Annotated in this window: 95 protein-coding genes, 6 pseudogenes and 1 riboswitch (2 of these 102 cut by a window edge); of the genes and pseudogenes, 32 read left to right on the plus strand and 69 right to left on the minus strand. The window is 70.7% G+C overall.

Going from position 1 to position 115343, the window contains the following annotated elements:
- The 7 genes from FB563_RS04360 to FB563_RS04395 all read right to left on the minus strand — a co-directional run.
- Positions 1-642: the 5' portion of a sensor histidine kinase gene (locus FB563_RS04360; protein WP_055706341.1), read on the minus strand. The gene continues 1905 nt to the left of window position 1, outside the view; only the first 642 of its 2547 coding nucleotides appear in the window; it begins with the start codon at positions 640-642; its stop codon lies off the left edge, out of view.
- Between the two features lie 2 nt (positions 643-644).
- Positions 645-1328: a response regulator gene (locus FB563_RS04365; RefSeq protein WP_055706340.1), complete on the minus strand. Its 684-nt coding sequence runs from the start codon at positions 1326-1328 to the stop codon at positions 645-647.
- 79 nt (positions 1329-1407) lie between these two features.
- Entirely contained in the window at positions 1408-2040 is a 633-nt protein-coding gene (locus tag FB563_RS04370) for a potassium-transporting ATPase subunit C (protein WP_055706355.1), read from the minus strand.
- 5 nt (positions 2041-2045) lie between these two features.
- Positions 2046-4178, minus strand: coding sequence for a potassium-transporting ATPase subunit KdpB (kdpB, locus tag FB563_RS04375; RefSeq protein ID WP_199832822.1), 2133 nt, complete (start codon positions 4176-4178; stop codon positions 2046-2048).
- Entirely contained in the window at positions 4178-5839 is a 1662-nt protein-coding gene (gene kdpA / locus FB563_RS04380) for a potassium-transporting ATPase subunit KdpA (protein ID WP_055706339.1), read from the minus strand. Before kdpA ends, kdpB begins: the two co-directional genes overlap by 1 nt.
- An 8-nt stretch (positions 5840-5847) precedes the next feature.
- On the minus strand, positions 5848-5937 hold the full coding sequence (gene kdpF, locus FB563_RS04385) for a K(+)-transporting ATPase subunit F (protein ID WP_009326374.1): 90 nt from the start codon (positions 5935-5937) through the stop codon (positions 5848-5850).
- Between the two features lie 247 nt (positions 5938-6184).
- Complete coding sequence (locus FB563_RS04395; RefSeq protein ID WP_055706338.1) at positions 6185-8026, minus strand: APC family permease; 1842 nt, start codon at positions 8024-8026, stop codon at positions 6185-6187.
- A gap of 211 nt (positions 8027-8237) precedes the next feature.
- Between FB563_RS04395 and FB563_RS04400 the strand changes: the two genes are divergently transcribed.
- The gene (locus FB563_RS04400) at positions 8238-8795 is read left to right on the plus strand and encodes a hypothetical protein (RefSeq protein ID WP_055706337.1); all 558 of its coding nucleotides are present in this window, start codon (positions 8238-8240) and stop codon (positions 8793-8795) included.
- Between the two features lie 144 nt (positions 8796-8939).
- Here the strand turns inward: FB563_RS04400 and FB563_RS04405 are convergent, their stop codons facing one another.
- Positions 8940-9893 (minus strand): helix-turn-helix domain-containing protein, encoded by a 954-nt coding sequence (locus FB563_RS04405; RefSeq protein WP_055706336.1) that lies wholly within the window; start codon positions 9891-9893, stop codon positions 8940-8942.
- Positions 9894-10033: 140 nt separating this feature from the next.
- Here FB563_RS04405 and FB563_RS04410 point away from each other — a divergent pair, with 140 nt between their 5' ends.
- Positions 10034-10534, plus strand: a complete 501-nt coding sequence (locus FB563_RS04410) for a peptidoglycan-binding domain-containing protein (RefSeq protein ID WP_079048782.1) — start codon at positions 10034-10036, stop codon at positions 10532-10534.
- On the opposite strand, the gene FB563_RS04415 is transcribed toward FB563_RS04410, so the two are convergent.
- Positions 10512-11450 (minus strand): helix-turn-helix domain-containing protein, encoded by a 939-nt coding sequence (locus FB563_RS04415; RefSeq protein ID WP_055706334.1) that lies wholly within the window; start codon positions 11448-11450, stop codon positions 10512-10514. The two genes, FB563_RS04410 and FB563_RS04415, sit on opposite strands and share 23 nt — an antisense overlap.
- 506 nt (positions 11451-11956) lie before the next feature.
- Here FB563_RS04415 and FB563_RS04420 point away from each other — a divergent pair.
- A complete protein-coding gene (locus tag FB563_RS04420) occupies positions 11957-13048 on the plus strand; it encodes a helix-turn-helix transcriptional regulator (protein ID WP_055706333.1) in 1092 nt (363 codons plus the stop codon).
- A gap of 42 nt (positions 13049-13090) precedes the next feature.
- Here the strand turns inward: FB563_RS04420 and FB563_RS04425 are convergent, their stop codons facing one another.
- The 12 genes and pseudogenes from FB563_RS04425 to FB563_RS04480 all read right to left on the minus strand — a co-directional run bounded on the left by FB563_RS04425 (position 13091) and on the right by FB563_RS04480 (position 29852).
- Entirely contained in the window at positions 13091-14773 is a 1683-nt protein-coding gene (locus FB563_RS04425; protein ID WP_055706332.1) for a serine/threonine-protein kinase, read from the minus strand.
- Positions 14774-14801: 28 nt separating this feature from the next.
- Complete coding sequence (locus FB563_RS04430; RefSeq protein WP_055706331.1) at positions 14802-15080, minus strand: hypothetical protein; 279 nt, start codon at positions 15078-15080, stop codon at positions 14802-14804.
- 178 nt (positions 15081-15258) lie between these two features.
- Entirely contained in the window at positions 15259-16995 is a 1737-nt protein-coding gene (locus tag FB563_RS04435; protein ID WP_055706330.1) for a hypothetical protein, read from the minus strand.
- A gap of 12 nt (positions 16996-17007) precedes the next feature.
- Positions 17008-17307 (minus strand): hypothetical protein, encoded by a 300-nt coding sequence (locus FB563_RS04440; protein ID WP_055706329.1) that lies wholly within the window; start codon positions 17305-17307, stop codon positions 17008-17010.
- A 157-nt stretch (positions 17308-17464) separates the two neighbouring features.
- Complete coding sequence (locus FB563_RS04445) at positions 17465-21700, minus strand: FtsK/SpoIIIE domain-containing protein (protein WP_055706328.1); 4236 nt, start codon at positions 21698-21700, stop codon at positions 17465-17467.
- Between the two features lie 428 nt (positions 21701-22128).
- Positions 22129-23814: a ribonuclease J gene (locus FB563_RS04450; protein WP_055706327.1), complete on the minus strand. Its 1686-nt coding sequence runs from the start codon at positions 23812-23814 to the stop codon at positions 22129-22131.
- A 333-nt stretch (positions 23815-24147) separates the two neighbouring features.
- Entirely contained in the window at positions 24148-24423 is a 276-nt protein-coding gene (locus FB563_RS43885) for a hypothetical protein (protein ID WP_234357761.1), read from the minus strand.
- A gap of 473 nt (positions 24424-24896) precedes the next feature.
- Positions 24897-25223, minus strand: a complete 327-nt coding sequence (locus tag FB563_RS04460; RefSeq protein ID WP_055706326.1) for an SCO5918 family protein — start codon at positions 25221-25223, stop codon at positions 24897-24899.
- 50 nt (positions 25224-25273) lie between these two features.
- Positions 25274-25677 (minus strand): annotated as a pseudogene (locus FB563_RS04465) (CBS domain-containing protein).
- A gap of 45 nt (positions 25678-25722) precedes the next feature.
- Positions 25723-27218 (minus strand): annotated as a pseudogene (locus FB563_RS04470) (DEAD/DEAH box helicase).
- 348 nt (positions 27219-27566) lie between these two features.
- Complete coding sequence (locus FB563_RS04475) at positions 27567-27770, minus strand: cold-shock protein (protein WP_031045667.1); 204 nt, start codon at positions 27768-27770, stop codon at positions 27567-27569.
- 657 nt (positions 27771-28427) lie between these two features.
- The gene (locus FB563_RS04480; protein ID WP_142218483.1) at positions 28428-29852 is read right to left on the minus strand and encodes a non-reducing end alpha-L-arabinofuranosidase family hydrolase; all 1425 of its coding nucleotides are present in this window, start codon (positions 29850-29852) and stop codon (positions 28428-28430) included.
- 154 nt (positions 29853-30006) lie between these two features.
- Between FB563_RS04480 and FB563_RS04485 the strand changes: the two genes are divergently transcribed.
- Both FB563_RS04485 and FB563_RS04490 read left to right on the plus strand, forming a co-directional pair.
- Positions 30007-30441, plus strand: coding sequence for a hypothetical protein (locus FB563_RS04485; RefSeq protein WP_142218484.1), 435 nt, complete (start codon positions 30007-30009; stop codon positions 30439-30441).
- Between the two features lie 316 nt (positions 30442-30757).
- On the plus strand, positions 30758-32191 hold the full coding sequence (locus tag FB563_RS04490) for an endo-1,4-beta-xylanase (RefSeq protein ID WP_055705290.1): 1434 nt from the start codon (positions 30758-30760) through the stop codon (positions 32189-32191).
- Between the two features lie 377 nt (positions 32192-32568).
- Here the strand turns inward: FB563_RS04490 and FB563_RS04495 are convergent, their stop codons facing one another.
- From FB563_RS04495 to FB563_RS04510, 4 genes are all read right to left on the minus strand, one after another.
- On the minus strand, positions 32569-33579 hold the full coding sequence (locus FB563_RS04495) for an aldose 1-epimerase (RefSeq protein ID WP_055705289.1): 1011 nt from the start codon (positions 33577-33579) through the stop codon (positions 32569-32571).
- A gap of 17 nt (positions 33580-33596) precedes the next feature.
- Positions 33597-34379, minus strand: coding sequence for an ATP-binding cassette domain-containing protein (locus FB563_RS04500; RefSeq protein ID WP_079048663.1), 783 nt, complete (start codon positions 34377-34379; stop codon positions 33597-33599).
- A complete protein-coding gene (locus tag FB563_RS04505) occupies positions 34376-35410 on the minus strand; it encodes an ABC transporter permease (protein ID WP_055705287.1) in 1035 nt (344 codons plus the stop codon). The genes FB563_RS04500 and FB563_RS04505 overlap by 4 nt, the downstream gene beginning before the upstream one ends.
- A gap of 174 nt (positions 35411-35584) precedes the next feature.
- Positions 35585-36712, minus strand: a complete 1128-nt coding sequence (locus tag FB563_RS04510; protein ID WP_079048662.1) for a substrate-binding domain-containing protein — start codon at positions 36710-36712, stop codon at positions 35585-35587.
- Between the two features lie 149 nt (positions 36713-36861).
- On the opposite strand from FB563_RS04510, the gene FB563_RS04515 reads away from it, so the two are divergent.
- Entirely contained in the window at positions 36862-37920 is a 1059-nt protein-coding gene (locus FB563_RS04515; protein WP_055705286.1) for a LacI family DNA-binding transcriptional regulator, read from the plus strand.
- Positions 37913-38986 carry a carbohydrate kinase family protein gene (locus FB563_RS04520; protein ID WP_244329002.1) on the plus strand — a complete coding sequence of 358 codons (1074 nt, stop codon included), beginning with the start codon at positions 37913-37915 and terminating at the stop codon, positions 38984-38986. Before FB563_RS04515 ends, FB563_RS04520 begins: the two co-directional genes overlap by 8 nt.
- 410 nt (positions 38987-39396) lie before the next feature.
- Here the strand turns inward: FB563_RS04520 and FB563_RS04525 are convergent, their stop codons facing one another.
- Together FB563_RS04525 and FB563_RS04530 are read right to left on the minus strand one after the other, a co-directional pair.
- Positions 39397-40332, minus strand: coding sequence for a carbon-nitrogen hydrolase family protein (locus tag FB563_RS04525; protein WP_055704245.1), 936 nt, complete (start codon positions 40330-40332; stop codon positions 39397-39399).
- A gap of 8 nt (positions 40333-40340) precedes the next feature.
- Entirely contained in the window at positions 40341-41825 is a 1485-nt protein-coding gene (locus FB563_RS04530; protein ID WP_055704246.1) for an APC family permease, read from the minus strand.
- 141 nt (positions 41826-41966) lie between these two features.
- Between FB563_RS04530 and FB563_RS04535 the strand changes: the two genes are divergently transcribed.
- Both FB563_RS04535 and FB563_RS45410 read left to right on the plus strand, forming a co-directional pair.
- Positions 41967-42581: a TetR/AcrR family transcriptional regulator gene (locus FB563_RS04535; RefSeq protein ID WP_055704247.1), complete on the plus strand. Its 615-nt coding sequence runs from the start codon at positions 41967-41969 to the stop codon at positions 42579-42581.
- A 1208-nt stretch (positions 42582-43789) separates the two neighbouring features.
- Positions 43790-43963 (plus strand): annotated as a pseudogene (locus FB563_RS45410) (PadR family transcriptional regulator); the annotation flags it as partial.
- Here the strand turns inward: FB563_RS45410 and FB563_RS42760 are convergent.
- Entirely contained in the window at positions 43906-44142 is a 237-nt protein-coding gene (locus FB563_RS42760; RefSeq protein WP_055704248.1) for a hypothetical protein, read from the minus strand. The pseudogene FB563_RS45410 and the gene FB563_RS42760 overlap by 58 nt on opposite strands.
- 59 nt (positions 44143-44201) lie before the next feature.
- Between FB563_RS42760 and FB563_RS04545 the strand changes: the two genes are divergently transcribed.
- Positions 44202-45128: a sulfatase-like hydrolase/transferase gene (locus FB563_RS04545; RefSeq protein WP_234357584.1), complete on the plus strand. Its 927-nt coding sequence runs from the start codon at positions 44202-44204 to the stop codon at positions 45126-45128.
- Between the two features lie 197 nt (positions 45129-45325).
- On the opposite strand, the gene FB563_RS04550 is transcribed toward FB563_RS04545, so the two are convergent.
- Positions 45326-45886, minus strand: a complete 561-nt coding sequence (locus FB563_RS04550; protein ID WP_055704249.1) for a TetR/AcrR family transcriptional regulator — start codon at positions 45884-45886, stop codon at positions 45326-45328.
- A gap of 115 nt (positions 45887-46001) precedes the next feature.
- Here FB563_RS04550 and FB563_RS04555 point away from each other — a divergent pair, with 115 nt between their 5' ends.
- The 5 genes and pseudogenes from FB563_RS04555 to FB563_RS04575 all read left to right on the plus strand — a co-directional run.
- Positions 46002-46694 carry an SDR family oxidoreductase gene (locus FB563_RS04555; RefSeq protein WP_055704250.1) on the plus strand — a complete coding sequence of 231 codons (693 nt, stop codon included), beginning with the start codon at positions 46002-46004 and terminating at the stop codon, positions 46692-46694.
- A gap of 57 nt (positions 46695-46751) precedes the next feature.
- Positions 46752-47807 (plus strand): aldo/keto reductase, encoded by a 1056-nt coding sequence (locus FB563_RS04560; protein WP_055704251.1) that lies wholly within the window; start codon positions 46752-46754, stop codon positions 47805-47807.
- A gap of 135 nt (positions 47808-47942) precedes the next feature.
- A complete protein-coding gene (locus FB563_RS04565; protein ID WP_055704252.1) occupies positions 47943-48947 on the plus strand; it encodes an NADP-dependent oxidoreductase in 1005 nt (334 codons plus the stop codon).
- A 92-nt stretch (positions 48948-49039) separates the two neighbouring features.
- Positions 49040-49903: an alpha/beta fold hydrolase gene (locus tag FB563_RS04570; RefSeq protein WP_055704253.1), complete on the plus strand. Its 864-nt coding sequence runs from the start codon at positions 49040-49042 to the stop codon at positions 49901-49903.
- A gap of 83 nt (positions 49904-49986) precedes the next feature.
- Positions 49987-50148: pseudogene (locus FB563_RS04575) on the plus strand (IS1380 family transposase); the annotation flags it as partial.
- A 325-nt stretch (positions 50149-50473) separates the two neighbouring features.
- Here the strand turns inward: FB563_RS04575 and FB563_RS04580 are convergent.
- Positions 50474-51802 (minus strand): class I SAM-dependent RNA methyltransferase, encoded by a 1329-nt coding sequence (locus tag FB563_RS04580; RefSeq protein WP_055704254.1) that lies wholly within the window; start codon positions 51800-51802, stop codon positions 50474-50476.
- Positions 51803-51945: 143 nt separating this feature from the next.
- Positions 51946-53997, minus strand: a complete 2052-nt coding sequence (locus tag FB563_RS04585) for an APC family permease (RefSeq protein WP_055704255.1) — start codon at positions 53995-53997, stop codon at positions 51946-51948.
- Between the two features lie 161 nt (positions 53998-54158).
- On the opposite strand from FB563_RS04585, the gene FB563_RS44880 reads away from it, so the two are divergent.
- The 3 genes from FB563_RS44880 (at position 54159) to FB563_RS04595 (ending at position 55796) form a co-directional block, all read left to right on the plus strand.
- Positions 54159-54287, plus strand: coding sequence for a hypothetical protein (locus FB563_RS44880; protein WP_267888627.1), 129 nt, complete (start codon positions 54159-54161; stop codon positions 54285-54287).
- Positions 54288-54447: 160 nt separating this feature from the next.
- Positions 54448-55119: a potassium channel family protein gene (locus FB563_RS04590; protein WP_055704256.1), complete on the plus strand. Its 672-nt coding sequence runs from the start codon at positions 54448-54450 to the stop codon at positions 55117-55119.
- A complete protein-coding gene (locus FB563_RS04595) occupies positions 55119-55796 on the plus strand; it encodes a potassium channel family protein (RefSeq protein WP_055704257.1) in 678 nt (225 codons plus the stop codon). The genes FB563_RS04590 and FB563_RS04595 overlap by 1 nt, the downstream gene beginning before the upstream one ends.
- Positions 55797-56545: 749 nt before the next feature.
- Here FB563_RS04595 and FB563_RS04600 read toward each other — a convergent pair.
- The 7 genes from FB563_RS04600 to FB563_RS04630 form a co-directional block, all read right to left on the minus strand.
- Positions 56546-57313 carry a DUF3159 domain-containing protein gene (locus FB563_RS04600; protein WP_055704258.1) on the minus strand — a complete coding sequence of 256 codons (768 nt, stop codon included), beginning with the start codon at positions 57311-57313 and terminating at the stop codon, positions 56546-56548.
- A 3-nt stretch (positions 57314-57316) separates the two neighbouring features.
- A complete protein-coding gene (locus FB563_RS04605; protein WP_079048543.1) occupies positions 57317-57715 on the minus strand; it encodes an OB-fold nucleic acid binding domain-containing protein in 399 nt (132 codons plus the stop codon).
- An 81-nt stretch (positions 57716-57796) separates the two neighbouring features.
- On the minus strand, positions 57797-58483 hold the full coding sequence (locus FB563_RS04610; protein WP_055704259.1) for a response regulator: 687 nt from the start codon (positions 58481-58483) through the stop codon (positions 57797-57799).
- A complete protein-coding gene (locus FB563_RS04615; protein ID WP_055704260.1) occupies positions 58480-61038 on the minus strand; it encodes a sensor histidine kinase in 2559 nt (852 codons plus the stop codon). The genes FB563_RS04610 and FB563_RS04615 overlap by 4 nt, the downstream gene beginning before the upstream one ends.
- Before the next feature lie 256 nt (positions 61039-61294).
- On the minus strand, positions 61295-62059 hold the full coding sequence (locus FB563_RS04620) for a DUF3710 domain-containing protein (protein WP_055704261.1): 765 nt from the start codon (positions 62057-62059) through the stop codon (positions 61295-61297).
- Between the two features lies 1 nt (position 62060).
- Positions 62061-62612: a dUTP diphosphatase gene (dut, locus tag FB563_RS04625; RefSeq protein ID WP_055704262.1), complete on the minus strand. Its 552-nt coding sequence runs from the start codon at positions 62610-62612 to the stop codon at positions 62061-62063.
- Positions 62609-63193: a PaaI family thioesterase gene (locus FB563_RS04630; protein WP_055704263.1), complete on the minus strand. Its 585-nt coding sequence runs from the start codon at positions 63191-63193 to the stop codon at positions 62609-62611. Before FB563_RS04630 ends, dut begins: the two co-directional genes overlap by 4 nt.
- Positions 63194-63251: 58 nt before the next feature.
- Between FB563_RS04630 and FB563_RS04635 the strand changes: the two genes are divergently transcribed.
- The gene (locus FB563_RS04635) at positions 63252-63716 is read left to right on the plus strand and encodes a DUF3093 domain-containing protein (protein ID WP_055704264.1); all 465 of its coding nucleotides are present in this window, start codon (positions 63252-63254) and stop codon (positions 63714-63716) included.
- Positions 63717-63750: 34 nt separating this feature from the next.
- Here the strand turns inward: FB563_RS04635 and FB563_RS04640 are convergent, their stop codons facing one another.
- From FB563_RS04640 to FB563_RS04655, 4 genes are all read right to left on the minus strand, one after another.
- On the minus strand, positions 63751-64662 hold the full coding sequence (locus FB563_RS04640; protein ID WP_199832717.1) for a hypothetical protein: 912 nt from the start codon (positions 64660-64662) through the stop codon (positions 63751-63753).
- Between the two features lie 13 nt (positions 64663-64675).
- The gene (locus FB563_RS04645) at positions 64676-64972 is read right to left on the minus strand and encodes a DUF4193 domain-containing protein (protein WP_003997302.1); all 297 of its coding nucleotides are present in this window, start codon (positions 64970-64972) and stop codon (positions 64676-64678) included.
- 427 nt (positions 64973-65399) lie between these two features.
- The gene (locus FB563_RS04650) at positions 65400-66647 is read right to left on the minus strand and encodes a sensor histidine kinase (protein WP_055704266.1); all 1248 of its coding nucleotides are present in this window, start codon (positions 66645-66647) and stop codon (positions 65400-65402) included.
- Between the two features lie 6 nt (positions 66648-66653).
- Positions 66654-67307, minus strand: coding sequence for a response regulator transcription factor (locus FB563_RS04655; protein ID WP_031165802.1), 654 nt, complete (start codon positions 67305-67307; stop codon positions 66654-66656).
- 418 nt (positions 67308-67725) lie between these two features.
- On the opposite strand from FB563_RS04655, the gene FB563_RS42765 reads away from it, so the two are divergent.
- Positions 67726-67899 carry a hypothetical protein gene (locus tag FB563_RS42765; protein ID WP_167528465.1) on the plus strand — a complete coding sequence of 58 codons (174 nt, stop codon included), beginning with the start codon at positions 67726-67728 and terminating at the stop codon, positions 67897-67899.
- Between the two features lie 77 nt (positions 67900-67976).
- Here the strand turns inward: FB563_RS42765 and FB563_RS04660 are convergent, their stop codons facing one another.
- Positions 67977-68792 carry an inositol monophosphatase family protein gene (locus FB563_RS04660; RefSeq protein WP_055704267.1) on the minus strand — a complete coding sequence of 272 codons (816 nt, stop codon included), beginning with the start codon at positions 68790-68792 and terminating at the stop codon, positions 67977-67979.
- A gap of 8 nt (positions 68793-68800) precedes the next feature.
- Positions 68801-69928, minus strand: a complete 1128-nt coding sequence (locus tag FB563_RS04665) for a ferrochelatase (protein ID WP_055704268.1) — start codon at positions 69926-69928, stop codon at positions 68801-68803.
- Positions 69929-70110: 182 nt separating this feature from the next.
- On the opposite strand from FB563_RS04665, the gene FB563_RS04670 reads away from it, so the two are divergent.
- Both FB563_RS04670 and FB563_RS04675 read left to right on the plus strand, forming a co-directional pair.
- On the plus strand, positions 70111-71349 hold the full coding sequence (locus tag FB563_RS04670) for an MFS transporter (RefSeq protein ID WP_055704269.1): 1239 nt from the start codon (positions 70111-70113) through the stop codon (positions 71347-71349).
- The gene (locus tag FB563_RS04675; RefSeq protein ID WP_055704270.1) at positions 71309-72628 is read left to right on the plus strand and encodes a D-arabinono-1,4-lactone oxidase; all 1320 of its coding nucleotides are present in this window, start codon (positions 71309-71311) and stop codon (positions 72626-72628) included. Before FB563_RS04670 ends, FB563_RS04675 begins: the two co-directional genes overlap by 41 nt.
- Here FB563_RS04675 and FB563_RS43890 read toward each other — a convergent pair.
- Complete coding sequence (locus FB563_RS43890) at positions 72552-73280, minus strand: hypothetical protein (protein WP_079048544.1); 729 nt, start codon at positions 73278-73280, stop codon at positions 72552-72554. The genes FB563_RS04675 and FB563_RS43890 overlap by 77 nt on opposite strands.
- Positions 73281-73760: 480 nt before the next feature.
- Here FB563_RS43890 and sepH point away from each other — a divergent pair, with 480 nt between their 5' ends.
- Positions 73761-74801 carry a septation protein SepH gene (gene sepH, locus FB563_RS04685; protein ID WP_055704272.1) on the plus strand — a complete coding sequence of 347 codons (1041 nt, stop codon included), beginning with the start codon at positions 73761-73763 and terminating at the stop codon, positions 74799-74801.
- Between the two features lie 80 nt (positions 74802-74881).
- Here sepH and FB563_RS04690 read toward each other — a convergent pair whose 3' ends face one another.
- Complete coding sequence (locus FB563_RS04690) at positions 74882-75733, minus strand: sulfurtransferase (protein ID WP_055704273.1); 852 nt, start codon at positions 75731-75733, stop codon at positions 74882-74884.
- 320 nt (positions 75734-76053) lie between these two features.
- Here FB563_RS04690 and FB563_RS04695 point away from each other — a divergent pair, with 320 nt between their 5' ends.
- Positions 76054-76845: a VOC family protein gene (locus FB563_RS04695; protein WP_055704274.1), complete on the plus strand. Its 792-nt coding sequence runs from the start codon at positions 76054-76056 to the stop codon at positions 76843-76845.
- 206 nt (positions 76846-77051) lie between these two features.
- Here FB563_RS04695 and FB563_RS45415 read toward each other — a convergent pair.
- The 7 genes and pseudogenes from FB563_RS45415 to FB563_RS04730 form a co-directional block, all read right to left on the minus strand.
- Positions 77052-80274 (minus strand): annotated as a pseudogene (locus FB563_RS45415) (RHS repeat domain-containing protein); the annotation flags it as partial.
- 273 nt (positions 80275-80547) lie between these two features.
- Positions 80548-81417 (minus strand): annotated as a pseudogene (locus FB563_RS04705) (LamG domain-containing protein); the annotation flags it as partial.
- 652 nt (positions 81418-82069) lie between these two features.
- Positions 82070-82720 (minus strand): thymidine kinase, encoded by a 651-nt coding sequence (locus FB563_RS04710; RefSeq protein WP_055709179.1) that lies wholly within the window; start codon positions 82718-82720, stop codon positions 82070-82072.
- Between the two features lie 43 nt (positions 82721-82763).
- The gene (locus FB563_RS04715; RefSeq protein WP_055709178.1) at positions 82764-83954 is read right to left on the minus strand and encodes an alkaline phosphatase family protein; all 1191 of its coding nucleotides are present in this window, start codon (positions 83952-83954) and stop codon (positions 82764-82766) included.
- Entirely contained in the window at positions 83954-84541 is a 588-nt protein-coding gene (locus tag FB563_RS04720; protein ID WP_055709181.1) for a DUF5998 family protein, read from the minus strand. Before FB563_RS04720 ends, FB563_RS04715 begins: the two co-directional genes overlap by 1 nt.
- Positions 84542-84551: 10 nt before the next feature.
- Positions 84552-84965, minus strand: coding sequence for a hypothetical protein (locus FB563_RS04725; RefSeq protein ID WP_055709177.1), 414 nt, complete (start codon positions 84963-84965; stop codon positions 84552-84554).
- 19 nt (positions 84966-84984) lie between these two features.
- Complete coding sequence (locus FB563_RS04730; protein WP_208766282.1) at positions 84985-87813, minus strand: bifunctional acetate--CoA ligase family protein/GNAT family N-acetyltransferase; 2829 nt, start codon at positions 87811-87813, stop codon at positions 84985-84987.
- 178 nt (positions 87814-87991) lie between these two features.
- Here FB563_RS04730 and FB563_RS04740 point away from each other — a divergent pair, with 178 nt between their 5' ends.
- Positions 87992-88273 (plus strand): HPr family phosphocarrier protein, encoded by a 282-nt coding sequence (locus FB563_RS04740; RefSeq protein WP_003993478.1) that lies wholly within the window; start codon positions 87992-87994, stop codon positions 88271-88273.
- Positions 88274-88421: 148 nt separating this feature from the next.
- Here FB563_RS04740 and FB563_RS04745 read toward each other — a convergent pair whose 3' ends face one another.
- From FB563_RS04745 to FB563_RS04760, 4 genes are all read right to left on the minus strand, one after another.
- Complete coding sequence (locus FB563_RS04745) at positions 88422-89108, minus strand: GntR family transcriptional regulator (protein ID WP_055706129.1); 687 nt, start codon at positions 89106-89108, stop codon at positions 88422-88424.
- Between the two features lie 197 nt (positions 89109-89305).
- Positions 89306-90058: a M23 family metallopeptidase gene (locus FB563_RS04750; protein WP_055706128.1), complete on the minus strand. Its 753-nt coding sequence runs from the start codon at positions 90056-90058 to the stop codon at positions 89306-89308.
- Positions 90059-90070: 12 nt separating this feature from the next.
- A riboswitch (cyclic di-AMP (ydaO/yuaA leader) is annotated at positions 90071-90234 on the minus strand.
- 246 nt (positions 90235-90480) lie between these two features.
- Entirely contained in the window at positions 90481-91869 is a 1389-nt protein-coding gene (locus tag FB563_RS04755; RefSeq protein ID WP_055706127.1) for a M16 family metallopeptidase, read from the minus strand.
- Positions 91866-93260 carry a M16 family metallopeptidase gene (locus tag FB563_RS04760; protein WP_055706126.1) on the minus strand — a complete coding sequence of 465 codons (1395 nt, stop codon included), beginning with the start codon at positions 93258-93260 and terminating at the stop codon, positions 91866-91868. The genes FB563_RS04755 and FB563_RS04760 overlap by 4 nt, the downstream gene beginning before the upstream one ends.
- 306 nt (positions 93261-93566) lie before the next feature.
- Here FB563_RS04760 and FB563_RS04765 point away from each other — a divergent pair, with 306 nt between their 5' ends.
- Positions 93567-96026, plus strand: a complete 2460-nt coding sequence (locus FB563_RS04765; protein ID WP_055706125.1) for a DNA gyrase/topoisomerase IV subunit A — start codon at positions 93567-93569, stop codon at positions 96024-96026.
- Here the strand turns inward: FB563_RS04765 and FB563_RS04770 are convergent.
- Positions 96023-97165, minus strand: coding sequence for a CobW family GTP-binding protein (locus tag FB563_RS04770; RefSeq protein WP_055706124.1), 1143 nt, complete (start codon positions 97163-97165; stop codon positions 96023-96025). The genes FB563_RS04765 and FB563_RS04770 overlap by 4 nt on opposite strands.
- A gap of 66 nt (positions 97166-97231) precedes the next feature.
- The gene (locus FB563_RS04775) at positions 97232-98398 is read right to left on the minus strand and encodes a citrate synthase/methylcitrate synthase (protein ID WP_055706123.1); all 1167 of its coding nucleotides are present in this window, start codon (positions 98396-98398) and stop codon (positions 97232-97234) included.
- A 113-nt stretch (positions 98399-98511) separates the two neighbouring features.
- Here FB563_RS04775 and FB563_RS04780 point away from each other — a divergent pair, with 113 nt between their 5' ends.
- The 4 genes from FB563_RS04780 to FB563_RS04795 all read left to right on the plus strand — a co-directional run bounded on the left by FB563_RS04780 (position 98512) and on the right by FB563_RS04795 (position 103262).
- Positions 98512-99768, plus strand: a complete 1257-nt coding sequence (locus FB563_RS04780; RefSeq protein ID WP_055706122.1) for a citrate synthase — start codon at positions 98512-98514, stop codon at positions 99766-99768.
- 95 nt (positions 99769-99863) lie between these two features.
- Positions 99864-100805 carry a sucrase ferredoxin gene (locus FB563_RS04785; RefSeq protein ID WP_055706121.1) on the plus strand — a complete coding sequence of 314 codons (942 nt, stop codon included), beginning with the start codon at positions 99864-99866 and terminating at the stop codon, positions 100803-100805.
- Positions 100806-100905: 100 nt separating this feature from the next.
- Positions 100906-102585 (plus strand): ATP-binding protein, encoded by a 1680-nt coding sequence (locus FB563_RS04790; protein ID WP_199832810.1) that lies wholly within the window; start codon positions 100906-100908, stop codon positions 102583-102585.
- Positions 102582-103262 (plus strand): response regulator, encoded by a 681-nt coding sequence (locus FB563_RS04795; RefSeq protein WP_055706120.1) that lies wholly within the window; start codon positions 102582-102584, stop codon positions 103260-103262. Before FB563_RS04790 ends, FB563_RS04795 begins: the two co-directional genes overlap by 4 nt.
- A gap of 10 nt (positions 103263-103272) precedes the next feature.
- Here the strand turns inward: FB563_RS04795 and FB563_RS04800 are convergent, their stop codons facing one another.
- From FB563_RS04800 to FB563_RS04810, 3 genes are all read right to left on the minus strand, one after another.
- Positions 103273-104331 (minus strand): ABC transporter substrate-binding protein, encoded by a 1059-nt coding sequence (locus FB563_RS04800; protein WP_055706119.1) that lies wholly within the window; start codon positions 104329-104331, stop codon positions 103273-103275.
- Between the two features lie 86 nt (positions 104332-104417).
- Positions 104418-105278, minus strand: coding sequence for an ABC transporter permease (locus tag FB563_RS04805; RefSeq protein ID WP_055706131.1), 861 nt, complete (start codon positions 105276-105278; stop codon positions 104418-104420).
- The gene (locus FB563_RS04810) at positions 105268-106083 is read right to left on the minus strand and encodes an ABC transporter ATP-binding protein (RefSeq protein WP_055706118.1); all 816 of its coding nucleotides are present in this window, start codon (positions 106081-106083) and stop codon (positions 105268-105270) included. The genes FB563_RS04805 and FB563_RS04810 overlap by 11 nt, the downstream gene beginning before the upstream one ends.
- A 158-nt stretch (positions 106084-106241) precedes the next feature.
- On the opposite strand from FB563_RS04810, the gene FB563_RS04815 reads away from it, so the two are divergent.
- Positions 106242-106934: a response regulator gene (locus tag FB563_RS04815; RefSeq protein WP_055706117.1), complete on the plus strand. Its 693-nt coding sequence runs from the start codon at positions 106242-106244 to the stop codon at positions 106932-106934.
- 51 nt (positions 106935-106985) lie between these two features.
- Here the strand turns inward: FB563_RS04815 and FB563_RS04820 are convergent, their stop codons facing one another.
- From FB563_RS04820 to FB563_RS04845, 6 genes are all read right to left on the minus strand, one after another.
- A complete protein-coding gene (locus FB563_RS04820; protein ID WP_055706116.1) occupies positions 106986-108578 on the minus strand; it encodes a solute symporter family protein in 1593 nt (530 codons plus the stop codon).
- Complete coding sequence (locus tag FB563_RS04825; protein ID WP_055706115.1) at positions 108575-109030, minus strand: DUF485 domain-containing protein; 456 nt, start codon at positions 109028-109030, stop codon at positions 108575-108577. Before FB563_RS04825 ends, FB563_RS04820 begins: the two co-directional genes overlap by 4 nt.
- Positions 109031-109192: 162 nt before the next feature.
- Positions 109193-109882: a response regulator transcription factor gene (locus FB563_RS04830; protein ID WP_055706114.1), complete on the minus strand. Its 690-nt coding sequence runs from the start codon at positions 109880-109882 to the stop codon at positions 109193-109195.
- Positions 109879-111030, minus strand: a complete 1152-nt coding sequence (locus tag FB563_RS04835) for a sensor histidine kinase (RefSeq protein ID WP_055706113.1) — start codon at positions 111028-111030, stop codon at positions 109879-109881. Before FB563_RS04835 ends, FB563_RS04830 begins: the two co-directional genes overlap by 4 nt.
- On the minus strand, positions 111027-111548 hold the full coding sequence (locus FB563_RS04840) for a CcdC protein domain-containing protein (RefSeq protein WP_055706112.1): 522 nt from the start codon (positions 111546-111548) through the stop codon (positions 111027-111029). The genes FB563_RS04835 and FB563_RS04840 overlap by 4 nt, the downstream gene beginning before the upstream one ends.
- Positions 111549-112230: 682 nt before the next feature.
- Positions 112231-114354 (minus strand): DNA gyrase/topoisomerase IV subunit B, encoded by a 2124-nt coding sequence (locus FB563_RS04845; protein ID WP_055706111.1) that lies wholly within the window; start codon positions 114352-114354, stop codon positions 112231-112233.
- A 440-nt stretch (positions 114355-114794) separates the two neighbouring features.
- Between FB563_RS04845 and FB563_RS04850 the strand changes: the two genes are divergently transcribed.
- Positions 114795-115025 carry a DUF7455 domain-containing protein gene (locus FB563_RS04850; RefSeq protein ID WP_030735014.1) on the plus strand — a complete coding sequence of 77 codons (231 nt, stop codon included), beginning with the start codon at positions 114795-114797 and terminating at the stop codon, positions 115023-115025.
- Positions 115026-115123: 98 nt separating this feature from the next.
- Here FB563_RS04850 and FB563_RS04855 read toward each other — a convergent pair whose 3' ends face one another.
- A protein-coding gene (locus tag FB563_RS04855; protein ID WP_055706110.1) for a serine protease crosses the window boundary here: on the minus strand, positions 115124-115343 show its end. The gene runs 638 nt beyond the window's last position; only the last 220 of its 858 coding nucleotides appear in the window; its start codon lies beyond the right edge, outside the window; the stop codon is at positions 115124-115126.

Below are 115343 nucleotides of genomic sequence, written 5' to 3' on the forward strand. Positions count from 1 at the left end.
GTATGCGTCGACCCGGTCGGCCACCCACAGCAGCGCCAGCTCGCGCAGGGCGGTCAGGTTGCCGGGGCGGAAGTAGTTGGAGAGCGCCGCGTCGACCTTGTCCGGCTTGTAGATGTTGCCGTGCGCCATCCGGCGGCGCAGCGCCTCCGGGGACATGTCGACCAGCTCGATCTGGTCGGCCCGCCGTACGACCTCGTCCGGCACGGTTTCGCGCTGCCGTACGCCCGTGATCGACTCCACGACGTCACCCAGCGATTCGAGGTGCTGGATGTTGACGGTGGAGAGCACGTCGATCCCGGCGGCGAGCAGCTCCTCCACGTCCTGCCAGCGCTTGGCGTTGCGCGAGCCGGGGACGTTGGTGTGGGCGAGTTCGTCGACCAGGGCGACCTGGGGGCGGCGGGAGAGGACGGCGTCGACGTCCATCTCGGTGAAGACGCCGGCCCGGTACTCGATCTCCTTGCGCGGCACCTGCTCCAGGCCGTGCAGCATCACCTCGGTGCGCGGCCGCCTGTGGTGCTCCACGAAGGCGACGACACAGTCGGTGCCCCGCTCCACCCGGCGGTGCGCCTCGGAGAGCATGGCGTAGGTCTTGCCGACGCCGGGTGCCGCGCCGAGGTAGATCCGGAGCTTGCCGCGTGCCATGTTCATCCTTCGAAGCGGTAGCCCATGCCGGGCTCGGTGATGAGATAGCGGGGGTGGGAGGGGTCCGATTCCAGTTTGCGTCGCAGCTGGGCCATGTAGACGCGCAGGTAGTTGGTCTTGTTGCTCTGGGAGACCCCCCACACCTCCTGGAGCAGCTGCTTCTGGGTGATCAGCCGGCCGGGGTTGGTCACCAGGATCTCCAGCAGGTGCCATTCGGTCGGGGTCAGGCGTACGTCGCGCCCGTCCCGTACGGCTTTCTTCGCGAGCAGGTCGAGGGTGAAGTGCTCCGTCTCGACCAGGGTCGTCTCGGGGACCAGCGGGGTCTCCTCGGTGCGTCGGACGGCCGCCCGCAGCCGGGCCAGCAGTTCGTCCATGCTGAACGGCTTGGTGACGTAGTCGTCGGCGCCCGCGTCGAGGGCCGCGACCTTCTCGTCGGACGCCTGACGGGCGGAGAGGACCAGGATCGGGACACGGGTCCAGCCGCGCAGGGCCGTGATGACATCGACCCCGTCCATGTCGGGCAGGCCGAGATCGAGCATCACCACGTCCGGTTGGCGGGCGGCGGCCAGGCGGAGCGCGGTGGCGCCGTCGGGGGCGGCGTCCACGCCGTAGTGACGTGCCTGCAGGTTGATCACGAGGGCCCGTACGAGCTGCGGGTCGTCCTCCACCACGAGCACCCTGGTCATGGGTGTGTGCCTTTCCTGTCATGCCTGCGGGAGTCGGCACCCTGGGGTGCCGACTCCCGTCGCGGATCGCGTAAGGCGGTCACTTCTTCGCCACAAGGTCCTTGAGCGCGATGTTCAGCTCCAGGACGTTCACCCGGGGCTCGCCCATGAAGCCCAGGGTCCGGCCCTCCGTGTGGTCCTTGACCAGCTTCTCCACCGCGGAGACGGGCAGGCCGTTCTTCGCGGCAACCCGGTGCACCTGGAGTTCGGCGTACTCCGGGGAGATCTCCGGGTCCAGGCCGGAGCCGGAGGAGGTGACGGCGTCGGCGGGGACGTCGGCCGGCTCGACGGCGTAGCCGGGGACGGAGTTGTCCTTGACCACCTCGGCCTTGGCGTCATCGACCCGCTTGAGGAGCACCTTGCTGTTCGCGGACAGGTTGGTGGCACCGGACAGGATCAGCTTGTACCGCGTGTTGACGCTGTTCGTGCCGAGGCCGCCTGCCGGCCGGCCCTGGAAGTACTTGAGGCTGTAACCCTGTTGTCCGATCAGTGAGGAGCCGACGACCTTGCCGTGCGCCTCGATCTCCGAGCCGTTCGCCTTGTCGTGGAACGCCGCCTGGGCGATGCCGGTGACGACCAGCGGGTAGACGACGCCGGTCACGAGGGTCAGCACCAGCAGCGCACGCAGACCCGCGCCCAGCAACCGTGCTGTGTTCACAAAGGAGTTGTTCATGTCCTTCACCCGATCCCGGGGATCAGAGAGATGAGCAGGTCGATGATCTTGATGCCGATGAACGGCGCGATCAGTCCGCCGAGGCCGTAGATCCCGAGGTTGCGGCGGAGCATCCTGTCGGCGCTCATCGGCCGGTAGCGCACGCCCTTCAGGGACAGCGGCACCAGCGCGATGATGATCAGCGCGTTGAAGACGACCGCGGACAGGATCGCGGAGTTGGGCGAGGACAGGTGCATGATGTTCAGCTTGTCCAGGCCCGGGTAGACCGCCGCGAACAGCGCCGGGATGATCGCGAAGTACTTCGCGACGTCGTTGGCGATGGAGAACGTCGTCAACGCGCCCCGGGTGATGAGGAGTTGCTTGCCGATCTCGACGATCTCGATCAGCTTGGTCGGGTTGGAGTCGAGGTCGACCATGTTGCCGGCCTCCTTGGCGGCCGACGTACCGGTGTTCATCGCCACGCCGACGTCCGCCTGCGCGAGGGCCGGGGCGTCGTTCGTGCCGTCACCGGTCATCGCGACCAGCTTGCCGCCGGCCTGCTCCCGCTTGATGAGGGCCATCTTGTCCTCGGGAGTGGCCTCGGCGAGGAAGTCGTCGACGCCCGCCTCCTCGGCGATCGCCTTCGCGGTCAGCGGGTTGTCACCCGTGATCATGACCGTCTTGATGCCCATGCGGCGCAGTTCCTCGAACCGCTCCCGCATGCCCGCCTTGACGACGTCCTTGAGGTGGACGACGCCCAGGACGCGGGCGCCCTTGTCGTCGTGCACGGCGACCAGCAGCGGGGTGCCACCGGCCTCGGAGATGCGGTTGGCTGTCGCGTCCGCGTCCTCGGCGACCGTGCCGCCCTGCTCCTCGGCCCAGGCGATCACCGAGGCGGTGGCACCCTTGCGGATCTTCCGGCCGTCGACGTCCACACCCGACATCCGGGTCTGGGCGGTGAACTCGATCCACTCGGCGCCGGCCAGCTCGCCCTGGTGGCGCTCGCGCAGCCCGTACTTCTCCTTGGCCAGGACGACGATCGAGCGGCCCTCGGGCGTCTCGTCGGCCAGCGAGGACAGCTGGGCCGCGTCGGCGAGCTCCGCCTCGGTGGTGCCCGTGACCGGCACGAACTCGGCGGCCTGGCGGTTGCCCAGGGTGATGGTGCCGGTCTTGTCCAGCAGCAGCGTCGACACGTCACCGGCGGCCTCGACCGCACGCCCCGACATGGCGAGCACGTTGCGCTGCACCAGCCGGTCCATGCCCGCGATGCCGATCGCGGAGAGCAGGGCGCCGATGGTGGTCGGGATCAGGCAGACCAGCAGGGCGACCAGCACGACCATGGTCAGGTGCGTGCCCGCATAGGTCGCGAACGGCGGCAGCGTGGCACAGGCCAGCAGGAACACGATGGTCAGCGAGGCGAGCAGGATGTTCAGCGCGATCTCGTTGGGCGTCTTCTGCCGGGCCGCGCCCTCGACCAGGTTGATCATCCGGTCGATGAAGGTCTCGCCGGGCTTCGTCGTGATCTGGATGACGATCCGGTCGGACAGCACCTTCGTACCGCCCGTGACAGCGCAACGGTCGCCGCCGGACTCCCGGATGACCGGGGCGGACTCACCCGTGATGGCCGACTCGTCGACGCTGGCAACTCCCTCTACGACGTCGCCGTCACCGGGGATGACGTCCCCGGCCTCGCAGACCACCAGGTCTCCGATCCGCAACTCGGTGCCGGGGACCCGCTCTTCGAGGTCCCCGGTGAGCCTGCGGGCGACCGTGTCGGTCTTGGCCTTGCGCAGGGTGTCGGCCTGGGCCTTGCCGCGGCCCTCGGCGACCGCCTCCGCGAGGTTGGCGAAGATCACCGTGAGCCACAGCCAGGCGCTGATGGTCCAGCCGAACCAGTCACTCGCGTGCTGGAAGGAGAAGACGGTGGTCAGGACCGAGCCGATCCACACCACGAACATCACGGGCGACTTGACCATCACCCGTGGGTCGAGCTTGCGGAAGGCGTCCGGCAGCGACTTGACCAGCGCCTTGGGGTCGAACAGACCGGCGCCGACCCGGCCCTCGGCCGGCTTGTGCCCGGTGGGGACGTCGCTGTGCGGCGCCCTGGTGGGAGTGGCTGTGGACATGGAGTCCTCTGAGTTCTCTGTACGGGTGGTCATCACGCCAGCCCTTCCGCGAGCGGGCCCAGTGCGAGGGCCGGGAAGTACGTGAGACTGGTGATGATCAGGATCGCGCCCACCAGCAGGCCGGTGAACAGCGGCTTCTCGGTGCGCAGGGTGCCCGCGGTGACCGGGACCGGCGTCTGCTCGGCGAGGGAGCCGGCCAGCGCAAGCACGAACACCATCGGCAGGAAGCGGCCCAGCAGCATCGCGAGCCCGGTCATGGTGTTGAACCAGTCCGTGTTCGCGTTCAGACCGGCGAAGGCCGAACCGTTGTTGTTCGACGCGGAGGTGAAGGCGTACAGGACTTCGGAGAACCCGTGCGCACCGGAGTTGAGCATCGAGTGCGGCGGGGTCGGCAGGGCCATGGAGGCCGCCGTGAAGACCAGCACCAGCGCCGGGGTGATCAGGATGTAGCAGGCGGCGAGCTTCATCTCTCGGCCGCCGATCTTCTTGCCCAGGTACTCCGGCGTACGGCCGACCATCAGACCGGCGATGAACACCGCGATCACGGCCATGATCAGCATGCCGTACAGGCCGGAGCCGGTGCCGCCGGGCGCGATCTCGCCCAGCATCATGCTCAGCATGGTGATGCCGCCGCCGAGTCCGGTGAAGGAGGAGTGGAAGGAGTTCACCGCGCCGGTCGAGGTGAGCGTGGTCGCCACCGCGAAGATCGACGAGCCGCCGACACCGAAGCGGACCTCCTTGCCCTCCATCGCCCCGCCGGCCGCCTGGAGGGCCGCGCCGTGGTGGGCGAACTCGGTCCACATCATCAGGACGGTGAAGCCCAGCCAGATGGTGACCATCGTGGCGAGGATCGCGTACCCCTGCTTCACGTTGCCGACCATCACGCCGAAGGTGCGGGTCAGGGAGAACGGGATGACCAGGATCAGGAAGATCTCGAAGAGGTTGGTGAACGGGGTCGGGTTCTCGAAGGGGTGGGCGGAGTTGGCGTTGAAGTAGCCGCCACCGTTCGTGCCCAGCTCCTTGATGGCCTCCTGCGAGGCGACCGCGCCGCCGTTCCACTGCTGCGAGCCGCCCATGAACTGGCCGACCTCGTGGATGCCGGAGAAGTTCTGAATGGCACCGCACGCCACCAGCACGATCGCCGCGATCGCGGCACCCGGCACCAGGATGCGCAGCGTGCCACGGACCAGGTCGCTCCAGAAGTTGCCCAGTTCACCGGTGCGCGAGCGGGCGAAGCCCCGCACCAGCGCCACCGCGACGGCGATACCGACCGCGGCGGAGACGAAGTTCTGCACCGCCAGACCGGCGGTCTGCACGACGTGCCCCATCGTCTGCTCGCCGTAGTACGACTGCCAGTTGGTGTTGGTCACGAAGGACACGGCCGTGTTGAACGACTGCGCCGGGTTCACCGACGAGAAGCCCATCGAGCCGGGCAGCACGCCCTGCAGCCGCTGGAGCAGGTAGAGGAAGAGGACGCTGACGGCGGAGAAGGCCAGCACACCGCGCAGGTAGGCGGGCCAGGTCATCTCGGCGTCGGGGTTGGCACCGATGGCCCGGTAGGTCCACTTCTCCACCCGCAGGTGCTTCTTCGAGGAGTAGACCTTGGCCATGTAGGTGCCGAGGGGGATGTAGGCGAGCGCCAGCGCGCCTATGAGGGCGAGCAGCTGGAGGAAGCCTGCGACTTCTGGACTCATGTCTGTGCTCAGAACCTCTCCGGGAAGATCAGGGCGAGGACGAGATAGCCCAGCAGGGCGACGGCCACGACCAGGCCGACGACGTTCTCGGCGGTCACAGCTTCGTCACCCCCCGGGCGACGAGAGCCACCAGCGCGAAGCCCGCGAGCACGGTGACGACGAAGGCCAGATCGGCCATCGTGAACTCCTGGAGAGGTTCGGGGGTGGAACAAGGACGGTTAGAGGAAACCCCCGCCCTGGCCTGATCCGGTCGCTCGTTGACGGCCCTCTTACGGCCTCGCCCACGGCTTTGACGAGACTCATACGGCCGCCGATCCGTACCAGCCGGCAACAGGGGGTTTCTGTTCAGAGCAGCCGGAAGCGGAGCCGGCAGATCACCGCGTCCGTCTCCCGCCGCACGGCATGCGCGACGACCGCGCCCCGCTGGTTCTGCAGCAGCCGCTGCCACAGCCGCTCCGGCTCCGCCTCCGGGATCAGCACGGTGACCCGGGTGCCGGGCTCGGCGGCGGCCACCTCACGGACGTACGCGGCGATGGGACGGCCCAGGCTGCGCCGCGCGCAGGACAGCCGCGCCAGGGGCACCCCGGGATCCCATTCGGCCCAGGACCGCTCCAGGGCGTGCAGCTGGGCCCGGTCCTCGGGGTCCGGGTAGCACACGGTGACGGCACGGACCTCGTCGCCGAGGGAGGCGGCCGCGGTCAGGGCCTCGGAGGTGAGCCGGGACAGTGAGGACACCGGGACGATCACCAGGGAGCGGTCGCGGTGCGGGGGCTCGGGGATGCGGCCCAGGCCGAGTCGCTCGCCGATGCGGTCGTAGGCACGGTGAACGGTGAGGAAGGCGGCGACGAGCAGGGGCAGCGCGATCACGAGCAGCCAGGCGCCCTCAGTGAACTTGCTCGCCGTGACGACGACCGTCGAGACACCGGTGAGCAGCGCGCCGAAGCCGTTGAGCAGCACCTTGCCGCGCCATCCTGAGCTCCGCTCCAGACGCCAGTGCCGGACCATGCCCACCTGGGCGACCGTGAAGCCGACGAAGACACCGATGGCGAACATCGGCACCAGCGTGTTGGTGTCACCGCCGGAGAAGACCAGCAGCGCGGCGGAGACGACGGCGAGCGCGAGGACACCGTGCCGGTGCACCTGGCGGTCGGCCTTCAGGGCGAAGACGTGCGGCGCGTAGTTGTCGCGGGCGAGCAGCTTCAGCAGCACCGGCAGCCCGCCGAAGGACGTGTTCGCGGACAGCGCCAGCAGGATCGTGGTCGCGAACTGGATGACGTAGAAGGCCCAGTTGTGGCCGAGCGAGGCGTCCGCGAGCTGGGCGAGGACCGTGACGCCTGCCACCGGCTGAAGGTGGAAGCGCCCGATCAGCACCGCCAGACCGATCAGCATCAGACCGAGTACGGCGCCCAGGGCGACCTCCGCCCGCTGGGCCCGGCGGGTCCGCGGGACGCGGAAGGAGGGGACGGCGTTGGCGATGGCCTCGACTCCGGTGAGGGCTGAGCATCCGGAGGCGAATGCTTTCAGCAGGAGCAGGACGCCGACTCCGGTCGCGTTGTCGGCGACGACCGAGGCGTGCCCGGCCGCCGTCGCCGTACTGACCGGCCCGGAGCGGAACAGACCGACGCCGATCAGCACGAAGATCGCCCCCACGAAGACGGCCGTCGGCACGATGAACGCCTTCGCCGACTCCACGATCCCCCGCAGGTTCACGCCCGTGATCAGCGCGAGCACCGCCAGGCACAGCCACAGTCTGTCGCCGTACAGGCCCGGGAACGCGGACGTCAGCGCGGCCACGCCCGCCGTGACCGCCACGGCCACGTTCAGGACGTAGTCCAGGATCAGCGAGGCCGCCGCCAGCAGACTGATCCGCGCGCCCAGATGCGTCCTCGCGACCGCGTAGGAGCCGCCGCCGTCCGGGAAGGCCGCGATCACCTGCCGGTACGACACCACCAGCACCGCCAGCAGGGCGGCGATGGCCAGCGTGACCGGCAGCGTGAAGCCGAGGCCGTGTGCGCCGGCGGCGGCCAGGACCAGCACGATCGCCTCGGGGCCGTAGGCCACCGAGGCCATCGCGTCCAGCGACAGGGCCGCGAGCCCCGTGACAGCGGACAGCCGGTGGCGTTCACCGGTATCGGGCGGTTCCTCGCCGGCGGGAACGGCATCCGGCTCGGTGGTCAGGACGGTCATGGGTGCGGTACTCCTTCGGTGCATGCCGCGCAGCTACGTCGACATGTGCGCGGTGCACTCAGGTTCTGACCGTTTCCGACAGTGTTCGGCGCTTCCTTGCGGCATCTTCGCGCCGAGAGGCCCGACCTTGACGGGACCTTGACGGGCATGCGCCATCAGAGCTGCGTCAAAACGCGTGGTTCGCGTCCTGAGCGCCTCTACCGTCACCGGTATGGAACGCCGCGAGAAGGCGCGCAGGTCAGCGGCCTGCGCTCGCGCAGAATCGTCCGGGGCCGCGGTGCACGACCGCCGCTGGGCAGGAGATGTGAGGGATGCCGTCCGGTGCGCCGGGGCGCTGCTCACCTTGCTCCTGCTCATCGACTGGGGCTCGGGCCGGTTCACGTTCCGGCGTGGCCTGCTGTGGCTCACGCTCGCTCTGCTGCTGTTCGTCGTGCTGTTTCCCGCCCGTGTCTCGGCCGGTGAGAACTGGCTGGCCGCACGGTGGCTGCTGCGCGAGCGCCGGGTCCGGACCGATCTGCTGGTGTCCGTGCGCTGTCTGGAGGGCGTCTCCCAACGGCTCCTGCTGCGCGACGCGTTCGGCTCGCGAGTCGCGATCGATCCAGACGTTCTGGTGAACAACCCCGCCCTGTGGCACAGCGTCGAGGCGGGCGCCCGGAAGGCCGCGGCCGACGGTCTGCTGCTGTGCGGGCAGACAGCCTTGCGGCGGCTCTCGGCCCGCGTGGACCGGGAGACCGCGCTGGCCGTGTTCAGGACATCCGGGCTGGAATGACCCTTCCGGCGCATGATCAGCCGGTCCCGAAGGTCCGCGCCGGGGGTGAGGCCGGGGGTGAGCATGAAGCGGCCGAGGCAGTGGCCGTTGCCGTAGGCGCGCAGTTCGCGTCACAGGTCACGTCACGTCACGTCCGCCGGAGGGTCAACTCGGGTCGGCCGTCACGGAGGTGGGGACCGAGGCGGGCGGGTTCGGGGGCTCGGTCAGGTGCTGGGTGCCGCCCGGGGAGGTGCAGGCGTGCACCCCGGAGGTGAGCAGGACACACGCTTTGGCCGTTGAGGGGCTCGGTGCTGCGACCATCGCGCTGAAGGTGTCGGTGTCGTAGTGGACCTTGTTCTGGTATGTCCGGCCTCCTTCGCCGACGACCCGGGCGATGTCGCCGGGATGTCCCCAGCTGATCCGGGACCAGGCAGCCTTGCAGGCATCGCTGTAGCGCAGCTCCACGTAGACCCCGGCGACCTTGTACAGGGCAGAGGTCCACGCGTCGCCGCCGCAGCCGGTCTGTCCGGGGTCTTTTCCGGCACAGCTGTCCGCGAAGCAGTTCACGTCGAGTTGCCTGGTCGGTGCGTCCTTGCCCGCGGTGCCGCCTTCATCGGTGTGCGCGCCCGAATGCCGGCCGAAAACGCCGTACAGCGAGACGGACAGGCCCACGACGGCGGCCAGGGCGACCACCGTCCGGACCAGCTGCCGCCGGCCGAACCGACGGCTCACGGACGGCGGCTCTTCGGCCTGGGCGGCGGGAGCCCGCTCCGTCGCGGGAACGGATTCCTCGAACGGCCGGTCGTGGCCGTCGTCGGCCTCGCGGGCCGGGTCCGTGTCACTGGCTCCGTGGCCGTGCCAAGCAGTGTTCGCCAGTTCCCACAGCGCCACGAGCCGGGCGGGATCGGCGTCGGCCAGCTTGCCGAGGGAGATCACCGCGTGCTGGGGTGGCAGTGCCTTGCCGTTGAGATAGCGTTCCCAGGAGGACTTGCTGTACGGAGTGCGGCCGCCGAGGACGGCCAGACTCAGCCCGGCGCGGTCCTTCAAGGTCCGCAGTTCGGCGACCAGATGACGGACGTCCGAGGCCAGGCCGCCGGGTAACGGCTTCCAGTCAGTCACGTACCCCCTCCGGGCCCAGTGCTCTCTGGGATCATCGCTCTCTTCCCTACTGTATCTACGCGGGCGATTGCGGAACCGCCGGTTGTGCATAACTGTGCGCATCCGCAACGCAGTTGACGTGACGACGGTGAGACGGTGCCATGAGTGAGGGGACGACGGCGCGCGCCGCGCTGTGCGTACTGATTCTGGCGTTGGTGTGTGCGGGTTCCGGGGCCCCGCGGAACCCGCAGTCCCGCGACCGGAGCGGCGGTGTGCTCGTCGCCGGCGAGCTGGGCGCCACACAGCAGTTGGCGGTCGGCCGCACCCGGCGCAGCGACCTGATCGGCCTGTGGCAGAGCGTGCTGTGGGCCGACGGATACGCGGCACGCTCCGGGGTCACCTGCACATACGACGAGGCGACGGCCGAGGCCACCCGCGTCTGGCAGAGCAACCACCACCTGTCCGCGGACGGGATCGTCGGGTCGGCCACCTGGGGCGCCGCAGCGGAGCGCATGGTCCCCGCCGGACAGTGGATGGTCTACCAGGGCGAACGCTACGGTCTCCCGTTGCGCCAGGCCCCGGACGGCGCCTATGAGGTCTATGACGCCGGGCGGTTCCATCGGCTGCGCACGGACTCCGTCACCCTCGCGCGCTGCCGCTGACGGCGTCGATCCAGCTGTCGTACTGGGCGACGCCGAGTTGCCGGCCATGAACGACGACCGTGGCCCGTGCCGCGTCCGGCCCGCTCGCCACCATCGCCGTGTACGCCCCGCCGCCGGTTGCCGTCTGCTGGTCGCCGTCCGTCGTGGCGATCCGCAACCCGGACGTCCCCGCCGCGGTGTCCACCTCCGCCCAGCTCGACCGGCAGGCGGGACTGTACTGAAGGGTCAGGACGCGGCCGTACGCGCGCAGCCGGTGGACGACGACACCGTCGCGGTCGCACCTTTCGCGGTAGGGGTCCATTCCCCGGCAGCCGGCCGCCCGGCACCCGGCGGCCGCCCCGTCCGCCGCGCTGTGCAAGGGCCACGGCCAGGCCGGTGCCCCGGAGGGGGCGCCGTCCGGCACGCGGCCGGCCTCCGTCCCGCTGGTCCAGCCGTCCCACGGCCGGGCGAGCAGCAGGGTGGCCAGCAGCAAGCAAGCGGCAACAGCGGCCAGTACGCCCGCGTGCGGCACTCGAAGACCGCGGGAGGACGGCCGGTCCTCAGCCGGTGAGGGGCCTGTGGGCGCGGCGTCCGGCGGACCGGGGTCCCGTACGTCACCTGCCGGACGCAGCGGTGCGGGTGACGGGTCGGTGTCGTCGGCCGGGCGCTCCCCCGTCCACGCGTGGGCCGCCGATTCCCACAGCACACGCAGCAGTTCGACATCGGCCTGCGCCAGCCGCCCCAGCTCGACCACCGCCGCCCATGGAGGCAGTCTCCGCCCGTTGAGGTAGCGCAGCCAGGAACTACGGCTGTAACCGGTCTTGGCGGCGACGGTCATGGTGTTCATCTCGCACCGGTCCACGTACTGGCGCAGTTCCCGCACCAGCCGGACCACCTCCGCGGGCAGGTCGCCCCGCAGCGGCTGCCAGCGTCCCACGACGGCGCCCCCCTTCTCCGTTAGGCCCTGTCGTCAAACTCCCGTCTGCCCCGCGACGCCATGCACGCACTCTCGCCGCACCGGGCGCAGACCCAAGTACATCCAGTACGAGGGTCAGCACCCGGCACGCCGAGAGCACGCACCTGACGCCGCAGGGCCGCCCTCCGGGCGACGACGGGAGTTTGACGACAGGACCTAGGGCCCACTCTTTCACACACGTCCCGTCCCGCAACCCATCCGCCGGACGTCTCCGCAGGTCAGAAGGCATCCAGTCCCAGGATTGAGGCAACTGGCGGGCATCGCTGGCCCGCGGCTGTCCGCCCGCTCCAGACTCGGGGAAGCACCTGCGTGAGGGCCCGGACCGGCCGCCCTCGCCGCCCGGGAAGAGGAACCGGGCGACGGCACGTCACGCCCTGGACGCGGAAGTCCTCGGCCCACGCCCGGGCTTCCGGTCCGGCCACCGCGGGTGCGGACGCCACTGATGCACGCTTCGGGGGAATTCCGACATGACGGCTCACGGCAGCTCGCCCGGCACGGACGAGCCGGAGATCGCCAACACCACGTCGACCACCACCGGCAGGCGCCGCAGGCCGCCCGCCGCCAGAAGGCCGGGCGTGCGCGCGAGGCGGCGCCACCGCGTCGCCGCCGATCGCCCGGCGGCCCCCGGATCGGCCCTGCCCGGCGAGGCTCCGGTCCACGCCCCCGGGGTCGGACTGACGGAACGTCACCGAGTCGATCTGGGCCTGGTGGGGTTGTCGCTGCTGACCCCGCCCGAGCCACCGGCCGGGCCCGAGCCCGACGGCCGGTACGCCGACGCGCTCCCGCGGACCTGGCGCCTGGTGTTCGCACCCCGAGGACCGCTGTTCCTCGGCCACGATCAGCAGCGCGTCCTGCTGGAGTCCAGCGGCGTGATGCTCTGGCAGCCCGGCGAGTCCTTGCGGCTCCGCGCCGGCGCGCCCGCCGGTCCGGATCCGGTCCGGGCTCTGGTCCTGCATCTGCCCGAAGCAGCCTTGTCGCTGCCCGGCGAAGTACTGCGCGAGGTGTCCGGCCGTCCCGTGCCGACAGGTTCGGGTCCCGCGGCCCTCCTCGCCTCCTTCGTGTACGGGCTCGCCGCGCACGCGCCGTCCGCCGAGGCCCGGCACGCCGCCTGGTGGGGCACCGCCGCCGTCGACCTCGCGACGGCTTTCCTCGACAGCGAGACCGCTGTCCTTCGCGGCGGTACCGAACCGCCGCCCGCCACCGCCCGCCCCGCTCCGTCGGCCACCGACGTGCTACTGCGCGACATCAAGACGTACATCGAGCACCACCTGCACGACCCCGACCTGTCACTCACCTCCATCGCCGCCGCCAACCACATCTCGCTGCGCTACCTGCACCACCTCTTCCAGCGGGACGGGCGCACGGTCGGCGCGTTCCTGCGCGAACGCCGCCTGGAACACTGCCGGGCCGATCTGTCCGACCCGGCCGAGGCCCAGCGCAGCGTGTGCGAGATCGCCAGGCGCTGGGGCTTCCGCGACCCCGCGGTCTTCAACCGGACGTTCAAGTCGGCCTACGGGGTCACGCCCGGCAGGTACCGCGAGCAGCGACTGCAGTGGTGACCCGGACTCCCGGACGGCCATCGGCAGGCGGCCTGCGGAGCATCACGACCGCAGCGCGGACCAGGTGTTGACGCCGACCTCGCCGTCGACCCGGAGGTGGTTGTTGCTCTGGAACTTCTTGACCTCGGTCAGCGTGTCGTAGCCGAAGATGCCGTCGACCCCGCTGGGGCCGATGTTGTAGCCGCGGGCCTTGAGGATGCACTGCACTTCCTTCACGCGGGAGCCCTTCTGGCCGTAGACCGTGAGGGTGGTGCCGGAGTAGTACGTGCAGGACTTCCAGGGCTCGGCGGGTGCGGTGGGCCCAGGCGCCGGTTTCGTGGTCGGGGCGGAGGTGGTGGGCCGCGTGGCCGGCGGAGGATCGTACGGCTGCTGCGGCTGGGCAGGGTCCGTGGCGCCGCCGGCCGGCGGGCTCCCGGGCGGGGGTGGAGCCGTGACAGTCGCGGTCGCGGACGTCCTGGGCCGGGACTGCGGCCGCGGAGAGGCCGGCTCGGCCCGCGGGGAGTTCGTGGTGGTGGCGGAGGAATGCGATCCGGCGGACGTGGTCGCGGCTTCCTGGCGGGCGGCGTCTCCTCCGGAAGCCCCCAGGGCGACAGCCGCTCCCGCGATCGCGACCGCTGCCGCCGCGCCCACCACGAGCGGCCACCGGCGTCGGCCGGACGCCTCCTTCCCCGGGTCCTCGGGTTTGGTGCGCCGCAGAATCGTCAACTGGTCCATGGGCGGCACCGCCACCGCCGTCCCGCTCCAGGCCGCCCGTGCGCCGGCGGTCCCGGCGACCGCGTCGGGCCACTCCCCGTCGGCGGCATGCCCCCGCGTGGCCTCGACGACGTCCTGGGGGCTCGGGCGCCGCAGCGGGTCCTTGTCCAGGCACCGGCCGATCAGTTCGGCGAGGTCGGGATCGCGCCGGGCCACCTCTGCGATCACCTGCTCGTTCGGCGGCGAGTAGATGATCCGGTGGATGACGTCACCGGTGGTGCCCTCACCGAAGGGAGCCGAGCCCGTGACCGCCGCGGCGAGGACCGAGCCGAGGGAGAACACGTCCGAGGCCGTGCCCACTTCACGGCCGTCCGCCTGCTCCGGAGACATGAAGGCCGGTGTGCCCAGGTGCTGACCGGTCATGGTGAGCGAACTGGCGTCCGCGGTGTGCGCGACCCCGAAGTCGATGATGCGCGCACCGTCCGGTCCCAGCAGCACGTTGGACGGTTTGAGGTCGCGGTGGACGATGCCCACGGCGGCGATCGCCGTGAGCGCCTGCCCGATCTCGTGCGCCAGCCGCCACACGACCGGCGCGGGCAGGGACCCGCACCGCTCGATGGCGTCACCCAGGCTGGGCCCGGGCACGTAGGCGGTCGCCATCCACAGGAGCTCATCGCGGTCGAAGCCGGAGTCGAGCAGCTCGGCCGTGTAGGTCCCGTGCACCCGGCGTACGGCCTCGATTTCGCGCTCGAAGCGGCGGCGGAAGCGCTCGTCCTCGGCGTACTCCGAGCGGATCACCTTGACCGCGACGAGCGACCCCGCCCCGTACGTCCCCTCGGTGTCGGACTCCCGTCCGAGGTACAGCCGTCCCATCCCCCCGCCGCCCAGCCGAGCCAGCAACCGGTAGGGACCGATCTCCGGCGGGTCGGACCGGCGCAGCGGCTCCGCGCCGAGCAGCGCCAGGTCGTCCGCGGACAACTCGGCCGTCGGCGGGCGGTCGGCTCCGGAGGCAGCAGGATTCTTCTCGGGCATGGGGCGTCCTCGGTCCTCTTCGCGGCTCTTACGCACCGCCCGCGTGCGAGATGTTGGTGAGGATCTTCTGGACCTGCTGCTGCAGGTGCTCCAGCGAGGCCCTCATCTTGTCGAGGTCGCCCCTGGCCTGCGGCCACACCTCACCCCGGAACCTCTGCGCCAGCGGACCGTCCCAGTGATTGGGGTCACTCAGCGTCTGCCCGTGACCGTTCAACTGATTGATCAGCTGGGGAAGCTGACTGGTGATCAGGCTCATCATCTTCCCGGCTTCCTGATGCGCCAGGTCGGTGGACTTTACGGTCGCCATTTTCTCTCCTTCGAGATTTCCGAACTTTCGCCAGTATCACCAGCGGCCTCGCGCCACGTCATTGATGACGAGTGCACACGCCATGACGCAGTGCGCAATCCACGGCGCGGCGCAGGGGGCCACCATCCGGGTTTCGGGACCAGGTCGAGTCCGCCACATCCCGCCTGCCCTGCGACGCCTAGCCGCCGCTCGGGACAGAGGTCGGCTGGGAGTCGGCCGATGCCATGAACTGGTTGATCAGCTCCGCCAGTTTCCGGCCACCCTTGGCGTGCTGGGTCCAGGCCCATGCCGACGTGGCGGGGTCGTCCATCGTCGCGTGCGGGCCGCGCAGACTCGCGAAGAGCTGGTTCGGGCCGTCCGGTCCGTTCAGGTCGGGCCACTTGGTCGCGACCCATTTCCCACCGGACCTGTGCGTGATCATGCCGTGCGAGTAAAGGGTGTTGCACATGAAGTACAGGGCACTGTTCCTGTTCATGGCCTTGACGAAGTCGGAGATCTTCGCACCATCCCCGCCCTTGGGCCAGGGTATTGGCGGACTGATCACCTTGACCAGATCCTCGTTCACCGCTGACGCGACCTTGGAACCGACGTCCCACTTCCCGAGCGGCAGGCTGACGCCGGCTGCCATGACGCCTTCGGGGACGAAGGTGAAACCGACAGCGAACATGGCATCGGTCAGGATTCCCTGGACCTTGTCGTCGCTCGCCTGGGCATCGATGAAGACCTTCGCGATGTGCTCGTAGATACCGTTGAACGCACGCATGTTGGCGCCGAAGCCATTGGCCCATTCGGACAGGGCCTCGGGGTGTTCTGCGATGGTGTGATCACTCGGCAGGGGGCCGCTCATGGCGCCGGCGGCAGTGGCCAGGAAATGCCGTATGTCGGGCAGAATCGCCTGGAGATCCTCCGAGGTCACGTCGGGGAAATGGGCTCCCATCGCGACGACCAGAGATTTCACCTCCCCGGGCTGCATCTCCGGCACCGCGGAGGTGAGCAGGGACAGATAGGCGCGCTGCGAACCGGTCTGCGCTTCGAGGGTGTAACCGGGGTCCGCTTCGTGCCGGTAACCGAGTCCACCCATGAAATGCAGGAGTGCCTTGGGATCTTTGCTGAGGTACCTGGCGAAGGCGGCCGCCGCGGCAGGGTCTGCGGCCAGGGCGTTGAGGGTCGCCGCCGGCGCCGGGTTGCCACTGGGCTGCTCCAGCTGCAGTTCCAGCGACCGGACCACCTCGTGTTCGACGCGGGCGTCCAGCAGTCCGCTCGCATAGGCAGTGGCCAGCGCGTGGTTCAGGGTCGGACCGCCGTAGATGATGAGCTCCGCCACCGTGCCGGGCGGCAGGGAGTTGAAGAATTCCACGCAGAACGCCTGGTCGTCCTGGTACTTGGCAAGCTGCTTCAGCCCGGGCGCCAAGTCGCCGGTATCCGTCGAACTCCAGTCGAAGGACAGTGCCAAGGCGTTTCCGGCGCCGTAGTGTCCGACGGACCGCTCGGCGGCGGCGAGCGCCGCATCGTCGGTGAAGACGGTAAGGATCGGATCCGGGGCAGCCAGGGGCGGTTGTCCCAGCACCGGGCGCGGTCCATTGACGAACGGCACCCGGTTCACCACCGTCTCACGGGTGCCGCCGGCCAGCTGAAACAGCTTGCCCACCAGCGCCACATGTTTGTCCGTTGCGATGATCCGCGACAGCAGTGCGGTCACCTGCCCGTCAATGGTGCCCGGCGCACCGGGCGCGTATCCCGCGGAAGCCCGGAAGATGTGGCTGCCGAAGTCAACGGCGGTCGCCTGGTAACCGGCGACGGCGGGAGCCAGCGTGCCGCGGACGAACTCCTCCAGAAGACGCGCCGCGTTGGTCGCAGTCGTGGAGTAGTCGAAGAGGAACTGCGGCGTCGCTGACGCCGTTCCGCTGTCGGTCATGGTCCTTCCCTGTCAGTGATGGTTGGCGCTCAGCTTCGCCGTCGCCGCAGCGGTCGCATTGTCCACCTGGCTCTTGAGGCTCGCCGCCTCTTCGGCAAGTGCGTTCAGGGCCCGCCGTTGGGCGTTGAGGTCCCGAACGAACTGGTCATGGTTCTTTCCCCGCCACGACTGTTGCCCGCAGTCGAAGTACTTGCTGCTTCGGGTGTCGCGATACCAGTTCAACCAGTGGATTTTGGCCACCAGTTGGTTCAGTGCCCTGCTCAGTTCGTCGGCTGCAGCGAAGTCGTATTTGACCTTCCCCTGTGGTGGCATGGTGAACTCCGCACGTCGGACGACCGGTCTTCATTCGGCGAACCCCTCCCGACAGGGCGTGGTCCACATCCGTCAATTTTCCCAGCCACTCCTCGGCCCGTCCTTGACGGGAGACGCAATGCCCTTGACCTTGCGCGCACAGTGCCCCGGCCCTCCGTCACCGCGCCACCTGCACCCCGTCCGCGATGCCGTCGGTGACCAGGTAGCCGCGGCCCGGGAGAGGGGCGAGGCGGTCGTGCCGGGGCAGGGTGGTGCCGAGCAGGTCCCCGTCGAGGTCGTGGTCCGGGGCGAGCAGGATGCCGCAGCGGCTGTCACGGGCGCGCTGGGTCCAGTGGCCGTAGGTGCGGCGCAGGGCGTCGGCGCGGCCGGCGGCAACGAGGTGGTGTCCGACCCCGGCCACGGACAGCCAGCGCTCCAGCACGCCGAGGTCGTCCTCGACCGTCTCGGCGTCGTCGACGAGGAGGAGGGTGGGGCCGGGGTACGGGACCAGGGCCGCCTCGAGGCCGCTGTAGTCGGTGACGCACATGGTCAGGCAGGGCAACTCACGCAAGGGTGAGCGTCGGGGGGCGAACGCGACCACGGCCGGCGGGTCCGCCGCGGCGGTCACCTGGCGTGCGATCGTGCACAGAGCGGTGGAGCGGCCGGAGCGTTGCGGCCCGGCGATCAGCGCGTGTTCCTGTTCGTACAGCCGCAGGGCCGTGCCGCCGAGGGTGTCCGCGTCCAGACCGACGGGGATGTACCAGGGCTCGGCGGCCACCGCGGCCGGTGCCGCGAGGGCACCGAGAGTGATCTCGGCGGGCAGCGTGCCGACGCGGGGCGCGGTGGTGGCGGCGCCGGGCCAGCGGGCGGCGCAGGCGGCCACCGCGGTGGCGAGGTCCTCGGCGGGCAGGGCGATCTGGATCACCTGGCGGGTCGCGGCCACCAGCGCGCGTCCGGGTACGTAGCCGGGGACCGCGCCGCGCGGCACGTCGAAGTAGCCGTACTCGCCGGGATCGGCCATGCGCATCAGCAGTTTCTGCTGGGTCAGTGCCGCCCACGCGGACGGCACGGCGCCGGAGCGGTCGGCGGTGACGGCGAAGCGGATGCCGACGGCCGGCCCGTCCGCGTAGACCCGGGCCAGTTCGTCGATGAGGTTCATCCCGGCGATGTCCTTGTCGAAGTCCGACAGCAGCGCCCCGAGGTTGTCCAGGAGTACCAGCCAGTCCGGGCCCGATACCCCCTGGCCGGACGCCGCGGCCCCGCGCGTCTTGCGCTCGTCGAGTTCCCGGCGCAGCAGCCGGATGAGGCGGATCTGCCGCTCGCGTTCGGCCGGCCCGATGTGGGCCCCGGTGTGCGGCAGGCCGACCAGCGGCGCCAGGTCGCCCGCGCCCATGTCGAGGGCGAAGATGTGGCACCGCTGCGGCGGCTCGGCGCCGGCGGAGGCCAGCGCGAGGGCGGCCAGAGCGGTGGACGTCCCGGAACCGCCGCCGCCGTAGATCAGGACGTTTCCCGCTGCGGGATCCCAGCCGACCGGGTACTGCCGCTGCCGCTCGGGGTCATCGGCGAGGGCGTACGCGGGAAGGCCGACAGCCTCCGTCTGCAGACCGCGTTCCGCGAGGGGCGGCAGATCGGCGGCGCGTACGACAGCGGGCAGGGGGTCGGGCCAGGGCCGCCGTGGCTCCGCGAAACCGGCCAGCCCCGCCGCTTCCCCGGCGGCCGCGACCAGGCGCTGCAGGTCGGTTGCCCCGTCGGTCTGCGCCGTGCCCGGCTCGGCGGCGGGCAGCGCCAGCAGGAAGGGGCCCGCGGTCGCCGGGGCCGTGACGGCTGTCTCGGGGGTGACGCCGGTGGACAGAGCGGTCTGCACCGGCATGACCTCACGAGCGCTGAGCCGGTAGAAGGCGCGGCCCCACTGCCGGCTGCCGATCGCGGCGGCGGCCGGGTTGTCGATGACGTCCTGCGAGTCGCCGGTGGATTCCAGCCGGAGCGCGATGCGCAGCTTGACGTTGTTCTTGATCGCGTCGTTGACGGAGCCGGCGGGCCGCTGCGTCGCCATGATCAGGTGCACACCCAGACTGCGCCCGCGCTGGGCGATGCCGACGAGGGCGTCCACGAAGTCCGGGAGCGCCTTGACCAGCGTGGCGAACTCGTCGATGACCACGGCCAGCCGCGGCATCGGCTCCAGTTCTGTCCGCCCGGTGTCGCGCAGCCGCTGGTAGTCGCGTATGTGGCTCAGGCCCGTCTCACGCAGCAACCGTTCGCGGTGGTGCAGTTCGGCCTCCAGGCAGCGCAGGGCGCGTTCGCTGAGCTGTTCGTCGAGGTCGGTGACCAGGCCGACGGTGTGCGGGAGGGCGGCGCATTCGTCCAGCGCGCCGCCGCCCTTGTAGTCGATCAACGCGAAGGTGAGGTGCTCCGGGTCCGCGTCGACCGCCATGCTCGCGATGAGCGTGCGCAGCAGTTCACTCTTGCCGGAACCGGTCGTCCCGGCGATGAGCGCGTGCGGACCGTCGTCATCGAGGTCGATGGTGAACAGGTCGCGTTCCGTGACGCCCAGCACGGCCCGGACCCGGAGCTCGGGCACCCGCTTCTTCCAGTGGCCGGCCACCGCGGCGCCGTCCACGCTCACCAGGTCCAGCAGGGGGAGCAGGGAGACCCGGTCGGGCAGTCCGGCGCCCTCGATCCGCAGTTCCGGGTCCTCGAAACGGGCCAGCGCCCGCGCGGTCTCCCGCGCTTCGGCCAACGGCACGCCGTCCAGCAGCACCCGCTCCACGGTGACGCCCAGGGCCACGTCACGGACCTGCCCGATGCCCTCGGGCGAGGCGGTGACCACGGAGGTGCACAGCGCGGGCAGGCGGGTGGTCAGCACCAGCGCCCCGCAGCGTACGGAGGTGCCCGCGATCAGGTCCCGCAGCCGGTTGGGGCGGCCCTCCAGCAAGGTGGCGCCGTCCACGACCACGAGCAGCACCGGGCCTGTGGTCGGCCGGCCGGCCGCGGCCTGTGCGGGCGGCCCCGCGGCGAGCAGGTGCTGGGCCAGCGTGTCGGCCTGCTCCGGACCGACCGCCACGAGCCGTGTCGTCCCGGATCGCAAGTCGGCTCCGTGCGGCAGCCACTTGGTCCAGTCCCAGTCGGCGAGCCGGTCGGCGTCGGTGAACACGGCGACCGTGACGTCCGCGGGCCCGCTGCCCACCACGGCCTGGCACAGCAGGGACCGGGCGACGGCCAGGCACGCCTTCCGGTTGCCCTCGAAGCCCACGGCCTCACCCGCCGAGACACCCACCACCACGGGCACCTGCGGCAGTACGGACCTGCGCGCGAGTACGGCCGCGGGTTCCGGTGCCGGCTCGGTGGAGCCCTGCTCCAACGGCGGGTCCCAGGGCAGGTCAGCCGTCCCGGCCACGAGCTGGAGGAAGTCGTCCGCGGCCGGACGCCGCTCCCACAGCGCGGTCCCTGGGGCAGTCGCCCGGTAGAGCACCTCGGCCGGATCGGGGTGGGCCGCGCGGCGCGACCGTACCTCTTCGGTGTGCCGGCGCTCCACCACCGTCTCGAACTCCGCCAGCCGGGCGGCGTACTCACGGCTCCCCCGGCGCAGCGCGGACCTGCCGCGCAGGCGTTCCTCGGCGAAGTTGGCCAGGAACATCAGCGGGGTGAGCGCCGCGATGGCCGCATAGCGCGGATCGCCGGTCAGCACCACGGTCGCGGCGGCCATGGCCAGCGGGCCGAGCAGGGCCGCAAGGCTGAAGGGAGCCTTGTGGGTGCCCGCCGGCGGCGCGGGGACGGCGATCGGCACCGAGCCGGCCGGACGCCCGCCCCTCGGCGGGCGGTTGAACGGCAGCGACCCACCGGGCCCGGCCTCGCGGACGGCGTTGATCCGCTGCACCGGACCGAGCCGGTCGGCGGGCAGCACCCGGACAAGCAGTTCACCGCCGAGCGACACCAGGTCGTCGGCATGGACGGGGACCGCATCGCGGATCCTCACGCCGTCGACGTCCGTGCCGTTCGCCGAGCCGAGGTCGGTGACGGTGACCCGGCCGTCGGGCAGGACATCGAAGGCGGCATGGAGCCGTGACACGCCCGTGGCCACAACACGGATGTCCGCTTCCGCTCCACGCCCGACGATCGTGCGGCCCGCCGCCAGCGGGAGACTACGGCCCGCCTCCAGGCCTCCCACCAGCCGCAGGACGACCACCGGCTTCCGTAGTCCACCGACCACGGGCCCCCGGGCACCGGCCACCCGCGACCCGTGCACGAGACCGGACTCGTTCACCACCGTCTCGGGGGGCATCACCCGGCCGTCGACGGCAAGCACCTGTCCTGGCATTCCCACGGCCGAGGCCAGATCGGCGAGGGTGGCGTCCGGGCGGCCGAAGCGCACCTCCACGTCCCACTCGCGTCCACCGTCGACACAGACGATCCGCACCGCGCGCCGCCTCCTCAGCGGTCCAGAAGGAGGCGTCCAGTCTTCCGCTGCTCGCGAGGGAGGGCGTCGGCACCGCGTGCAAACCCGTTGACCGAGCACGCAACAACCGGTCGACACCTGCCGGCAGGGCGGTGCACGGCGCGAGCCCGCCCACTCCTCCGGCCGGTACACCAGGCTGTGCGCGCTTCTGTTCCCCGTGGCCGTCATGTTGCTGCTCGGGCGGCAGGTCAGCTGCTGGAGCGGCTGCGGGATGCCCGGCGCAGCGCTCCCGCCACCGGGCCGCCCCGGGCGCGTCCGGGCGAAACCCGGGCGCGATTCGTACGGGCCGACCCGGTGGGCCGGTGATGAAGCTGGACACCAGGAACTCGTGGCCGGGTTTCACCTCGTGCGCATCGGCGTCCGACCCCGTACGCCTGCCGGGCTGGTGCTCAGGCGTCGATGATGACGGGGATGATGAGGGGCTTGCGGCGGTAGGTGCGGAACGCCCAGTTCGCCACGGCGCGGGCGAGGAGTTGTTCGAGTTGGCGCGCGTCCCCGACGCCTTCCTCGGCTGCGGTGGCCAGGGTCTTCTCGATGACGGGGATGACCGGCTCGAAGGTGGCGTCGTCGTGGACGAAGCCCCGGGCCAGGAAGTCGGGGGCCTCGGCAAGGGCGCCGGTGTCCGCGTCGACGATCGCCACCACCGTGACCACGCCTTCGGCTGCGAGGGTGAGGCGGTCCTTGAGGGAAGCTTCGGTGGCGCCGCCGACTTCCATGCCGTCCACGTAGACGTTGCCTGCGGGGACCTTGCCGGTGATGGACGCGCGCCCGTCGACCAGGTCGACGACGACGCCGTCCTCGGCGATGACGACCCGGTCGGGGTCGACACCGGTACGGATGGCGAGGTCGGCGTTGGCCCGCAGGTGGCGCCATTCGCCGTGCACGGGCATGACGTTGCGGGGCTTGACGATGTTGTAGCAGTAGACGAGTTCACCGGCGCTGGCGTGCCCGGAGACGTGCACCTTGGCGTTGCCCTTGTGGACCACGTGGGCGCCCCACCGGGTGAGTCCGTTGATCACCCGGTAGATGGCGTTCTCGTTGCCGGGGATGAGGGAGCTGGCGAGCAGGACGGTGTCGCCCTCGCCGATACGGATCATGTGGTCGCGGTTGGCCATCCGTGACAGCGCGGCCATCGGTTCGCCCTGGGAGCCGGTGCACACCAGAGTGATCTTGTGGTCCGGGAGCTTCTCCAGCTCCTTCGTGCTCACGACCAGACCGGAGGGGACCTTCAGATAGCCCAGGTCACGGGCGATGCCCATGTTGCGGACCATCGACCGGCCGACGAAGGCGACCTTACGCCCGTGCTGGTGGGCGGCGTCCAGGACCTGCTGGATGCGGTGCACGTGGCTGGCGAAGCTGGAGACGATGACCCGGCGCGGCGCGGTGCGCATCACCTGCTCGATCGCCGGGTTCAGCTCCCGCTCGGAGGTGGTGAAGCCGGGTACTTCGGCGTTGGTGGAGTCGGTGAGGAACAGGTCCACGCCCTCCTCGCCGAGGCGGGCGAAGGCGCGCAGATCGGTGATGCGGTCGTCGAGAGGGAACTGGTCCATCTTGAAGTCGCCGGTGTGCAGCACCATCCCGGCCCGGGTGCGGATCGCGACCGCGAGGCTGTCGGGGATGGAGTGGTTGACCGCCACGAACTCGCAGTCGAAGGGCCCGAAGCCACGCCGCTCGCCCTCCCGCACCCGCACCGTGCGCGGCCGGATGCCGTGTTCCTTGAGTTTGGCCTCCAGGAACGCCAGCGTCAGCTTGGAGCCGACGACGGGAATGTCTGACCGCTCGCGCAGCAGGTACGGCACGCCGCCGATGTGGTCCTCGTGGCCGTGGGTGAGGACCACGGCCACGATGTCGTCCAGCCGGTCCCGGATCGAGGTGAAGTCCGGCAGGATCACGTCCACGCCGGGCTGGGTCTCCTCGGGGAACAGCACACCGCAGTCGACGATGAGCAGCTTGCCGGCGTGCTCGAAGACGGTCATGTTGCGGCCGATCTCACCCAGGCCGCCCAGGGCGATGACCCGCAGCCCTCCTTCGGGAAGGGGCGGCGCGGCTTTCAGCTCGGGGTGCGGATGACTCATACCCTGACGGTACCCGGAGAGCGGGGCAGGGTGATCCATTACCTGTTCGATCTCTTCCTCCCGACGGGGTCGGCACCGCGGCCTTGGACGTCATGGAGTCGAGTGGGCAGCGCGCCTTCACGGAGGCCGTGATCGCCGACCAGCCGAGGGACGGCGGGCACCCGGGGCGAGATCGGGCGCACTTCTCCATGACGAACCCGTCCTCTCGGCAAGGACCGACTGACCGACACGTCCCACCACCGTCCCAGTCGTGCCAGGATTCGTTCGATCACAGGTCACTGCTCGAACGTCCCGAATGAATTCGGATGCTTGCGTGTGCCGGCTCGGCCGGAGTCAGACACTCGTCCATGCTTCGATGAAGGCGTTACGTCCGGCCGCATCGGGCGACTTGTGGCCCGCGTGAAGAACGCGCCAGGCGGTGATTTCCAGGTCCCGGAGCCACAGTTCGCCGATGACCTGCGTTCTGAGATCAGGAAGGTGGTCGGACTCGGCGAGCGCCTGGCCGATCACCTCTGCGGCCGCAACCCGCTGGGGAGGCGTCATCTCGTCTACGGCCGAGAGGATCTGTCCGGCCAGACCGGTTCCCTCTCCGGCCAGCGAACGCAGCACCAGGTCCTTGATATTGGTCGGCAGCAGGTAGGCGGTGCCCGAGGATCTCCACAGGTTCGACCAAAAGGGTTCTCCCGCGTCGGTGGGGGCGGGAGCGCGGCCAGCAGTCCGAGGAGATGCGCGGTGGCCGCGTAGCCATCGGAGTGGGCCGCCGCGACGGCGGAGATACGCGCTCGGAAACCTTGATCCTTCCCATGGCCAGGCGGCTTACACGGCTTCCGCGGGCCCAGTTGGTGGCGAGACCGGCGTTGAGGGACGCTGTCACGGGCAGGCTCTGCATGTCCACGTCGCCCGGATCCTGCAGGGCGTCGTGGGAGTGCCGGAGACGGGCGGGATGTACCGCGTTGCGATCGAGGACGTCAGTGCCTGGACCGTGGGCGACTTCGGCCACTCCGGCCACTGACCCACCAGGACACGGCACACAGTGAGGTCCGCCCGGCACACGCCGGTCGGGCCTCACTGCTCGGTTCGGCTCACACCTGTCCGTATCTCAGGCGGACAGGGGGAGCACCGAGCGTTGCGGACACCCGCTGGTACGGGCCGGCCATGGGCGCGGTTGCGGCGGCGGGGCGGGTGCGGCAGGTGAAGCCGAGTCGGGTCATGGCCCTGAGGACTTCGCCGGTGCTGAAATCACGGGGGTCCTGGCGGGTGATGACCTGGCCGACCTGCTTGGCGGGGTAGTGGCGTCGTCCGATGATGACAAACTCACCGGTGACCGGCTCGGGTCTGACGCCCTTCATCGATTCCACCACGCCGCTCTTGGTCAGGTCGAACGGGAAGCGGGCGATGACACAGCGCATGGTGCCTCCAGGGAGAGCGAGAAGACGGGGCCGGGTGGGGTGAGGGCGGTTCAGCGGGAAAGGGCGAGGGCGCTCAGAGCGTTGCCGTGTTCGTCGGCCACGGGCGTGGCCCCGAGCCGGCGGCAGCGCATCGCACGTTCGGCTTCGGCCCAGTGGTCAGCGGCGGGGCGAAGGGCCCGATGACGTCGGCGATGTCCCGCAGGCGGATCCGGTCCGTGTATCCGGAGCCGTCACGAACGGCCGTGAGCCCGGCCCGGGTGACCAGGCCGGTGCGCAGACCGTCCTCGTCGCAGACCGCCAGATGACCTGTACGGGCGGCGGTCATCACGGACAGTGGCACCTCCACGGTCATGTCCTCCCAGACCTGCGGTCCGGCCGTGTCCATGGTGTCGGCCACCGTGCCGTGCGCGCAGTGGGCGCTCGCCGGGCGGAACTGCGTCTGGTCCAGCGTCAAGGGGTGCCTCCTGCGGAGTTGGCCGGCTTCCTGATCACGAAGGTTCTATGCAGCCGGACCCGCGGTGGACTGCCGTACGGGCGCACGGCGGGCCGCCGAGACGGGGCGGTGTCGGCCGCGTGAGGTGGCGCCGTGCTTCTTGGGGCGTTCGACCACCGGTGCGGTGATGACGACCGGGATGCCGGAGGGTGCCTGGGCGCCGGTGATGCGGTGCAGGGCCTCTTCGCCGGCGCGGACCCGGGTGGTCTGCGGGACGATGCCGGCCGCTGCCATGAGGCGAGTCAAGGCGTGGCGCTGGTTGGGGGTGACCAGGGTGACGACACTGCCGGACTCTCCTGCGCGGGCGGTACGGCCGCCGCGGTGGAGGTAGTCCTTGTGGTCGGTCGGCGGGTCGACGTTGACGACGAGGTCGAGGTTGTCGACGTGGATGCCGCGCGCCGCGACGTTGGTCGCCACCAGTACGCTGACGTGCCCGCTCTTGAACTGTGCCAGCGTGCGGGTGCGCTGCGGCTGCGACTTCCCACCGTGCAGGGCGGCGGCCCGTACCCCGCTGTTCAGGAGGTGCTCGGTGAGGCCGTCGACGGCGTGCTTGGTGTCGAGGAACATGATCACGCGGCCGTCGCGTGCGGCAATCTGGGTGATGGCCGTGTGCTTGTCGGCGCCGTGAACGTGGAGCACGTGGTGCTCCATCGTCGTGACCGCACCGGCCGAGGGGTCGACGGAGTGCACGACGGGGTCGCTGAGGTAGCGGCGCACGAGCAGGTCGACGTTGCGGTCGAGAGTGGCGGAGAACAGCATGCGCTGCCCTTCGGGGCGGACCTGGTCGAGGAGGGCGGTGACCTGCGGCATGAAGCCCATGTCGGCCATCTGGTCGGCCTCGTCGAGGACGGTGATGGAAACCTGGTTCAGCCGGCACTCGCCACGATCGATGGGTCTTTGAGGCGTCCCGGCGTGGCGACGACGACCTCGGCGCCACCGCGCAGCGCGCTCGTCTGCCTGCCGAACGGCATTCCGCCCACCACAGTGGCCAGCCGCAGCCGCACGGAGCGGGCGTACGGGGCAAGCGCGTCGGTGACCTGCTGCGCCAGTTCACGCGTGGGGACGAGGATCAGCCCCAGCGGCTGCCTGGCCTCGGCGCGCTGCCCGGCCGTACGGGCCAGCAGCGCCAGCCCGAAGGCGAGGGTCTTGCCGGAGCCGGTGCGGCCACGGCCCAGTACGTCCCGGCCGGCGAGGGAATTCGGCAGGGTCGCGGCCTGGATCGGGAAGGGCACGGTCACGCCTTGTGAGCCGAGCACAGCCAGCAGTGCCCCGGGCATGTCGAGATCGGCGAAGCCCTCTGCGGCGGGAAGCGCGGGTGTGATCGTCCTGGGCAGCGCGAACTCCCCCTGGTCCGCGGCGGGCCCGCGGCCGTAGCCACCGGAGCGGCTCGGCCCGCCGGAGCGGCTCCTGGCCGACGAGCCGAATCGGCTGCCGCCCCTGCCGGAGTCGGTACTGCCGTTACGGGTGCGGGCGAAGCGGTCGTTCGTGCGTGTGCGGTTCATGCGGAACCTTCCTCGATGCGGCACATATCAAGGAATTCCCGCAGCAATGAGCAGTAGAGAGAATTGCGAGAATGGACCGGTGGAATGCGAGAGCGAATCTGACCGACGGAAAATCCGTGCGGGCACAGGCGCTGCAATGGGTGGCGCGGAGCGGACGCAGTGTCCGGGCGTCCGCTGCCATGAAGCCCATGAAGGGATGGTGCACCCCTGAAGGATGCTCCGTATGCGGTGAGCCTACGGGTTTCCTGCTTGTCGTCGGCAGGCGAGACCACTGCGGGAAAATGCGAGCAGCTGGGGCCCGCACCCCGAAGGACGCGGGCCCCAGCTACAAGTACGCGACAGTCGGCGTCAGGCGAGAACGATGTTCTCGGCCGTCGGGCCCTTCTGGCCCTGAGCGATGTCGAAGGTCACCTTCTGGCCCTCCAGCAGCTCACGGAAGCCCTGGGCGGCGATGTTCGAGTAGTGGGCGAACACATCAGCGCCGCCACCGTCCTGCTCGATGAAGCCGAAGCCCTTTTCCGCGTTGAACCACTTCACGGTGCCAGTAGCCATGTCATTTCTCCTTTGGGGCAGTGCATCGGGATCCGCACTGCGCGGACCCCGTGTCGCCGCGATGATCAGCCCGTCCGGAAAAAGACCGGATAACAAAAGCGCTTCCAACGGCACAGGCGCCGCCCGGAGGACACTTGGAGTTTTGGGAACCACAACTGCAACTGAGATCGACAGTAGCACGCCGCAGCGGCCTGTGTACGGCGAAGAATCCCACTCCACTCAAAGCGGTAGAGAATCTGTCCGCCTGTTCCGTTGAAATCTCAGCTCGCGGGCACAGATATTGACCCAGCCGGAGCGTAACGTTTCCGGGAGCATTGGGGGCGCGCCCAGCGTAACGCCTGCTGCCCAAAGGGATGGTGCGGGCACACTCAGGTAGCGGATGGCTCGATACTGCACTGCGCAAGGTCTGCACGGTACGGCCGGTGCCTTCATGCGTGCCCGTTCTGCAAGCGTTGAGGATGATCAGGTCGACGCTGGAAAAGACCCCAGCCCGGACCGGCGGCTGGAGTCAACGCACAGAGCCTCCAGCAGAGCACCGTGTCCGGCTCGGCGCTCGTCAGCGGTTCATCGGCTTCCCCGGCGCTGCTTCATGGCGGCAAAGGCGACGGCCGGCCCGATCCGGGTGAGGCCGGCCGTCGGGGAGGTACACAGGCCGGGTCAGCGCTGCAGGGTGAGGACAGCCGGCCGCCAGGGCAGTTGGTCGTAGGGGCCGGTCGCGGTGGGGGACTTGCCCTGGTAGAGGAACTGCAGGTTGCAGGGGTCGATGGTCATGGTCTGGTCGGGGTTGTTGCGGACCAGGTCACCGTGGCTGATGTCGTTGGTCCAGGTGGCACCGCTGTTGGCCTTGCCCGCGAAGGGGTTGCTCTCGCCGGCGGCCTGCGGGGTCCATGAACCGTTCAGGCTGGAGGCCGTGAAGGAGCGGAAGTAGCGCTGCTCATTCGCGCCCCGCGCCTCGACGATCATGAGGTACTGGTTCTGGCCCTGGACCTTGTAGACCTGCGGCGCCTCGAACAGGTTCTTCACCGTGTCGCTCATGACCGTCGTGTACGACGAGCCGAAGCTGCCCGGGAAGTTCCCGATCGGCATGCTCGCCCGGTAGATCTTGCCGTTGTCACCGGCGAAGAACAGGTACATGTTCTGGTCGTCGGCGATCAGGGTCTGGTCGATGGGGGCGGCGCCGGGGATGCTGCCGGTGAACAGCGGCTGCGGCGCGGACCAGCCGCCCGGGTTGGTGGGGTCGCTGGACGTGCGGTACACGAAGGGCGACGCGCCCCACTGGGACGCCATCACCCAGATCTTCTTGGGCGCGAAGTAGAACAGCGTGGGCGCCACCGCGGACTGGCTCATCCCGGTCTGGCCGGCCGACGCCATGTCCGACCAGTTCGTGAAGGGCCTGAACATCATCGAGCCGTACGACGACCCCGACACGTTCGACGCGTAGACCAGGTGCTTGCCGTTGTACGTCACGTCGGTGAAGTCCTTCAGCGAGACCCACCCGTGCGCCGGCTGCGCCAGCGCACCCGTCGACGTCCACCGGTACGTCGACGGCAGAGAACACGTGCCGTCTCCCGGCGGGGTCGTCCCGGACAGGCCGGTCCACTTCTGGTTGCTGCCCCCGTTGCACGTCCAGATCTGCGCCGCTGTGCCGTTGGCCGTACCGGAGCCCGTGACCTCCAGGCACAGTCCGGACTCCACGCCGACGACAGTGCCGTCGGAGTTCACCCGCCACTGCTGGTTCGCACCGCCGGAGCAGGTCCAGATCTGCACCCGGGTACCGGCCGTGGTGGCGTGGCCCGGAACATCCAGGCACTTGTTGCCGTACACGGTGAGCTGGTTGCTGTCCGTCAACGTCCACTGCTGGTTGGTCCCGCCCCAGCAGTCATAGATCTGCAGATACGTGCCGTCGGTCTGGCTGGCGCCCGGCACATCGAGACACCGGCCGGAACCAACACCGCGCAAGGCGCCGCTGGAAGCCGCCTGAGCCGGGGCGGCGACGAGCATCGCCGCCAACGCGGCCAGGGCCGCAACCACGGCGGCGAGCACCACTGACGGATGCCTGCGGCTGGAACTTCCTCTGCGCATGGATACTCCCTAAACCCTGGACAGTTGACGAGTCCATGACACATGCAACCGTGAACCATGCAACCGTGACATAGACATGCAGCATGGCCCTCGCGATTCCGACTTCAGGCGGTGCTGTCCGGCATGGCCCTACTGTGCGATGGAGCGGCCTCGAATGTTCGATATATCGAACAAAGGTCGAAGCATCGAGCAATCCGATGATAGAGAACCGGTGAACGCCGTCAATACCTCTCGCATGTATCGCCTCAAACTGCGAAACATTCGAACCACAACACACCGACCAGCGCACGTCACACCGTCAAATGGCTGGCTGGTAAGCGACTTGACCCCGGAAGGGAGCGACGTGCGGACGATGCAGACACTCGATGCGGCGATCGAAAGTTTCGCCCAACAATCGGAAATTTCATCGGCGGAGAGTATTGACGATCCACGGTCACGCCTCAATCATCCCTGTCTGAGAAACCGGGCCTGGTTCGAGATTCCGGGCTGTGTCGGCCTGGGCAATCCATGCTGCACGGCAGATCAGCGACCAGCTGCACGGCAGACCCGCGCATCACATCACCTGCGCCACCCCGTTCCGTTCCGGTGAGGTTCGCACCAGCGCACCCTGGCTCTTCCGCAGTTGGAGAGGCATGCGACGCCTTGTGACGGTCCCCCGGCCGAGCCGCGCTGGAGTACCTCATGCCTGTGTCGAGACGTGGAACACGCCCGCCGCCCGCCGTCGCCCGACGGCCGACCGGGTGCGGCGCCCGTGCCGTTGGCGCATCGCGGTCCCCCTGACTGCGGTGTCCGGTGATTCCCTCCTGCCCGGGCTTTGACCAGCCCCGTCCGTCTGCCGGACGGGGCCGGACGACGCAATCCCCTGCGCTTCAGTCGATCAGCGATTTCTACCTGGAGGCACAGTCATGGGCTCGTATGCCCTTCCCAGATCCGTTACCCGCCGGAAGATCCGCAGCCTGCTGCTGGCGCTGGTCGTCGGCGTCCTCGGGGCGGTCACCGCACTGGCCGCACCGCCGACCGCACACGCCGCCGAGAACACGCTTGGCGCCGCGGCGGCACAGAGCGGCCGCTACTTCGGCACCGCCATCGCCTCCGGCAGGCTGGGCGACTCGGCGTACACGACGATCGCAAGCCGTGAGTTCAACATGGTGACGGCCGAGAACGAGATGAAGATCGACGCCACCGAACCACAGCGGGGCCAGTTCAACTTCAGCGCCGGCGACCGCGTCTACAACTGGGCGGTGCAGAACGGCAAGAAGGTGCGCGGCCACACCCTGGCCTGGCACTCCCAGCAGCCTGGCTGGATGCAGAGCCTCAGCGGCAGCTCACTGCGCCAAGCGATGATCGACCACATCAACGGCGTCGTGGGCCACTACAAGGGCAAGATCGCCCAGTGGGACGTCGTGAACGAGGCCTTCGCCGACGGTAATTCGGGAGCACGGCGGGACTCCAACCTGCAACGCACGGGCAACGACTGGATCGAGGTCGCCTTCCGCACCGCGCGCGCCGCCGACCCGGCGGCCAAGCTCTGCTACAACGACTACAACATCGAGAACTGGACCTGGGCCAAGACCCAGGCCGTGTACGCCATGGTCCGGGACTTCAAGCAGCGCGGCGTGCCGATCGACTGCGTCGGGTTCCAGTCGCACTTCAACAGCGGCAGCCCCTACAACAGCAACTTCCGCACCACCCTGCAGAACTTCGCCGCCCTCGGCGTCGACGTGGCCATCACCGAACTCGACATCCAGGGCGCCTCGGCCTCGACCTACGCCAACGTGACCAACGACTGCCTGGCCGTCCCGCGCTGCCTCGGCATCACCGTCTGGGGTGTGCGCGACACCGACTCCTGGCGATCGGGGGACACGCCGCTGCTGTTCAACGGCGACGGCAGCAAGAAGCCTGCCTACACCGCCGTCCTCGACGCACTCAACGGCGGCGGCTCCACGACGCCCCCTGCGGATGGCGGACAGATCAAGGGCGTCGGTTCGGGCCGTTGCCTGGACGTGCCCGGAGCCGGCACCACCGACGGCACACAGCTCCAGCTGTGGGACTGCCACGGCGGCACCAACCAGCAGTGGACGTACACCGACGCCGGCGAGCTCAGGGTCTACGGCAACAAATGCCTTGACGCCGCCGGCACAGGCAACGGTTCGAAAGTCCAGATCTACAGCTGCTGGGGCGGCGACAACCAGAAATGGCGCCTCAACTCCGACGGATCCATCGTCGGCGTCCAATCCGGCCTCTGCCTCGACGCCGTCTCGGGCGGCACCGCCAACGGCACCCTGATCCAGCTCTACTCCTGCTCGAACGGCAACAACCAACGCTGGACCCGTACCTGAGAGAGTCTGCCACAAACGAAGGGGTGAAGCCGTGACAGCCCACGGTGCGGCTTCTCCCGCCCCTCCGCACGGACATCGTTGACGGTCCCGGGTCGCGGCCGTGGTGGCGGCGACCTCGCGATCGGGATGCTCGCCGCGGTGCATCCGGCGCCCGCCGAGGCGGCGAGGGCTGACACCATGGCCGAGAGTCCGTCCTGCTCAGGGTTGAGCAGACTGCGGCCACAAGCTCACTCGCACTCGGCTGCCGCCATCCCCGGGTGCGGGTGCGCGTCGCCTTCCCCCGACAGGACGGGCCAGCCGGCGATTGACCCGCGCTATCCGATCCGGGACAAGCACGTCACGCTCCGTCAGAATCAGCGTCGAACGAGCGTCCGTTGTCAGGTTCCTGGGACGTACGCGACACCGAAGCTGAACTGCCGGCACCGACCGGGTTCCAGGGCGAGGGCTGTGGTGTGTTCAGGGCGGTTGAAGGCGTTGGTCATGGTCTCGACGGGTTCGAGTGCGAGGGAGGCGCGCCGGTCGCGGGCCAGGGTGTCTCCGGTGAAGACGTGCATGAAGCCGCCGTACTGCCACACCCGCAGTTCCTCGCCGGTGGCCGGTTCAGTGAGCACGGTCTCGATCCGCCCGCCAGGGCCGGGGATCAGGTCCGCGTAGCAGGCGTCGATGACCGCGTCACCAAGTCGTTTCGGTGCCCGGAAGTCCATGTCCGGGCAGTCGTCCAGAGGAAGCAGGGCGGCATCGCCGGACAGTGGGATGAGGGATGCGTCGGTGCGGATGAGGGTGTGCGCGGGGATCTGCAGGACCAGGTCATCGATGGACTGCGACAGAGTGAAGTACGGGTGCCAGCCCGCCGCGTAGGGGGCGGTGGTGTCGCCCACGTTCGTCGCACGGATCTCGATGCTCAGCTCCCGGGCGGTGACGGTGTACTCGGCTTCGAGATCAAGGGCGAACGGGTAGCCGGGGTGCCGGCCCGGTCTGATGCTCGTGGTGCGCAGGAGCAGGCGGGCGGAGTCGGCCGTCGTGGTGGCGTGGGCGAGTTCGAACGGTGCCTCGCGTGCGAAGCCGTGGTAGATCGTGCGGTCGCCCTGGTGGCCGGGCAGCAGGTCGTGGTCGTGGCCGTCGTAGCTGTAACGGCCGTCGGCGACGCGGTTGGGGAAGGGGGCCAGCAGGTTGGCTCGTACGCCGTCCTGGGAGAGGAGTTCCTTTTCGTCGCGGTAGCCGTCCGTCAGCTCCCTCAGCGCCCCGGTCTCTTCACGCCTGACCTGCCAGCTCAGCGGGGTTGCTCCGCGCAGGGCGAGGACGACGCGGACGGTGTCGTCCGGTGCGGAGACGACAAGGGTGGGTTCGCCGCCGAGGCGGTCCTCGACGATCCGGTACTCGGCGGTCATGTCCCCTGGTGTTCCCTTCAGCTCGCTTCGGGAGCGAGCTTCTTCGCGCCCGTCATGATGGCCACCGCGTCCTCCATGGAGTGCGACTGCGGGGTGATGACGCCCGCGCAGCCACCGAGTCGCTGAATGTGGATGCGGTCGGCGACCTCGAAGACGTTGGGCATGTTGTGGCTGATCAGGATGATGCCGAGGCCCTGGTCGCGCAGGTCGCGCACCAGCTTGAGGACCTGCCCGGTCTCACGCACGCCGAGGGCGGCGGTGGGCTCGTCGAGGATGACCACGCGGCCGCCGAATGCAGCCGTGCGGGCGACGGCCACGCACTGCCGCTGGCCGCCCGACAGGGTTTCCACGGCCTGGTTGATGTTCTGCAGGGTGCCGATGCCGAGTCGCTTGATGTGGTCGGCGGCCTGCTTCTTCATCTCGCTGGTGTCGAGCATGCGGAACACCGAGCCGAGCACGCCCTTGCGGCGGACTTCCCGGGCGAGGAACAGGTTGCTGGCGATGTCCAGCGCCGGGGCGACGGCGAGGGTCTGGTAGACCGTCTCGATGCCGGCTTCGCGGGCGTCCTGGGGCCGCTTGAAGTGGACCTGCCTGCCGTCGACGAAGAGGCTGCCCTGGTCGGGAACGAGGGCTCCGGACAGGCACTTGATCAGCGTGGACTTGCCGGCGCCGTTGTCGCCGATGACGGCGAGGACCTCGCCGGGGTAGAGGGTGAGGTCGACGTCGTTCAGGCCGACGACCTTGCCGAAGAGCTTGACCAGGCCCTTGGCTTCGAGGACGGGGGCGGTGGCGGTTGTCACGACTTCACACTCCGGATCCACTGGTCGACGGAGACAGCCGCGATCACCAGGATGCCGACTGCGAGGACTTGGTAGTTGGGGTCGATGCCGGCCAGCGCGAGACCGTTGACGAAGACCTGGACGATGAGCGCACCGATCAGCGAGCCGAGCACCACGCCGCGGCCGCCGAACAGGCTGGTGCCGCCGATGACGACCGCGGTGATGGACTGCAGGTTGGCGTTGAGGCCACTGTTGGGGTCGCCGCCGCCGACCCGGCCGACCAGGATCCAGGCGCCCACGGCGATGGCGAAGCCGCCGACCATGTAGGCGCTGAGCAGCACCCGGTTGACGGAGATGCCTGCCAGGCGGGCGGCCTCGATGTCGTCGCCCACGGCGTACAGGTGCCGGCCCCAGGCGGTGTAGCGCAGGGCGTAGCCGATCACCGCGTACAGGGCGATCATGATCAGGACGCCGTTGGTCAGGTTCAGCTGCCCCAGCGAGACCGTGTTGGCGGTCCACATGAGGATGTTGCCCGGCTGCAGGGCGATGGTCTGGCCCTTGGCGTAGATGAGGGTGATCGCGGTGAAGATGCTCAGGGTGCCGAGGGTGACGATGAACGGCGGCAGCTTGATCTTGGTGACCAGCAGTCCGTTGAGGGCCTGCGCGGCGATGGCGACGGCCGCCCCGGCGAGCAGGGCCACGACGCCCGGCCAGTGGTTGTCCGCGACGAGCTTCGACATCAGCAGCGAGGCGAGCACCATCACCGCGCCGATGGACAGGTCGATGCCGGCGGTGAGGATGATGACCGTCTGCCCGACGGCCAGCGAGCCGATGACGGCCACCTGCTGGACGACGAGCGAGAGGTTCTGCAGAGCGTAGAAGCGGTCGTTGACCAGGGAGAACACCACAGCGGCGAGTACCAGGACGATCGCCGGGCTGAGTGCGGGCTGGCGGTGCAGCACCGAGTGGATGCGCTGGGTGAGGGTGGCGGGCCGGTTGAGGATCTCCTCCGCCGGCGCCGGTGTGGCTTGAGGATCCGCGTGGGTGGTCACAGGGGGTCCTTCCGGTTCTTTCCCTCGTGCGGGCCTTCATAGGGGCTCGTGGGCTCTTGGGGCCCGTGGGCGCGTGGGCGCGTAGGCCCGTGGGCTCGTGGGCTCGTGGGCGTGTGTGGTGCGGGTGTGCCGCCGGTGGTCACCCGCCGGCGGCACACCCGGGATCGGGCCGGGTCAGCTGCCCCAGCAGGCGGAGGCGGCCTGCGAGGGGGACTGGACGGTCAGGCCGCCGAGGGGCTTTGCGGCGGCGAGGGCGGTGCCGGTGTCGTAGAAGGACTTGCCGTTGGTCACGCTGGGCTTGCTGCCGCCACGGGCCAGCTTGGCGATGGAACTGACGCCGAGGGCCGCCATCTTGCCCGGGTACTGCACCGCATCGGCGGCGAACTCGCCGCTGGTGAGGTTCTTCAGGCCGGCGCAGCTGCCGTCGATGGCGTAGATCGCGACGTTCTTCTCCTTGCCGGCCGCCTTCAGCGCGTTGTACGCGCCCTCGCCCGCCGGTTCGTTGATGGCGTAGACGACGTTGATGTCCGGGTTGGCGGAGAGGCAGTTCTCCATCGCGGTGCGGCCGCCGTCGATGGCGCCCTGGGTCGGCTGGTGGCAGGCGATGGTGTAGCTGCCGCCCTTGCCGCCGGTGTACTTGCCGGACTTGGCTTCCTTGCCGTTCTCGGTCTTGCTGCCGGGGTCGATGCCCATGCCCTCCAGGAAGCCGTGGTCGCGGTTGATGTCGACGGAGACGACCTGGTTGTTGAACAGGTCGAGCATGGCGATGACCGCCGGCTTGCCGTTCAGCGCGGCCGCCGCGTACTGGCCGTCGAGCTTGCCCGCCTGCTCGTTGTCGGTGGCGTAGGTGATGTCCGCGGTGCTGGGCGGGTTGGGCGCGGTGTCCAGGGCGATCACGAACAGACCGGCCTGCTTGGCCCGGTTCAGGGCGGCGTTCACGGCGTCGCCGTTGGTGGTGATGAGGATGCCCTTGTCGCCGCGCGATATGGCGTTGTCGATGGCGGTGATCTGGGTCTGGGTGTCGCCGTCGCTGTTGCCCGCCGCCACCGTGAGACTCACGTTGTCCTTGGCCGCCTGGGTCTTGGCGTCCTTCTCCATGCTCACGAAGTAGGGGTTGGTGAGCGTCTTCAGGATCAGCGAGACACCCACCTTGCCGCCGCCGCCCGACGCGGACGACGCGGAGCTCCCGTTCGAGGAACCGCAGGCCGCGAGCGTGGCGCCGAGGCAGATGCTGATGCCGATCGCAGCCACTCCGGTACGCCGGCTGCGGCGGCTCGACACCTGGCTGGAGGAGATGTTCATGGCTTGATCCCTTTCGGAGCCGTCCCTTGGCCGACGCTGAGACAACGTTGACTGGGCGAGATACTGGGCCTGTATGGACGAGCCCGTCAAGACGCTGATAGACATGCGCGGGCAACGAGTAGGTAACGCACAACCGGTTGGAGACAACGATGACTCAGGGCGAGGCCGCGCCCCGGTCCACCCGTAGCCGCCCCACCATGCGTGAGGTCGCGGCGCTGGCCGGAGTGGCCATCAAGACCGTCTCGCGCGTGTTCAACGGCGTCCCCACCGTCGATCCGGCGATCGTCACCAGGGTCCGCGAGGCCGCCGACAAGCTGGGTTACCGTCCCAACCTCACGGCCAGCAGCCTGCGCCGCGGGGACGGCCGCACCGCCACCATCGGCATGCTCGTCGAGGACGCGGCCAACCCGTTCTCCGCCGTCCTGACCCGCACCGTGGAGAACGTGGCCCGGGAACGCGGAGTGCTGGTGCTGGTCGGCAGCCTCGACGAGGACCCGGCCCGGGAACGAGAGCTGGCCCAGGCGCTCATCGACCGCCGGGTCGACGGCCTGGTGATCGTCCCCGCGGGACGCGACCAGAGCTATCTCATCAACGAGCAGCACACCGGCACGCGCATGGTCTTCGTCGACCGCGAGGCCGGCTTGCTCGACGCGGACGCCGTCGTCTCCGAGAACCGGCAGGGCGCCATCACCGCCGTCAACCACCTGCTGAAGGCCGGCCACCGCCGCATCGCCTACCTCGGCGACCGCGCCTCCATCCCCACAGCCGCCCAGCGCTTCGACGGCTACCGGCACGCTCTGGAGGTCGCGCACATCGAGTACGACGACGAGATCGTCCGCCACGTCGGGTCCAGCGAGGAGGCCGCAATCGCCGCGGCCGAACAGGTCCTGTCGCTGCCTGATCCGCCGACGGCGCTGTTCACCAGCCAGAACTTCGTGACCATCGGCGCCGTCCGCGCGCTGCGGGCCATGGACCTGCAGGACACCGTCGCCCAGGTGGGCTTCGACGACTTCCCCCTGGCCGACATCCTCAACCCGGGCATCTCCGTCATCGCCCAGGACGTCGAGCAGGTGGGCAGGACGGCCGCCGAGATGCTCTTCCGCAGGCTGGACGGCGACGAGTCGCCCACCCGCACCATCACCGTGCCGACCCGGCTGATCGAGCGGGGCTCCGGCGAGATCCCAGCCGAAGGGCCGTGCCATGACTGAGCCGACACATGTGACGAGGCCGGCCCCGAGCGTGACCGTGATCGGCGAAGCCCTCATCGATCTGGTCCAGCTCGACGCGCCCGGCGACTACCGCGCCCGACCCGGCGGCAGCCCGTTCAATGTCGCCATCGGCCTGGCCCGGCTCGGACACCACAGCGCGCTCATGGCCCGCATGGCCGGCAACACCTTCGGCCGCATGCTCCGCACCCAGGCCGAGGCCGAGGGCATCGACCTGACGTACGCCCCGGTCGCCGCCGAACCCACCACGCTCGCCGTGGTCTCCATGGACTCCGAGGGCCGGGCGAGTTACGACTTCTACCTGGACGGCACCGCGGACTGGCAGTGGACCGACGCGGAGACGGCCCGCATCCCGCAGGACACCGCCGTAGTGCACTTCGGATCGGTCGCCTCCTGGACGCCGCCGTCCGCCGAGCACATCCACTCCGCCGTCCAGCGCCTGCGCACCGGCGGTACGACGCTGATCAGCTACGACCCCAACGTCCGCCCCGCTCTCCTGGGCGATCCGAAACGCGGGAGGCAGGCCGTGGAACGCAGCGTCGGCATCGCCCACCTGGTCAAGGCCAGCCGCGAGGACGTCGAGTGGCTCTACCCCGAGACCTCCATCGATCAGATCGCCGCCCACTGGCTGGAACTCGGCGCGCTCCTCGTCGTCATCACCGACGGTCCCGACGGTGCCCACGTATTCCGGGCCGGAGCGGGAAGCATGAGGCGGCCCGGCCGAAAGGTGGCGGTGGTGGACACCGTCGGCGCGGGCGACGCGTTCACGGCGGGACTGCTCGGCGCGCTGCTCCGCCACGGCCTGCACACCCCGCAGACGCTGGCCACGGCCGCCCCGGACGTACTGACGATCCCCGTGGACGACGCGATCCTCGTCTCCGCGCTGACCTGCGAGCGCCTGGGCGCCGATCCGCCCACCGCCCTGCCCCGCCCCCACCTGCCTGCCCAGGCACCCCTGGGGATGACGGATCTGACGTTCCCTGACGTCATCGGCCTGGTGGGCACGGGCAGCCCGACTCCGCACCCGGTGCGGTCCGTGAAGAGCTGACGGTCAGGAAGTTCTCTCCTGGGTTGGCCCGCGTGACGATCGAGGTGCCTTACCAGCCGCTTCCGGTCGACCAGTCGGACGTTCCCTCGCCCAGGGCCCCGACTCGGCTGTCCAGACACGCCGCACGGAAATTCAGAAAACCAGCAAGTCAGAGCCCCTTTGCCGCAGGCTCCAGAATCGCCACGCACTCCACATGGTGCGTCATCGGAAAGGTGTCGACCCGAACAGATCCCAGGAAAGCCCAGGTCAGAGCCGGTTTGTCGGCTCATCGTCCTGCACGCGGGCGACCAGAGCGTCAAACGAGCGTCACGCAACAGCTCCCTGACCGCACCACTCCGCGGGACATGCCCCATCCCGGCTGTGTCTCCGGCGATCTCGCGTCCTCGGGGTCGGCCGGCAGGGCGGGCGGATCAGCTGCCGGGCGTGGTCACCGCCGGGGCATCCGGTTCCGGGGCCGACGGCCGCTCGTCCGCCTCGGCCGCCCACACGGGTCGCTGAAAGGTGCCGCCTTGGTAGGCGGGGAGGTGGATGGTGCCGCCGTAGCGGGCGAGCTGGCTCCAGGGGCGGTTCAGGCCGTTGCTGCCCAGCGCCCGTACGCGGTCGACGAGGCCGGGGTCGAGGGTGTCGACGAGGATCTCCTCTCCGGTGCCGGCCTGCTGGCGGACGACGCCTTCGGGGTCGACGATCGTGCTCATGCCGACGCCGGCCGGGTCGGCGGCGTTGACGTTGACCACGTAGACCTGGTTGGTCCAGGCGTTGGCGCGCGCCATGACGAGTTCCATCTCGCGGTCGCGAGTGGTGGTCAGGGTGGGCTGGATGATGATGTCGGCGCCGAGCCAGGCGAGCTGGCGGGCGGTCTCGGGGAAGGAGCCGTCGTAGCAGATGGCCAGTCCGATCCGGGCCGTGCCGGGGATGTCGAACACGGTGAACGCGGTTCCGGGTGTGGTGGTCTCGTACGGCTGCCAGGGGAAGACCTTGCGGTACCTCGCCACGATCTCGCCCTCGGGGGAGACGGCCAGTGCGGTGTTGAAGACGGTCCCGTCCGCGGTGCGTTCGTACAGGCTGCCGGGGACCAGCCACAGTCCGGTCTCGGCGGCCAGCGCGCAGACGCGGTCGGTGAGCGGGCCGGGCACGGTGACGGCGGCCTGGTCCGTCCAGCCGCCGGTGGCCCGCAGCAGGGGGGCTTCGGCGGCGAGCAGCAGTTCGGGTACGACGACGAGCTGGACGTGCGGGAAGAGGCTCCGGGTGGCGCGGACCTGGTCGGCGTAGCGCTGCCAGCTGGCTTCAAGGTCGTGCGGGACCGGGGCGGTCTGGAGGGCGGCGATGGTCAGGGTGTTCGTGCGCATGGCAGGGTTCAGTCCTCGGTGACGGTGAGCTGGGTGACGGTGGTGCGTCCGTCGCGGAAGAAGCGGCGGAAGCGGGGGCGGACGGCGAGGGCGACGAGGGCGCCGAGGGCGATCGAGCCGACGCCGAGCAGCAGGACTCCGCCGATGCCGGCGACGGAGGTCGAGCCGTAGGCGGGGTCGAGCATGTCGTAGGCGCAGCGGGCGAAGGCGGCGAGCATGATCACCGCGCCCGTGCCGGGCAGGATGCCTTTCAGCAGCAGGTCGCGCGGTGAGGTGCGCAGGTCGGCACGGAAGTGCCAGACGCAGGCGAGGCCGGTGACGGCGTAGTAGAAGGCGATCAGCAGGCCGAGGGGAAGCAGGGCGTCGCCGAGGAAGTCGGTGGACAGGGCGGTGAGGGCGGCCAGGACGCCCGCGGTGGCCGCCGCCCAGCAGACGGTGGCGAAGGCCGGGGTGCGGAAGCGGGGGTGGATCCGGGTCAGGGCCTCGGGCAGGGCGCCGTGGGCGGCCATGGAGAGCGTGCCCCTAGGGCTGGAGACCAGGCAGCTGAGCAGGGCGGCGATCGCGGAGACGCACACGGCCAGCTGGACGATCCTGGCGAGCGCGTCGCCCAGGACCGGCGGGGCGAGGGCGGCCAGGACGTCGGCGGCGGTGTCCGCGTCGCCCAGGCCGTGGCTGCCGGGACCGGCGTAGGCGAGGGCGCCGTAGGCGGTGAACAGGTAGGTGCCGAGCAGGACGAGGGTGGACAGGACGGCGGCCCGGCCCGGGACGCGGGTGCTGTCGGTGGTCTCCTCGTTGACGCTGAGCAGGGCGTCCCAGCCCCAGTAGATGAACAGGCAGAGGATGACGCCCTCGGCCATGGCGCCCGCGTCGGGGAACCCGAAGGGGTTGAGCCAGGCCAGGGAGGGCGTTGCGGCGTCGTCCCGGGCCAGGGCGACGGCGGCGAAGCCGAGGAGCGACACGAGCTGGAGCGCCAGCATCACGTACTGGGCCCCGGCGGCGAGTTGGACGCCCCGGTAGGCGAGGGCGGCGACCAGGGCGATGACCAGCATCGCCGTACAGGTGACCGCGAGCGGCCGGCCGGCCAGGGTGTCCAGGCCGAGGAAGGCGAGCAGGTTCGCCGCGCCGACCCGGGAGAGCGCGGCCATGGCGATCAGCGTGGCGATCTGCACCACCCAGCCGCCCGCCAGCCAGCCGGCGAAAGGGCCGAAGGCCCGCGTCACCCAGACGAACGTCGTGCCGCAGTCGGGCATGTCGCGGTTGAGCTCGCGAAACGCGAACGCGGTGAGCAGGATCGGGACGAAACCGAGCAACAGCGCGGCCGGGGCGAGGTCGCCCACGGCGAGGACGACGAAGCCGAGGGTGACGGCGATGCTGTAGGCAGGGGCGACCGAGGACAGGCCCAGCGCCATGGACGCGAGCAGGCCGACGGAGCCGTGCCGGAGCCCCTTGGCGGTGGTACCTGGCTCTGCGTTGTCACGCGGGATGGTGCGCATCCATGCCTCCGGGAGGGGAAGGGCGTGCGAGCCACGCCATTCATTAAATGGCGATTTAAGAATCGACTACCGGCCTCGTCAAGGTGTAGCGCGGTATCTTTTCGACACGGTTCAGCATTCGTAACGCGTGAAGGAGCTGCGGTGGGGCGGCGCAAGGACCAGCAAGTGCGGCGAGCACAGTTGGCGGAGGCGGCCGAGCGGGCCCTGCTGGGCCGGGGTCTGGCGGGCCTGCGTCTGCGGGACGTCGCCGAGGAAGCCGGGATGACGCCGGCCGCGGTTCTGTACTACTACGACGATCTCGACGCCCTCATGCACGAGACCTTCCAGAAGGCCATCGAGCGCTTCTGCGGCGAACGCGAGCAGGCCGCGGAAACCTTCGACGACGCCCGCGACAGGCTCCGCTCCTGCATCGCCTCCGGTGTCGCCGCCGGCCCCGAGGACCGGCTGCCCCGCCTGCTGTTCGAGTACTGGCCCCGCAGTCTGCGCGACCCCCGCGCCGCCGCCCTCGACAGCACTCTGACAGAGCGTCAGATCGCTGTCTACTACGGGATCCTGCTCCTCGGCGAGGCCCAGGGGCACTTCCGGCTCGCCGCACCGGCGCGCCTGGTCGCCGCCTCCCTGGTCGCCATGGAGGACGGCTTCCAGATGGAGGTGCTCGCCGGGCGCAGAACACGGCAGGAGGTCGTCTCGGCCCTCCACTCCTACGTGCGCGCCGTCACCGGCTGCGACCTCGACGAGCGTCCCTCGCCGCGTTGACCGGGCGGCCGGTGGCAGGGGAGAGAGACCGGCACGCCTGGCGCCGCCCGTGAGCGCGTGGGGCACCATGCCACCGCGGGTCGGCCCGCGCGGCCGTCGGGCCGTACGGCAGGTTCGAGGCGTCATCCGCACAGGGCAACGCTCGAACGAATGCACGCCCGGTGTCGTTTCCCCCGAGGCGGGGCATCGGCGGACCGGACTCTCTGTCCAAGTGGGGGTGCGAGGCCGGCGTGGGTATGCCGTCGGCTCCTGTCGGGCCTCTGCCTGGAGTGGGTGCGATCGCCACTCCGGCGAACGCGCCGTTCCGGCTTTCGCGGCCCCCTGACGAAAGGCACCCTCACCGGTGCCCTCGCCTCTCAGCCGCCCCTCCCTGGCCCCACACACGGCGCTCATGCAGCCCGCGTCGCCCCCGCCGCGCACCGGTGAACTCCGCTGACCTGGATGGGCGTGTCCACCCTGCTCCTCGACGACCGGCGACACCCCGGTCCTGGCCGACGGCTTCTTCACCCGCCCGGGCCCGGCCCCTGCCTCACGCGGATCGCCCCGACGAAACCGTCGTGCGCGCCTGTCCGCACCGCACCGGCACCACCCGACTCGCCGCGGTGATCTGCGCCCACTCCCACACGACCACGCCCTGGACGCCCCGCGGGTGTGCCGCCTCTTCGGCGCCCGGCTGATCGGCTCCCGGTCCACCGCCAACATCGGCCGCGGCGGCGGTGTCCCGGAGAACCGCCTGCTCGTACCCGCGCAGAGCGAGCCGCTGACGTTCGGCGCGTTCACCGTGCCCCTGACGGAATCCCCGCACAGCCCCGGCGACCGCTTCCCCGGCACCGTCGACCGCCCGCTGGTGCCACCCGCGCGCGTGGGCGCATGGGCGACGGGCAACAGGGCGGTCGTCGTCCGGGGAATCCACGGCCCCGGGACGAGGACCGCTCCCCACCCGGCTCCTGGCCCGAGGCCGGTCGGGCAGGGTGCGGCAGCGTCGTACACACGTCAACCACCACCGCCCGCGGAGAGACAGCCGGCAGGCAGCCGCGCCGCTGTCCGCCTGCCGGCCGGTCCGGTTCGGCCTGAGTCCGCGTCAACACGCCGTCCGTGATTGTGAACGCTTCGACAAGCCGCCGTCCCAGGCGTTGACGGAACCCGTCCCTTCCTCGGTGCAATCACAGGACATAGGTGAGTACGCACATAGGGGGCGGGTCCGCGTCATGGAATACGTGCTGCTCGCTCTGTTGTCGTTCCGGCCGCTGAGCGGGTACGACCTGCGCAAGTACGTCGAGACGGAAGGGCAGTTCCTGCGCTCGCGGCTGCATCACAGCCACGTCTACCGGCTGCTGGGCCGCATGGTGGGCGACGGCTGGGTCACCTTCGAGGTCGATCCGCGCGAGGGCCGGCCCGACGCGAAGGTGTACCGGCTCACCGAGGCCGGCCGGGAGGCGCTGCCGGCGTGGGTGAGGTCGCCGTACGACCCGCCGAGCCGGTTCCAGGACCCGGATTTCCTGACCAGGTTCGCCTTCGCCGCGCCCCTGGACCGGCAGGCCGCGATCGGCCTGGTCCGCACCGAACCACCAGCGGCACAAGGACCTGTACCCGCACACGTACGACGGCCCGCACTTCGACTTGCCCGACTGCAAGCGCATCCTGGAGACCGACGACCAGGTCGCCCACGCCCGCTACGAGTACGCCGCCCTGCTGTCCATGTGCGACCACTCCCTCGGCCGCGTCCTGGACGCCATGGACGAGCACGGGCTGTGGGACGACACCCTGCTCATCGTCGACACCGACCACGGGTTCCTGCTCGGTGAGAAGGGGTGGTGGGGCAAGACCGTCCAAGTCTGGTACGACGAGCTGGTCCATCTCCCCCTGTTCGTGTGGGACCCCCGGGTGCCCGAGGCCGCCGGACAGCGCCGGCGGGCGCTCGTCCAGACCATCGACCTCGCCCCGACGATCCTGGACTTCTTCGGGGTCGAGCCGGCGGCGGACACACAGCGCCTGCCGCTGCCGGTCGCCGACGACACACCCGTGCGCGAGGCCGCTCTGTTCGGCATCCACGGCGGACACGTCAACGTCACCGACGGCCGGTACGTCTACATGCGCGCCCCTGTCAGCGCCGACAACACCCCGCTCGAAGAGCACACCCTGATACCGACCCACATGAGGAGAGCCGGTTCAGCCCGGCCGAGCTGGCGGATCTGGAGCTGGCCAGGCCGTTCGGCTTCACCAAGGGCGTGCGGACGCTGCGCATGCCGGGACGCAGCTTCGTCAACCCCTACCACCACGGCACGCTGCTGTTCGACCTGGAGCACGACCCCGAGCAGCTCAGCCCGCTCGTCGACGACGAGGCCGAGCTGCGCATGGCGGGGCTGCTCGTGGACCTGCTCCGCCGCACCGAGGCCCCGCCCGGCCAGTACGAGCGGCTCGGCGTGCCCGCCGAGGGCCCCGTCACCGCACAGCACCTCGGAAAACAGGTCGAGCGCACCCGCACCCCGCCCGAACAACCCAGCAGAACCGCAGGTCACAGCCCCTTTTGGGCAGGCTCAAGAATAGCCACGCACTCCACATGCGAGTTCATCGGAAAGATGCCGGCCTGAGCAGACGCTGTGAAATGCCAGGTCAGAGCGCTAGTCGGCTCTCTGCCTCCCACTCCACGTGCGCAGAGCGTCAGACGAGCGTCATGACGACCGGCTCGTCACTTCCCCGGGGACCGGACGGCTGCCCACGACGCGCGGCCACCGCGCCCGTGATCAGCCCGCTTCGGTCAAGGCCGCGTGCGCGGCGGCGAGGATCTCCCCGGAGAGCGGGGAGCCCTTGGTGGCGCGGGACAGGACCAGCGCACCGAACAGGGTGCACAGGCGGACGATGCCGTCCTGGTCGTCACTGGCCAGGAAACCGGCGAAGTCGGCCACGCCCTCGGCGTAGACGCGACGGGCCTCGCGCCCCCCGCCCTCGCGCGCGATGTCGGTGGCGAGCGCGGCGACCGGGCAGCCGTCCGCCGGGTCGTCGCGGTGCTCGACGGAGAGGTAGGCGTCGATCAGCGCCTGCTGCGCGGCGGCGCGCTGCCCGTCGTGCCGCTCGAGCCCGGCGCGGTAGCGCTGAGCGAGCTCGGCGAAGGCGTGCGCGGTGGCCTCGTCGACGAGTGCCTCCTTGGAGGCGAACTGCTTGTAGAAGGCGCCGTGGGTCAGACCGGCCGCCTTCATCAGGTCGGCGACGCTGACTTGCATGCCCTGCTCCCGGAACAGCCGGGATGCGGTGTCCACCACCCGCCTGCGATTTGCCTCCGCCTGCGCCTGCGATACACGGCCCATGGTCACCTCCCATTTGGATGTCGCCTGGCATCTATCGTAGACCCATGTTTAGATTGCATTCATAATCTAAACAGTTGCGGGTGGCCGACGTCGCCCGCCACGACCAGGAGTGGACATGGAACTGAAGAACGCGGTCGCAGTCGTCACCGGCGCCAATCGGGGCTTCGGGCGGCACCTGGCCGCCCAGCTCGTCGAGCGCGGCGCGAAGGTGTACGGCGCGGCCCGGCGCCCTGAGACGGTCGATGTGCCGGGCGTCATCCCGCTGCGGCTGGACGTCACGGACGAGGCGTCGGTACGAGAGGCCGCGCGCGTGGCGCCCGACGCGACACTGCTGATCAACAACGCGGGCATCTCCACCGGCGCGACGCTGATGGGAGGCGACGTGGCTGAGGTGCGCCGGGAGATGGAGACCAACTTCTTCGGCCCGCTCGCCGCGACCCGCGCCTTCGCCCCCGTCATCGAGGGCAACGGCGGCGGCGCCGTGCTCAACGTCCTGTCCGCCCTGTCCTGGTTCCACCCGGCAGGACTCGGCTCCTACGCCGCGTCCAAGGCCGCCGCTTGGGCGCTGAGCGACGCGACCCGTGAGGAGCTGGCACCGCGCGGGATCACCGTCTCGGCGCTGCACGTCGGCTACATGGACACCGACATGGCCGCCGGCGTGCCCGCCGATCAGAAGGTCGCCGCCGCCGACGTCGCGGCCCAGGCCCTGCACGGCATCGAGACCGGCCTGCCCGAGATCCTCGCCGACGAGACCAGCCGGTACGTCAAGCAGAGACTGTCCGCGGCACCCCAGCCGAACGCGGACTGACGCTCACCCCTCCACCCCGGCGCGACCACCCTCACACCCCTCATGCAAGGACATCTCATGCGCTACACGACCTTCGGCCACCGGACCGGACTGCGCGTCTCCGAGTACGCGCTCGGCACCGCGAACTTCGGCACCGGCTGGGGCGCAGGCGCCGAGCCCGACGAGGCACGCCGGATCTTCGACCGGTTCGCCGAGGCCGGCGGCACCTTTCTCGACAGCGCGGACGGCTACCAGTTCGGCGAGTCGGAGGAACTGACCGGAAAGCTGATCTCCGCCGACCGCGACCACTTCGTCCTGGCCACGAAGTTCACCCTCGGTGCCGCACCGCAGCCGGACATCTCCAAGACCGGCAACAGCCGCAAGAACATGGTCGCCTCGGTCGAGGCCAGCCTGAAGCGCCTGGGGACCGACTACATCGACCTGTTGTGGGTGCACTTCCCCGACGAGCTCACTCCGATGGAGGAACTCCTGCGCGGGCTCGACGACCTGGTGAGCGCCGGCAAGATCCACCACGCCGCGCTGTCCAACTTCCCCGCCTGGCGCGTCTCGCGCGCGGTAACCCTCGCGGACCTGAGGAACTGGGCCCCGATCGTGGGCATCCAGCACGAGTACAGCCTCGTCGAGCGCACCGCCGACCGTGAGCTCCTGCCCATGGCCGAGAGCCTCGGGCTCGGCGCAGCCCTGTGGTCCCCGCTCGGCGGCGGACTGCTCACCGGCAAGTACCGCGGCTCCGCCGAGGGGCGCCTGAGCGACCTGGGCATGGTCATCCACACCGAGAGCACCGGCCAGAAGACCGCCGTCGTCGACACCGTCCTGGCGATCGCCGAGGAGACCGGCGTGACGCCCGCCCAGGTGGCGGTGGCCTGGGTGCGCGAGCGCGCCGCCCGCTCCGTCGCCACGCTCGTCCCGATCATCGGCCCGCGCAGTCTCTCCCAGCTCGACAGCTACCTCGGCACCCTCGACGTCCATCTGACCGACGAGCAGTACACCCGCCTGGCCGAGGTCAGCGCGGTGCCGCTCGGCGTGCCCCACGAAGGGATCACCGCCACCCTGGACCGCCTCCAAGGAGGCGCCGCCGACCGCGTCACCGCCCTGGTCGTGCCGGTGGCCTGATGGCTGAACGCGGCTGAGGACGGGATGCGCCCGCGCCACAGCCAGGAGAGCAACACAGCTGTCTCGTACCGGGAGAAGCCCGGGGCGAGCGGAGACCCCGGCCTTTCACGGACGGGAAACGGAACGGAGACAACGATGAGGGCTTTCATGGTCGAGAAATACGGCGACCAGGCCGGGATGCGCGCCGCCGAAGCACCCGACCCCCCGGTAGGTGCCGACGACGTCCTGGTCAAGATCCACGCGGCGGGCGTGAACCCGCTGGACCTCAGGATCCGCAACGGGGACTTCAAGGCGTTCATGCCATACCGCCTCCCGCTCATTCTGGGCAACGACCTCGCCGGGACAGTCGTCCGGGTCGGCCCGTCCGTCACCCGCTTCGCGGTGGGCGACGATGTCTACGCCCGGCCCGACAAGGACCGCATCGGTACCTTCGCCGAACTCATCGCCGTCCACCAGGACGACCTGGCGCCCAAACCGGCCGCCCTCACCATGGCCGAGGCCGCCTCCCTCCCTCTGGTCGCCCTCACCGCATGGCAGGCACTGGTCGAGCGGGCCCGCGTGCAGCCGGGCCAGAAAATCCTCGTCCACGCGGGCGCCGGCGGCCTCGGCTCCATCGCCGTCCAGCTGGCCAAGGCGCTGGGCGCGCACGTGGCCACCACCGTGAGCACCGCCAAGGTCGACCTGGCCAGGGACCTCGGCGCGGACGTCGTCATCGACTACCGCACCCAGGACTTCGAAGAGGTCCTCGACGGCTACGACGTCGTCCTCGACAGCCTCGGCGGCGAGAACCTCGCCAAGTCCCTGCGCGTGCTCAAGCCCGGCGGCATGGCCATCAGCGTCGCGGGCCCACCCGACCCGGCCTTCGCCCATGAACTGGGCGCGAACCCGATCCTCCGCCTGGCCATGAGCGCCCTCAGCTTCAGAACCCGGCGCAACGCCAGGCGCCACGGTGTGAGGTACTCGTTCCTCTTCATGAAGGCCAGCGGCGACCAGCTGCGCGAACTCACCCCCCTCATCGACGCCGGGAAGATCCGCCCCGTCGTCGACCGCGTCTTCCCGTTCGAGGAAACCCTCCAGGCCATGGAATACGTCGAGAGGGGACGGGCAAAGGCTGGCAAAGTCGTCGTCGCGATGACGTAAGGGTGAAAACGAGTCCCAGGCGCCAGTCACCTCCGACAGCAACAAGACCCTGCACACCCCACTCCCCCGCCACACCACCCCAGGACCCGGCCATGAGCACACCGTCCAGTTCACCCGCCCCGATGTCGTACAAGAACACGCCGAACCGCTCCGTGTCCGTGCGAGGCGTGACCTTCGCCTACCGGCGTCTCGGCCCGGACGACGGCATACCCCTGATCCTCCTCAACCACCTGTCCGCAGTCCTGGACAACTGGGATCCCCGCGTCGTCGACGGACTCGCCGCCCGGCGCCCCGTGATCGCCTTCGACAACCGCGGCGTCGGCGCGTCCGGCGGTTCCACACCCGACACGATCGAGGCGATGGCTCGCGACACCGTGCTGTTCATCCGGGCCCTCGGGTACGACAGGGTCGACCTGCTCGGCCTGTCGATGGGCGGCTTCATCGCCCAGGTCATCGCGGCGGAAGAACCCGATCTTGTACGCAAGCTCATCCTCGCGGGCACGGGCCCCGCCGGAGGCCCCGGCATCGACAAGGTCACAAGCCTCACCATCAAGGACATCGTCAAGGCCGTCCTGACCCGCAAGGACCCCAAGCAGTACCTCTTCTTCACCGACACCGCCGGTGGCCGCCGGGCGGCCCACGCCTTCCTGGACCGCCTCAAGGAACGCACGAACGACCGCGACAAAGCCATCTCGCTCTCATCGTTCCGCGCCCAACTGAAGGCCATCCACCGCTGGGGCCGCCAGGCACCGGCCGATCTGTCGCGCATCCACCAACCGGTCCTGGTGGCCAACGGCGAGAGCGATCGCATGGTCCCGAGCGTCAACACCGTCGACCTGGCGGCCCGGCTGCCCCAGGGCGAACTCGAACCCCTCTACCCCGACGCCGGACACGGAGGGATCTTCCAGCACCACGACAGATTCGTCCCGCGGGCGCTCGAATTCCTGGAACGGTAGCCGGCCGCCGGACAGATCCATGGCCCCTGCCCCGCACTCAGCGAGACCGGCACCAGGAAATCCGTCCTCGCACATCGCCAGCACTCCGGGAGCCCCGCCGACTGCGGCTCCGCCTGCTGACCACGGCCGGACAGCTCGTCACCACCGGCCGTCGGTGAATCCTCCGCCTGGCCCGGCACTGGCCCTGGACCGGTCACATCACCACAGCCCTCGACCGGCTCACCCACGCGCCCGCCCCAGGCTGACCAACCAATTCCCCGTCCCCTGGACGGCACCTCACCACATGGAACCTCGAGGCCGACGCGCTGCTCGACGGGTCAAGCCCGACAAGTCGATCCACCCACGCCAGCTGATCCAGGACGACCACCTCACGCGCGTCAGAAACAGCGTCGAACGAGCGTCAAGACATTTCCCGAACCCGTCCCTTACGGAGGGTTCTCGGCGCACGCCCCGCTGCGAAACCGCAGGTGAGACACGTGGCGGGAACCCGCAGCACGCTCCACACGGTGGACCTGCGGAAACATGTCGGCACGACCCGACCGCAACCTGTGGAATCAATAAATCAGCAGGTCAGAGGCCCTTTGCTGCGGGCTCGAGAATTGCCACGCACTCCACGTGATGCGTCATCGGAAACAGATCGAACGCCCGAAGCGTCCGTACCCGGTACCCGCCCTCGCGGAAGTACGCCAGGTCGCGGGCCAGGGCGGCGGGGTCGCAGGCGACGTAGGCGATGCGGCGGGCGCCGAGGGAGCAGAGGTGGGCGACCGTCGTGCGGCCCGCGCCCGCCCTGGGCGGGTCCAGGACGATCAGGTCGACCTCGGTGATGCCGGTGCGCGGCAGGACGGACTCGACCTTGCCCTGCTCGATGCGGACGCGCGGGAAGTCGGCGAGGTTGTGGCGCGCGTCCTCCACCGCACGCTTGCCGGACTCGATGCCGAGGACCGCGCCCTTCTCACCGAGCCGGTCGGCCAGCGCGCCCGCGAACAGGCCCACTCCGCAGTACAGGTCCAGGGCCATCTCGCCCTTGCGTGGGAGCAGGCCCTGCATGACCGCCGTCACCAGGGTGTCCGCCGCCTTCGGGTGGACCTGCCAGAAGCCGCCGTTGCCGACGCGGTGGGTACGGCCGTCGGCGCGTTCACGGACGAAGGGGCGGCCGTGGACGCGGTGGACGCCGCCGGACTTCTCGTCGACCCTGAGGACCGACACCGGCTTGTCCAGTTCCACCAGCGGGAGACGGGCGCCCGGGCGCGGAGTGAGGATCACCTGGCGGTCCTGCGAGCCGGTCGCCGCGATCGCCTCGACCGACTCCATGCCGGTCCAGTCCCGCCGCTCGATGCCCAGCTCGCTGACGCCCTCCGCCGCGATCATGCAGTGGTCGATGCGCTCGACCTCGTGCGAGCGGTGGCGGCGCAGGCCCGCGTGGCCCTCGGCGTCGACGGCGTACTGGACGCGCGTGCGCCACTGCGGGACCTCGCCGGCCGGCAGCTTGTCGCCCTCGGCCGGCACCACCGTGCCGTCCCAGCCGGCCTCCTCGGGCGTGAGGCCCGCGAGCCGCTTGAGCTGTTCGGCGATCACCTCGCCCTTGAGCCGGCGCTGGGCGCCCGGCTTGGCGTGCTGCCAGTCGCAGCCGCCGCAGCGGCCGGGGCCCGCGAAGGGGCAGGGGGCCTCTATGCGGTCCTTGGACGCCTCCAGGATCCGTACGGCGTCCGCGCGGAGGAAGCGGGCTCCCTCCTCGCCCTCGGTCACCTTCGCCACCACGCGCTCGCCCGGCAGCGCGTGCCGGACGAACAGCACCTGGCCCTCCGTCGTGCGGGCGATGCAGTGGCCGCCGTGGGCGACGGGGCCGATCTCGACCTCGTACTCCTCCCCGACCAGCGACTTCTTCGGTTCTGCCTGCATGGCGGGGTGACTCCAGATCGGGTACGGGAAACGGCCGGACAACAGCCCACCAGTCTACGTGGCTGTCGTCCGGCCGTTCACCACAGGCGGGGCCCCGGGCCCAGCGGCCCGGGCCCACCCCGGTCTCACCGGGCCCATGGGGCTCAGTCCTTGGTCGCCGACGGCTCCTTGGGCCGCACCGCCGCCGGACCGCGGCGCACCGCACCCGGTGCGCTCCACTCCTGCCGCTTGCGCGCGCGCTGCTTGGCCACTTCGGAGGAGGCCAGCTGGTAGGGCACGGAGGTGACCATGACGCCCGGCGTGAACAGCAGGCGGCCCTTCAGCCGCAGGGCGCTCTGGTTGTGCAGCAGATGCTCGTACCAGTGGCCCACCACGTACTCGGGGATGATCACGGAGACCGCGTCGCGCGGCGACTCCTTGCGCAGGCCCTTGACGTACTCGATCACCGGACGGGTGATCTCGCGGTACGGCGAGTCCAGGACCTTCAGCGGTACGTCGATGCCGCGCCGCTCCCACTCCTCGCGCAGCACCTTGGTCTCGGCCGGGTCGACGTTGACCGTCAGCGCCTCCAGGGTGTCCGAGCGCATCAGCTTGGCGTAGGCCAGGGCCCGGAGGGTGGGTCGGTGGATCTTGGAGATCAGGACGACCGAGTGCACACGGGACGGGCGGACCAGGTCGTCGTCCGGCTCCTCGGGGGCCGAGAGCTCCTCGGCGACGCCGTCGTAGTGCTTCCGGATCGCGGTCATGGTCGCGTAGAAGAGGCACATGCCGAGCAGGGCCACCCAGGCGCCGTGCGTGAACTTCGTGACCAGGACGACGACCAGCACCAGGCCCGTGAAGAAGGCGCCGAACGCGTTGATCGCGCGGGAGCGCATCATACGGCGGCGCGCCGCCGGGTCCTGCTCGACCGCCAGGTGCCGGTTCCAGTGCTTGACCATGCCGGTCTGGCTGAGCGTGAAGGACACGAACACGCCGACGATGTAGAGCTGGATCAGCCGCGTGGAGTCGGCGCCGTAGATGAACGTCAGCAGGGTCGCGGCGCCCGCCAGCAGCACGATGCCGTTGGAGAAGGCGAGGCGGTCGCCGCGGGTGTGCAGCTGGCGCGGGAGGTAGCGGTCCTGGGCGAGGATCGAGCCGAGCAGCGGGAAGCCGTTGTACGCCGTGTTCGCCGCCAGGAACAGGACCAACGCGGTGGCTGCCGCGAGGACCACGAACAGGAAGCTGCCCTTGCCGAAGACGGCCTCGGCGACCTGGGAGATCACCGGGTTCTGGACGTAGCCGGAGCCCAGCGGGTGACCGTGGTGGAGCAGGTCGGTGGCCGGGTTCTCGGCCATGCGGACCTTGGTCGACATGGCCAGGGCGATGATGCCGCAGAACATGGTGACGGCCAGCAGGCCCATCATCGCGAGCGTGGTCGCCGCGTTCTTCGACTTGGGCTTGCGGAAGGCCGGGACGCCGTTGGAGATCGCCTCGACACCGGTCAGCGCGGCACAGCCGGAGGAGAAGGCGCGCAGCAGCAGGAAGACGAGCGCGAAGCCCGCGAGGCCCTGGTGCTCGGCCTTGATGTGGAAGTCCGCGGTCGGCGCGCGCATGGTGTCACCGAGGACCAGGCCGCGTACGGCGCCCCACGCGATCATGATGAACACGCCGCCGACGAACACGTACGTCGGGATCGCGAAGAGCTTGCCGGACTCCTTCACGCCGCGCAGGTTCATCAGCGTCAGCAGCACGATCACGGCGACCGCGCACAGCACCTTGTGCTGGACCACGAAGGGGACCGCGGAGCCGAGGTTCTCGATGCCGGAGGCGATGGAGACGGCGACGGTGAGGACGTAGTCGACGAGCAGGGCACTGGCCACGGTCAGGCCCGCCCGGGAGCCCAGGTTCGTGGTGGCGACCTCGTAGTCACCGCCGCCGCTCGGGTACGCGTGCACGTTCTGCCGGTAGGAGGCGACCACGGTGAACATCAGCACCACGACCGCGACGGCGATCCACGGGCTGAAGTGGTACGCCGACACGCCCGCGATGGACAGGACCAGGAGAACCTCCCCCGGCGCGTAGGCGACGGAGGACAGCGGGTCGGAGGCGAAGACGGGGAGTGCGATGCGCTTCGGCAGGAGCGTTTCGCCCAGCCGGTCACTGCGCAGTGCGCGCCCGATCAGGATCCGTTTGGGCACGTCGGTCAGTTTGGACACGAGAGAGGATCGTAGGCCTTCGAACTGGCAGCCGCCCACCCGGTGGGCGCGATCTGCCTCACGAGTGAATTCAGAGGCGCACGGAACTGCGGATTCCGTGGTCCGCGCGCTCCCCGTGCCTAGATGGCAAACCCCGCACGTCATCGCACCTCGGAGGTCCCATGCCCGCGACCGCGGAGCTGATCGGGGCGACCCTCGCCCTGCTCGGCCTCGGAATCCTGACGCTGTGCAGCGTGCGCAGCATCACTCGCCGGCGCCCGCCCCCGATGATCGCGGACCCCGATCGCTGATGCCGCTCACGCGCCTGATCGCGGGCCGTGGTCACGGGGAACCCGCACAGGGGGGTGCCAACCCACCAGCGCCCGTGTGTAGCTTTGGGCCTCGGTCTGAGAACCTGTTAAGGCCAGGTCAATAACCTCAGAGGAACTTCTTGACTTCGGAAGGACGGTCGTGCACATCGTCATCATGGGCTGCGGGAGAGTGGGATCCGCTCTCGCCCAGACCCTGGAGCAACAGGGCCATACGGTCGCCGTGATCGACCAGGACCCGACCGCCTTCCGTCGGCTGGGCCCGGGCTTCGGGGGTCGCCGGGTCACCGGTGTCGGCTTCGACCAGGACACCCTGCGCGAGGCGGGCATCGAGGAGGCCGGCGCCTTCGCCGCCGTCTCCAGCGGTGACAACTCCAACATCATCTCCGCGCGCGTGGCCCGCGAGATGTTCGGCGTGGAGAACGTGGCCGCCCGTATCTACGACCCCCGCCGCGCCGAGGTCTACCAGCGCCTCGGCATCCCCACCGTGGCGACGGTCCGCTGGACCGCCGACCAGATGCTGCGCCGGCTGCTGCCCTCCGGCGCCGAACCGCTGTGGCGCGACCCCACCGGCGGGGTGCAGCTCGCCGAGGTGCACGCCTCCCCGAAGTGGGTCGGGCACAAGATCAGCAAGCTGCAGGAGGAGACGGGCGTCCGCGTGGCGTTCCTTACCCGCCTCGGCGAAGCGATCCTGCCGACCTCGCAGACGGTGCTGCAGGAGGGCGACCTCGTGCATGTGATGATGCGGTCGGACGACGTCGAGAAGGTCGAGGCGGCGTTCGCCCAGGGCCCGGAAGAGGAGAGCGGTCACTGATGAGGGTCGCCATTGCCGGAGCCGGCGCCGTCGGCCGCTCGATCGCGGGCGAGCTGCTGGAGAACGGCCACGAGGTCCTGCTCATCGACAAGGCCCCGACCGCCATCTCGGTGGAGCGGGTGCCCCAGGCGGAGTGGCTGCTGGCCGACGCCTGTGAGATCACGTCCCTGGACGAGGCGGCGCTGCAGCGCTGCAACGTCGTCATCGCCGCGACCGGCGACGACAAGGTCAACCTGGTCGTCTCGCTGCTCGCCAAGACGGAGTACGGCGTCCCGCGCGTCGTCGCCCGTGTCAACAACCCGAAGAACGAGTGGCTGTTCAACGAGGCCTGGGGCGTGGACGTGGCCGTCTCCACCCCGCGCCTGATGTCGGCCCTGGTCGAGGAGGCGGTGAGCGTCGGCGACCTGGTCCGTCTTCTCCGCTTCAGCCACGGCGACGCCAACCTGGTGGAGCTGACCCTGCCCGAGGAGTCGGCGCTGGCCGGCACCCAGGTGGGCGATGTCCAGTGGCCCGAGGACACCTCGCTGGTCACCATCATCCGCGGCACCCGCGTCCTGACCCCGTCCAAGGAGGACTCCCTGGAGCCGGGCGACGAACTCCTCTTCGTGGCCGCCCAGGCCCGAGAGGAACAGCTGGAGGAGCTGCTGTCGGTCCGGCGCGAGGACACAACGAGCTAGCGGATGCGCTGCCGCGCGAAGGGCCCGGGGATCCCCGAATCCACCGGGCCCTTCGCGTGCCGACACCCGAACCCTCCGCTGACCTCCGCCCACGCCCCCGCCCGCTCACACCGGCGCCACGGCAACACGCGCCCCGTCACCGCGACAAGGCCATGCGAAGGCCCGGGACCCTCGGTGGGTCCCGGACTGGTGGGAGGACACAACGAGCCAGCGGATGCGCTGCCGCGCGAAGGGCCCGGGGATCCCCGAATCCACCGGGCCCTTCGCGTGCCGACACCCGAACCTTCCGCTGACCACCGCCCACGCCCCCGCCCGCTCACACCGACGCCACGGCAACACGCGCCCCGTCACCGCGACAAGGCCATGCGAACCGCCCAGGACCACCGGTGGGTCCCGAACCGGTGCGAAGCCGCGGCACCCCTGCCAGGCATCCCGCCGGTGCCGTCCCCGGCCGCCTCGCCCGCCCACACGCGAGAAGCAGCTCTCTGCCGCCGGTCCGGCGCGAGGACACCACGAGCCAGCGGATACGCTGCCGCGCCAAGGGCCCGGGGATCGCCGGAGCCGCCGGGCCCTTCGGGTGCGGACGCTCAGGGACTCCGGCCCGCGCGCCGCTCACGCCGGTGCCGCAGGGCGCTGCCGGACGTCACCTCGAAGATGCCCCGGGGTGGGTTGAGCCCGACGGCCGGCAGTGTGCGCGGCGGCCTCTCGCCGGTGAAGGTCGCCGCCGTGACGTCGCGGTGCCGGGCCGGCTAGGCCTCCCGGCGGTGCCGTCCGCCGGTCGCCTCGCCGCCCTCGGTGGCCAGCGCCGCCTTGCGCTCCGCCTCGGCCTTCTCCTCGGCCTCCATCTCGGCGAAGACGTCGATGGGCGCGGGGGCCTTCGCGAGGAAGACCCAGGTGAGCCAGACCGCCAGCAGGAACGGCGGGATCTTCAGGATGACCAGGACCCAGCCGAGCTTGGTGGTGTCGGACCACCAGTACAGCGGGAAGAGGATCGCGCACTTGGCGAGCAGGATCAGACCCCAGGCCCAACTCGCCTTCGCGTAGGCCTTCTTGCGGCCGGGGTTGCGGGTGCGCCAGGAGAGGTTCTCCTTGAAGACCGGACCGAGGATGAGTCCCATCAGGGGCACCCCGGCCAGGGTCGTGACGATGTACGCCAGCGCCAGGCCCAGCGTGTAGAGCATGCCCGGAAGGTAGAAGTTCTTGGCGTTGCCCGTGAACATCGCGAACGCGACACCGAAGGCCACGCCGAAGACACCGCTGAAGGCGTGCTTGACCGTGTCCTTCATGACGAGCCGGACCACGACCAGCACGAGGGAGACCGCCAGCGCGGCGATCGCCGACAGGTGCAGGTTCTTGTTCACCGTGAAGATCGCGACGAAGAGCAGGCCCGGCACGACCGTCTCGACCATGCCGCGGACGCCGCCGAACGCCTCGAACAGCGCGGCCTCGGTCACCGCCCGGGCATCGTCGGGCTGAGCCTCTCCGGCGTCTTCGGTCGGCTTGTCGAGGGACGTCACCGGCTACTCCCGTCCGAGGGGTCGCAGTTCGTATTTCGGGTTGAAGAGCACCCGGCGGCCTCTGCTCATCGAGATCCGGCCCGATGCGATCAGCTTGCGCCCCGGTTCTATGCCCACGATGGAACGCCTGCCGAGCCACACCACGTCCAGCGCGGCGGAGCCGTCGAACAGCTCGGCCTCCAGGGCGGGGACTCCGGCGCGCGGTCGCAAGGTGACCGTGCGCAAGGTACCAGTTACGGTGACGATCTGCCGGTCGTGGCAGTCGCCGATCCTGGTACAGCCCGCTGTCTCGGCGTCCTCACGCAGTTCCTCGGACTCCAGGTCCTCCTGCGACGAGGAAAGCCGGTCGAGCATGCGCCGGAACCGGCCGGCCGGCTTTTCGGAACGAGGAACAGCACTCATACCTGAAGCGTACCGGGGCCCACCGACACCGCCGTAGCCAAGCTCACTTCACCACCCGGCCCACTTCCCGAAACGTGCAGCTCACTTCTCGAACCGGTATCCCATCCCCGGTTCGGTGATGAAGTGCTTCGGGTGCGACGGGTCCGTCTCCAGCTTGCGGCGCAGCTGGGCCATGTACACGCGCAGGTAGTTGGTCTCGGTGCCGTACGACGGCCCCCACACCTCCTGCAGCAGCTGCTTCTGGCTGACGAGGCGGCCGGTGTTGCGGACCAGCACCTCCAGCAGGTGCCACTCGGTCGGGGTGAGGCGGACGTCCTTGCCGGCGCGGTTGACCTTCTTGGCGGCCAGGTCGACGGCGAAGCCCTCCGTCTCGACGGTGGTCAGGTCGTCCTCGCCGGGCCCGACCGGCTCGGCCCGGCGCACGGCGGCCCGCAGCCGGGCCAGCAGCTCGTCCATGCCGAAGGGCTTGGTGACGTAGTCGTCGGCGCCCGCGTCCAGCGCCTCGACCTTCTCGTCCGAGGAGTGCCGGGCGGACAGGACCAGGATGGGCACCCGGGTCCAGCCGCGCAGGCCCCGGATGACCTCGACGCCGTCCATGTCGGGCAGCCCCAGGTCGAGCACGACCACGTCGGGGTGCCGGGAGGCGGCGAGATCCAGGGCGGTACGGCCGTCGGGCGCCGCGTCGACCTCGTACTTGCGCGCCTTGAGGTTGATCACGAGGGCGCGCACGATCTGCGGCTCGTCGTCGACCACGAGCACCCGGGTCATAGAGTCGTCTGCCTTTCTGGTTCTGCGAGGCCCCGGCCCGCTTCGCGGGACTCGGGACGCGATCCTGCCGCGCGGAGGCTGAGCACCATGGTGAGTCCGCCGCCCGGCGTGTCCTCGGCGTTGAGGGTCCCGCCCATGGCCTCCGCGAAGCCCCGGGCGACGGCGAGGCCGAGCCCGACCCCGGCGCCGCGCGGGGCGTCGCCGTACCGCTGGAAGGGTTCGAAGATGCGGTCCTTGGCCTCGTCCGGCACGCCCGGCCCGCGGTCCACCACCCGCACCTCGACCCGGTCGGCCATGGCGCTCGCGGACACCAGCACCGGCCGCCCGCGCGGGCTGTACTTGACGGCGTTCTCCACCAGGTTGGCCACCGACCGCTCCAGCAGCCCGGGGTCGACCTCGACCATGGGCAGCGACTCCGGCACGTCCAGCTCGACGCTGTCCTCGGGTACGCCGACCAGGGCCATCGGTACGACCTCGTCCACGTCGATCTCGCGGATCAGCGGGGTGACCGTACCGGTCTGCAGACGGGACATGTCGAGGAGGTTGCCGACGAGGTGGTCCAGCCGGTCGGCACCCTCCTCGATGCCCTGCAGCAGCTCCGTCCGGTCCTCCTCGGACCAGTCCACGTCGTCGGAGCGCAGACTCGACACCGCCGCCTTGATGCCGGCCAGGGGCGTCCGCAGGTCGTGGCTGACGGCGGCGAGCAGCGCGGTACGGATCCGGTTGCCCTCGGCGAGCGCCCGGGCCCGGTCGGCCTGCTCCTGCAGCCGCCGGCGGTCCAGCGCGACGGCGGCCTGCGCGGCGAAGGCGGCGAGCACCCGGCGGTCCTCGGCGGGCAGCACCCGGCCGGTGAGCGCGAGCGCCATGTGGTCGCCCACCGGCATGTCGACGTCGGCGTCCTCGGGCCGCTGCAGCGGGCGCCCGAATCCGGCGCGCCCGGCACAGGTCCACGGCTCGACGTCGCTCGCCCGCTCCAGCAGCGCGGCCGACTCCATCGCGAAGGTCTCCCGCACCCGCTCCAGCAGTTCCTCCAGGCTGGTCTCGCCGCGCAGCACGTTCCCGGCGAGGAAGGAGAGTATCTCCGACTCGGCGCGCAGCCGGGCGGCCTGATGGGTGCGCCGGGCGGCGACGTCCACCACCGAGGCGACCGACACGCCGACCCCGAAGAAGATCGCGATGGCGACGATGTTCTTGGGGTCGGCGATGGTCAGCCGGTGCAGGGGCGGGGTGTAGAAGTAGTTCAGCAGCAGCGAGCCGAAGGCCGCCGAGGCCAGCGCGGGCAGCAGGCCGCCGAGCAGTGCCGCCGCGACGGTGACGGCGAGGAACAGCAGCATGTCGTTGGCGAGGCCGAGACTGGCGGTGTCGAGCAGTACCGCGAGGACCGCGGGGCCCACCAGGCCCACCGCCCAGCCCCAGATGATCCGGGCCCGCCCGAGCCGTCCGCCGCGGGCCACGGGAAGTCCACGGCCCTTGGCGACCTCCTCGTGGGTGACGATGTGGACGTCGAGGTCGGGCCCGGATTCCCGGGCGACCGTCGCGCCGACGCCGGGCCCGAAGACGTACTGCCAGGCCTTGCGGCGCGAGGATCCCAGCACGATCTGGGTGGCGTTCACGCCCCGCGCGAAGTCCAGCAGGGCGGCTGGTATGTCGTCGCCGACCACGTGGTGGAACGTGCCGCCCAGGTCCTCGACGAGCGTGCGCTGGACGGCCAGCTCCTTCGGGGAGGCGGAGGTCAGCCCGTCGCTGCGCGCTATGTACACGGCGAGCACCTCGCCGCCGGCGCCCTTTTCCGCGAGCCGCGCGGCCCGCCGGATCAGGGTGCGTCCCTCGGGGCCGCCGGTCAGCCCGACCACGATGCGCTCCCGCGAGCCCCAGATCTTGGAGACCCGGTGCTCGCTGCGGTAGGCGTTCAGATACTCGTCGACCCGGTCGGCCACCCACAGCAGCGCCAGCTCGCGCAGGGCGGTCAGGTTCCCGGGGCGGAAGTAGTTGGACAGGGCCGCGTCGACCTTGTCCGGCTGGTAGATGTTGCCGTGCGCCATCCGCCGGCGCAGGGCCTCCGGGGACATGTCGACCAGCTCGATCTGGTCGGCCCGCCGTACCACCTCGTCCGGCACGGTCTCCCGCTGGCGCACTCCCGTGATCGACTCCACGACGTCGCCGAGTGACTCCAGGTGCTGGATGTTGACGGTCGAGACGACGTCGATGCCCGCGGTGAGCAGTTCCTCCACGTCCTGCCAGCGCTTGGCGTTGCGGGAGCCGGGGATGTTGGTGTGGGCGAGCTCGTCCACCAGGGCGACGGCCGGCGCCCGGCGCAGCACGGCGTCGACGTCCATCTCGCCGAAGGTGGCACCCCGGTACTCCAGCCGCTTGCGCGGCACCTGCTCCAGGCCGTGCAGCAGCACCTCGGTGCGCGGCCGGTCGTAGTGCTCGACGAAGCCCACGACACAGTCGGTGCCCCGTTCCACGCGGCGGTGCGCCTCGGAGAGCATGGCGTAGGTCTTGCCCACGCCCGGTGCCGCACCGAGGTAGATCCGAAGCTTGCCGCGTGCCATGGCTCCATTCTCTTCCCGTGACTGCTGCCTACGCAGCGTCGACCTTACGGCCAACAATCACGACAAAAGACCCGGGGAGCCGAGCGACGGCCATCTTTGACACAACCCTGATGGCGCGCCCCGCAGGGGCGCGGGGAACTGCGCGAGCAACCACAAGGAACCCGCACCCGGCAACGGAGAACTCCCCCACGGCGCGACCCCGCGAAAACGGGCCGCACCCCTCAAAGGCACGGCCCGTGCAACCCTGCTGAAGCCGTCAGCGGACTTCCGTGATCTCCGGCCCCCGCTGCAGCTGCCCCATCCCGCCGGAGAAGCGGGAGGACTCCTCCTGCTGGATCCCCTCGGGGACCATCTGCGCGTCGTTCGGCAGCTTCAGGACGATCGGGTCGCGAGGCGCCATCGGGCCCTCACCGCGCACCACGACCGTGTCGCGGAAGATCTGCTCCAGCAGCCCGGCGGCCTGCGGCTGCACCGCGCCCTGCCCGGAGATCACACCGCGCAGGAACCACCGCGGGCCGTCCACGCCCACGAACCGCACCACCTGGAAACCACCCGTGCCGTCCGGCAGCTGCACCGGCACCTGGGCGCGCAGTTCCCACCCGAGCGGGCCCTCGACCTCGTCGACGATGCCACCCTGCTGGGTGATGCCGGACGCGATCTCCTCGCGGACCTCGCCCCAGATGCCCTCGCGCTTGGGCGCGGCGAAGGCCTGGAGCTGGATGGCGCTGTCGCGCAGCACGACGGTGGCGGCGACGATCGCGTCACCGGCGACCTCGACCCTGAGCTCCATGCCGTCGACGCCCGGTACGAACAGTCCGCCGAGGTCGACACGGCCCTCGGCGGGGTCCCGTACCTCGCTGCTGTCCCAGGGCCCGTCGGGCCGGGGCCCGGGCTCCAGCCGGACGCGCTCGCGCTCGGCCTCCTCTTCCTCGTCCGCCTCGGTGTCGACGCTGTCGACGACCTGCTCGGCCTCGCCGGCCGCGTCCCCGGCGGCACCCTTCTTCTTGCGACGTCCGAACACGTCACTGTCCTTCCCGGTCGGATACGACCGAAGCGTATCGATTCCCACCCGTCGGACCGCCCTCGGCGGCCTGACCGCTTGTGCCGCTCTCGTCGCCCACCGCGGCATGGCCACCGGTGGACCCGAAGCCCCCTTCGGCCCGCGTCGAATCGGGAAGCTCCGCCACCTCCTGGAAGCGGACCCTCTCGACCTGCTGGACGACCAGTTGGGCAATCCGGTCGAAGCGCTCGAACCGCACGGACTCGCGCGGGTCGAGATTCACCACGATCACCTTGATCTCTCCACGGTACCCGGCATCAACCGTCCCCGGGGCATTCACGAGGGCGACACCGCAGCGCGCGGCGAGACCGGAGCGTGGGTGCACGAAGGCCGCGTACCCCTCGGGCAGGGCGATCGACACCCCCGTGGGGAGCACCGCGCGCTCCCCGGGCGCCAGTTCGCACGGCTCGGTGGTGCGCAGATCGGCTCCGGCGTCCCCCGGATGCTCGTACGCCGGAAGCGGTACGTCGGGGTCGACACGCCGGAGCAGCACGTTCAGGTGGCCGCGGCTCACGGGTTCACCTCGAAGGCGCGGGCGCGCCGGATCTGGTCCGGATCGCTCATGGCGGCCTGGATCTCCTCCTTGCGGCCGTGGTCGATGAAGTGGTCGACCTTGACCTCGATGAAGAGGGCGTCGGCGCGCACCGCGAGGGGGCCGTCGGGGCCGCCGATGCGTCCGGTGGCGGTGGAGTAGATCTTCCGGCCGGCGACGGCGGTGACCTCCGCCTCCAGGTACAGCGTGGTGTCGACGGGCACGGGCCGCACGAAGTCGGTCTCCAGCCGGCCGGTGACGGCGATGGTCCGCAGCAGCCAGTTCAGCGAGCCGAGGGTCTCGTCGAGGGCCGTGGCCAGCACTCCGCCGTGCGCGAGGCCGGGGGCGCCCTGGTGGGCGGGCTGGACGGTGAACTCGGCGGTCAGCGAGACGCCCTCGCCGGCCCGGGCCTCCAGGTGCAGTCCGTGCGGCTGCCCGGGACCACAGCCGAAACAGTGTCCGTAGTGGGCGCCGAGGAGTTCTCCGGGCGCGGGCGCGTCGGGGTGCCGTACCGGTTTCACCGCGTCGGCGGGAGGCTGAAGGCTTACGGAACTACCACTCACAGCCGCAGACCTTACCCGCGCATCAGCGCTCTTCGGATCCCGTGCCAAGCTTGGCTTCATGCAGCTCTCCGCCACCCCCTACGAAGAACGCCTCACCGCCCCCCGCTCGTGGTGGCTGATCAGCTTCCTGGTGGGGGTCTCCTTCGCCCTGATCCTGCTTCCGTTCGGCACCCTGCCGCTGCTCGGCGGCCTGGTCGGCGGTACGGCAGCGGCGGCGGTGGTCGCCAGCGCGTACGGTTCCCCGCGCATCCGGGTCGTGGGCGACTCGCTGATCGCGGGCGAGGCGAAGATCCCGGTGTCGGCGCTGGGCGATTCCGAGGTGCTGGACGCGGAGGAGGCCCGCGCCTGGCGGACGTACAAGGCCGACACCCGCGCCTTCCTGCTGCTGCGCGCCTACATCCCCACGGCGCTGCGGGTGGAGGTCACCGACCCCGGGGACCCGACGCCGTACCTGTATCTGTCGACGCGGGAGCCGGAGCGGCTGGCGGCGGCGATCGAGGCCGCGCGCAAGGCGCACGCCTAGATCGACGACAGGGCCTAGACCGGCCGGGGCGCGTCTAGAGCTCTTCGGGCAGGTCGCGCAGGTTCAGGGGCTCAGCCGGTTCCTCCAGCGGCGGGAGCTCCTCCAGTTCCTCCCAGGGCACCTGGATCCCGCGCAGGTCAGCACGGATACGCGCGGCGAGTCTCCTGGTGTCCCTGCGGTTCATGACCGCCCCGACCGCGGCGCCCACCATGAACGGCATGAGGTTGGGCAGGTCCCGGACCATGCGCTTCATGATCTGCTGGCGCAGCCGGCGTTTCATCTGGCCGCCGAGGGCGGTGTCGTACGTCGACGGCTTCATCACGTCGATGCCGCGCTCCCCCGACCAGGAGGACAGATACGCGGTGCTGCGGGTCTTGAGGTTCCCGGGCGGCCGTACGCCGTAGACCTCGTGCAGTTCGGCGATGAGCTTCAGCTCGATCGCGGCGACCCCGGTGATCTCCGCGGCCAGTTCGGTCGGCATCGCGGGCGGCACCGGCAGCATCGCCGCCGCTCCGATCCCGGCTCCGACCGTCGAGGTGCCGGCCGCCGCGCCCGCCACCAGCTTGTCGGCGAGCTCTTCGGGCCCGAGGCCCGGGAACTGCCGGCGCAGGGTCGCGAGGTCGCGTACGGGGACACGCGGGGCGATCTCGATGATCCGGTCCGCGAGGTAGGCCAGGCCCGCGCGGGCGCGGCTGCCGCCTTTGCGGACGCCTTCCCGGGCCATGTCCCTGGCCTTCCCACGCACCACCGCGACCCGCCGCGCGACCGGCACGGGCTGCCGCACCGGCGCCGGGTGGTCGCCCCGGTCGGCCGCCGGTTCGAGCGGGGCCACCACTCCGGGTGTACCCCGCTCGTCGTCACGCGCGCCGTGCGGGCCGTCGGACGGCCCTTCGTCCGCTTTCCCCTGGGAGAAGCGGCGCTTCCGTGGAGGGGTCGAGCCAGACACGGCCGACCCGACCTCAGTCGCAGTCGCGGCAGATCGGCTGACCGTTCTTCTCCCGGGCCAGCTGGCTGCGGTGATGCACCAGGAAGCAGCTCATGCAGGTGAACTCGTCCTGCTGCTTCGGCAGCACCCGGACGGCCAGCTCCTCGTTCGAGAGGTCGGCGCCGGGCAGTTCGAGGCCCTCGGCGGCCTCGAACTCGTCGACGTCCACCGACGAGGTGGACTTGTCGTTCCGTCGGGCCTTCAGCTCTTCAAGGCTGTCCGAGTCGACGTCGTCGTCGGTCTTGCGTGGAGTGTCGTAATCGGTTGCCATATCGCTCTCCCCCTCTGGGTGTCTGCGGTGTCTCCAGCGCACGTAACGCGTGAGAGGCCGGACTTGTGCCCGACCTGAGGCGGAGATTTTGCCTCACATCAAGGTCTGTTACTCAATCGACACCCAATCCGATCCCTCAAGAGTGATCGGCTTGGATGGCGGTGAGGACCGTACACGGTTCGAATGCCGCACCTCAAAGGCGCCTCACCGTGTACTTCCCGTGATCACGTGCCCTGAAAACCAGGACTTTCCCGGCTTTCCGCCATGTTTCATGATCACGCAGAGTACATGGCTGAAAATCCGCCCATGTGATCGATCACACAGGAGCAAGCTCATTCGGCGGCTGAAAAATTCCGCGTGAAGCGAACACCTCCCGCGTGTGTCGTCCCCGGGCCCGGGACGCCCGGTCGGGCGTCCCGGTCAGGGATCACAGCGGCAGGGTGACCCGCATCACCAGGCCGCCGCCCTCGCGGGGCTGCGCCACGATGTGGCCGCCGTGCGCGCGGGCCACGGACCGGACGATGGACAGGCCGAGGCCCACTCCCTTGTCGCTGCCCGTGCGCTCCGTACGGAGCCGTCTGAAGGGCTCGAAGAGGTTGTCGATCTCGTACGCCGGCACCACCGGCCCGGTGTTCGTGACGGTCAGCACCGCCTGCCCGTGCTGGACCTCGGTATTCACCTCGACCCAGCCGTCCTCGGGAACGTTGTACCGGACCGCGTTCTGCACCAGGTTCAGTGCGATCCGCTCCAGCAGCACGCCGTTGCCCTGCACGACCGCCGGCTTGCGCTCGCCGCGGATCTTCACGCCCTTGGCCTCGGCCTCGGCGTGCACCTGGTCGATGGCCTGGGAGGCCACCTCGGCCAGGTCGACGGGCCCCCGCTCGACGATCTGGTTGTCGCTGCGGGCGAGCAGCAGCAGGCCCTCGACCAGCTGCTCGCTGCGCTCGTTGGTGGCCAGCAGGGTCTTGCCCAGCTGTTGCAGCTCCACCGGTGCGTTCGGGTCCGACAGATGCACCTCCAGCAGCGTTCTGTTGATCGCGAGCGGGGTGCGCAGCTCGTGGGAGGCGTTGCCGACGAAGCGCTGCTGGGCGGTGAAGGCCCGTTGCAGCCGCTCCAGCATGTCGTCGAAGGTGTCCGCCAGCTCCTTCAGCTCGTCGTCCGGGCCGTCCAGCTCGATGCGGCGGGACAGGTCCGAACCGGCCACCTGGCGGGCGGTGCGGGTGATCCGGCCGAGCGGGGACAGCACGCGGCCGGCCATCGCGTAACCGAACGCGAACGCGATCACGGCGAGGCCCAGCAGGGCCAGCAGCGAGCGGCTGAGCAGGTTGTCCAGGGCCGCCTGGCGCTGGTGGTCCACGCACTGGGCGATCGCGTCGTTGAACTCCGACAGCGGCAGGCTGGTGGTGTTGATCGCGGGGCAGTTGTCGCTGGAGACCCGGATCGACGTACCGCTGACGATCTTGAACAGCGGCTGGTTGCCGGTGCTGATCGCCTGGGCGGCCAGCAGGTAGATGATCGACAGCAGCAGGATGCCGGCGATCAGGAACATGCCGCCGTACAGCAGCGTGAGCCTTATGCGGATGGTCGGGCGCAGCCACGGGAAGGGGGGCTGTGGCCTTCTGGGGTCCCAGGTGGGCTTCGGCGGCGCCTGGGGCGGCGCGGGGGTGGCGGCCATGGCGGATCAGATCCGGTAGCCGGAGCCGGGCACGGTGACGATCACCGGCGGCTCGCCCAGCTTGCGCCGCAGGGTCATCACCGTCACCCGCACGACGTTGGTGAACGGGTCGGTGTTCTCGTCCCAGGCCTTCTCCAGCAGCTGCTCGGCCGAGACCACCGCGCCCTCGCTGCGCATGAGCACCTCCAGCACCGCGAACTCCTTGGGTGCGAGCTGGATCTCCTTGCCGTCGCGGAAGACCTCGCGGCGGTTCGGGTCCAGCTTGATGCCGGCGCGCTCCAGGACCGGCGGCAGGGGAACGCTCGTACGACGGCCGAGGGCGCGCACGCGCGCGATCAGCTCGCTGAACGCGAACGGCTTGGGCAGATAGTCGTCGGCGCCGATCTCCAGGCCCTCGACACGGTCGCTGACGTCACCGGACGCCGTGAGCATGAGCACGCGCGTGGGCATGCCCAGCTCGACGATCTTGCGGCAGACGTCGTCCCCGTGCACCAGCGGGAGGTCGCGGTCGAGGACGACCACGTCGTAGTCGTTGACGCCGATGCGCTCCAGGGCGGCCGCACCGTCGTACACGACGTCGACGGCCATGGCCTCCCGGCGCAGTCCGGTGGCCACCGCATCGGCGAGCAGCTGCTCGTCCTCGACGACGAGTACGCGCACGTCGCTTGTCCTTCCTCAAGGTCCACCCGCGTAGCGCGCCGTGGGCGCGTGCGGGCAGGGCTGTTCGTGGGGTGTGACCTCCATCCTGCCCTTTTCGGCCGTAAGTCGGCTGTAAGGCGGGTTGTGGACCGCACAGACCGGCGCCCCGGGGCAGGAATACGAGATTTTCTCCTCCGGTTGAGGTTTCCGGGTGAGGGAGCGGGGGGAGGACGGCTTTACACCCCGCGATCACGCTCTGCATGTGCCGCAGCACCATGCGGTACTCCGCGATCCGCTTGTTGCAGAGTGGGCGCGGGTGTCCGGCACCGTCGCCGCCCGGCAGGGCAGCGCTGGGCACCCGCGAGAGACGTGATCGCCCCTTTCCCAACAGGCACACCCCCGTGCCACCGACCCACGACCCAGGACGAGGGGGCGCAGCATGGACGCTTTCACCGCAGGACTTCTGCAGCGCATAAGGGCGACCGAGTCCGACCTGTCGCGGGCTCGTGACGAGGGCGACGACTTCCTCGTCGAGGTGGAGCAGGCAGAGCTCGACGACCTGCGACGCCTCGCCGCCGACCACGGTGTGGAGGTCGGCGCGTCACGCGTCTGATCGGCCCGAAAGCGCAAGAGGGGACCCCGGCGAATCCAGCGCCGGGGTCCCTTTGCGTGTGCGGGTGCCGATCGCTTTCAGTCGTGCCAGGCCCCGAAGTCCTCCAGCAGGCCCTGCAGCGGCTCGAAGACCCCCGGCGAGCCGGCGACGGTGAGGTCCCGCGACGGACCTTCGCCCGGCCGCCCGCCGACCAGGGCGCCGGCCTCCCGGGCGATCAGGTCACCCGCGGCGAAGTCCCACGCGTTGAGCCCCCGCTCGTAGTACCCGTCGAGCCGGCCGCAGGCCACGTCGCACAGGTCGACCGCGGCCGAGCCGCTGCGCCGGATGTCCCGCAGCAGCGGGATCAGCCGGGCGGCCACCTCGGCCTGGTGGGTGCGGACCTCGGCGACGTAGTTGAAGCCGGTGGAGACCAGCGCCTGGTCGAGTGGGGGCGCGGGGCGGCAGGCGAGCGCCCGCTCGCCCTCCCATGCGCCGGTGGCCCACGCGCCACCCCCGCGCACGGCGTGGTACGTCTCGCCGCGCATCGGGGCCGCGACGACCCCGGCGACCGTCTCCCCGTCCCGCTCGGCCGCGATGGACACCGCCCAGGTCGGCAGCCCGTACAGGTAGTTCACCGTGCCGTCGAGCGGGTCGATCACCCAGCGCACGCCGCTGGACCCCTCGACGGAGGCGCCCTCCTCGCCGAGGAAGCCGTCGTCGGGGCGCCGGCCGGAGATCAGATCGGTGATCAGCTTCTCCGCCGCGATGTCCATCTCGGTGACGACGTCGATCGGGCTGGACTTGGTCCTCGCCACGGCCAGGTCGGCCGGACGCCCGTCCCGCAGCAGCTCGCCGGCGCGGCGGGCGGCCTCCTGGGCCAGTTCCAGCAGTTCCCGGTGCAGGGGGTCGGTCACGGGTCTCCTCACGCGTAGGGGCTGTCGGCACCGGCGGCGGCCGGGTGGGACGCACGGGCGGGGCAGCAGCCGACCGGGCAGAGGTTGTGGCTCGCGCCCAGGGCGCCCAGAGCGCAGGGAGTGACCTCCTGGCCGCGCTCCACGGCGGCGCGCTCCACGATCAGGTCGCGGACGGCGGCGGCGAACCGGGGGTCGGCGCCCACGGTGGCCGAGCGGCGCACCGGCAGGCCCAGTTCCCCGGCCTTGGCCGTGGCCTCGGTGTCGAGGTCGTACAGGACCTCCATGTGGTCCGAGACGAACCCGATGGGCGCCATGACCACGGCCGGGACGCCCGCCGCGTGCCGCTCCTCGAGGTGGTCGCAGATGTCCGGCTCCAGCCACGGGATGTGCGGGGCTCCGGAGCGGGACTGGTAGACGAGCCGCCAGGGGTGGTCGACGCCGGTGCGCTCGCGGACGGCGTCGGCGATCAGCTGGGCCACCTCCAGATGCTGCTCGACGTAGGCACCGCCCTCGCCGTGGGCCTCGACGGGGCCGGAGGTGTCGGCGGCGGAGGCCGGGATGGAGTGGGTGGTGAAGGCGATGTGGGCGCCCGCGCGGACGTCCTCGGAGAGGTCTTCGAGGGAGCGCAGCACCCCGTCGATCATGGGCTCGACGAAGCCGGGGTGGTTGAAGTAGTGCCGCAGCTTGTCGATCTTCGGCAGCTGAAGGCCCTCCGCCTCCAGTGTGGCCAGCGCGTCGGCGAGGTTCTCGCGGTACTGCCGGCAGCCCGAGTAGGAGGCGTAGGCGCTGGTGGCGAGCACGAGGATGCGGCGGCGGCCGTCTGCGGCCATCTCGCGCAGGGTGTCCGTCAGATACGGCGCCCAGTTGCGGTTGCCCCAGTAGACCGGCAGGTCCAGGCCGTGTTCGGCGAAGTCCTTGCGCAGGGCGTCCAGCAGGGCGCGGTTCTGGTCGTTGATGGGGCTGACCCCGCCGAACAGGAAGTAGTGCTGCCCGACTTCCTTCAGGCGTTCCTTCGGGATGCCGCGCCCGCGCGTGACGTTCTCCAGGAACGGGACCACGTCGTCCGGGCCTTCGGGACCGCCGAAGGAGAGCAGGAGCAGGGCGTCGTAGGGGGTGGCATCGAGCGCGTCTGGCATGTCTCGATCCTGCCACCCGGTACTGACAGCCGGGCAACGGCGGGGTGAAGAGTCGGATTCCAGTCGGTTCATGGCGGTTTTTCCCCCCGAGTTTCCCCGACCGGACGAGGTGCAATTAGGGTCCCCTAACCGTAATCTGTATCGGCCGCATTCGCGCCTTACCGAGCCGCTTCGGAGACCCCGTGCCCAGCCCCTACAGAGCCCTGTTCACCGAACCCGGCACCAAGGCGTTCTCCGCCGCGGGATTCCTCGGCCGGATGCCGCTGTCGATGATGGGCATCGGTGTGGTCACGATGGTCTCCCAGCTGACCGGACGGTACCGGCTCGCGGGCGCCCTGTCGGCCGCCATCGCCTTGTCCGCCGCGGTGATCGGGCCGCAGATATCCCGGCTGGTCGACCGGCACGGGCAGCGCCGGGTACTGCGTCCCGCGACCCTGGTGGCCCTCACGGCGGCGTCCGGGCTGCTGCTCGCCGCGCACGTGAAGTGGCCGGACTGGGTGCTGTTCGTGTGCGCCGCCGGAATCGGCTCGGTGCCCAGCCTGGGTGCGATGATCCGGGCCCGCTGGGCGGCGCTGTACCGGGGCACCGGCAAGCTGCACACCGCGTACTCGTTCGAGTCGGTCGTCGACGAGATCTGCTTCATCTTCGGCCCGATCATCTCCATCGGGCTGTCCACGGCCTGGTTCCCCGAGGCCGGGCCGCTGCTCGCCGTCTGCTTCCTGGCCGCCGGCGTCTTCTGGCTCACCGCCCAGCGCGCCACCGAGCCGCGGCCTCACCCGCGCGAGAAGCACGGCGTTGGCACGGCCCTGCGCTCGGGCGGGCTGCAGGTCCTGGTGGCGACCTTCGTGGCGACCGGCACGATCTTCGGGTCGGTGGACGTGGTCACCGTCGCCTTCGCCGACGAGCGGGGCCACAAGGGTGCCGCGAGCATCGTCCTTGCGCTGTACGCGGCCGGTTCCTGTGTGGCCGGGGTGGTCTTCGGGCTGCTGCGCTTCACCGGAGGGCCGGAACGCCGCTGGTTGCTGGGCGTGGCGGCGATGGCCGTGAGTATGATCCCCCTCCTACTGGTCGGAAACCTGCCGCTTCTGGCCGTGGCGCTGTTCGTTGCGGGGCTGTCCATCGCGCCGACGATGATCACGACGATGTCCCTCATCGAAGAGCACGTACCTCGCGCGCAGCTCACCGAGGGCATGACCTGGGTGAGCACCGGCCTCGCGGTCGGGGTCGCGCTCGGCTCCTCCGTGGCCGGCTGGGTGATCGACGCCGCCGGGGCACGGGCCGGGTACGGGGTTCCGGCCATGTCCGGGGCCGTCGCGGTCGCGGTCGGTTTCCTCGGGTACCGCCGGCTGCGCAGGCCGGCCGCGGGTCGGGGAGGCACCGTTGAGCAGCACAGCGAGCGGGAAGAACGGCACCTGGCGTAACTGGGGCGGCAATGTGTCGGCCCGGCCCGCCCGGCAGGTCGCGCCGGCCTCGGTGGAGGAGCTGGCGGCGGCGGTGCGGCGGGCCGCCGAGGACGGCCTGAAGGTGAAGGCCGTCGGGACCGGGCACTCCTTCACGTCGATCGCGGCCACCGACGGTGTGTTGATCCGCCCTCAACTGTTGACGGGCATCCGCAGGATTGACCGCGAAGCCATGACGGTCACGGTCGAGGCCGGCACCCCGCTCAAGAGACTCAATGCCGCGCTGGCGCGCGAGGGTCTGTCCCTCACCAACATGGGCGACATCATGGAGCAGACCGTCTCCGGGGCCACCAGCACCGGCACGCACGGCACGGGCCGCGAGTCGGCCTCGATCGCCGCCCAGATCACCGGGCTCGAACTCGTCACGGCGGACGGTTCGGTGCTCACCTGCTCCGAGAAGGAGAACCCGGAGGTCTTCGCGGCCGCCCGAATAGGCCTCGGCGCCCTCGGCATCATCACCGCGATCACCTTCGCCGTGGAGCCGCTGTTCCTGCTCACCGCGTGCGAGGAGCCGATGCCCCTCGACCGGGTCCTCGCCGAGTTCGATCAACTCTGGGCGGAGAACGAGCACTTCGAGTTCTACTGGTTCCCGCACACCGGCAACACCAACACCAAGCGGAACAACCGCAGCGCCGGTCCCGAGCAGCCCGTGGGGCAGCTGGCCGGCTGGCTCGAGGACGAGTTCCTCTCCAACGGCGTCTTCCAGGTGGCCCAGTGGGTCGGGCGCGCCGCCCCCGCCACCGTTCCCGCCATCGCCCGGATCTCCAGCAAGGCCCTGTCCGCGCGGTCGTACACGGACATCCCGTACAAGGTGTTCACCTCGCCGCGCCGGGTGCGTTTCGTGGAGATGGAGTACGCCGTCCCGCGCGCGGCCCTGGTGGAGACGCTGCGCGAGCTGAAGGCCATGGTCGACCGCTCGGGGCTGCGCGTCAGCTTCCCCGTCGAGGTGCGCACGGCCCCGGCCGACGACATCGCCCTGTCCACCGCCTCCGGCCGGGACAGCGCCTATGTCGCCGTGCACATGTTCCGGGGCACGCCGTACCAGGCCTACTTCACCGCCGCCGAGCGGATCCTCACCGCGCACGAGGGCCGGCCGCACTGGGGCAAGGTGCACACCCGGGACGCCGAGTACTTCGCGCGCGTCTACCCGCGCTTCGGCGAGTTCACCGCGCTGAGGGACCGCCTTGACCCGGAACGGCTGTTCCAGAACGACTACTTGCGGAGGGTTCTGGGGTCGTAGGCGCCTGGGTGGACCCACTGGGCGTGGGTGTCGGGGACGGGCTCGGGCCGCCGCCCGGCTCCCCGCTCGGGGAGTGAGCGGGCGCCGGTGTCGCGCTGTGCGCCGTACCGGCACCGGCATCGGGTGCCCTCCCGCGGGACGGCGTGTCCGAAGGGACCGGTGTCGCACCGGACCCGCCGGGCGCGTCGGGCGTCGAGGCGGACGAGCCCCGGCCGGTGACGGCGTCGCTGACCGTCGTACCCGTACCGCCGCTGAAGCTGTTGCCGGAGACGAGTTCGTACGTCGTGATGCCGGCCATGGTCACCCCGAAGACCAAGGCGGCCGCGACCACGGGCCGCCGCCAGGTCTTCCTCACCCGCGCGCGGTAGACGGTTCCCTCGGTGAACTCGCCCGGGGCCGGTGGCACTTGGTCCCGGGGACGGGCCGCGACCGTCGCCTCCCTCAGCTGCTCCCCGGTCCGCCTGAAGAAGTGCTGGAACAGCGTGCCCCCGCAGGTCGCCACGGCACTGACGACTCCGGCGCCGAGGATCGTGCCGTACACCCCGAAGTACGAGGCCAGTTTGGCCGCCACGACGGCCGCGAGGGCGCTGCCCGCGACCTGGGGGACGCTCAGGTCGATCCGCTTGCGACCCGCATCGGGTGTTTCACGCATACCCGGAACTTTCCTGTCTTTCCCGTACCTGATCGACATTGGCCGACCGACTGCACGAGATAGGGACGTAGAGCAGAAACCATTAGTTCCGTTTCTGGGGATTGCGTGAAGTTCGCCACGTTCATGATCGGCAAAACCGGTTGCCGAAGGCCAAGTCCCCACCCTTGCCAGAAGTTGGACGGCGCGCCCATCCACGCACATGGTCCAAATGGAGTACTGTTGCGAGCCCTGGGTCCGGTCTCCCACCAGGGTGTCCGCGGCCTTGAAGGACCGCCGGGAGGGGGCTAGTTGCACAGGGTGACAGATTTGGTCACTTAGCGTTGCGAATAGGTAACCGTGCCATAACGGCGGTCCAGGGCCCGTGCCCGACACGCCGGGCAACTCGGCAAGGTTGTGGCAGGCTGCACCCGGGCAGGCCACACTCGACTAGCGGAAGCAGCGACGCACGTGACGTCGGCAGGCACCACCCGGGAGGTCCCCATGCCCGAACTGCGTGTCGTGGCCGTCTCGAATGACGGCACACGGCTGGTGCTGAAGGCTGCCGACGCAACGGAGTACACCCTTCCGATCGACGAACGGCTGCGCGCCGCCGTGCGCGGCGACCGGCCGCGCCTCGGCCAGATCGAGATCGAGGTCGAGAGCCATCTGCGCCCCCGTGACATCCAGGCGCGGATACGTGCGGGTGCCACCGCGGAAGAGGTGGCACAGCTCGCCGGCATCCCCGTCGACCGGGTCCGGCGCTTCGAGGGGCCCGTGCTGGCCGAGCGCGCCTTCATGGCCGAGCGCGCCCGCAAGACCCCGGTCCGCCGCCCCGGCGAGAACTCCGGACCGCTGCTCGGCGAGGCCGTGCAGGAGCGGCTGCTGCTGCGCGGCGCCGAGAAGGACACCGTGCAGTGGGACTCCTGGCGCCGCGACGACGGCACCTGGGAGGTGCTCCTCGTCTACCGGGTCGCGGGCGAACCGCACTCGGCGAGCTGGACGTACGACCCGCCCCGGCGGCTCGTCCAGGCCGTGGACGACGAGGCGCGCTCGCTGATCGGCGAGTCCGACGACCTCGCCGTGCCCGAGCCCAGCTTCCCGTTCGTCCCGCGCATCGCCCGTCTGCCGCGCGAGCGTTCGATGGACCGCGCGCTGGACCGGGGGGAGCGGGAGCGGCCGAGCCTGCCCGCGCAGCCGTCCGAGCCCACCGAGGAGAGCACGGGCGAACGCGACTCGCTGACCAGCCTGCTGGAGGCGGTACCGAGCTTCCGGGGCGACCTGGTGGTCCCGGAGCGTCCGGCGGAGACGCCGGAGGAGCCCGCCGACGAACCGGCCGCGGAGGAGCCTCCGGCCCCCGCCGCCTCGGCCGGTTCGGCCTACGCGGACGTCCTCATGCCCCGCTCCGTCGGCAGCCACCGCGACCGGCTCATCGGCGCCACCGACCGGCAGGCCGAGGCCGACGGGGTCCGCCCCGGCCGCCGCGCCGCCGTGCCGAGCTGGGACGAGATCGTGTTCGGCACCCGGCGCAAGAAGCAGGAGTAGCCGGCCGTACAGGACCGCGGAAGTGGGGGCACGCATGTGTGCCCCCACTTCTCCCTGCCCCCAGGGGCATCCGGCATCCGCTACTGCGGATCCGCCCCCACGGCCACCGGGCGGGTCGGGTCCGAGGACCACTCGGACCAGGAACCGACGTACAGGGCCGCCGGAATACCGGCCACCGCGAGCGCGAGGACCTCGTGGGCGCCGGAGACGCCCGAGCCGCAGTACACGCCCACCTCGGTGTCCCCGGACACGCCGAGGGCCTTGAAGCGGTCCCGCAGCTCGTCCGCGGGAAGGAAGCGTCCGTCGGGGCCCACGTTCTCCGTCGTCGGCGCCGACACGGCACCCGGGATGTGCCCGCCGACCCGGTCGACCGGCTCCACCTCGCCGCGGTACCGCTCCCCCGCGCGCGCGTCCAGCAGCACACCCGCGCGGGCCAGGGCAGCGGCGCCGTCCGCGTCCAGCAGGCCGGCAGCGGCCGGTTCCGGGCGGAAGTCGCCCTCGGCCGCATCCGGCACCTCGGTGGACAGCTCGCCCCGCCAGGACGGCAATCCGCCGTCGAGGACCCGCACGTCCGGGTGACCCGTCCAGCGCAGCATCCACCACGCGCGCGCCGCCGCCCAGCCCTGCCCGCCGTCGTACACGACGACCGGCCGGCCGGCCGAGACGCCCGCACGGCGCATCGCGGCGCCGAACTCCGCGAGGTCCGGCAGCGGATGCCGGCCGTTCTCCCCGGGCTCTGCGGCCAGTTCCCGGTCCAGGTCGACGAAGACCGCGCCGGGGATGTGCCCGGCCGCGTACTCGGCCCGCCCGTCGAAGGCCGGCGCGCCCGCCGCCTTCGCCACGCTCAGCTGCCAGCGCACGTCCAGCAGGACCGGCGGGCGGTCCCCGGTCAGCTCGTGTGCGAGATCGGATGCGGTGATGATGGCTGTCATGGCGCCATGCATACGCCAGGGGTGGCCGCGGCGTCCAGGTCCGGCTACTCTGCTCGGCCGGACCGGCTCGATCACGGGGCGTACGGGACCGAGCACGTGCTGTACAACCGGCGGACACCCGCCGGCCATCGTCAGGAAGCGGCGAAAGACGGCAGACCGGGCATCCTCCCGGAGGTGTCGCCGAGCGTCGGCGCGGTAAGTCCCGTCGCGGCGTGGAGGATGCGGGCACCGGCACGGGCGTACCCGCCGCCGGCGTGGACACCCCTTGCGGGGAGCGGATGCGACACGGCCACCGCGAGGGGCCGGGGAGAGAGTGATCGATGACCGAGGCACGGGAGCCGGCCGGCCCGCACGCGCGGCGTGCGCCCGGCACGCCCTGCTGGGTGAGCCTGATGGCGCACGGGCTGGCCGCCACCGAGGAGTTCTACGCTGAGCTGTTCGGCTGGGAGTTCCGGCCGGGCCCCCAGCAGCTCGGCCCGTATGTGCGGGCGCTGCTGGACGGGCACGAGGTGGCGGGCATGGGCCAGCTGCCACCGGACCGCCGGCTGCCGATCGCCTGGACGCCGTACCTCGCCTCGGACGACGTGGACCAGACGGCCGACACGGTTCGGGAGTGCGGGGGCACCGTGGCGGTCGGGCCGCTGGACGCCGCCGAGGCCGGGCGGATCGCCATCGCCGCGGACCCCTCCGGAGCCGTGTTCGGCATCTGGCAGGGCGCCGCGCACCTCGGCGCCGCGATCCACGGAGTGCCCGGCACGCCCGCGTGGAACGAGCTGGTGACCTTCGAGACCGAGAGCGTCTCCAAGTTCTACGCGACCGTGTTCGGTTATGAGCGGGAGCCGGTGCTCTCCGCCGACTTCGACTACGTGACGCTCCATCTCGCCGGCCGCCCGGTGGCCGGACTGCACGGCGTGGGCCATGGCCTGCCCCGCGATCGCGGACCGCACTGGCAGACGTACTTCGAGGTCGCCGACGCCGACGCGACGGTCCGGCAGGTGGCGGACCTCGGCGGCCGCGTCATCAGACCACCGCACGACAGCCCGCACGGCCGGGTGGCAACGGTGGCGGACCCGGAGGGCGCGGAGTTCTCGGTGATCCAGAACCCACACTGAGCGCTCCGCGGGTTCAGCCGGGGGTCGGGCAGCTCGCGGGGTGGGATTGGGCAGCGCTCGCGGGGGGCGAGTACGAACAGGGCCCGTAGAGCGAGTTCGAACGGCACCACAGGCCGAGATCAGGCAGCACCCACAAGGGGGCAAGTCCAGGCAGCGCCCGCGGGCCAGGGTCAGGCAGCGCCCGCGGGGGGCGGGGTCGGGCGGTGCCCGCGGGCCAGGGTCAGGTTGCCCTTGGTGGTGAGGTGGAGTTCCGTGCCGAGGCGCCCGTAGAGGTTGCTGGTCTCCTTGGTGCCCTCGGTGAGCTTGGACAGGTCTCCCTCGGTATTCCAGGCCAGGGTCTGCTGGGCGGCCGGGCCGGGGCGTGAGGTGGTGTTGCCGCTGCTGTCGTAGGAGTAGGTGGCCGCCCGTGCGCCGGTGGTGTTGTCCAGCGTGTGCGGCTTGCTGTCGGTGGGGGCGTCGTAGGTGTACGGCATGGCCTTGTCGCCCGACGTGGTGTGCTGCGTCTCCGTCTTGCGCTGGCCGGCGCCGGTGTAGGTGTACGACGTCCAGTACGGCGCCGCCCCGTCGAGATTGGCCACCGTCCGGCCGGAGGCCGAGCAGTCCGCGGTCTTCGGCGTCCAGGCCTCGCTCAGGCGGCGGTCGCCGTCGTAGGCGAAGCACTGGTAGTCGGCCTTGGCCGTGCCTCCTTGCGTGGTGCCGTCGAAGATGGAGGTGACGTTGCCCGCGTCGTCCTGGGTGAACCTCAGCTCCTGCGGCATGTAGCCGTGCACGTCGTCGGTGACGTAGGAGCGGGTGAGGCGGCGGGTGCCCTCCTCGTAGTCCCAGGTGAGGTAGGCCTTCTTCGCCGAGGACGCGCCGTCCATACCCAGAGTGAGCTGGCGCAGGTCACCCTGTGGGGAGAAGGCGGCACCCTGCAGGTAGCCGGTGGTGCCCTTGGCGGTGAGCTGCCCTCCGAGGGCGTTGGAGGTGTAGGAGACTGTCTCTGCGGCCAGGCCTCCCGCTGCCGGGGCAGAGGACTGGCTGATCGAGCCGTCGAGGTTGTAGCCGGTGCTGAACGACAGCGTTTTCGGTACGTACCCGCCCGATACGAGAGGTTCCGTGTCCGGCAGGACCAGCTGGCTGCCGGTCGCGTGGTACATCGCGTCGAAGGCCGTGACCTTGTCGGTGTAGGCCTTTCCGCTCACTACGCCGTCGTAGCGGGTGGCGGTGTCCTGCTGGCCCTTGGCGAGCTGGTCGTAGCCCCAGGTGGCGAGCTTGTTGGCGTCGGTCTTGTCAACCTGCCACATGTCGGTCTTGCGGCCGAGGTCGTCGTAGGCGTAGATGAGCTTCTTGGACGTGTCGTCGTTCGGGGTGGTGCTGACGACCTGGTCGAGACTGTTGTACTCGGTGGTGGACTTGCCCTTGTCGGGGTCGATTGCCGTGACCTGGCGGCCGAAGAGGTCGTAGGTGTACGACCACTTGGTCTGGTCAGGACCGGTGATCGTCTTCTGCTGGCCGGCAGGGGTGTAGGTGAAGTCGGTCGTCGTGAAGTCCGTGCCGGTCGGCTTCGGGCCGGCGTACTCGCGGCGCTGGGTCGTCTGGCCGAGGGCGTTGGTGACCACGGCGGTCGCCTGGCCGCCGGTCGGGGCACTGGTGGCGACGGTGTCACCCGTGTAGGTGGTGTCGGTGGTCCAGCGGGTGACGCCGTGGACCTTCGTCACGGCCTGCGTCGCCCTGGCCGCCCCGTCGTACGTCGTGTCCGCCTGCGTGGGCGCCTGGCGAGATCTCCACCGCCTGGGAGCTGGGCGATGAGGTGCTGTCCCAGATGTCGGACTGCTGACTGACCGCGAGGCCTCGCGCGTCGTAGAGCGTCAGGGAGATCAGTCGGCCGCCCTGCGGGGTTGGCGACTGTGACGTGGTAGTCGTAGACGTAGTTCTGGGTCTTGCCCAGCACTTTGGAGCGGTTGGGCAGCCAGAGCTTGGTGATGCGGCCCAGGCTGTCGTACTCGCTCTCGGTGACCTTGTTGTTCGGCTCGGTGGCCTTCAGGGTCGCGCTGGTCGCGAAGTCCAGTGCCGCGGTGACCTTGAAGTGCTTGGCGTCTTCGGTCACCGTCGAGGTGAGCGGTCCGGCGTCCGGCGGCGCGTAGGTGGTTGAGGAGGTCACAAGGTCGTTGGTGTCGGTGACGGTCTTGGGTCGCCCGAGGGCGTCGTACGTCGTCCCGGACACCTTCTGCCAGGTGGGGGCGTCGTCGCTGCCGTATCCCTTGGCCCGTCCCTTCCAGGTGGCTTCGCCCTTGGTGGGCTTCTGCGACGCCGACCAGGCGGTGGCTGAGCTGTCGTCGTAGACCGTGGCGGTGTCGGAAATGACGTCGCCGGCACGCTTGGAGTCGGCCGGGAGGTCGAGCGCCGAATCCGCGGTGCCGCACGGCTTGGCGACGGTGCGGGTGCGGGAGACGAGGGAGTTGATGCCCTTGTCGTCGTTGCGGGCGTACCAGGTTCGGGTGCACTTCTCGTCGCCCGTGACCGCGTCGTCGCCCTGGTCCTCGACTGTCTCGGCCATGCCGTAGTCGTCGTAGGCCGTCTTCACCGTGTGCACCCGGTCGAACGGAGTGAGCTTGCTGGTGATGTTGGTGCGTGTGTGGGTGGCAGCGGTGCGGACGTAGTACGCCTCTGTGTCCGCGTACGACTTGTGCTGGGTTGCCGTCCGCTTCGACCAGGGGTCGTTGACGGTGCCGCTGACTTCCGTGTCCCCGTTGTAGGTGACCGACTCGCGGGTGAATCCCGCGTACCGCTCCGAGTCGGTGATCTCGTCGGCCTTGATACCGGAGACCGTGACGGTCTTGCGCTTGTCGGGGTCGGGGGTCTTGCCGTCCGAGCCGAGCACCCGGTCGCCGTTCATGCCGCGCAGGTAGACCGTGGTCTCCTTGCTCTGCGTGTGGCCCGAGACGCCGGTGAGGTGGGTGACCTGCTGGTAGCCGCGCCAGATGGACCAGGTGCGCTCCTTGGCGGGAGTCAGCGGATCCTCGTCGTAGTGCCAGGCACCGCCGCCCGTGTACTGCTAGCTGTGCTGTACGGCTTCCGAGCCGCCCTGGGGGTCGGCGGTGGACACCGAGCTGACGGGGTACTTCTGGAACCAGTCGAGCTTCGGGTCCTTCTCGCCGTTGGGCGACCAGTACACCGGGTAGCAGCGCCCGGTGTTCTCGTCCAGCTTGGGCTTGGTGCCACCTGCGGCCGTCACGTCCGAGACGGGCGCGCAAGGTCCGTGCCGCGCTTGCCGGTGTGCCTGATCTCGTCCAGCCAGAGGGACTCGTCGGTGGAGTCACCGGTGTCGCCGGGGTCGAGATAGAGCTGCTTGAGGGACCACACGTCCACCGGCTCGAAGGCCGGGGTGGAAGCCGCTGCGTTCCACGCGTAGGTGGTGATCGCTGTCATCCGCTTGCGGGTGAAGAAGAAAATGAGGCGGCGTCTTCGAGGCGCCGGGTGCCGAGCGGGCCGCTCAGAGAGCGGGCCGCTCGTCGGCAGGTGACCGCGTATCAGGCGTCAGTCGGTGTCCAGCACCTGGGAGCGGATCTGGTCGGCGCTCATCGCACCGGTCCACGCCCACAGTGATTCCAGCGAGCCAGGCAGGTAGTACCCCGTGGATCCGCCGGCCGCTCCCCTGCTGGACCGCGGAGAACCCGGACTTGTCCTCGCCGGGCTGCTCGGTGCCGCCCACGTACAGGTCCAGAACTTGTCGCCGTCCGAGGAGATCTTCGTACGCTCCGAGACGCCCAGCCCGACCGAGGGATCGATGTAGACGGGGTAGACGGTGTTCTTGCCGCGCAGCAGGTCCAGGTCCGGGTGCACGGCGACCGCGCCGTCATCGACCTTCACCGGCAGCACCGCCGTGGTATCACCCTCACCCGGCTGCGACGGATCGCCTTGCGCCTGGCCCTCCACCGGCCCCCCGGCGTCAGTGCGCAGCAACTGCGTCTGCGGGCCCGATCCGCTGTCACTGGCCGAGTCCCACATCTGGCCGGCCGGGCCGCGGAAAACGGCGTTGCCGTCTTCGTCGATGGCCCGCAGACCGCCCCCGGCTCCCGGCACCACGGACAGGCCGTCCCCGGACGCGGTGAGTTCGACCTGCTCCAGCGCCGGGTTCCGCGCCGCCTCGGGCGTCCTGACGACGAGAACCTCCCGGTAGCTCTCAGCCGTGGCCGTCAGTTGCAGGTCCACCCCGTCGAACACGTTGGCATAGGTCGCCGTCGCTCCGTCCAGCGTCGGCGTCGGCAGGGATCCGGGCCAGCCCAGGGTGACCGATCGTCCGTCCCTGCCCAGCTCGATCATGTCCGATCCCGGCCCGCCGCCGGAGAAGGACAGGTCCACGACCGCACCCTTGGGAGCCACCCGGCCGTCCGCACGGCGCTCCAGCACCGGATCGACCGCGCCCCACCCGCCGTCCTTCTCCTTGACCCGCTGAGGTGTGGTCGACTGCGTCAGCGTGAACGAGCCGTCCGGGTTCGCCTTGGTAGTGGAGTACTCGGTGCGGTCCGCCGTCACCTCCACCGGCTCACCCGACGCCTGGGCGCGGGCAGAGGCGGTCGTCTCATCCACCGTTCCGGTTTTCGCCGCAGCGGGCGCCGACTTCGGAAGAGCTGCCGCGGCGGGCACCGCAGGCAGTGCTGACAGCACAAGCGAGGCCACGGCACCGCCCAGAAGGCAGGAGCATGCTCTTCGTCCCCTCCGCGCCGGCGACACGCCGGCCCACGCAGGCTTCACCAAATCCCCCCGTGTATGCATCTTGTAAAGGTCTCGCAAAGTAAACGACTGCCGACGGTACACGGTCAATCGACTGTGAGGCGGCTCAGATAACCGGTCGAAACAGGAACGGGCCGGTGCCTCCGGCGTGGCTCCGAGGGCCTGTGACCAGGCCTCGGCATGACCCGTCATCGCCTGGGCGTCGTCGGCGGCGGTGGCGTGGGCGGCTGTACAGATCCGGCAGGCAGGACCAGGCTCTGGACGGCGGGTCGAAGCAAGCCCCGGTCGCCAGGGCGGCGGGCCGAGCGCGCCCTCTCAACACGCGCCTCTTCCAGGAGCTGGGCTGCCGCACCACACTGATCCCGCACCACGCTGACAGCAGCCGGCACCCACGCCCGCCGCCCGCCGTTCACGCTGAAGCCGGTACGACTCGGCCCAGCCGTGTGAAGGCCTTCGCCAGGCGACCCAGACCCCATCGCCAGTCATCAGGACCGGCGTGGCCGCACGGTCAGCCTGACGTGACCGGCAACACGTCAGGCGACAGTGCCGCCGCTCGCGCCGCCGCGCTCGTCATCCCCTTGCGATGATGACGGCGGCACAGGACCTCGTACCCGACGGCCTCCTCAGCCGCGCCCACGTCACCCACCACGACCTGCTCGCCCTCGACGACCATCTCGCCCCCCACCGTGCGAGCGTTGTGGGTGGCCCGTGCCCCGCACCAGCACATCGCCTCGACCTGGAGCGTCTCGATCCGGTCCGCCAGCTCGATCAGCCGCTGCGAACCGGGGAACAACCTGGTACGGAAGTCCGTCGTAATGCCGAACGCGAACACATCGAGGTCCAGATCGTCGACGATCCGGGCCAGCTGGTCGATCTGCTCCGTCAACAGGAACTGGGCCTCGTCCACGATGACGTAGTCGACCCTGCCGCCACGCGACATGCGCTCGACCACGAACGCATAGAGATCCAGCCCGGGCGTGGCCTCCACCGCATCGGTCACCAGCCCCAGGCGCGACGAGAGCTTGCCGGTGCCCGCACGGTCCTCCCGCGTGAAGATCAGACTCTGCAGACCGCGGGCCGAGCGGTTGTGCGCGATTTGAAGCGCCAGAGTCGACTTCCCGCAGTCCATCGTTCCGGAGAAGAAGACCAGCTCGGGCATGAGGAGTTGAGCACCTTTCGGCGGACAGTCGGGACAGCGGGCGTCAGGAGCGTACTTCGAGCAACGGGATCAGCTGCTCGGCGGGCGTCATCGAACCGTGGTTGCCGACCAGGGCCGACTCCTTCGGCTCCCGCTCGGATGCGATGATCAGGACGTCGTCGTGGGCGGCCGCGACCACGTCCCCGAGCCGTGGGTACACCCGCTCGTCGACGTGCGGCCCGAACCAGCCCGCCGCGATCGCCTCGTCCCGCGAGGCCACCCAGAACTGCTCGCCGAGCACCTCGCGCCAGACGGTCAGCACGTCGTCCTCGGCGCCCGGCACCGCGTACACGTGCCGCGCCCGGCCCTCGCCGCCCAGCAGGGCGACCCCGGCGCGCAGCTCCCAGTCCGTGTCGAAGTCGATCCGGTGCTCCTCGTCGAACGGGACGTCGACCATGCCGTGGTCGGCGGTGACGTAGAGCGCGCTGCGCGGCGGGAGTTGCTCGGCGAGGCGCTGGGCGAGCCGGTCGACGTACATCAGCTGGCCGCGCCAGGTGTCGGAGGCGACGCCGTAGCGGTGTCCGGCGCCGTCCAGTTCGGAGTAGTACGTGTAGACCAAGGAGCGGTCCCCGGCGGCCAGTTGCTCGGCCGCGAGGTCCATGCGCTCCTCGCCGCTCAGCCGGCCGTGGAAGCTGCCGCCGCTGAGCGCGATCCTGGTCAGCGGCGTGTGCTCGAAGATCGGCGAGGTCACCTGGGCGGCGTGCACCCCGGCCGCCTGGGCCAGCTGGAAGACGGTCGGGTACGGCTGCCAGGCGTGCGGATCGGTGTACGGCTGCCACCGGAGCTGGTTCATCAGCTCGCCGGTGGCCGGGTTGCGCACGGCGTAGCCGGGCAGGCCGTGGACGCCGGGCGGCAGCCCGGTGCCGACGGAGGCGAGGGAGACCGCGGTGGTCGCCGGGTAGCCGGCGGTGAGCGGGCGGCCGGTGCCGCCGCGCGAGGTGCCGAGCAGTGAGGTCAGGAAGGGGGCCTCGTCCCGGTGGGCCAGCAGCTGCTCCCAGCCGAGCCCGTCGATGAGCAGGACGCAGACCCGGTCGGCGGCGGCCAGTTCCGGGATCGTCGCGGACATGCCGGGTACGCCCATGCCTGCGGCGAGAGTGGGCAGCAGATCGGCGAGGGAGCCCGTGCCGTACTCGGGCAGCGGCGCGGTGTCCAGGGCGAGGGGTTCCGGGTGGTCCCAGGCGGAGAGCTGGGACATCAGCGGGTGACGTCCGCGGTCGCCTCCGAGATGGCCTGTGCGAAGGCGAGCGCCTGGCGCACGGTCTCCGGGCCGTCCCCGGCCTCGCTGACGCGCAGGCTGAGGTCGTCCGCCGTGGAGTTGCCGGTGTAGCCGTGGTCGGCGTCGCAGTTGGGGTCGCCGCAGGCGGCGGGCTCCAGGTCGATGCGGTTGACCGCGCCCCAGCCGATGGTCAGCACGACCTCGCGGGGCAGCGTGCCCGGCGCGTACTGCTCGGGATTCGCGACCACCCGGCTGACCACGACCGACGAGATCCGGCCGAGCTTCACGGACTCGGTGGAGGTGGTGGCGTACGGCGTCGGGGACGTACTGTCGGCGGCCTGCTCGTCGGTGTGGCTGACGATGAACCGGTTGCCGGTGAGAACGAGCACGGTCACATGCCGCCGCACCTCGTTCTGGTCGAAGGTGGTCTCCTGGTGGACCAGGTACGACCGGATGGGCTCGCCGCCCACAGCGGCCTCCACCGCCTCGGCCACGAGGGCCGGGTAGTAGCCGCTGCGCTCGATCGCCGCGCGCAGCCCCTGGGTCGTCGTACTGGTCTTGGCCATGGCGTCCATCCTAATCCGTGGGCAAGGGGGGTCCGGGCCAGTCACGAGGAGCGGGGGAAGCCTGCGCACGCGCGTGTGAACGGCGCGGGACGAGCCCCGGAAGGATGTCCAGCCCCTCCGCGGCGATCGGACACGACACGGGTTCCGGGCCGCCCCCGTCCGCCTCGAACGCGACCACGACGGGCGGCGTCCCGCCCGGCGTTCGCCGCAGACGTGCCCTCTCCTCGGCGGTGGGCTCGCGGAAGACGGGGTCCTGGAAGGCGGGGGGACACGAGACGAGGGCCGGGGCGGTGAAGACCACCTCCAGGCCGTGGTGACGGGTGAGGTCGTACCCGGCGGCCGGCCTCAGCTGCCCGCCGTCCCAGACGATCACCTCCCAGTCCCACCAGCTGCCCTCGGGCAGCCCGCGGCCGGCGATCTCCATGCGGTCCCCCCATTCCCGGTCAGTAGGCCGGCATCGTGCGCGGACCGAGGTCGTCGCGGGCGGGCGGCGGCGCGAGCCGCACTGTGGCGCCGAGGACGCTCACGCCGTGCGGGGCGACGACGACCGGCTCCAGGGTGACGGCGACCACCTCCGGGTGATCGTCGACCAGCCGGGACACCCGCAGCAGCAGCTCCTCCAGCGCCGGGGTGTCGACGGGCGTGGAGCCGCGCCAGCCGAACAGCAGGGGTGCCGTACGGATCGACCGCACCAGCGAGGTCGCCTCCCGGTCGGTGACCGGGACGAGCCGGTGCGCCATGTCCTCGAGCAGCTGGGAGGCGGCACCGGCGAGCCCGAAGGACAGCACGGCCCCGGCCGCCGGGTCGATCACGGCCCGTACGACGGTGTCGACGCCGCGCGGCGCCATGCCCTGCACCACCGGGCGCAGCTCCTCCGGCTTGCCGAACAGCTCGGTCAACTCGGCGTAGGCCCGGCGTAGTTGCTCCTCGTCCGCGAGGTCGAGGCGTACGCCGCCCAGGTCTGCGCGGTGCCTCAGGTGCGGGGCGGTGGCCTTGAGGGCGACCGGGTAGCCGAGGGAGCGGGCGGCTTGCGCGGCGGCGTCGGGGCTGGGCGCGGGCAGCGCGCGCCGCACGGGGATGCCGTACTTGCCGAGCAGCTCGCAGGTCTCCGCGTCGGAGATCGTCAGCCCTTCCCCTCGTGCGAGCAGCTCGCCGATGAGCCGTGCGGCCCCCTTCTCGTCGATGTCCTCGTACTCCGGCACCTTCCCCGGGTCCATGGCCTCCCGCCGCCACTGCCCGTACTTGACGGCCTCGGCGAGCGCACGAACGGCACGCTCGGCGGCGGGGTAGGCGGGGATGAGACGGGTGCCGTCGGGGAGGGACTCCGGGCTGAGCCTGTCGGGTGCCGCGACCGCGGTGGGCGGGGGTTCCGCCGGGCGGAACGGGGAGACGGGCTGTGGTGCGGTACTGGCCGCGGCCGAGAGCGCCTCGGCAAGCCCCCCGAGCTCCACATGCACCACGAGCACCGGCTTCCCGGGCACCGCGGCCGCAGCGGACCGCAGCGCCTCCGCCAGCTCCGCGTCCCCCGGCGACGCCTCCCCGATCGCGGGGATCGCCGTGACGACGACGGCGTCGTTCGTATCGTCGGCCAAGGCCCGCGCCAGCGCCCCGTGGAAGTCCTCCGCCGTCGCCCCGGTCGTCAGGTCCAGCGGACGCGAGGGCCGCAGCCCCTCCGCCAGACACCGGTCGTACGCCAGTACCCCCAGCGACTCGGAGTTGCCCACGATCGCCACTCTCGGCCCCGCCGGCAGCGGCTGCCGGGCGAGCAGCAACCCCGTGTCGACCAGCTCGGTGATCGTGTCGACCCGGATCACCCCGGCCTGTCGCAGCAGGGCGGAGACGGTGGCGGGCGGCAGCCGGGTGGCCCGGACCGCGTGTCCCTGGGGCGCGGAACCGACGCCCTGCACCACGACCAGCGGCTTGGCCGCCGCCGTCCGCCGCGCGAGGCGGGTGAACTTGCGCGGGTTGCCGATGGACTCCAGGTACATGAGGACGACGTCGGTCTCGGGGTCGTCGTACCAGTACTGGAGGACGTCGTTGCCGGAGACGTCCGCGCGGTTGCCGGCGGACACGAAGGTGGACACGCCGGTGACCCCGGTGACCCCTCCCCCGCGCCGGTGCAGGCGGGACAGCAGGGCGATGCCGATGGCGCCGGACTGGGCGAACATGCCGATGCGGCCGGGGCGGGGCATCTCCGGGGCGAGGGAGGCGTTCAGCCGGACGCCGGGCGCGGTGTTGATGATCCCGAAGGCGTTCGGCCCGATGATCCGCATGCCGTACGCGCGTGCCTGCCGGATGAGGGCCCGCTGCCGCTCGCGCCCCTCGGGCCCGCTCTCGGCGTACCCGGCGGAGAGCACGACGAGTCCCTGCACTCCGTGTTCCCCGCACTCGGCGACCACGGCGGGCACGTGCTCGGCCGGTACGGCGACCACGGCGAGGTCCACCGGGCCGCCGATGTCGCGCACGCACCGGTACGCCGGCACCCCGTCGACCTCACCGAGGTCCTCCGGGAAGGCCTTGTTCACGGCGTGCAGCCGGCCGCCGTAGCCGGCGTCCCGGATGTTGCCGAGGACGCTGCGGCCCACCCCGCCGGGGGCGCGGCCGACGCCGACGACCGCGACCGAGCCGGGCATGAGCAGCCGCCGTACCGAGCGGGCCTCGGCGCGCTGCTCCCGCGCGCGCTGCACGGCGAGGGAGCGGTCGGTGGGTTCGAGGTCGAACTCCAGCCGGACGACGCCGTCCTCGAAGCTGCGCTTCTGGGTGTAGCCGGCGTCCGTGAACACCTTGATCATCTTGGTGTTGGCGGGCAGCACCTCGGCGGCGAAGCGGCGGATGCCGCGCTCGCGGGCGACCGCCGCGATGTGCTCCAGCAGGGCGGAGGCGACGCCGCGGCCCTGGTGGGCGTCCTGCACCAGGAAGGCGACCTCGGCCTCGTCGGCGGGCGCGGTGGCGGGCATGCCGTCGGCGCCGATGCGGTCATAGCGTACGGTGGCGATGAACTCGCCGCCGATGGTGGCCGCGAGTCCCACCCGGTCCACAAAGTCGTGGTGCGTGAAGCGGTGGACGTCCTTGGCGGAGAGCCTGGGGTACGGCGCGAAGAAGCGGTAGTACTTCGACTCGTCCGAGACCTGCTCGTAGAAGCTGACCAGGCGGTCGGCGTCATCAACGGTGATGGGCCTGATGCGCGCGGTGCCCCCGTCGCGCAGCACCACGTCCGCCTCCCAGTGGGCGGGGTAGTGGTGCCGGTCCTGCCGGTCCGCCGAGGTCTGCATGGGCCCCAGAGTACGGCTCGCGTCCGACAACGGCGCGGGGCAGTCTGTGGAGGACGAGAAGTCGGATCGAGGCCGCGGTCCGACGCCACGCAAGGAGCGGACGAAGGTCCGCTCCGGGCATGCTTCACGGTATGGGAAACTGGTCTAGACAACCCTGAAGACTGAAGGGCAGCAACACATGGCTGAGCGCCGCGTCAACGTCGGCTGGGCCGAGGGCCTCCACGCCCGCCCCGCCTCCATCTTCGTCCGAGCCGCCACGGCCGCAGGCGTCCCGGTGACGATCGCCAAGGCTGACGGCAACCCCGTCAACGCGGCCTCCATGCTGGCTGTCCTGGGGCTTGGCGCCCAGGGCGGCGAGGAGATCGTCCTGGCCTCCGACGCAGAGGGCGCCGACGCCGCCCTCGACCGTCTGGCCAAGCTGGTCTCCGAGGGCCTCGAGGAACTGCCCGAGACGGTCTGAACAGCAGCACACCGATAACGCCGGAGCCGCGTCGCCTGTTTTCGGGCGGCGCGGCTCCGACCTTTCCGGGCCCATTGCGCGCACACCTGAATTCGGCCAGCGGAAATACACCGCGCCGAATTACTCTTCTTTGTATACGGCGCCCGTGTTAATGCCGAAGACCCGACATGTTTACGGCGTGTTGCGAAGTCCTCACACGCTCACCGCCCCCCGAAAAGCGCAGCCGGTGCGCGGCCGTCGCGCGCTCGGTGTGCATCGCCGTGACCGCCCGCGCGCGCTCGCCGTCGCCGCGCGCCACCGCGTCGACGATGGCGCCGTGCTCCGCCCAGTAGTCCACCGGGCTCGGCGGCGCCTCCACCGCGTACATCCAGGCGATCTTGTGCCGCAGCTGGGTGAGCATGGTCGTCAGCGAGGGGCTGCCGGAGGCCTGGGCGAGCGTCTCGTGGAACCAGCCGCCCAGCGAGCGCAGGTCCTCACTGTTGCCGCTGCGGGCCCGTTCCTGACCCAGCCTGACGAGGCCGCGCAGCACCTTCAGATGGGCCTCGGTGCGCCGCTGGGCGGCGCGGGCGGCCCCGAGCGGCTCCAGCAGCATGCGCATGTCCAACAGGTCGGCCGCCTCCTGCTCGGTCGGCTCGGCCACGCACGCGCCCGCGTGCCGGCGGGTCACCACGAAGCCCTCGGCCTCCAGGGTGCGCAGGGCCTCGCGGACGGGGACGCGCGAGACGCCGTAGCGGCGGGCCAGGACTTCCTCGGTCAGCCGGCCACCGCGCTCGTAGACACCCGCGACGATGTCGTCCCGGATGGCCGTGCACACCGAGTGCGCCGGAATACGCATGACCGACCTCCGCCTTAATCCCCGTGAAACGTCGACGATGGACGCGTGTTCCGTGACTCTATTCCAATGAGCCGGAATTTCCGACGGCGGGCCGGAATCCATGGATATTTTTTGGTCAGCGGGCCGGGTGGTCCGCGTGAAAAACGGCGAAGGCCCCGGCTCGATGAGCCGGGGCCGGGCAGGCCGTCGGACGAGGGTCAGACGCTCACGCCGTGCTTGCGGAGGTAGGCGACGGGGTCGACGTCCGAGCCGTAGTCGGGGGTCGTACGGGCCTCGAAGTGCAGGTGCGGGCCGGTGGTGTTGCCGGTCGCGCCGGACAGGCCGATCCGCTGGCCCGGGATGACCCGCTGGCCCACCGAGACGCCGATGGACGACAGGTGGCCGTACTGGGTGTACATGCCGTCGGCCATCCGGATCACGATCTGGTTGCCGTACGCGCCGCCCCAGCCGGTGGAGACGACGGTGCCGGCACCGACCGCGTGGACGGGGGTGCCGGTCGCGGCGTGGAAGTCGATGCCCGTGTGGTGGCCGGAGGACCACAGGGAGCTGCCGGCCTGGTAGCCGGTGGAGACGTAGGAGTCGGCTATCGGGGCGACGAAGGCGTTCAGGCGCTTGCGCTCGGCCTCACGGGCGGCGCGGGCCCTGGCCTCACGCTCCCCCTTCGCCTTCCTGGCCGCGGCCTCCTCGGCCGCCTTGTGCTCGGCGGCCTTCTTCTGCGCGGCGGCCTGCGCGTCGATGTGCTCGGCGACGTCGTCGCTCACGGTGAGGACCGGCGTCAGGCCGGTCTGCTCCACGCTGTTCTCGGCGTTCTCGGCGGCGAGCGCCGGGGAGGCGGCGAGGCCGCCGATGACACCGGTGGTGGTGAGGGCCGCGATGCCCGCCGCCTGAGCGGTGGTGCGCTTGACCCGGCCGGGCTTGCGGTGCTTCCCGGTGGCGCACATGAACGCCATGGAGTGGCTGGTCCTTTCCTTCCCTCTCGCCTACCGGGTTAGCTGACGGGTTCGGAGCAGGAAGGTCTCCTACGGGCCCCCTCGCGGCTCGCGCGGGCGCCCGATTCACCCCAGGGACTGCGTGGGTCCCCGGCTCCCCTGGCTCGCGCCGTACGGGGACTCGGCGATGGCTGTCCGGTGCCGCGGGTGCGGCGCACTGCCTGGCGAACAGCCCGGACGACGCTACGGAAGCCCGCTTCGGAATCCCAAACGGATCCGGGCTTTTGTAGCGCATCCCACAGGCCAGACAGGCAACCTCCGCCTCAAATCGGGCATCTGTGGAAGGGAGTGGAACACCAGGGGCCCTGACGGTCCGTAGACCGTCAGGGCCCCACGCGCGCGTGCGGCCGCTCGGGCGTACCCGGCCGCCGCGACGGCTCGCCCTACTCGGCCGCCACCACGGTCACTTCACCGATGCCGAGCGCCTCCACCGGCGCCTTGATCTGGGCGGCGTCACCGACGAGGACGGTCACCAGGCGGTCCACCGGGAAGGCGTTCACGACGGCCGCCGTGGCCTCCACCGTGCCCGTCGCGGCCAGCTGCTGATACAGCGTCGCCTGGAAGTCGTCGGGCAGGTGCTGCTCGACCTGGTCGGCCAGCGTGCTCGCGACGGCGGCCGCGGTCTCGTACTTCAGCGGTGCCACCCCCACGAGGTTCTGCACGGCCACGTCCCGCTCGGCGTCGGTCAAGCCGTCCGCCGCGAGGGTGCGCAGCACCTTCCACAGGTCCTCCAGCGCGGGGCCGGTGTTCGGGGTGTCCACGGAGCCGCTGATGGCGAGCATCGCGGCGCCCGTGCCGTCCGGCGCGGACCTGAGGACCTGGCCGAACGCGCGCACACCGTAGGTGTAGCCCTTCTCCTCGCGCAGGACGCGGTCCAGCCGCGAGGTGAGGGTGCCGCCGAGGCAGTAGGTGCCGAGCACCTGGGCGGGCCACACGCGGTCGTGCCGGTCGGGGCCGACGCGGCCGATGAGCAGCTGCGTCTGCACGGCGCCGGGCCGGTCCACGATGACCACGCGTCCGGTGTCGTCGGCGGTCACCGGCGGCACGGGCCGCGGCTCGCCCGGGGTGCCGGTCCAGGCGCCGAGGGTGTCGGCGAGCAGCGCGTCCAGGTCGGTCCCGGTGAGGTCGCCGACCACGACCGCGGTGGCCGTGGCGGGGCGCACATGGCGACCGTAGAAAGTGCGTACGGCGGCGGCGTCGATCTTCTCGACCGTCTCCTCGGTGCCCTGGCGCGGGCGCGACATGCGCGAGGCCACCGGGAACAGCTCCTTGGAGAGCTCCTTCGCGGCCCGGCGGGAGGGGTTGGCCAGCTCGTGCGGGATCTCGTCCAGGCGGTTGCGGACGAGGCGCTCGACCTCGCTGTCGGCGAAGGCGGGCGCACGCAGCGCGTCGGCGAGCAGGCCGAGGCCCTTGGCCAGGCGGGAGGCCGGGACCTCCAGGCTGAGCCGGACGCCGGGGTGGTCGGCGTGCGCGTCCAGGGTGGCGCCCGCGCGCTCCAGCTCGGCGGCGAACTCCTCGGCGGAGTGCTTGTCGGTGCCCTCGGAGAAGGCCCGCGCCATGATCGTGGCGACGCCGTCCAGGCCGGCCGGCTCGGCGTCCAGGGGCGCGTCCAGCAGCACCTCGACGGCGACGACCTGCTGGCCGGGTCGGTGGCAGCGCAGCACGGTCAGGCCGTTGTCGAGCGCGGCCCGCTCGGGGGCCGGGAACGCCCACGGCCTGGCCTGGCCGGGCTGCGGCTGGGGGTGGAAGTCCATGGTGGCGAGCTGGGTCACTTGGCCGTCTCCTCGTTCTCGTTACCGGCCTCTACGGTGGCTTCCTGCTCCGGGTCCTCGGGGACGTCGGCGTCCGGGGCCTGTTCCGGGGACTTCGGTTCGTAGACCAGGACCGCGCGGTTGTCGGGGCGCAGACGGGCCTGGGCGACCTCCTGGACCTCCTCGGGGGTCACCTCCAGGACGCGCTTGACGGCGGTGAGGGCGAGCTGCGGGTCGCCGAACAGGACGGCGTACCGGCACAGTTCGTCGGCGCGGCCGGCGACCGTGCCGAGCCGGTCCAGCCACTCGCGCTCCAACTGGGCCTGGGCGCGCTCCATTTCCTCCGGCGTGGGGCCCTCCTCGGCGAACCGGGCCAGCTCCTCGTCGATGGCGGTCTCGATGACCGGGACCTCGACGTCACCGGAGGTCTTCACGTCCAGCCAGCCCATGGAGGGCGCGCCGGCCAGGCGCAGCAGTCCGAAGCCGGCCGCGACGGCCGTACGGTCGCGGCGCACCAGCCGGTTGTACAGGCGGGAGGACTCGCCGCCGCCGAGGATGGTCAGCGCGAGGTCGGCGGCGTCGCACGCGCGCGTGCCGTCGTGCGGGAGCCGGTAAGCGGCCATCAGGGCGCGCGCCGGGACCTCCTCGACGACGACCTCACGCTTCTGCTCACCGATGATCTCCGGCAGGGCGCCGTCCCGGGGGGCGGGCTTGCCGTCGTGGGACGGGATCGACCCGAAGTACTTCTCGATCCAGGCGAGGGTCTGCTTGGGGTCGATGTCGCCGACCACGGAGAGCACCGCGTTGTTCGGCGCGTAGTAGGTGCGGAAGAACTGGCGGGCGTCCTCCAGGGTGGCCGCGTCCAGGTCCGCCATCGAGCCGATCGGCGTGTGGTGGTAGGGGTGGCCCTCCGGGTACGACAGCGCGGTCAGCTTCTCGAAGGCGGTGCCGTAGGGCACGTTGTCGTAGCGCTGGCGGCGCTCGTTCTTGACGACGTCCCGCTGGTTCTCCATGGACTCGTCGTCCAGGGCGGCCAGCAGCGAGCCCATGCGGTCGGCCTCCAGCCAGAGGGCGAGCTCCAGCTGGTGGGCGGGCATGGTCTCGAAGTAGTTGGTGCGCTCGAAACTGGTGGTGCCGTTGAGGGAGCCGCCGGCACCCTGCACCAGCTCGAAGTGACCGTTGCCCTTGACCTGTGCCGATCCCTGGAACATCAAGTGCTCGAAAAGGTGAGCCAGGCCGGTACGTCCCTTGACTTCGTGGCGGGAGCCGACGTCGTACCAGAGGCAGACCGCCGCCACCGGGGTCAGGTGGTCCTCGGAGAGCACCACGCGCAGACCGTTGGCCAGGCGGTGCTCGGTCGCTGTCAGGCCCCCGGAGCCTGCCTCGGCTGTGGTCGTGTGACCCATGGGCATGTGCGTCCCTTCGCGAGCGGAGGCGGTTGTGGAAACCGCGGTTTTCCTGCCGTTCCTGCCACTGTATGCAAACCGCGCGGGACCTCGGCCAGGTTCCGGCTTGACGTACGCCCACAGCGGATCCCGTACCCTGCGACTCGCGTGCCCGCGGGACGGCCGGCGGGCACTGCGCCGTGCCGGTCCGGTGTGCCTCGCGCTGCCGGACGGACCGTGGAGGACCGGGCCACGGCCCGGGTTGTCAGTGCCGCGGTCCACAATGGTCCGCGTCAGATCCATCAAACGCTCAGTAGCAAGGAGCCGGCAGCGATGGCCCGCCGCAGCACGAAGACCCCGCCGCCCGACGATTCGTTCGAGGAGAGGATCCTCGACATCGACGTCGTGGACGAGATGCGTGGCTCCTACCTCGAGTACGCGTACTCGGTCATCTACTCGCGCGCCCTGCCGGACGCCCGTGACGGCCTCAAGCCGGTGCACCGCCGGATCGTGTACCAGATGAACGAGATGGGCCTGCGCCCCGACCGCGGCTATGTGAAGTGCGCGCGCGTCGTCGGCGAGGTCATGGGCAAGCTGCACCCGCACGGCGACGCGTCGATCTACGACGCCCTGGTGCGCATGGCCCAGCCGTTCTCCATGCGCGTGCCGCTCGTCGACGGCCACGGCAACTTCGGCTCGCTGGGCAACGACGACCCGCCGGCCGCCATGCGGTACACCGAGTGCCGGCAGGCCGAGGCGACGAGCCTGATGACCGAGTCGATCGACGAGGACACGGTCGACTTCGTGCCGAACTACGACGGCCAGGAGCGCGAGCCGGTGGCGCTGCCCGCCGCTTTCCCGAACCTGCTGGTCAACGGCTCCTCGGGCATCGCGGTCGGCATGGCGACGAACATGGCGCCGCACAACCTGCGTGAGGTGATCGCGGCCGCCCGGCACCTGATCAGGCACCCGAACGCCGACCTGGACGCGCTGATGAAGCACGTCCCGGGCCCGGACCTGCCCACCGGCGGCCGGATCGTCGGCCTGGACGGCATCCGGGACGCGTACGCGACGGGCCGCGGCACCTTCAAGATGCGGGCGACGGTCTCGGTCGAGACCGTGACCGCCCGCCGCAAGGGCCTGGTCGTCACCGAGCTGCCCTTCACGGTCGGCCCCGAGAAGGTCATCGCGAAGATCAAGGATCTGGTCAACGCGAAGAAGATCCAGGGCATCGCCGACGTCAAGGACCTCACCGACCGCGAGCACGGCCTGCGCCTGGTCATCGAGATCAAGAACGGCTTCGTGCCGGAGGCGGTCCTGGAGCAGCTGTACAAGCTGACCCCGATGGAGGAGTCCTTCGGCATCAACAACGTCGCCCTGGTGGACGGCCAGCCGCTCACCCTGGGCCTGAAGGAGCTGCTGGAGGTCTATCTCGACCACCGCTTCGACGTGGTCCGGCGCCGCAGCGAGTTCCGCCGCGGCAAGAGGCGCGACCGGCTGCACCTGGTCGAGGGTCTGCTGACCGCCCTGGTGGACATCGACGAGGTCATCCGGCTGATCCGGTCCAGCGAGAACTCCGCGCAGGCCAAGGAGCGCCTGATGCGGCGCTTCTCGCTGAGCGAGGTGCAGACGCAGTACATCCTCGACACGCCGCTGCGCCGGCTCACCAAGTACGACCGGATCGAGCTGGAGGCGGAGAGGGACAGGCTCACCGCGGAGATCGAGGAGCTGACCCGGATCCTGGAGTCCGACGCGGAGCTGCGCAAGCTGGTCTCGGCCGAACTGGCCGACGTGGCGAAGAAGTTCGGCACCGACCGGCGTACGGTCCTGCTGGAGTCCGCGGGTGCCCCGGTGGCCGCGGTGCCGCTGCAGGTGGCCGACACCCCGTGCCGGGTGCTGCTGTCCTCGACGGGTCTGCTGGCCCGTACGGCGACCGCCGAGCCGTTCCCGGATCAGGCCGGCGGCAAGCGCGTCAAGCACGACGTGATCGTCTCCGCGGTTCCGGCGACCGCGCGCGGTGAGATCGGCGCGGTGACCTCGTCGGGCCGGCTGCTGCGGATCAACGTGGTCGACCTGCCCCAGCTGCCGGAGACGGCGACCGCGCCCAACCTCTCCGGAGGGGCGCCGCTGGCCGAGTTCGTCTCCCTGGAGGACGACGAGACGGTGGTCTGCCTGACCACGCTGGACGAGTCGTCCCCGGGCCTGGCGCTCGGCACCGAGCAGGGTGTGGTCAAGCGTGTGGTGCCCGACTACCCCTCCAACAAGGAGGAGTTGGAGGTCATCACGCTGAAGGAGGGCGACCGGATCGTCGGCGCGGTGGAGCTGCGCACCGGCGAGGAGGACCTGGTCTTCATCACGGACGACGCCCAGTTGCTGCGCTTCCAGGCGTCCATCGTGCGCCCGCAGGGCCGCCCGGCCGGCGGTATGGCGGGCATCAAGCTCACCGAGGGCGCGAAGGTCATCTCCTTCACGGCGGTCGACCCGGCGGCCGACGCGGTGGTGTTCACGGTCGCGGGCTCGCGCGGCACGCTGGACGACTCGGTGCAGACGACCGCCAAGCTGACCCCGTTCGACCAGTTCCCGCGCAAGGGCCGGGCCACGGGCGGTGTGCGCTGCCAGCGGTTCCTGAAGGGCGAGGACTGCCTGTCGCTGGCCTGGGCGGGCCCCACTCCCGCGCGTGCGGCGCAGAAGACCGGCACCCCGGCGGAGCTGCCGGAGCTGGACCCGCGCCGGGACGGTTCGGGCACGTCGCTGCCGAAGACGGTGGCGGTGGTCGCGGGACCGGTGCTCTAGGCGGGCGGATCCTCCAGGTCCGCTTCGTCCGGGCCTTGTCCATCCGGACCTGGCACCTCCGGGCCCGGCACATCCGGGCCCTGCACATAGCGCAGGACGCCCCACATGCCGTGCTCGTCGGCGTGTGGGGCGTCGTTCCGGCACCCCTTGAGCTCCTGGCTGAGGGACTCGGTGTCGATGCCGGAGCCGATCAGCACGAGCTGGGTGAGGCGGTCGCCTGCGACGCCCCAGGGTTCCGGGTAGAAGCGCAGGAACCGGCCGACGGCGTGCACGGCGTACCGGTTGCGGGTGTCGTACGGCCCGAAGTCGACGTACCCCTTGATCCGGTACAGCCCCTCGGGCCGGCTGTCCAGGAACCGCATGAGCCGACGGGGCTCCAGGGGGACCTCGGAGGTGAAGGACAGGCTGTCGTAGGCGGTGTGCAGGTGACCGGCGTGGTCCTCGTGTGCGTCGCCCCCGGTGTGCTCGTGGAGGTCGTCGAAGGACAGCTGCCCGATACGTTCCTCGCTCGGCTTGCAGTCGAAGAGGAAGTCGGGGTCGATACGGCCGTAGGTGGCGGGGACGACGGCAGCACGGTCCGTGAGGGACCGCACCAGGGCGAGCACCCGGTCGGCGCCGTCCGCGCGGTCGAGCTTGTTGACCACGACCAGGTCGGCGAGGGCCAGGTGGCGGTCGATCTCGGGGTGCTTCGCGCGCGTGTCGTCGAACTCCGCGGCGTCCACGACCTCCACCAGGCCGCCGTAGACGACCCTGGGGTGCTCGCTGGCCAGCACCATCCGCACGAGCTCCTGCGGCTCGGCGAGACCGCTGGCCTCGATGACGATCACGTCGATGCCGGTGCGCGGGTCGGCGAGCCGGTCCAGGTAGAGGTCGAGTTCGCTCGCGTCGACGGCACAGCACAGGCAGCCGTTGCCGAGCGAGACGGTCGAGTCGCCGAGGGCGCCGGCGACAGCCATCGCGTCGATCTCGACGGCCCCGAAGTCGTTGACGATCGCCCCGATCCGGCTGCCTCCGCTGCGGTGCAGCAGGTGGTTGAGGAGTGTGGTCTTCCCGGAGCCGAGGAAACCGGCGAGCACGACGACCGGGATCTGCTGCGGGCTGCGGCTGCTGTCCGGGCTGTTCGCAGGGCTGTTCCCCAATGGGCGACCTCTCTCGTGTGGACCGACTGCCGGTCCAGGATAGGAGGGGCCCCTGGGGCGGGTGTGTCAGCCGGCGGCCGGCACCGCGACCGGCGGCGTCGGCCCCACATACCGCGCGACCGGACGGATGATCTTCGAGTCGGCCGCCTGTTCCAGGATGTTGGCGCTCCAGCCCACCACCCGCGCCGCGGCGAAGGTGGGGGTGAACATCTCCCGGGGCAGTCCGCAGAGTTCCATGACCACGCCGGCGTAGAACTCCACGTTGGTGTGGAGTTCACGGCCGGGCTTCAGCTCGGCGAGGATCGCCTCGACGCGGCGCTCGACCTCCACCGCGAAGTCGACGCGCGGACCGCCGAAGCCCTGGGCGATCTCCCGCAGCATCCGGGAACGGGGGTCCTCCGTGCGGTAGACGGCGTGTCCGAAGCCCATGATCCGGTCGCCGGCGAGCACCCGCTCGCGGATCCAGGGGTCGATCCGGTCCGGGGTGCCGATGGCCTCCAGGGTGTCCAGGGCCCGGCTGGGCGCGCCGCCGTGCAACGGCCCGGACAGGGCACCCACGGCTCCGGTCAGGCATGCGGCCACGTCGGCGCCGGTGGAGGCGATGACGCGGGCGGTGAAGGTTGATGCATTGAACCCATGATCAATGGTTGAGATCAGATACTGCTCGACCGCACGCGCCTGGCGCGGCTCGGGTTCCTCGCCGGTGAGCATGTACAGGTAGTTGGCCGCGTAGGGGAGGTCCTCCCGCGGCTCGACCGGGGCAAGTCCCTGACCGAGCCGGTACAGCGCGGTGAGCAGCGTGGGTACGGCCGCGCAGACGGCCAGGGTGTCGGCGCGACGCCGGTCGGCGTCGATGTCGTACACCGGTCGCAGCCCGCGCGCCGAGCCCAGCAGGGACAGGGCCGTGCGCAGTCCGGACAGCGGGCCGGAGAGGCGGCTCGCCGCGGCGATCACGGGCAGCGCCGCGCGGACCTCCTCGGGGAGCCGCCGCAGTGCCGCGGTTTCGGCGGCGAAGGCGGCGCCGCGCTGCGCGTCCGGGAGCGTGCCGTGGACCAGCAGGTGCCAGACGTCCTCGAAGCCGCGGGTCCGCGCCAGTTCCACGGCCGAGTACTGGCGGTAGTGGTAGAAGCCCTCGCGTCCCCTCACGTCGCCGATCTCGGTCTCGGCGACGACGACGCCGGCGAGACCGCGCGGTGCGTCGATGAGCGGGGTTGCGGTCCTGTTGATGGCCATGGTTCTCCTCCCTGGACTTGATCTGACTGTCCATGCTTGACTGCTCCTCTGTCAATATTGATTGAATCAACTCAGTCCGATCAACATGTGCAGAGGCGGCTACGGTGACCTCCATGCGCGATCACGAATCCGCTCCCGGCCGTGCCGGGCGCAGGCTGACCACCAGGGAGACCGCCGAACTGCTCGGCGTGAAGCCGGAGACGGTGTACGCGTACGTGAGCCGCGGCCTGCTCAGCAGCAGGCGCGAGCCCGGCGGCCGTGCCAGCACCTTCGAGGCCAAGGAGGTCGAGGCCCTGGCCCGGCGCCACCGCCGCGAGGCGGCCACCACGCCGGGCTCCGGCGCGGACCTGTCCGTCCGGACCCGCATCACGCTGATCGAGCAGGACCGGTACTACTTCCGCGGCGTGGACGCCGTCGAGCTGGCGCTGCGGCACTCCTACGAGGAGGTCGCGGAGTGGCTGTGGACGGCCCGGCTCACCCCGGGCGTCACCTTCTCCGCGCCCGGCCCCACCGTCGAGGTCGCACGCCGCGCGGTGAACGCGCTGTCCGAGCACGCCTCCCCCACCGACCGGCTGCGCGTGGCGGCCGTCGCCGCGGCGGCCGAGGACCCGCTGCGCTTCGACCTGTCCGAGGACGCCGTGCTGAACACCGCGCGGATCCTGATCCCCACGCTCGTCGCCGCGCTGCCGCCGGTCCGCCACGACCACAAGGACGACGGTCCGCTCGCCCACCGGCTCTGGGGCCGGCTGACCGGCCGTCCCGCCGACGAGGCGTCCCTGCGCGTCCTGGACACCGCGCTCGCGCTGCTCGCCGACCACGATCTGGCCGCCTCCACGCTCGCGGTCCGGGTCGCCGCCTCGGCCCGTGCGCATGCCTACGCGGCCGTCTCGGCCGGGCTCGGCGTCCTGGAGGGCCCACTGCACGGCGCCGCGAGCGGTGACGCCCACCGCATGCTGCTCGACGTGCTCGACCAGGGCACGGCGGTCCCGGTGATCGCAGGTGAACTGCGTGCAGGCCGCCGGGTCCCGGGGCTCGGCCACCGGCTGTACACCGGCGAGGACCCGCGCGCGAGCGTGCTGTTCGGCCTGCTGGAGCAGGTACCGCGCGCGGAGTCCGCCCTGCTCGCCGCCCGGGACATCGTCGCCACCACCGCCCGGCACACCCCGCTGCACGCCAACGTCGACCTGGCCCTGGCGGTGTTCACCGCGTCCAGCGGCATGCCCGCCACGGCCGGCGAGACGATCTTCGCCGTCGCGCGGACGGCGGGCTGGATCGCACACGCCCTGGAGGAGTACGGCGAGCGCCCGCTGCGCATGCGCCCGGTGGGCCACTACGTCGGTCCGCGGCCTCCGCAGCCCCTGCCGGAGTAGGCCGTCCCATGCCCGAGCAGGCCGTCCCCCTGCCGGAGCAGGACACTCCCATGGCCGGAAGTCGCCCCGCGGAGAGTCAGGTTAGGCTCACCTCTGTGAGTAGGTGCGCGACCGTCTCCCGGAGCCTCGACGAGCCCGTCTCCGGTACGGCGGCCACGGCGACGACGTGGCTGCTGCTGGAACAGCCCGGCCCGTGGGGTGCCAAGGCGCTGACTTCGAGCCATCTGGACCGCGCGCTGGGCCGGGCCCTGGAGGCGGCCGCCGGCGGAACCGGCGTCCGCATCGCGCTCATCCGCCGCCCGGGACGCCACGCCGACCCCGGCGGGCCCGCCGACCGGCAGGTGTACGCCGCGCACACCGTGCCGGGCCGCGTCTGGCTGCACAGCGCCACGATCCGTGATCCGCGGCGGCTCCTCGGGCTCGACTTCGCGGCCCTCGGGGCGGGTGACCACCGCTCCTTCGGTGCCGCGCTCGGGGGGCGGCCGCACCGCGGTGACCCGCTCGCCCTCGTGTGCACCAACGGCAAACGCGACCGCTGCTGCGCCCTCCTGGGCCGTCCCCTCGCCGCCGAACTGTCCGCCTCAGGGGTGCGCGGAGTGTGGGAGGTCACCCATCTGGGTGGACATCGCTTCTCGCCGACCGTACTCGTCCTGCCGTACGGCTACGCCTACGGCCGCGCCGGGGCGCACACCATCAAGGAGGCGCTGCACGGCGCTCAGGAGGGGCGCGTGGTGGTCGAGGGATGCCGCGGCTGCTCCGCCTGGGAACGGCCCGGCCAGGCGGCCGAACTGGCCGTCCGGTCGGTGGCGGGCGAGTACCGGGCGGGGCTGCTGAGCGTCGTACGGACCGACGGCGCGGCCCCGCGCTGGGAGGTCACCGTCGGGCACGCCGACGGCCGCCGCTGGCGGGTGACCGTGGCGCAGGGGGCGTCGCAGCCGCCCCGGCCGGAGAGCTGCGGCGCGGCTGTGCTGGGCACACCGGCCCGGATGGACGTCGTGGCGGTGCGCGAGCTGAGGCCGACGGCGCTGGCGAGCTGAGCGCTCCTCGCAGCGGCGACCGTCTCGTTCAAGAACTGGTCAAGAGATCCCCACCACACCCCCTGGGGCGCGTCGGGCCACCCCACGTACCTTCGGGGGTATGAGCCCCACTCCCCCCGCACGCCGTCTGCGCCTCGGTCTGCCGCGGCGGGTGTTCTCGCAGGTGCTGCTGATGCAGGTGGCGATCGCCGCGGGGGTCGCGGTGCTCGCGACCGGGCTGTTCCTGGCACCGCTGAGCAAGCAGCTGGACCAGGAGGCGGAACGGCGCGCGCTGGCCATCGCGCAGACGACGGCCCAGGACCCGCAGATCGCCGAGGGCGTGCTGACCACTCCGCCGACCCAGAACGGTCCGGTGCAGGAGGAGGCCGAGCGGATCCGGCGGGCCACGCACGCGGAGTACATCGTGGTGATGGACCGGCGGGGAATGCGCTGGTCGCACACCACCCTCTCGGAGATCGGCGAGCACGTCTCCACCGACCCCAAACCGGCCCTGACCGGTCATGAGGTCATGGAGATCGACAACGGCACCCTGGGCCGCTCCGCCCGCGGAAAGGTGCCCCTGTACGACACCCACCACCGCATCATCGGGGCGGTCTCGGTCGGTATCGCCTACGACAGCGTGCGGGCGCGGCTGATCAGCGCGATCCCGGGCCTGTTCGCATACGCCGGCGGCGCTCTCGCGGTGGGCGCGCTGGCCGCCTGGCTGATCTCCCGCCGGGTCCAGCGGCAGACCCGGGACCTGGCCTTCTCCGACATCTCGGCGCTGCTCGCGGAGCGTGAGGCGATGCTGCACGGCATCCGCGAGGGTGTGGTCGCCCTCGACCGCGGCGGCCGTGTCCGCCTGCTCAACGACGAGGCGCGGCGGCTGCTGGGCATCGGTGACGAGGCCGTCGGGCAGACCCCCGACGAGGCGCTCGGCGCGGGCCGTACGACGGACGTCCTGGCCGGCCGGGTGACGGGCACCGATCTGCTCACCGTGCGCGGCCAGCGGGTGCTGGTCGCCAACCGCATGCCCACCGACGACGGCGGCGCCGTGGCCACCCTGCGCGACCGCACCGAACTGGAGCGGCTGGGGCGTGAACTCGACTCCACGCGCGGGCTGATCGACGCCCTGCGCGCCCAGGACCACGAGCACGCCAACCGCATGCACACCGTGCTCGGACTGCTGGAGCTGGAGATGTACGACGACGCCGTGGAGTTCGTCGGCGAGGTGGTCGGCGACCACCGGGTCACCGCCGAGCAGGTCACCGAGAAGATCCAGGATCCCCTGCTCGCGGCGCTCCTGGTCGGCAAGGCGACCGTGGCGGCCGAGCGGGGCGTCGCGCTGTGGGTGTCGGAGCGCACCCGGCTGCCCGACCGGCTGATCGATCCGCGGGGTCTGGTCACGGTCGTGGGCAACCTGGTGGACAACGCCCTCGACGCGGTCGCCGGCACACTCCACGCGCGCGTGGAGGTCGAGTTGCGCACCGAGGGTCGTACGGTCGTCCTCAAGGTGTGCGACACGGGCCCCGGGATCCCTGCGGACCAGCGGGAGCTGGTCTTCACCGACGGCTGGTCCACCAAGAAGCCGCCCGCGCACGGCAAACGAGGCCTCGGGCTCTCGCTGGTGCGCCGGCTCGCCGAACGGCAGGGCGGGAGCGCGACGGTCGGCGAGGCGGACGGTGGCGGCGCGGAGTTCACCGTGGTCCTGCCGGAGGCGCTGACCGAGCCGGAGCTGGAACCCGCGGTGCTCGGGGAGTCGTCCGAGCCCGCTGCCGTCGCCGAGGAGGAGACGCGATGATCGAGGTCCTGGTCGTAGACGACGACACCCGCGTCGCCCGGGTCAACGCCGCGTACGTGGAGAAGGTGCCGGGATTCCATGTCGCCGGCGAGGCACACAGCGCCGCGGAGGCGCTCCGGCAGGTGGAGAGGCTGCCGCGGCTGGACCTCGTCCTCATGGACCACTACCTGCCCGACGACACCGGTCTCGCGGTCGTCCGGGAGATGCGCCGGCGCGGCCACCAGGCGGACGTGATCATGGTGACGGCGGCGCGGGACGTGTCGACCGTCCAGGCCGCGATGCGGCAGGGGGCGCTGCAGTACCTGGTGAAACCGTTCGCCTTCGCCGGTCTGCGCGCCAAGCTGGAGGCGTACGCGCAGTTGCGGCGCACCCTGGACGGCGGCGGCGAGGCCGAACAGGCGGAGGTGGACCGCATCTTCGGCGCCCTGTCCGCTCCCTCGGAGCCGGAGCTGCCCAAGGGGCACTCCCCGACGACCGCCGAGCTGGTGCGCCAGGCGCTGATGAACGCCGAAGGGCCGCTGTCCGCCCAGGAGATCGCCGAGCGCACCGGGGTCAGCCGGCAGACGGCCCAGCGGTATCTGAAGCTCCTGGAGCGCACCGGCCGGGCCCGGCTGACCCTCAGGTACGGCGACGCGGGCCGCCCGGAACACCGTTACGGGTGGGCGACCCGCGGCTGAGCGGACCTGTCTACTTGGCAGCGTCGACGAACTCGGTCGTGTACGTCCTGCTCAAGTCGACCTTGGCGTTCTTGATGTTGGGGTTGAACGCCTTGAGGACCTTCTCAACGGTCTCGGGGCCGCCCTGGGGCATCACGCCGTCGTCGGTGAACATCGGCAGGGTGCTCTTGATGGCCTGCGCGTAGAGCGCCTTGTTGCCCTGGGAGTAGTCGGCGGGCATCTTGGCGGCGATCTCGTCGGCGCTGTGCGTGGACATCCACTTGAGTGTCTTGACGAATGCGTTGACCAACTTCTGCACGGTGTCCTTGTGCCCGTTCACCCAGTCCGTCTGCATGTACAGACTTGACGACGGGTACGGCCCTCCGAGCGCCTTCTGCGAACCCTCGGGGGTGCGCATGTCGAGGAGGACCTTCCCGGCCTTCTTGTCGAGGATCGTGGCGACGGTCGGGTCCGTCGTCATACCGGCGTCGATCGAGCCCTGCTGCAACGCGGCGATGAAGGTCGGGCCCGCGCCCACGGCGACCGGGGTGACATCGCTGACCTTCAGACCGTTCTTGACCGCCAGGTACTTGGTGAGGAAGTCGGTCGAGGAACCGAGACCGGTGATACCGAGCTTCTTGCCCTTGAAGTCCTTCGGTGCCGTGATGTCCTTCGCCTGCTCGGCGGAGACGACCTCCACCTCGCCGGGCGCGTGCGAGAACTGCACGACGGACTCCACCGACTTGCCCTTCGTCTGCAGGTCGAGAGTGTGGTCGTAGAAGCCGACGGCGCCCTGGACCTGGCCGGAGACGAGCGCTGTCTCGGCCTGGACACCGGCGGGCTCACTGAGGAGTTCCACGTCGAGGCCCTCGGAGTCGAAGTAGCCGAGCCGCTGGGTCAGCATCGCCGGCAGATAGATGACCTTGTCCAGGCCACCGACCATGATCTTGACCTTCGTACCCTGGCCGTCGCCCTTGCTGCCGGCGTCGGCGGAGGTGCTGCTCGCCGCGTCATTGGCGCAGGCAGTGAGCGAGGAGAGGGCGAGCAGGCCGGAGGCGGCGAGGGAGACGTATCTGGCGGTCTTGCGCATGGCGGTTCACGTCCTTGGGAGAGGGCTGTACGGGGCAGGCGGGGACTTGGAGCGCCGGGCCTCGGGGCGGCGCTCGGTGGGCGGGCTCAGTCGGAGTGCGCCGGCTTCCACCGGAAGATGCGGCGCTCGGCGAAGGTCAGCAGGCCCTCGGCGGCGAGGGCGACGACGGCGAGGATGACCATCGCGGCGTAGACACCGGCGGCGTTGAAGGTGCCCTGGGACGCGGCGACGAGTAGGCCGATGCCCTTGGTGGCACCGATGTACTCGCCGACGATGGCGCCGATGAGGGCGAAGCCGAAGCTGACGTGGAGGCTGGTGAAGATCCAGGAGGTGGCCGACGGGATGACCACCTGAAGCGTCACCCGGCGATTGCTCGCGCCGAGGATCCGGGCGTTGGCGACCAGATTGCGGTCGACTTCGCGAGCGCCCTGGAAGGCGTTGAAGAACACCGGGAAGAACACCAGCACCACGGCCGACGCGACCTTGGAGGCGGGGCCCAGGCCGAACCAGATCAGAAAGACCGGGGCCAGCACGATCCTGGGGATGGAGTTGAGCACCTTGACGTACGGACCGAGGACGTCGGCGAGGAAGGCGATCCGCCCCAGAGCGATACCGAAGATCACACCGGCGACGACACCGATGACCCAGCCGAGCAGCGCTTCCTGCAGCGTGGCCCAGATCTGCTCGCCCAGCGAGCCCTGTGCCGTTCCGTGCATCACCCAGGTGCGGATCTGGTCCCAGATCCGCGAGGGCATCGAGAAGTTGAACGGGTCGATGATCTTGGCCCGGGACAGCCCTTCCCACAGGCCGAGCACGGCTACCAGGAGGAGCACCCGCGCAGCGGAGACGACCACCTTGCGCCTGCGGGCGGCCTGAGCGCGCGACTGGGCGCGCCCCGGGACCTTGGCCGTGTCGACGACCGGCGTGCTGATGACCTCAGGCGACATGAGCGGCACCCCTCTCGCGGGTGATGCGGACCTCTTCGCCGAGGGACTCCCAGATCTCGCGGTAGATCTCGATGAACCGCGGCTCGAGGCGTACCGACTCGACCTTGCGCGGCCGCGGCAGATCGATGTCGAAGACCTGCTTCACGGTCGCGGGGCCCGCGGTCATCACGACGACCTTGTCGGCGAGCGCGATGGACTCCTCCAGGTCATGGGTGACGAAGACGACCGAGGCGCCCGTGCCCTCCCACAGCTCCAGCAGCTCGTCCGACATCAGCGCGCGGGTCTGCACGTCCAGGGCCGAGAACGGCTCGTCCATCAGCAGGATCTCGGGGTCGTTGACGAAGGTGGCGGCGAGGGCGACGCGCTTGCGCTGACCGCCGGAGAGCTGGTGCGGGTAGCGGTCCTCGAAGGCGGCGAGGCCGACGCGGGCCAGCCACTCCCGGGCCTTCTCCCTGGCCTCGGCCTTCGGCACGCCCCGGAAGCGCGGGCCGGCCATGACGTTGGACAGGACCGTGCGCCACGGGAAGGTGGCGTCCTGCTGGAAGACGAAGCCGACCTTGTCTCCGACACCGCCGACCGGCTCGCCGGCCACCAGCACCTCACCCTCGGTGGGCTCCTCCAGGCCGCTGACCAGCGTCAGCGTGGTGGACTTTCCGCAGCCGGTCGGTCCTACGACGGCCACGAACTCGCCCCGCTCGACGGTGAGGTCCAGGCCGCGCACGGCCGTGTGCAGTCCCCCTGACGGGGTTCTGAAGGTCTTGCTCGCGCCCCGCAGCTCGATGGCGGGGCTGGTGTGTGCGCTCATGGCCCGGGACGGTAGGTGTGGCCCCGGCCACCGCAGGAGTCTTGTGAGCACAAGCCGTTCTTTTGCTCGCAAGAGCCTGTTGTGCTCTTTTTGCTCGCGCTACAACTGCGGAGCCGAAACACGGGCTTAACGCTCGTCGGCCTTGAAGGAGAGGCCTGATGATTGACGTCCTGGTCGTGGACGACGACTTCCGCGTCGCTGAGATAAACGCCAAGTACGTGGGAAAGGTTCCCGGCTTCCGGGTGACCGCCCGCGCGCACAGCGCCGCCCAGGCACTGGCCGCCGTCGAACGCGGCACCATCGACCTGGTCCTGCTCGACCACTACCTGCCGGACCAGACGGGTCTCGATCTCGTGCACCGCATGCGGGAGCAGGGTCACGGCACGGATGTCATCATGATCACCGCGGCAAGCGACGTGACGACCGTGCAGCAGGCGATGCGCCTGGGCGCCCTGCACTACCTGGTCAAACCGTTCACCTTCGCCGCCCTGCGGGCCCGCCTCGACTCCTATGCCGCGCTGCGTCGCACCGTGGACCGGGTCGGCGGCCACGGCCTGACCGGTCAGGAGCAGGTCGACCGGATCTTCGGGGCGCTGCGGGCGTCTCCCGCACCGTCCGCGCCCGGCCTGCCGAGCGGCCACTCGGAGCCGACGACCGATCTGATCTGCGGCGTCCTGCACCGCGCGGACCAGCCGTTGTCCGCCCACGAGGTGGCCGCGCGGACGGGCCTGAGCCGCTCCACGGCCCAGCGCTATCTCCGCCACCTCGAACAGGCCGGCCGGCTCCGGCTCTCCCTGAAGTACGGCGACACCGGCCGGCCTGAGCACCGCTACGCCTGGGTGGCGCCCTGAGGCAGCCGGGCCGGCGGCGGCCTGCCCAACCGGCTGAACGGTTCTGCCCGGCTACGCGGCGCCGGCGCCGGTCAGCGACCGGACCTCCGTCTCGGCGTACTTGGCCTCGTCGGCGACCTCGTCGGAGGTGATCGTGCCGAGCCAGCCGGCGAGGAAGCCGAGCGGGATGGAGACGATGCCGGGGTTCTGCAGCGGGAAGTACTGGAAGTCGACGTCCGGGAACAGTGAGGACGGGCTGCCGGAGACCACCGGGGAGAGCAGCACCAGTGCGAGCGCCGGGATCAGCCCGCCGTACACGGCCCACACCGCGCCGCGCGTGGTGAAGCCGCGCCAGAACAGCGAGTACAGCAGCACCGGAAGATTCGCCGACGCGGCGACGGCGAAGGCGAGGCCGACGAGGAAGGCGACGTTGAGGTCACGGGCCAGCAGCCCGAGCGCGATCGCCATGACACCGATGGCGACCGCCGCCCACCGCGCCACGGCCACCTCGCTGCGTGCCGTGCCGCGCGAGCGCCGCAGCGAGGCGTACAGGTCGTGCGCCACCGACGCCGACGAGGCGAGCGTGATGCCGGCCACCACGGCGAGGATCGTGGCGAAGGCGACGGCGGCTACGACCGCGAACAGAACCGTTCCGCCGGTGGAGCCCGCGCCGCCGCCCAGGTCGAGGGCGAGCAGCGGCACCGCCGTGTTCCCGGCCGCGTTCGAACCGCGCACCGCATCCGTCCCCACCACCGCGGCCGCACCGAAGCCGAGGACGATCGTCATCAGGTAGAAGCCGCCGATCAGCCCGATGGACCAGACCGCGGAACGGCGGGCGGCCCGCGCGGTGGGCACGGTGTAGAAGCGGGACAGGATGTGCGGCAGTCCCCCCGTGCCCAGCACGAGGGCGAGCCCCAGGCTGATGAAGTCCAGGCGGGCGGTCCATGTGCCGCCGTACTTCAGGCCAGGCGCCAGGAAGGCCCTTCCGTGACCGCTGCGGTCCGCGGCCGTGAGCAGCAGGCGGTCGACGTCGCCGTGGAAGCGGAGCAGGACGAGCACCGTCAGCGCGATCGTGCCGCTGAGCAGCAGCACCGCCTTCACGATCTGGATCCAGGTGGTGGCCCGCATCCCTCCCAACGACACATAGATCACCATGAGCGCGCCGACCCCGATGACCGCCCAGGCCTGCGCAGCCCCGCTCGTCCGCCCCAGCAGCAGCGCCACCAGACTGCCCGCGCCGACCATTTGCGCCACCAGATACAGGACGGACACGGTGACCGAGGAAGTTCCCGCGGCGATCCGCACCGGTCGCTCGCTCATCCGCGCGGCCACCACGTCGGCCAGGGTGAACCGCCCGCAGTTGCGCACGAGTTCGGCCACCAGGAACAGCACCACCAGCCAGGCCACCAGGAAGCCCACGACGTACAGCATCCCGTCGTACCCGTACAGCGCGATGAGCCCGGTGACGCCGAGGAAGGAGGCGGCCGACATGTAGTCACCGGCGATGGCAAAACCATTCTCCATGGGAGAGAACAGCCGCCCTCCGGCATAGAACTCCTCCGCCGAACCCTGCCGTCGACGGCTCACCCACGTCGTGATCCCGAGGGTGACGGCCACGAAACCGCTGAACAGCAGCAGTGCCAGCCTTTGATGATCAGCGGTCACGAGGCACCTCCCCGCGCTTCGCGGGCCAGTTCCTGGGTGTCCCAGCGCAGCTCCAGCGCCGCCCGGTCCCGGCGGAGCCGCGCATGCCGGGCGTAGGCCCAGGTCAGCAGGAACGTGGTGAGGAACTGCCCCAGCCCGGCCACCATGGCCACGTTCACCGCGCCCGTCACGGGCCGGGCCATGAGCCCGGGGGCGGCCGTGGCGGTGACCACGAAGCCCACGTACCAGGCGAGGAAGGCGGCGACTCCCGGCACGACGAACCTCCGGTATCTGGTGCGTACCTCCTGGAAGGCCGCGCTGCGCTGCACCTCGACGTACACATCGCGAGCGCGAACCGTCGCTCCGCTCAGCTCCCCGCGGGCCGACGGCACCACCGGCGCCGGCACACCGGTGCTGTCCAGCTCGCCCCAGCCGCAGGCCAGGGCGTCGTACCAGGGGTCTTCGTACGGCATGTCGCGGGAGGGCGCGCCGTGGTCCTGCGGGTTCTCGGCCGAACTCTCGGGACCGTCCCCAGCGCCATGGGCACGACCGTTGCTTGACTGCATGCCCAAGGATGGACAGATCGGGAAGTTCTCTGACTCTTCTTCCTCCGGCTCTTCACCCCATCAGGTGATTCACTGTGTGGGCGGCCGCACCAGCCCCTTGCTGTAGGCGTAACGCACCGCCTGTGCGCGGTCCTTGAGACCCGTTTTGGAGAACAGGTTGTTGATGTGTGTCTTCACGGTCGCGGTCGACACATGCAGCTTGCGGGCGATCTCCTGATTGCTCAGCCCATCGGCGATCAGCAGCAGCACCTCGGTCTCCCGCGCGGTCAGTCCGTCGGGCGGCTCCTCGACGGTCGCCGGCGGGACGGGCTCGGGCTGGGACAGCCGCTCCAGCAGCCGACGCTGGACACTGGGTGACAGACCCGCGTCCCCCGACAGGACGCTCTCCACGGCCCGCACGATCTCGTCACCGCCCGCGTCCTTGGTCAGATAGCCCCGGGCGCCGGCGCGCAACGCGGGGAACAGCGATTCGTCGTCCGCGTACGTGGTGAGCACCACGACCTGGGTCCCGGGGTACTGCGCCCGGATCCGCCGGGTGGCCTCCACGCCGTCGCAGCGGGGCATCCGGAGATCCATCAGGACGACGTCCGGTGCCAGTTCCCCGACCAGGCGCACCGCCTCCTCGCCGTCTCCCGCGGCACCCACGACCTCCACCCCCGGCAGCAGCCCGAGCAGCATCACGATGCCCTCCCGGACCACGGTCTGGTCGTCGGCGACCACCACCCGCGCGGGCTTCTTCTCCCCCTCCGTCTCCGTCATACAGGCACCTTCAGCGTCACCACGAACCCCTCCTCGTCCGGCCGCGCGTCCAGTGAGCCGCCCAGCAGCTCGGCCCGCTCGCGCATCCCCAGCAGACCGTACCCGGCTCCGGACTCGGAGAGTTCGCCCGGCCGCCCGCCCCAGTCCCGTACGTCCAGCGTCACTTCGCGCTCGCTGTAGTCGAGCCGCAGGTGCACCTGGGCGCCCTGCGCGTGCTTGCGGACGTTCGTCAGCGCCTCCTGGGCGACCCTGCGCACGGCCTGGGAAGCCTCGGCCGGCAGGGGCCTTCGCTCACCCGTCACAGTGACCTGCGCGCCGTCGGTCCCGCTGACGAGTTCACTCAGGAAGTCCTCCAGCGGGGTCAGCTCGCCCCGGAGTGCGGACAGGGCCTGCCGGGTCTCGGCGAGTCCGTCGCGGGCCATGCCCCGGGCGGCCACCACACGCTCCAGGATGCGTTCCTGGTCCGCGCCGCTCTCGATCAGCAGCCGGGCGGCCTCCAGATGCACCAGCTGCGCCGAGAGGCTGTGGGCCAGCACGTCGTGGATCTCCCGCGCGATACGGGCTCTCTCGGCCAGCGCCGCCGACTCCGCCTCGGCCGCCCGGGCGGCGCGCTCCTGGGCAAGCAGTTGCTGCGCGTGACCGCGGGCTTCGGCGTCCAGCCGCAGGACGTATCCGGCGAGGGCCATGCCCGCGACCGAGGCGGCCGTGGTCAGCCAGACGTCGTTGTTGAAGGCGGAGTACGCCGCCAGACCCACCGAGGTCACCGGAGCCGCGGCCGCGAGCGGCAGCCGCTCCAGGGCGCCGATGCCGCAGCCGCACCAGATCAGGAGTGCCGGTCCTCTGAACCCCGTGGCCTCACCGACGACCGCGATGCCCATGAGTGCGGCCATCAGCGCCAGGGAGGGCACCAGTCGGTGCTGGTAGGTGGTCCGGAAGAAGGCCCAGGCGAGCAGAGCGGTGGTGAGGACCCCGGCCATCGCGGCGAGTCCGCCCCAGAGGCCGATGTGCCTCTGGTGGTACGCCCCCCACAGGAGCATGCCGATCACCAGGCACCTGACGGACCAGGCGATCGCGCGCCGGGGCCGGGAGATTCCGTCGCGGCCGAGCGCCTCCCGTGACGGCCAGCATGTCCAGGCGTTCTCCTTCACGCGCGCTCCCTCCTGACCGACCGCATGCCGTCACCGTACGTCGGAGCGGGGTGGTTCCCGGTGCTGAGCGACTGCGCCCGCCAGACCAGGATTCCGCCGCGGACCAGCAGGGTGACGGCGAGAGCGCACATCAGGGCGGAGCTGTTCTGGTGCAGGCCGAGTACCGTGCCGAGTGCGTAGATGCCGATGCGGAGGGCTATGCCCACGATCCATACGGCAATGCTCGCCTTCGTGCTCTTGGTCCACACGACGCCGTCCGGTTCCGTCCAGATGCGGGTCGTCCAGGCCCAGCCGGCGCCGGTGGCCACACCGATGAGCAGCTCCACCGCGAGCAGCGCGGCGGATCCCGCACGGTGATGGGCGTCGAGGATGCCCGGCTCGCGCAGCGCGACGACGGCGAGGACCGCGGGGATCAGCCACCAGCGCCGGTCGGTGTTGATCGCGCGGGCGCGGAACTGCCGCGCGATCACTATGGCGGCGACGGCCACGATCACCAGCAGGTTGACGAGCCCGGACATCCAAGCCTCCGTGAGCGAGAAATTGTTGCCGGAAGCGGCTGCTGCCGACACCTACGAAGCTACGGAAAAGCGCAGGTCGGGAGATCGGAGCCGGGGTGGATCACGGGTGGAAACCTGGGGCGGCTGGTCTCCACCCACGGGTGTAGATCCGGCAGGTGCATCCACCGCTCCGCGGCGGGAGGCGGAGGTCGGTCGTGGCGGCTTTCAAGGCCGACCGACCGCGAGCGGCTCGGCTCCCGGCCGAGAGTGCTGGTGACCGGTGGGCGCGCATGCTGCTCACGACGGCTCCCCCTGCGGGCTGCGCTGCCGGGACCAGCCGCCGCCGTCACAGCCGTACGGCGGCCCGCCGCGTCCTGGCGGCGGACACCCCCTGACCGCCGCGTCCGGCCGGCGAAGGCGCTACATCCGCCATGCGGCGAAAAACCATCCGGCCATCGCCGAAGCCCGTCCGGACGGTCTCGGAGGACCGCCTGGCAGCGGCAGGAGGACCACCCGGCCCGCCGAAGAGGATCACCTGGCAGGCGCAAAGGAACCGGGCCCCGGATGCAGACCACCGCCCGCTCCGTCGGCCGCCCATCCCGTCGCCCGCCCCCGCCGCCGAAGTCAGCCGTCCTCGGACACCTCGGCCGACCGGCTCCGCCTTCCTCGGGCAAGCGCTGTCGGCCGAGGTCCGGCGCAGCGGCTACGCGTCGATGCGCGACCGGTCCAGCGTCGCCGCCGAGCTGGAGATGAACTCCTTGCGCGGCGCCACGTCGTTGCCCATCAGCAGGTCGAAGACCTGTTCGGCGGCCTCCAGGTCGGAGAGGTTGATCCGCCGCAGGGTGCGGTGACGGGGATCCATCGTGGTTTCGGCCAGCTGGTCGGCGTCCATCTCGCCCAGACCCTTGTAGCGCTGGATGGAGTCCTTGTACCGGATGCCCTTGCTCTGGAACTCCATGAGCTTGTCCCGCAGCTCGCGGTCGGAGTACGTGTAGACGTACTTGTCCTGGCCCTTCTTCGGCTGGACGATCTCGATGCGGTGCAGCGGCGGCACCGCGGCGAAGACCCGGCCGGCCTCGACCATCGGCCGCATGTAGCGCTGGAACAGCGTGAGCAGCAGGCAGCGGATGTGGGAGCCGTCCACGTCGGCGTCGGTCATCATGATGATCTTGCCGTAGCGGGCCTGGTCGATGTCGAAGGTGCGGCCCGAGCCCGCTCCTATGACCTGGATGATCGCGCCACACTCGGCGTTCTTCAGCATGTCGGTCACGGACGACCGCTGCACGTTGAGGATCTTGCCCCGGATCGGCAGCAGAGCCTGGAACTCGGAGTTCCGCGCCAGCTTGGCCGTACCGAGCGCGGAGTCGCCCTCGACGATGAACAGTTCGCTGCGGTCGACGTCGTCGCTGCGGCAGTCGGCGAGCTTCGCCGGCAGGGACGAGGACTCCAGGGCGGTCTTCCGGCGCTGGGCGTCCTTGTGCTGGCGGGCCGCGACGCGCGTACGGGCGGCGGCCACCACCTTCTCCATGACGACCCGGGCCTGTGCGGCGGCGTCCCGCTTCGTGCTGGTCAGGAACGCCTTCAGCTCCTTGGTGACCACGTTGTTCACGATGCGGCGGGCCGCCGAGGTGCCCAGGACCTCCTTGGTCTGGCCCTCGAACTGCGGCTCGGCCAGGCGGACGGTCACGACGGCGGTGAGGCCCTCGAGGGCGTCGTCCTTGACGATGTTGTCCTCGGCCACCCGCAGCAGCTTCTTGGCCCGCAGCACGTCGTTGAACACGCCCGTCAGGGACTGTTCGAAGCCGGAGACGTGGGTGCCGCCCTTGGGGGTGGCGATGATGTTGACGAAGGACCGGATGGTGGTGTCGTACCCGGTGCCCCAGCGCATCGCGACGTCCACGCCCAGTTCACGGGTGACCTCGGTGGGGGTCATCTGGCCGTGCTCGTCGAGGACGGGGACCGTCTCCTTGAAGGTGCCCTTGCCCGAGAAGCGGAGGACGTCGCAGACCGGCTTGTCGCCCGCCAGGTACTCGCAGAACTCGCTGATGCCGCCGTCGAAGCGGAAGGACTCCTCGCCCTTGCTGCCGCCCTCACCCAGGCCGAACTCGTCGCGGACGACGATCGTCAGGCCCGGCACGAGGAAGGCGGTCTGCCGAGCGCGCTGGTGCAGGTTGTCCAGGGAGAGCTTGGCGTCCTTGAGGAAGATCTGGCGGTCGGCCCAGTACCGCACGCGCGTGCCGGTGCGGGTCCTGGGGATCTTCTTGGTCTTGCGCAGGCCGCTCTTCGCCTCGAACTTGGCGTCGGCGCCCTCGCCCGCGAAGGCACCGGGCACGCCGCGCCGGAAGCTGATGGCGTGCGTGTGGCCGCCGCGGTCCACCTCGACGTCGAGCCGGGCGGAGAGGGCGTTGACCACGGACGCACCGACGCCGTGCAGACCACCCGAGGCGGCGTACGAGCCGCCGCCGAACTTGCCGCCGGCGTGCAGCTTGGTCATGACGACCTCGACGCCGGACAGGCCGGTCCTGGGCTCGACGTCCACGGGGATGCCGCGGCCGTTGTCGCGCACCTCCACTGAGCCGTCGTCGTGCAGGATCACCTCGATGCGGTCGCACACGCCCGCGAGGGCCTCGTCCACGGAGTTGTCGATGATCTCCCACAGGCAGTGCATCAGACCGCGGCTGTCGGTCGAGCCGATGTACATGCCCGGGCGCTTGCGCACGGCCTCGAGGCCCTCGAGGACGAGCAGGTGCCGCGCGGTGTAGTTGGAACCGTCCCGGTCTGCTCCTGCCAGCAGCGCTGTGGACGGCACGGACGTATCGGCGGTCACGCGGTTCGCTCCTCGCTGAATTTCAGTTGGCCCCCTACTGGGTAAGGGGACGGCTTCGGTCGCCGCACAGAGGGTACCGAGGCCTGGTAGAGCCGGTGTAACGCCACCCTCGTCGGGAACTCAGACTAGTCCAGGCTCGCATACACGTTCGATCCCTCGATGGAGTGAAGTACATATCACGTTCCCTTGGAGGCATGAACCATTTAGGCTCCGGGCACGTCCTCATGAACAACAGGCAACCCGGCCTGGAGGACCGAGACACAACACTGCGCGAAACCGTAAGCACCACAAGAGACGCACTACGGCACATTCGCCGCCAACCGGCAGCAGACAGCCGCCCCGGAAGATTTTTTCGAGGAAAAGCCACGAGCGGGAACGTTTTCGGGCTGGTTGGATGTTGACCCTGGTACGACAGCTCGTCGAGCTAGAGAAGAGGCGACGTGACTACTGTTCTGACCCCCGCGAGCCCGTTGACGGCCGCCGATCGCTGCGACCGCTGCGGCGCCCAGGCATACCTGCGCGTCGTCCTGCTCAGCGGCGGAGAGCTGCTCTTCTGCGCCCACCACGGTCGCAAGTTCGAGCCGGAACTCAAGAAGATCGCCGCTGAGATACAGGACGAGACGGAGCGGCTGACCTCCGTTCCGAACACCGCTTCCGAAGAAGAGCGCTGAATCTCGCACACACGACGAGCCAGCCCCGGCACAGGCCGGTGAACGGGCGGCCGCTCCCTCCAGGAGCGGCCGCCCGTGCTCATGCCCGCGCACGCGCCTCAGGAGCGCCCGTGGGGCTTCTCCTGGCCTGTGGCGGCCCCCAGGGCCCGTACGACCTCGGAGACGCGTGTATACACGCCAGGACTGCCCGCCCTGCCGCAGCCGCTCCCCCATGACACGAGCCCGATGAGCCGCCCTCCCGCCACCAGTGGGCCGCCGCTGTCCCCCTGGCAGGCGTCCGGGCCGCCCGCGGCCTCTCCGGCGCACAGCATGCTGCCG

It is taken from the genome of Streptomyces puniciscabiei, from assembly GCF_006715785.1.
GTDB classification, from domain to species: domain Bacteria; phylum Actinomycetota; class Actinomycetes; order Streptomycetales; family Streptomycetaceae; genus Streptomyces; species Streptomyces puniciscabiei.

Bases quoted from the DNA above. Each gene is read 5' to 3' on its own strand.
- FB563_RS04365 (WP_055706340.1), bottom strand. From the start codon at position 1,328: ATGACCAGGGTGCTCGTGGTGGAGGACGACCCGCAGCTCGTACGGGCC.
- FB563_RS04370 (WP_055706355.1), bottom strand. From the start codon at position 2,040: ATGAACAACTCCTTTGTGAACACAGCACGGTTGCTGGGCGCGGGTCTG.
- kdpB (WP_199832822.1), bottom strand. From the start codon at position 4,178: ATGACCACCCGTACAGAGAACTCAGAGGACTCCATGTCCACAGCCACT.
- kdpA (WP_055706339.1), bottom strand. From the start codon at position 5,839: ATGAGTCCAGAAGTCGCAGGCTTCCTCCAGCTGCTCGCCCTCATAGGC.
- FB563_RS04395 (WP_055706338.1), bottom strand. From the start codon at position 8,026: ATGACCGTCCTGACCACCGAGCCGGATGCCGTTCCCGCCGGCGAGGAA.
- FB563_RS04400 (WP_055706337.1), top strand. From the start codon at position 8,238: ATGGAACGCCGCGAGAAGGCGCGCAGGTCAGCGGCCTGCGCTCGCGCA.
- FB563_RS04410 (WP_079048782.1), top strand. From the start codon at position 10,034: ATGAGTGAGGGGACGACGGCGCGCGCCGCGCTGTGCGTACTGATTCTG.
- FB563_RS04420 (WP_055706333.1), top strand. From the start codon at position 11,957: ATGACGGCTCACGGCAGCTCGCCCGGCACGGACGAGCCGGAGATCGCC.
- FB563_RS04425 (WP_055706332.1), bottom strand. From the start codon at position 14,773: ATGCCCGAGAAGAATCCTGCTGCCTCCGGAGCCGACCGCCCGCCGACG.
- FB563_RS04430 (WP_055706331.1), bottom strand. From the start codon at position 15,080: ATGGCGACCGTAAAGTCCACCGACCTGGCGCATCAGGAAGCCGGGAAG.
- FB563_RS04435 (WP_055706330.1), bottom strand. From the start codon at position 16,995: ATGACCGACAGCGGAACGGCGTCAGCGACGCCGCAGTTCCTCTTCGAC.
- FB563_RS04440 (WP_055706329.1), bottom strand. From the start codon at position 17,307: ATGCCACCACAGGGGAAGGTCAAATACGACTTCGCTGCAGCCGACGAA.
- FB563_RS04450 (WP_055706327.1), bottom strand. From the start codon at position 23,814: ATGAGTCATCCGCACCCCGAGCTGAAAGCCGCGCCGCCCCTTCCCGAA.
- FB563_RS04460 (WP_055706326.1), bottom strand. From the start codon at position 25,223: ATGCGCTGTGTCATCGCCCGCTTCCCGTTCGACCTGACCAAGAGCGGC.
- FB563_RS04475 (WP_031045667.1), bottom strand. From the start codon at position 27,770: ATGGCTACTGGCACCGTGAAGTGGTTCAACGCGGAAAAGGGCTTCGGC.
- FB563_RS04480 (WP_142218483.1), bottom strand. From the start codon at position 29,852: ATGCGCAGAGGAAGTTCCAGCCGCAGGCATCCGTCAGTGGTGCTCGCC.
- FB563_RS04485 (WP_142218484.1), top strand. From the start codon at position 30,007: ATGTTCGATATATCGAACAAAGGTCGAAGCATCGAGCAATCCGATGAT.
- FB563_RS04490 (WP_055705290.1), top strand. From the start codon at position 30,758: ATGGGCTCGTATGCCCTTCCCAGATCCGTTACCCGCCGGAAGATCCGC.
- FB563_RS04495 (WP_055705289.1), bottom strand. From the start codon at position 33,579: ATGACCGCCGAGTACCGGATCGTCGAGGACCGCCTCGGCGGCGAACCC.
- FB563_RS04510 (WP_079048662.1), bottom strand. From the start codon at position 36,712: ATGAACATCTCCTCCAGCCAGGTGTCGAGCCGCCGCAGCCGGCGTACC.
- FB563_RS04515 (WP_055705286.1), top strand. From the start codon at position 36,862: ATGACTCAGGGCGAGGCCGCGCCCCGGTCCACCCGTAGCCGCCCCACC.
- FB563_RS04520 (WP_244329002.1), top strand. From the start codon at position 37,913: ATGACTGAGCCGACACATGTGACGAGGCCGGCCCCGAGCGTGACCGTG.
- FB563_RS04525 (WP_055704245.1), bottom strand. From the start codon at position 40,332: ATGCGCACGAACACCCTGACCATCGCCGCCCTCCAGACCGCCCCGGTC.
- FB563_RS04530 (WP_055704246.1), bottom strand. From the start codon at position 41,825: ATGCGCACCATCCCGCGTGACAACGCAGAGCCAGGTACCACCGCCAAG.
- FB563_RS04550 (WP_055704249.1), bottom strand. From the start codon at position 45,886: ATGGGCCGTGTATCGCAGGCGCAGGCGGAGGCAAATCGCAGGCGGGTG.
- FB563_RS04555 (WP_055704250.1), top strand. From the start codon at position 46,002: ATGGAACTGAAGAACGCGGTCGCAGTCGTCACCGGCGCCAATCGGGGC.
- FB563_RS04560 (WP_055704251.1), top strand. From the start codon at position 46,752: ATGCGCTACACGACCTTCGGCCACCGGACCGGACTGCGCGTCTCCGAG.
- FB563_RS04565 (WP_055704252.1), top strand. From the start codon at position 47,943: ATGAGGGCTTTCATGGTCGAGAAATACGGCGACCAGGCCGGGATGCGC.
- FB563_RS04570 (WP_055704253.1), top strand. From the start codon at position 49,040: ATGAGCACACCGTCCAGTTCACCCGCCCCGATGTCGTACAAGAACACG.
- FB563_RS04580 (WP_055704254.1), bottom strand. From the start codon at position 51,802: ATGCAGGCAGAACCGAAGAAGTCGCTGGTCGGGGAGGAGTACGAGGTC.
- FB563_RS44880 (WP_267888627.1), top strand. From the start codon at position 54,159: ATGCCCGCGACCGCGGAGCTGATCGGGGCGACCCTCGCCCTGCTCGGC.
- FB563_RS04595 (WP_055704257.1), top strand. From the start codon at position 55,119: ATGAGGGTCGCCATTGCCGGAGCCGGCGCCGTCGGCCGCTCGATCGCG.
- FB563_RS04605 (WP_079048543.1), bottom strand. From the start codon at position 57,715: ATGAGTGCTGTTCCTCGTTCCGAAAAGCCGGCCGGCCGGTTCCGGCGC.
- FB563_RS04610 (WP_055704259.1), bottom strand. From the start codon at position 58,483: ATGACCCGGGTGCTCGTGGTCGACGACGAGCCGCAGATCGTGCGCGCC.
- FB563_RS04615 (WP_055704260.1), bottom strand. From the start codon at position 61,038: ATGGCACGCGGCAAGCTTCGGATCTACCTCGGTGCGGCACCGGGCGTG.
- FB563_RS04635 (WP_055704264.1), top strand. From the start codon at position 63,252: ATGCAGCTCTCCGCCACCCCCTACGAAGAACGCCTCACCGCCCCCCGC.
- FB563_RS04645 (WP_003997302.1), bottom strand. From the start codon at position 64,972: ATGGCAACCGATTACGACACTCCACGCAAGACCGACGACGACGTCGAC.
- FB563_RS04650 (WP_055704266.1), bottom strand. From the start codon at position 66,647: ATGGCCGCCACCCCCGCGCCGCCCCAGGCGCCGCCGAAGCCCACCTGG.
- FB563_RS42765 (WP_167528465.1), top strand. From the start codon at position 67,726: ATGGACGCTTTCACCGCAGGACTTCTGCAGCGCATAAGGGCGACCGAG.
- FB563_RS04665 (WP_055704268.1), bottom strand. From the start codon at position 69,928: ATGCCAGACGCGCTCGATGCCACCCCCTACGACGCCCTGCTCCTGCTC.
- FB563_RS43890 (WP_079048544.1), bottom strand. From the start codon at position 73,280: ATGCGTGAAACACCCGATGCGGGTCGCAAGCGGATCGACCTGAGCGTC.
- sepH (WP_055704272.1), top strand. From the start codon at position 73,761: ATGCCCGAACTGCGTGTCGTGGCCGTCTCGAATGACGGCACACGGCTG.
- FB563_RS04690 (WP_055704273.1), bottom strand. From the start codon at position 75,733: ATGACAGCCATCATCACCGCATCCGATCTCGCACACGAGCTGACCGGG.
- FB563_RS04695 (WP_055704274.1), top strand. From the start codon at position 76,054: ATGACCGAGGCACGGGAGCCGGCCGGCCCGCACGCGCGGCGTGCGCCC.
- FB563_RS04710 (WP_055709179.1), bottom strand. From the start codon at position 82,720: ATGCCCGAGCTGGTCTTCTTCTCCGGAACGATGGACTGCGGGAAGTCG.
- FB563_RS04715 (WP_055709178.1), bottom strand. From the start codon at position 83,954: ATGTCCCAGCTCTCCGCCTGGGACCACCCGGAACCCCTCGCCCTGGAC.
- FB563_RS04720 (WP_055709181.1), bottom strand. From the start codon at position 84,541: ATGGCCAAGACCAGTACGACGACCCAGGGGCTGCGCGCGGCGATCGAG.
- FB563_RS04725 (WP_055709177.1), bottom strand. From the start codon at position 84,965: ATGGAGATCGCCGGCCGCGGGCTGCCCGAGGGCAGCTGGTGGGACTGG.
- FB563_RS04730 (WP_208766282.1), bottom strand. From the start codon at position 87,813: ATGCAGACCTCGGCGGACCGGCAGGACCGGCACCACTACCCCGCCCAC.
- FB563_RS04740 (WP_003993478.1), top strand. From the start codon at position 87,992: ATGGCTGAGCGCCGCGTCAACGTCGGCTGGGCCGAGGGCCTCCACGCC.
- FB563_RS04745 (WP_055706129.1), bottom strand. From the start codon at position 89,108: ATGCGTATTCCGGCGCACTCGGTGTGCACGGCCATCCGGGACGACATC.
- FB563_RS04750 (WP_055706128.1), bottom strand. From the start codon at position 90,058: ATGGCGTTCATGTGCGCCACCGGGAAGCACCGCAAGCCCGGCCGGGTC.
- FB563_RS04760 (WP_055706126.1), bottom strand. From the start codon at position 93,260: ATGCCCATGGGTCACACGACCACAGCCGAGGCAGGCTCCGGGGGCCTG.
- FB563_RS04765 (WP_055706125.1), top strand. From the start codon at position 93,567: ATGGCCCGCCGCAGCACGAAGACCCCGCCGCCCGACGATTCGTTCGAG.
- FB563_RS04775 (WP_055706123.1), bottom strand. From the start codon at position 98,398: ATGGCCATCAACAGGACCGCAACCCCGCTCATCGACGCACCGCGCGGT.
- FB563_RS04780 (WP_055706122.1), top strand. From the start codon at position 98,512: ATGCGCGATCACGAATCCGCTCCCGGCCGTGCCGGGCGCAGGCTGACC.
- FB563_RS04790 (WP_199832810.1), top strand. From the start codon at position 100,906: ATGAGCCCCACTCCCCCCGCACGCCGTCTGCGCCTCGGTCTGCCGCGG.
- FB563_RS04795 (WP_055706120.1), top strand. From the start codon at position 102,582: ATGATCGAGGTCCTGGTCGTAGACGACGACACCCGCGTCGCCCGGGTC.
- FB563_RS04800 (WP_055706119.1), bottom strand. From the start codon at position 104,331: ATGCGCAAGACCGCCAGATACGTCTCCCTCGCCGCCTCCGGCCTGCTC.
- FB563_RS04805 (WP_055706131.1), bottom strand. From the start codon at position 105,278: ATGTCGCCTGAGGTCATCAGCACGCCGGTCGTCGACACGGCCAAGGTC.
- FB563_RS04810 (WP_055706118.1), bottom strand. From the start codon at position 106,083: ATGAGCGCACACACCAGCCCCGCCATCGAGCTGCGGGGCGCGAGCAAG.
- FB563_RS04815 (WP_055706117.1), top strand. From the start codon at position 106,242: ATGATTGACGTCCTGGTCGTGGACGACGACTTCCGCGTCGCTGAGATA.
- FB563_RS04825 (WP_055706115.1), bottom strand. From the start codon at position 109,030: ATGCCGTACGAAGACCCCTGGTACGACGCCCTGGCCTGCGGCTGGGGC.
- FB563_RS04830 (WP_055706114.1), bottom strand. From the start codon at position 109,882: ATGACGGAGACGGAGGGGGAGAAGAAGCCCGCGCGGGTGGTGGTCGCC.
- FB563_RS04840 (WP_055706112.1), bottom strand. From the start codon at position 111,548: ATGTCCGGGCTCGTCAACCTGCTGGTGATCGTGGCCGTCGCCGCCATA.